Origin of the sequence: Nocardioides sp. NPDC059952, from assembly GCF_042730435.1 — a bacterium.
Classification (GTDB): domain Bacteria; phylum Actinomycetota; class Actinomycetes; order Propionibacteriales; family Nocardioidaceae; genus Nocardioides.
This window is the reverse complement of sequence record NZ_JBHWLY010000001.1, coordinates 25,989-133,112: the sequence shown is the minus strand read 5'-3', so window position 1 is coordinate 133,112 and position 107,124 is coordinate 25,989. Positions and strand designations below refer to the sequence as shown.

Genomic DNA, 107,124 nt, shown 5'->3' with positions numbered 1-107,124 from the left:
CCCGGGGTTTTTCCCCCTCGCGGGGGCGCTCCGGCGGCTGGGGTATGGCAAACAACACCCCCCCCCCCGCCTGCGCCGCCACGGCCCTGTACGTCAACAACGCGCTGATCGACGCCACCGGCGACGTGCTGATGCCGGCCTACTACATGATCGCCGGATCCGTGGTCGGCCTGATCGCGCTGTTCTTCGTCGTCGAGACCGCGGGCAAGTCGATCCGGGGCACCGAGATCCCGGGTACGCCGGAGTCCGAGGCTGAGCTCGCCGAGCTCGACAGTCTCGACAAGTCCGTCTGACCGGCGGCGGCCGCCAACAAGCGGGCCGGGCGCTTCCCACGCCCGGCCCGCTCGCGGTCCATCCACTCGCCGTCGACCCGACCACATGCAATGATTGTCAACAATCAAACTCTTTCTCGGTGACCTATCGGAGACCACGTTGACAGTGACATCGAGCTTCGAACCCGTGCACAGGGAGTCGACGGCCTCGGTCATCGCTCGCCAGCTGCGTACGGCGATCATGGAGCGCACCCTGCAGCCCGGTGCGCAGCTGAGCGAGACCGCGCTCTCGGCCCAGTTCGGCGTCAGCCGCGGCCCGCTGCGTGAGGCGATGCAGCGCCTGGTCCAGGAGGGCCTTCTCCGCAGCGAGCCCAACCGCGGGCTCTTCGTGATCGAGCTCGACGAGGCCGACATCCGAGACGTCTACGTGGCCAGGGCAGCCGTCGAGGGCGCCGCCGCCACGATGATCGCCAAGGCGCGGGTGCCCGCGGCGCTGCGCGAGCTCCGCGCGGCCTGCGACGCGATGACCACGTCGCTCGAGCTCGGCGACCCGGCCGCGCTCAGCGATGCCGACTTCCACTTCCACGACGTGCTCGTGCAGTGCTCCGGGAGCCGGCGCCTGGCCCGGATGCACCAGACCCTGATCGTCGAGACGAGGATGTGCCTGACCGCGCTGGAGGGCACCTACCAGCAGCCGCTGGAGCTGGTCGAGGAGCACAACCAGATCGTCGCCGCCATCGAGGCGGGCGACGTGAAGCTGACCCTCAAGCGCGTCGAGCTGCACATGGATGAGGCGCTGCGGCGCCTCATCCACGCCGAGGACGACGACAACCAGGCCTACATCTAGGCCTACATCGCGATCCCGACGTACTTCGTCTCGAGGAACTCCTCGATCCCGGTACGCCCGCCCTCCCGCCCCAGTCCCGAGGCCTTGACGCCGCCGAAGGGCGCGGCGGGGTTGGAGACCACGCCCTGGTTGAGCCCGACCATGCCGGACTCGAGCGCCTCGGCGACCCGGAGGCCACGGCGCAGGTCGTTGGTGAAGAGGTAGTTGACCAGGCCGTACTCGGTGTCGTTGACCGCCTCGACCACCTCGTCCTCGGTGTCGAACGGGGTCAGCGGCGCGACCGGCCCGAAGATCTCCTCGCTGCCCATCTTCGCGGACGCGGGGACCCCGGTGAGCACGGTCGGCGGGTAGAAGTAGCCCGGCCCGTCGGGGGCGGTGCCGCCGGTCAGCACCCGGGCGCCGCCGGCCACCGCGTCGTCGACGAGGGTCTGCACCTTCTCCCTGGCCGCCTCGTCGATGAGCGGCCCGACGCGTACGCCCTCCTCGACGCCACGACCGACAGGCAGCTCGGACATCGCCTTGGCGAGCCGGTCGCCGAACTCCTCGATGACCGAGCGCTGCACGAAGATCCGGTTGGCGGCCGTGCACGCCTCCCCCGTGTTACGCATCTTCGCGGCCATCGCGCCCGCGACCGCCTCGTCGATGTCGGCGTCGTCGAAGACGACGAAGCCGGCGTTGCCGCCGAGCTCCATGGACGTACGCAGCACCTTCTCCGCGCTCTGGGCGAGCAGCACGCGCCCGACCGCCGTGGAGCCGGTGAAGGAGAGCTTGCGGATCACGCCGGAGCGCAGCAGCGGCTCGGTCAGGTCCCCCGGCTCGGTGGTCGGCAGAATGTTGACAACCCCCTCCGGCACGCCTGCCTCGCGCAGGATCTCGCCCAGCGCCAGCATCGAGAGCGGCGTCTGCTGGGCCGGCTTGACGATGCTCGTGCAGCCGGCCGCGATCGCCGGCCCGATCTTGCGGGTGCCCATCGCCATCGGGAAGTTCCACGGCGTGATCAGCAGCGCCGGTCCGACCGGCTGCTTGGTGATCAGGAACCGGGAGCCGCCGGCAGGCGCGGACTGATAGCCACCCTCGATCCGCACCGCCTCCTCGGCGAAGTGGCGGAAGAACTCCGCGGCGTACGCGATCTCGCCCTTCGCCTCGGCCAGCGGCTTGCCCATCTCGAGCGTCATCAGCAGCGCCAGGTCGTCGATCCGCTCGTGGAGGAGGTCGAAGGCGGCCATCAGCATGTCCGCGCGGGCTCTCGGCGCGGTCGCGGCGAACTCCGCCCGCGCGCCCGCCGCGGCCTCCAGCGCACGCGCGCCGTCCTCGGGCGTCGCGTCGGCGACCGCGCAGAGCACCTCCCCCGTCGACGGGTCGAGCACGTCGAACGTGGCCCCGTTGCTCGCATCCACCCACCGGCCGGCGACAAGAAGCCCCTTGGGCACCTCCGCCACGACCCGCGCCTCGTTCGGTTCTCCACTCATGCCGCATCGACCTCCGGGGTTGGCATCCGGCCGTCCGGGCTGACAGCCGGCGAACGCTGGCCTACTCTAGTAGCCAGTCGGATTGTCGACAATCAACAGGAGTCCACGGTGGCCAACCTCTCCCCCATCCTCAAGCAGGCAACCCCGGTCGTGGCGGCTCGCGGTGAAGGCGTCCAGCTCTTCGACGAGGACGATCGTCGCTATCTCGACTTCACCGCCGGCATCGGCGTGACCAGCACGGGCCACTGCCATCCGAAGGTCGTCGAGGCCACCCAGCGCCAGATCGCCGACCTGATCCACGGTCAGTACACGACGGTCAGGCACCGCCCGCTCCTCGACCTGGTCGACCGCCTCGGCCCCGTCCTCCCGGCCGGTCTCGACAGCCTCTTCTTCGCCAACTCCGGCTCGGAGGCGGCCGAGGCCGCGATCCGGCTGGCCCGCCAGGCCACCGGCCGGCCCAACATCGTCGTCTTCCACGGCGGTTTCCACGGCCGCACCGTCGCGGCCGCCTCGATGACCACCTCGGGCACCAAGTTCCGCGCCGGCTTCAGCCCGCTGATGGCCGGCGTCGTGGTCTCCCCCTTCCCCGACGCACCCCACTTCGGCTGGCCGCAGGAGCAGGCGACCGAGTTCGCGCTGCGGCAGCTCGACTACACGCTGCAGACCCAGAGCTCCCCGGCCGACACCGCCGCGTTCCTCGTCGAGCCGGTCCTCGGCGAGGGCGGCTACGTGCCCGCCGACAAGGCTTTCCTCGATGGCCTGCGCGAGCGCGCCGACAGGCACGGGATCCTGCTCATCATCGATGAGGTGCAGACCGGCTTCGGCCGCACCGGCGAGTACTGGGGACACGACCACTTCGGCTCGCGTCCCGACATCATCATGACCGCCAAGGGCCTGGCCTCCGGCTTCCCGCTGTCCGCGATCGCGGCGAGCGAGGAGCTGATGTCGAAGGCCTGGCCCGGCTCGCAGGGCGGCACCTACGGCGCCAACGCCGTCGCCTGCGCCGCGGCCCTGGCCACCCTCGACGTCATCGAGGAGGAGGGTCTGGTGAAGAACGCCGCCGAGCGCGGCGCCGAGCTCCGCTCCGCCCTGGAGCAGGTCGCGAGCAAGCACGAGGCGATCACCGACGTACGCGGCCTCGGGCTCATGCTCGGCAACGAGTTCCGCACCCCCGACGGCGAACCCGACGGCGCGACCGCCACCGCGGCCCAGCAGGAGGCTGCCCGGCGCGGCCTGCTGCTGCTCACCTGCGGCGCCTGGGGCCAGGTCGTGCGGTTCATCCCCGCCCTCGTCGTGGACTCCACGGCCATCGACGAGGCCGCCGGACTCTGGGCCCAGTCGGTCGACGCCGTCCTCGGCTGACTAATGACGTACGACCTCGAGCGACTGCTCCGCTGGGAGCAGGCCGGCGCGACCTGGGAGGCGATCTGGCCGCGCGCCGACGAAGTGACGATCGTGCTGTGCACCTGCGACAGCGGCGAGGAGGTCGACCGCTACACCTCGGCGGCGGCCGACCTGCTCGACCACGTGAGAAGCCACGCCGAGGGGTGACATCCGGTCGGCCGCCGGCTCGGCGTCGCGGCTCAGCGCAGGAAGCAGAACACGAACACGGCCACACACAGGACCAGCGACAGCGACGCGTTGAGGGCGAGGTTGCGGCCGAAGTCGCGGGCCCGGACGTGCGCCGAGACGGCGCAGACGAAGTAGACCACCAGCGCGGCGCTGGTCAGCGCCCCGACGTACGGCACCCACACCCCGGCGACCAGGCCGGCGGTGGCGGCGACCTTGACCCACGGCATCACCGGCCACAGCGCCCGCGACAGCCCGACGTCGGTGAAGCACCGCGCGATGAAGCCGACCGGCTTGAAGCACATCGCCGCATCGCCGATCTGGATCACCGCGAGCAGAACGACCGGCCACCACGGTTCGGGAACGTCACGGACGTACGTCGCAACGACCCCGCCGAGATCGTTCTGCCCGGCCGCGTAGATCCCGGTGACGACGAGCGTCGCGACCGCCAACGCGAGCCCGCCGGTCGCGCGACCCAGGCTCCGGTCGCCCACCCGCAGGTGTGCCCCGATCGCGAGCACGAAGAAGGCCACGAACCCGGCAGCCGCGACGAGCCCCACCGCAGGCACCGCGAGCCCGACAAGCAGACCGAGGAAGCCCAGAGCGTAGGAAGCGCCGATCGGGAACCTCAACCATTCCATCGGCACCGAGAGCCGTTGGGCCTCGCTCACGGGTATCCGGTGTCCGGTCAGGTTGAGCACCGCCCCGCCGAGGGCGGCGATCGAGGCGATGAGGGTCAGGGCGAGATAGGTAGCCGTCATGGCCATCCAGACACCACGGGCCGGTCATCTGTGACGCCCAGGGGCTACCTGCTCAGCAGCCCCGCAACCGCGCCGAGCCCCGCAAGCCCGGCGTCCCGCACCGCCACGACCGGTCGGTTCTCGACCTGGCCGAGCACCCCGACCAGCCGCGAGGCCCGCACCAGGCGGGATGTCGCGGGCCTCCGGGTGCGGTCGTACGCCACGAGCGCGCTCTCGACACGAGCGTGACCGGCGAGCTGCGCAGCCAACACGGCGGCGTCCTCGATCGCGGCGCAGGCGCCCTGGCCGAGATTGGGGGTCGTCGCGTGCGCGGCATCACCGAGGAGCGCGATCCGCCCGTGGTCGAACCGCCTCAGCGGCAGCCGCAGATCGCAGATGTCTCCGCGGAGCACGGCGCTCGGCGGGGTCGCCGCCAACAGCTGCGGGATCGGCTCGTGCCAGTCGCCGACGAGCGCGGTGACGTCGGCGTGGTGGTCCCCACCGGTCTCCCCGGCCGGCCGGTTGGCGGTCACGAACCAGTAGGTCCGGCCATCCACCAGCGGGACGTAGCCGACGCGCACCCCGGTCCCCCAGGTCTCCCCACCCGTGGTCGAGGCCTCTCCCGGCACCGGCTCCGCGGTCACGCCGCGGTAGGCGGTGTAGCCGGCATAACGTACGTCCTCGCACTGGTGCAGCTCGTTCCTGATCGTGCTGCGGATCCCGTCGGCGGCGACCACCACGTCGGCCGGGCCGCGGCCGTCGACGTCGTCGAGATCGGCCAGACAGGTGACCGTCACCCCGGTGCGTACCTCGATCCCGTCGCGCGTGCCCAGCTCGGCCACCAGAGCCTCGTGCAGCCGGGCCCGATGCACCATCACCGGAGTCCGCTCTGCGGCTTCGGCACCCACCTTCGCCAGCCAGCGCCCGTCGGGCCGCCGCAAGCCGGCCTGGATCGCCGGCCGGGTCCCGTCCACGAGGCGGTCCGCGACGCCGAGGTCGGCGAGGATCTTCCACGCCCGCGGCCAGATCGAGAGGCCGGCCCCGACCTCGCCGAGCTCCGGCGCGCGCTCCAGCACGCTCACCTGCCATCCCACGCGCGACATCGCGAGCGCCGCGGTGAGCCCTCCGATCCCCGCACCGACCACCAGAGCACGCCGACCCGCTGAGCTGTTCACGCCACGAATCTAACCGGATGAGTATTCGCACTCATGCGCGCGGCGCCTCGATCGGGGAGGCTGAGGACATGAAGCTCCTCGTACGTCTCGCCGCGATCCTCGGCGCCAGCCTCCTCTACTCGCTCGTGATGACCAACTTCTTCCCCACCGAGGACGCCGACATCGGTGCCGGCCTGATCTACTTCGCGGCCCTGATCGTCGTCTCCGGAGCCTGGGGCCTGTGGGACGGCTACCACTCGACCGTCCTGCCGCCCGTGTTCGTGCGCTGGGCTGTGGTCGCTCTCGTGGTCGGTCTCAGCGGCCCGCTCAAGATCTGGTTCGAGGAGGGCCGAGACGTCGGCGTCCTGCTGAGCGACCTGCGGTACCTGACGCCGTTCGTGGCGGGGCTCGTCCTGGCTCCCGCGGCGGTCGGGATCGCGCTCGGCTACGCCCTCAACAGCCGGGACCGGAGCCTGCCGGGGAACGCACCGCACCACCCGTCCCTCTAGGCTCTCCCCCAGCAACCGACCCAGGAGGAGCCCGCATGACCACCTTCCGCGAGGCGATCGAGGCCAAGGACATGGATGCCGTCGAGGCGATGCTCGCCGACGACGTCGTGTTCACCAGCCCGGTCGCGTTCAAGCCCTACCCCGGCCGGGCGATCACCGCGGCGATCCTGCGTGCCGTGGTGAAGGTGTTCGAGGACTTCACCTATGTCCGCGAGATCCATGACGGCGCCCACCACGCCTACGAGTTCACCGCCAAGGTCGACGGCCTCGAGCTCAACGGCTGCGACTTCCTCACCTACGACGAGGAGGGGAAGATCGTCGACTTCAAGGTGATGGTCCGCCCGCTGCGCGCCGCCGAGGCCCTCGCCACCCGGATGGGCGAGCAGTTCGAGGAGATCAAGGCCGCCGCGATGCGGGGCTGAGACCGGCTACTCGGCCGATCGGCCCTCGCGCCGCTTCTGCTGCCGCTGCTGCGCCTCGGGCAGGAACTTCAGGCACGGCGCGTCCGCCTCAGGGTGCTTCTGCATGAGGTGGAAGATCCATCGGTCCATCGCCGCCATGAAGCCGTTGTCCTCGCCGGAGCGGTAGGTCGCCCACTTGATCCGGTCCCTGACGACACACTCCGTGCAGGTGATCTTGTAGACGAACTGCTCCTGGGCGTCGAGATCGATCCTCACCGTGGCCAGGGGCCCGGCCTGCGAGGCGGCCTTCCGCTCACGCGCGGACCTGCTCGCTGTCATGCTGCACCTCGTTCTCGTCGGGAGGGAAGCGTACGTCAGGCAGGCCGGACGGTTCGCCGCAGCACCCTCATGGGGCTCCGGCCGCCACGTCAGCTGATCTGGAAGACGAGCCCCTTGTCGCCGACGGTCACGATCAGCACGTTCCCGTTGAGCTCGACGTGGTCGGTGGTCTGGTCGTCGACGACCGCGAGGACAGCCTCCTCGTTGAGCCGCGCGGCGCCTTGGCACCTGCCGCGCGTCACGGTGGCGGGGCCGAAGGCGATCTGGTCGTCCACGACTCGCACGGTCGTGCGTCCGCTGTTGCAGCCGGTGAAGAGGCGGGAGAGCCCATCCTGACCGACGGTCAGCCACGGGCGGCGCGTGTTCACCGGGAGCCGCGCGGTGGCACCGTCGGCGATCGTGCCGACGACCGTCCAGACACTGCCGAGCAGGGTGTCGAGGGGTGGGGCGGAGGTGCTGGCGAACTGGATCGTGACGGCTCCACTGGTCAGGGTCAGGGCGGACCCATCGCCCGTGCCCTGCATACCGTTGGTGAACTGGTCGGTCAGCCACCGATCCTGCTCGTCAAGCTCCGGTGAACAGGCCATCCTCGAGCTGGCCGGCGGCTCGGTCCAGGCGAGGGTCCCGTCGGTCACGGCATACGGGCCGAACAGTGTGTTGCACCCGGCCGACACCGACATCGTGTCGTCCTCGAACGCCAGCTGGATGGTCGACCCCTCGACCAGGTCGTGGCCCTCCACCGAAGTGGACTTGTACGTCGCCCCGTCAAGGGCCGCTGCCTTCACGGCCGCCGGCGACTCGTCCGCGGTCGTGGTCGGCTCCTCGCCCGACGTGTCACCGGAGTTCCCGCAGCCGGTGAGCACGCCGAGGACGAGGACGAGGACGGCCCCGAGCACCAGGACGTCCACGCTCCGCCGGACGGCCATCAGAACGTCACCGGGTCGCGGACGATCGGGCAGCTGCCGCTCGGATTGGTACACGTCGCCTCCGGTCTCGATACCCGCAGCGAGTCCAGGGCCCAGAGCCATGGCGACCACGTCGACGAACGGGGTCGAGCCTTCGTCGATGACGTCGACGCCGGGCGCGGGGTGGAGGAGGCGACTTGCCGCGCTGATGTCGTAGGCAGGATAGACCCAGTCGCCCTGAAAAGTTAAGGGTGGCGACCCGGCGTCCATTTGTCCGAAGAACCCTGCTCCCAGTGAGTTCGAGCGCGGTGGCCAGAAAGACGATGCCCGCAGGACTGGAGTGGAGGCGAATCATGGTCGCGGTGTGCTAAGCGTTCTTCATGTCGATCTTTCGCGACTCACAGCCTGATCAGCAGCACTCGGCGGCTCGTCAATGATTGACGCCCTGCTGGTCATCGGTGGGCTCCTCGCCCTTCTCGGGGGCGCAGAACTCGTCGTCCGTGCCGGGACGGGCCTGGCCACCAGGCTCGCAGTTCGCCCGATCATCATCGGGCTGACCGTCGTGTCGGTCGGTACGAGCGTGCCCGAGCTCGCTGTCGGGATCGACGCGGCTCTCAACGGCAGCCCGAACCTCGCGATCGGCAACATCGTCGGCACGAACCTCATCAACTTTCTGTTCATCCTCGGACTCAGCGCCCTGCTCATCCCGATCGCAATCGACCGAAGGACGCTCAAGTTCGACCTGCCCGCGATGATCGCGGTGACGCTCGCCCTCTTCCTCATGGCCCTCGACGGCGTGCTCACTCGTCTTGACGGCGCCCTCCTGCTGGCGGGCGCCGTCGCCTACACCCTAGGTCTGATACGTGTCAGCCGGCGCGAGACAGCGGACGTCGAGGAGGACTACACGGGCGCTGTATCGGCGTCCTCGGAGCGTGGGCTGACACGCATCGGCCTGTCTCTCGTGCTCGGACTCGCCTTGGTCGTCGGCGGCGCCGAACTGCTCGTCGAAGGGGCTGTCTCCGCCGCCCACGCGTTAGGCGTCAGCGACGCGGTCGTCGGGCTCACGGTCATCGCGATCGGCACGTCCGCGCCCGAGCTCGTCACCACCATCATGTCGACTGTGCGGGGCGACCGAGATATCGCGATCGGCAATCTCCTTGGATCAAGCATCTACAACATCGCGGCAGTGTTGGGCCTGACCGTCCTGGTCGCACCTCACGGCGTCCCAGTCTCCGAGGAGGTGCGCAACGCCGATCTCGTCCTCCTCGTGGCCACCATGGTGGCCGCGTTGCCAGTTCTCGTGAGCGGTGCCCGGATCACCCGAGCAGAGGGTGGGCTGTTCGTAGCCACCTACATCGGCTACCTGACGTGGCTACTCCTGACACGTACCTGACCTTTGACCACGCCCCCGTCAGCAGGCGGTGACCACGTCGAAGCGGCCGCCCGCCGACTCCTGGAGGGTCGTGACGGTCGCGTCGCCCTGGCCCAGGTAATCCTCCGAGACCTCGGCGTAGAACGGGTTGTAGGGGTTGGCGCCGTACGAGTGGGCGCGCCCGGCTGCCTGGTGCTGGGCGTTGGTCGCCGAGCCGCAGTAGAGGCCCGGCTCGGTCGGCGGGTCGGTCGGCTCCTCGGTGGGCGGGTCCGTCGGCGGGTCGGTCGGCTCGGTGCCCCGCTCGACCCGACGATTGTTGTCGAAGAAGAAGTCCGTGACGTACGCCGGGTAGTCGATCGAGTTCGTCGTGACGTACGAGCCACCGGGGCCGCCGCCGGCCGGCCAGTTGTGTCCCATCCCGGTGTTCTGGATCAGGGACACACGCGGACCGTTGCCGTCCGACCACAGCGTGCCGGCGCCGGCGGTGTTGTTGCCGGCCAGGCCCGCCAGGGAGAAGGACGACTGCGACCCGGCGCCGTAGATCCCGGCCATGACCTGCGCGTTCAGGGTGTTGTAGCCCGGCGCGACGGTGGTGTCGTTGGAGCCGTAGATCACCGAGGTGAGCTGGCTGCCGAACCCCGACGAGGCGGAGCCGGCGAACGTCCGGCAGGTGTTGGTCACCTGCGACTGGGTCACCGCCACGGACCCGATCTGCCCCGACGTCGTCCCGACCGAGGGGCCGGCGTTGATCCCGATCCCGGCGAACACGTCGGGCGCGAGGCAGCCCATCACCATCGTCTCGCCGCCGCCCGAGGACAGCCCGGACAGATAGACCTGGTCGGGGTCGATGTCGAGGGCCGGATCGGCGAGCAGGTCGCTGACCAGCTGGAGGAGGTTGTCGTCGTGCCGCCCCGGCGAGGTCCGGGAGTGGTTGCTGTCGTAGTAGTCCCAGCACCCGAGGAGTACGCCGCCGTTCGGTGCCGCGGGGATCGCCACGACCATGCCGCGCGCCTCCGCGGTCGCGGCCCAGTTGCCGCCATCGCGCAGGGCGGCCGAGGTCTGGACGCAGCCGTGCAGACTGACCATGAGCGCACGCCCGGTGCCGAGCGTCGGCGCGGTGCCGGGGACGTACAGCTGCGTCGTCATCCCGCCCGCCGTCCGAGCAGTCCACGCACCGGCCGCGGCGGCGGTGTCGCTCGGCGGGGCGACGGACAGCACCGCACCGCCAGCCAGCACCAGTCCGAGCCCCGCGAGCGCGGCGCCGATCCGTCGTTGTCGGAACCTGGGCGAGATCCGTGACCCGAGACGCATGACCGATCCTCCTGTGGGAACCCCGCCCGCCGCCTCCCGGCAGGCAGATCGACGGTAGATGTGACGGTCACCACAGGTCTATGTCGACCGGGCCCACATTCCGGCGCTCGGACGTGTCGATCCGGCGCCGCTCACCGGTAGAGCTCCTCGTCGATGCTCGCCAGCCGCGACGGATGGACCCGCTCCCCCAGCCCGTAGAACTGCTGGAAGCTCATCACCAGCGGCCGCCAGCGATCGGGGTCGATCCGATGGGCGTGGCCGTCGAGCCGCAGCTCCGGTGCGACCCGCACCGCAGTCACCGCGACCTCCACGGCGAGCAGCTTCGGCTCACCGAGGTCATGGAGCGCCGCAACCGTCCCCTCGATGTGCACCGGGCACTCCGCCACCGACGTCGGCAGCACCGTGTCGGATCCGTACGCCGTCAGCCCGGCGTGCGCATACTTGTCGGCCACGTGCACATACCCGCGTTCGGCCTTCGCCGACGACATCGCCGCATTCCCCGTGGTCAGCGCGAGCCGGTCGACCTGGGTGACCAGGTCGACGCCGGGCAGGTTCAGCACGATCTCGGGCCGGCCCCTCAGATTGCGCGCCGTCTGCGACGAAGCGCCCATCCCGAGGACCGCCGTACGGCCCAGCCAGAAGACCGACGACATCGGCATCAGGTTCGTGGTGCCGTCCTCGTTGAGAGTCGCGAGCAGCACGACCGGCGTGCCGAAGTAGAGGATGGCCGGATCGATGTCGACATGCGTACCCATGCCTCGAACCTAGGGTGCGACGCGGCCGACTTCCGGCGGGTATCCGACGACGCAGTCAGGGGCGTCGGGTGAACCGGATGGTGCCATCAGGTAGTCGCTCATGGACATACGCCGGAGCGTGCGCCAGACGATGGTGATGCGGACACAGCAGGGCCCCGTCCTTGAGGTCGGTCTTCCCGCCGGCGGCCCAGGGGTCGAGGTGGTGGGCGTCGCACCACTCCGGGGGCATGTCGCAGCCCTCGGCTTGGCAGCACTTCTGCTGGAGCCGGAGTGCTTTGCGCTGGATGGGCTGGAAGAACCGGCTGGCCCGGCCGGCGTCGAGGACCTCGCCGTCTCCGCCCAGCACCCAGGGGATGATGGTGGCGTTGCACGCCATCCGCCGTGCTTCAGCGGCGGTGATCGTGGTCCCGTTGGTCTCGTCATAGCCCAGGGTGGCGGTGCCGAGGTCCTTGCGGAGCTCGTCGAGGGAGATCACCACGTTGAGAGTGGTCGCATCCCCACCGTGGCGGGGCAGGGCGGCGGGGTCGATGGTCTCCAGGAGCCGGGTGAACCCCTGTCCCATGAGTCGTTCCCACGGCGGCAAGGCCGCGCCCTTGGTGACGAGTTGTTGTTTGCGGGGTTGGGCGTAGGCCTCGACGAGTCGTTTGAACCGCATCCCGATCGAGGTCGGCAGGACCCCGTCGAACCCGACGGTTCCGTCGTGGTTGTCCCAGACCCGGAGCGCGGTCTTCTGTTGGGCGCGTTCTTCTTCGTCGAGGAGGGCCTTGGCTTCGGCGTCTTCGAATCGGGCGGGGTCGACTTCGGTGAGGATCTTCCGGCCGACGATGCGGAGCTCGTTCGCCGTCATTTGGGTCGCGTAGTCGACGAGCAGCTTTTCGGCCAGGGCCAGGTCCTCGGCACTCGCGAGGGGGTCGGCATGGACCTTGTCCAACGCCCGGGTGATGACGCGGGCCTTGTCCAGAGACACCACGCCTTCGGCCAGCCAGGCTGCGACGAGGTCGTACTTCGCCACCCCGGTCGCCAGCTTGATCTGCGACCGTGCCACGGCCTTGTCGAGGAGGAGCTCGGCGCGCATCCACGCGGAGGCATCCTTCGCACCGGTCTCCTCGGCGATGTCGCCCGCAGCAGCGAGCACGCGGAGCCTCACCGCGGCCTGCATGGCCTGGAGCGTCTCCAACCGCTCGAGCAGGTCCTTCTTCGTCGAGGTCCGCCAATAGGCAGGGTCGCTCGAGAGCAGGTCGCGGAGGGAGGATTCGACGGCCTGCAGGGCAGCGTCGATCGCGTCGCCGGGGTTGGTGCCCCAGGGGTCGATGTCGCGGCCGAGACTCATCGCTTACCCTCCCTCAGAGGTGTGTCGTGATGGGTCTGATTCTACGCCTTCGACGGATACCTAACCAGCCATAGGTGCAGGTCAACTGCCTTTTTCGCGGTAAGCGAACGTACTCGCTCCTGTGGATGGTAAGTGGCCCGAAGGGCCACCCCTCCACCCCCACAAGCCCCACGAATCCCAGCAAGAATCCTCCGCGCCACACCCGGGCCGCCGCCCCGATAGCCAGCCAAATCTTTCTCGATCTGGTCCGGAGTCCAGGACCGCGAAGCGGCCGGCGCAGCCGGCGGGCCGAAGGCCCGTCCTTGACGCCGGACCAGATCGAGAAGACCCTCAAGCAAGGGTCGGCGGCCCACCCCAGCCACGAAGAACAGCCACCCGCAAGATCACCCCCGCCAAGCCTTCCAGATCGCATCGAGCAGGACCTTGTCGTCCTTGCGCCGTTCGGCCTCGGACACCTCGATCTCGTCCCCAGCGCCGCGGAAGGTGACCACTCGCCTGTGGCCGTCGCGGACGGTGACCAGCCTCCCAGGATCGGCGAGTGGCTTGACCACGGCAACCATGTCGGGCACCTGGTCGATGGCAACGGTCACCGAGAAGTCGTCATCCGTGAACGTGAACGGCGCGTACGCGGCCAGCCGCGGCGCCGCCGCAACTCTCTCAGCGACCAGGTCGGGAGTCCCTGCGACCCGGTATCTCTCCCCGCCGGCGGTGCCGGAGATCGAGATCCGGCCGAGAGCGGCGGCCTCCGGCCGAGGGGCCACCACCGCGTACGCGGCGACGACGTCCTCCACGTCGACACCGCCGATCTGGAGGCCGAGGTCATCGCTTTGGACCGAACCGACAGAAGGCAGCTCTGCGAGATCGAGGACGAGCTGAGCGGCGGGGACGTCGCTGTTCCAGGCGCTGACCTTGCCGCCGCTGATGCTGACCTGCTGGCCCGGGGTCCCGCTGGCGAGCTCGTCGGCCGCGACCACATCCTCGCCGCGACTCATCTCCAGCACCAGCTCGCCGGGCCCGATCGCATAGCTTGCGACGTCGAACCGATCTCGGATCTCGCGCAGGCCGGCGAGCGCCTCCGTCATCGAGACCGCAGCGGGCAGCGCGTCGAGATGCTCCCAGGAGTCGGCAGCGTCGGTGACGCTCTGATCGCCTCCGTGCCTCACCAGCACACCGACGCTCTCACAGCCGGACGTCCTGCTCCGGAGCGTGACGAGCCCGCCATAGACCGTCACCGGATCGGCGCTCGCCTCGGCCTCGACGAGACAGGCCTGTGGCCCGGACCCATAGGCGATCAGAGCGCCGTGCAGGTCGGTGCGCTGCCGGACCTCGTCGAGCAGCCGCAACCCGCTCTCGTTGCTCTCCTCGGAAGGGCTCACCTGCAGATCGACGCGGTCGATCCGGAGATTCAGCTCGTAGTCGGGACTCTTCCCGGATACGTACGGCGCAAGGATCGCAGCGATCTCACCGGCCCGCGGCACGCTGATCCCGTCCTCCAGGACGATGGTTCCGCTGGCGTCACCCGCGAACGGCAGTACGTTGTTGCCCCCGACGTCGACGCGCTCGATGCCGTCGACATCCTGGAGCCGCTCGTTCAGCTCGTCGGCCAACTGGGTCCCCCGGTTGGCGGCACACGATGACGCCGTCAGCACCATCGCCAGGACCGCGACGACAGTCCGACTGTTCACAGCAATTCCTCTCACTCCCGAGACAAGGGTCATGTGCTCTCAGCGCTCGCTCTCGAACCACGTACGCAGCCGGGCGATGATCGCATCGAGGGAGCCGTCCTGAAGCGCACGGCCGAAGACGCCGTCGTTGAACCGCTCGCCGCGGACATAGACGGTCGCGAGGCGGGCGGCGTCTGCGACCGGCGCGGCCGAGAGGCGGGTAGAGTCGGCTAGGAGCGGGTTGCCGCGCATCCACTTCATCCAGTCGACGGTGGCGCCCGGGATCGAGCGGTAGAGCTGACGGACCCGGTCGCTGTAGACCGGATAGGGCATCTGGATCGCGCCACCTGCGGTCTTCTCGCCACCACCCCAGGCGAAGTCCCGGTCCTCAAGAGTCAGCGCATCAGCAACATCGAAGACCTCGAGCCACCTCTCCTCCGGCACGCTCCGCAGCTCGACCTCGATCTGGGCGTCCGCGGGATCGAGGGCCTGGTGGGCGCGGTCGAAGGTGTCGTACGCCTTCTGGTCGAAGAGCACCAGGCGCACCTCCTCGACGGAGGTCGGGGTGCGGGCAAGGGTCCACAGCGAGACGCACGCGGCCTCGTCGAGGGGGTAGCGGTAGACACCGGTCGAGATCGCCGGGAACGCCACCGTGCGCGCCCCGAGCTCGTCGGCCACCCGGAGCGACTCGCGAAAGCACGAGGCCAGCGGGCTGATGCTGTCCTGGCCTTCCGCGAAGATCGGGCCGACCGTGTGGATGACCCACCGCGCGGGCAGGTCGCCGGCGGTCGTCGCGACCGCCTGCCCGGTCGGCAGGCCACCACCCAGATGCCCCGCCCGCAGCCGCCGGCACTCCTCGAGGATCGCCGGGCCGCCGCGCCGATGGATCGCCCCGTCCACACCTCCCCCGCCCAGCAGCGAGGAGTTGGCGGCGTTCACGACCGCGTCGACCTGCTGCTCGGTGATGTCGCCGCGTACGACCGTGATCTTCACCCGGTCAATCTAGATGACCGCGGGCGGTCCATTCGGCGGTGTCTGTGCGCTGCCACGGCAGGCGACGAGGGTGTGCGATAGTGCTTCGGCGTAGGGGGTCACCTTCAGTCATCGATTCTGCCGATGCATTACCCCAAAAGGATTCGTTTGCCAGACGAACATGGCGGTCACGACCATGGGTGCTGCGCCTCACACCCTTTGGAGAATGAAACATGCCAGACCAGCCAGTCGTCGAGAAGCACACCATCGGCTACGTCCCACCCGAGGACCGCCATGGCAAGGTGCGTGACCTCTTCACCCTGTGGTTCGGGACGAACATCGCTCCCCTGCCCGTCGTCACCGGTGCCGCCGGCGTCACCGTCTTCGGGCTCGATCTGTTCTGGTGCGTCGTCGCCATCGTGGTCGGCCACCTCGTGGGCGGCGTCTTCATGGCGCTGCACTCGGCCCAGGGCCCGCAGATGGGCATCCCGCAGATGATCCAGAGCCGCGGCCAGTTCGGCTCCTACGGGGCACTGATCGTCGTGGTGATCGCGGCCGTGATGTACCTGGCCTTCTTCGCCTCCAACATCGTCCTCGCGGGCCAGTCGCTGCACGGCATCGCCGACCCGATCCCGGTCGAGGCGGGCATCGTCCTGGGGGCGCTCGGCTCGGGCCTGATCGCGGTGATCGGCTACAAGGTGATCCACTCGCTCAACAAGGTGGCCACCTGGGTCCTCGGCATCGGCATCGTGCTCGGCACCGTCGCGATCTTCGTCTCCGGCGTGCCCGCGGGCTTCTGGACGCAGGGCGGCTACAGCACCGCCGGGTTCCTCGCGACGGTCTCGCTGGGTGCCTTGTGGCAGATCGCGTTCGCGCCGTACGTCTCGGACTACTCGCGCTACCTGCCGGCGAGCGTCGGGGTGAAGGCGACCTTCACCGCCACCTACCTCGGCTGCACCCTCGGCTCGATCCTTCCGTTCACCTTCGGCGCGATCGTGGCGCTGGCGATGAAGCCGGGCGTCGAGGTCATGACCGGGGTCCGCGACACCACCGGCGCGTTCGGTACGCCGCTGCTCATCCTGTTCCTGCTCTCGGTGATCAGCCACAACGCGCTCAACCTGTACGGCACCGTGCTCTCGCTCATCACCTGCGTGCAGACGTTCCTCGCCAGGTGGATCCCGACCGCCCGCAGCCGCGTGGTGCTGTCGCTGGTGGTGATGGCCGCCTCGACGTACTTCGCCATCGGCGTCTCCGGCAACTTCATCTCGCACTTCGTCGACATCGTGCTCGCGCTGCTCGTCGTGCTGGTCCCGTGGACCGCGATCAACCTGATCGACTTCTACCTGATCCACCGCGGCAACTACGACCTCGACTCGATCTTCGCGGCCGACGGCGGCATCTACGGCCGCTTCAACGGCCAGGCGATCCTCGCCTACGTGATCGGCATCGTCGTCCAGATCCCGTTCATGGCGACGCCGCTCTACACCGGCCCGGTCGCCGACAAGCTCGACGGCGCCGACCTGAGCTGGATCATCGGCCTGGTCGCCACCGCGCCGATCTACTACCTGCTCGCGCGCGGCCGCAAGCTCGCCCCGAGCGAGCTGGCTCTCGCCTCGCACGCCTGAGGCACCCAGCACTCCCACGGCGGGGAGGTCGCGTCAGCGGCCTTCCCGCCGTCGTGCTGCCCGGCCCGAGGAGCGGACGAAGGCCTGGGCGCGGGCGGTGAGGCGTACGCCCTTCATCGAGGCCAGCACGACCTCGAGGGGCTCGACCGGGTCGCTGATCTCCAGAGTCACGATCTGCGCGCCGTCGTACGTCGTGTCGCTGGCCGGGCGCTGGTTGAGGACCGACCACCCCTGACCGTTGGCGACCATCGCCCGGACGGTCTCGAACCCGGCCGTGCGGTGGCGGATCCGGGGGCGGAAGCCGGCGGACTCGACGAGCCGCTCGAAGTACTGGCCGCTGTGCGGCAGGTCGAGGAGCACCATCGGCTCCTCCTCGAGCTCAGCGAGGGCGACCTTCTTGCGACGCGCCAGCCGGTGGTTCTTACCGATGAGGACGTACGGCGCCGCGAGGCCGACCTGGACGTGGTCGATGTCGTCGTCGAGGTCGTAGCCGTACATGAGCGCGAGCTCGCAGCTGCCCGAGCGCAGCGCGTTCTTGAGCGCGGCGTGCTCGTCCTCGACCACGGAGACGTGGATGCCGGGGTGGTCCTGCTCGCAGGCGGCCAGCAGCCGCGGCAGCTCGAACGGACCCAGGGTGGTGAAGCAGCCGATCGTGAGGTCGCCGACGAGCGCCTGGCCGGCGGAGCGCGCCACCTCGACCAGCTCGCTGGTGTGCACGAGGTAGCTGCGCAGCTCGCGGTAGAACTCCTCACCGGCGGCCGTCAGGGTCAGGCCGCGCGCATGGTGGCGGAGGAGGAGCTGGACGCCCAGCTCCTTCTCCAGCTGCGCGACGGCCGTCGAGACGGCCGACTGCGAGACCACGAGCTGGCGTGACGCGGCGGTCATGGAGCCCAGCTCCGCGGCTGCGGCGAAGTAGCGCAGCTGCGTCAGGGTGAAGGACGGCTCGGCCATGCGAGCCATCCTGCCCGAAGTCACTCTCGTTTCGCGCCGTTCTCGCCGTTCGCCCCGTACGCTCCGTTCGCCCCGTCGACACCGGAGGCGTCGAGGTTCGCGAGCGTCTCGGGGCGCAGCAGTGCATCGAGGACGACGGGGTCAAGGCCCCCGGTGGCAAGGGCGAGATCTCGCACCGCGCCGGCACCGCTCAGCGCTGCCTTGGCGATCTCCGCGGACTTGGCGTACCCGAGCAGCGGGGTCAGAGCGGTGGCGAGGCCGGCGTTGCCGGCGGCAGCGGCGGCGAGCTTGGCGGCGTCGACGGTGATCCCCTCGACGCACATCTCCCGCAGCGAGTCGAAGGCCGCGGCGGTCCAGGTGAAGCCCTGGAGCAGGCCGTGGGCCATCACCGGCTCGAACGCGTTGAGCTGGAGCTGGCCACCCTCGGCCGCCATGGTGACGGTGAGGTCGTTGCCGATCACCCAGAAGGCGACCTGGTTGACCATCTCCGGGATGACCGGGTTGACCTTGCCGGGCATGATGCTCGACCCGGCCTGGCGGGCGGGGAGCTGGAGCTCGGCGAGCCCTGCCTGCGGACCCGAGCTGAGCAGCCGGAGGTCGTTGCAGATCTTGGAGGCCTTGACGACGATCCGCTTCAGCACGCTGGAGACCTGCACGAACGCACCGGTGTCGCTGGTCGCCTCGACGAGGTCTCCGGCGCCGACAACCGGCAGCCCGGTGATCTCGGCGAGGTGCTGGACGGCCAGGCGGCGGTAGTCGGGGTGGGCGGTGATCCCGGTGCCGATCGCGGTGGCACCCAGGTTGATCTCGCACAGCAGCACACGCGAGTCGGCCAGCCGGGCCAGCTCCTCGCGCAGCGTGATGGCGAAGGCACCGAGCTCCTGGCCGACCGTCATCGGGACGGCGTCCTGGAGCTGCGTACGGCCGATCTTGGGGACCGCGCGGAACTCGGCCGCCTTGCGGGCGAAGGAGTCGGCGAGGGCCTCGGTGGCCTCGACCAGGCGGTCGATCGCGCCGACCAGGGCGAGGCGTACGGCCGTCGGGTAGACGTCGTTGGTGGACTGGCAGCGGTTCACGTGGTCCAGCGGGTGGATCTCGTCGTAGCTGCCGAACGGCAGGCCGAGGATCTCGAGCGCCCGGTTGGCGACGACCTCGTTGGCGTTCATGTTGGTCGAGGTCCCGGCGCCGCCCTGGATCACGTCGACGACGAACTGGTCGTCGAGGGCCCCGTCGCAGACCTCCTGCGCGGCGGCGGCGATGGCGTCGTGGCGACGGTCGTCGAGGAGGCCGAGCTCGTGGTTGGCGCGCGCGGCGGCGAGCTTGACCGCGCCGAGGGCCGCGACCAGCGAGCGGTGCGAGCCGACCGTGGTGCCGCTGATCGGGAAGTTCCGCAGTGCGCGGGCGGTGTGCACGCCCCAGTAGGCGGTCGCCGGGACCTCGAACGGGCCGAGCGAGTCGTGCTCGGTGCGGGTGGTCGGGGCGTCGATGGTGGTCATCGTGCGCTCGCCTCCCCGGCGACGTCGAGCGCGGTCCAGGCCAGCGCGGTCGCGGCATCGAGGAGCGCCTTCTCGGCGTCCCCGCCCACGCAGTGCGCGGCGAACTCGGGCTGGTGGTTGAGGGCGGTCCCGGAGTTGATGCCGACGTAGGGGTGGATCGCGTTCACGACCTGGGAGACGTTGCCCATGTCGGTGGAGGCCCGGTTCATCCGGCGAGCGGGGGTGCCCGGGTCGAAGACCCGGCCGATCTCCTCGGCATTGCGCCGGTACGCCGCCAGCGCGGGCGTGAAGGTGCGGAACTCGGCGTACGGCTTGCTCTCCGGTTCGACGGTGAGCGCCGCGCCGGTGGCGAGCGCGCCGGCCTCGAAGCAGCGCCAGACCTTCTCCTCGGTCTCGGCGAGCTGGGCCAGGCTCTCGGCGCGGACGTACCAGCGGCCCTCGGTCCGCGCGGGGATGGCGTTGGGCGCCTCTCCCCCGTTGGTCATCACGCCGTGCACGCGCACGGTCGGAGGCAGCTGCTGGCGGAGCAGGCCGATCGCGACCTGGGCGATGGTGAACGCGTCGGCGGCGTTGACACCCTGCTCGGGATAGGCAGCCGCGTGGGCCGCCTTGCCGCGGTACTCGACGTGCGAGTGCGAGACCGCGAACGGCTCCGCCTCGGCGACGTCGACCGGCGCCGGGTGCGCCATCATCGCCAGGTCGAGACCGGCGAAGGCACCACGCTCGAGCAGCTCGATCTTGCCGCCGCCGCCCTCCTCGGCCGGGGTGCCGTAGACCTCGATGGTCAGCCCGGCGGCGTCGGCCAAGGGCGCGAGCGCGCGAGCCGCACCGACAGTGATCGCGGAGATCAGGTTGTGGCCGCAGGCGTGGCCGAGGCCGGGGAGAGCGTCGTACTCGGCGCAGAGGCCGAGCCGGAACGGCCCGCTGCCGAAGGTCGCCAGGAACGCGGTCTCCAGGCCGAGGTAGGCCGGGGTCACGGTGAACCCGGCCTCCTCGAGGGTCTCGGCGACCCAGCGGGAGGAGTTGTGCTCCTCCCAGCCGGTCTCGGGGTTCGCGTGCAGCTGCTCGGAGAGCCGGATCAGGCGCTCGGCGTCGCGGCTGACGGTGGTGGCGGCGTGCTGCTTCATGCTCACTCGTCCCCGGGCACGCCGTAGGACGGTGCGGTGGTGGGGTCGAGGCCGCGGGTGACGTAGTCGTCGCGCTGCGGGAGCCAGACCTTCAGCAGGTCGCGGAGCTCCTCGACCGGGCGCTCGCTCCAGTCGACGCGGAGGTCGGTGACCCGCCACGCGACATCGCGTACGACGGACAGGCCGGCCGAGTGCAGCGGCCCGGCCTCACCGCCGGCGGCCAGCCCGGCCTCGAGCGCGGCGAGCAGCCGCTCCTCGAGGTCTCCGGTGGCGGCCTGGAAGCCGGCGACGACGGCGTCGACGACCTCGGTGCCGGCCAGCAGGTTGCCGGCTGCGACGACCTGCGGTGCGACGGCGTGGTGGTGGATGCCGAGCGACCCGGACCCGCTGTACGCGGCACCCTGTCCGTCGAGAGAGAGCACGGTCAGCTGGCGGTGCTCGATGTGCTCGCGGCCCTGGGTGACCGATGCCAGCGCGGCCCGGGCGTCGAGGCCCGAGGCGAGCGCGTCGAGCAGCTCGGTGCCCAGGCGCGGGTCGGTGATGTTCTGCGAGGAGGCGCCGCCGACGCCGGGGCGCAGGTGGACGCAGCGCGCGGCGACGGCCGGGCTGGAGGAGGTCACGGCGATGCCGACGGCGCCGTTGCCGTCGGTGGCGAGGACGGAGAAGGTCACTTCGTCACCTCGGGGATGACCGCGATCGCGTCGACCTCGACCAGCCACTCCGGACGGGCCAGGGCGGAGATCACCAGGCCGGTGGAGATCGGGTGCACGCCCTTGGTCCAGCGGCCGATCGTCCGGTAGACGGTCTCGCGGTAGCGCGGGTCGACGATGTAGATGGTGAGCTTGACCAGGTGCTCCATCTCGGCACCGGACTCCTCGAGCAGCATCTTGATGTTGGCCATCGCCTGCTCGGTCTGCGCCTCGACGTCGCCGATGCCGACCGACTCGCTGGTGTCCAGGTCCTGCCCGATCTGACCCCGCACGTAGACGGTGTTGCCCGCGACGACGGCCTGGCACAGGTCGTTGTCGAGGTTCTGCTCGGGGTAGGTGACGCTGGTGTTGAACGGGCGGATCCGGGTGTGTCCGCCGACGACGATGCTGCTGGGTTTGTTGGTCTCCACGACGACCAGTTCACCTCGTCGGCGAGCATGTGTCCAACAGATGTTTCCACGGACTACCGTCAATGAAACAGATGCAATGGCGGTGGCGGTGATTGCATCGGCTGATCCGATCGGTAAGGCCAACAACATCTGTTGGACACGAGCAGCGTGGCGGCTCAGGATCTGAGTATGTCCAACGAACAGATCGAGGTCCTCGTCGTCGGCGCCGGTCAGGCCGGCGTGGCGATGAGCGAGCACCTGAGCGACAACGGCGTACCCCATCTCGTGCTGGAGCGTGACCGGATCGCCGAGCGCTGGCGCACGATGCGCTGGGACTCGCTCGTCGCCAACGGCCCCGCCTGGCACGACCGGTTCCCGGGCCTGGAGTTCCAGGACGTCGACGCGGAGGCGTTCGCCACCAAGGACCAGGTCGCCGCCTACTTCGAGGCGTACGCCGAGAAGATCGCCGCTCCGATCCGGACCGGCGTCGAGGTCACCTCGGTGACCCGCCACGAGGGCCGTCCTGGCTTCCGGGTCGAGACCTCCGACGGCGTCATCGACGCGCGCTTCGTCGTGGCCGCCACCGGTCCGTTCCAGCGGCCGGTCTACCCGCCGATCGTCCCTGACGGCGCCGTGCCGGTGCAGATGCACTCGAGCGACTACCGCAACCCCGACCAGCTTCCCGAGGGCAACGTCCTCGTTGTCGGCGCCGGCTCCTCCGGTGTCCAGATCGCCGACGAGCTGCAGCGCTCCGGCCGCCAGGTCCACCTCTCGGTCGGTGCGCACGACCGTCCCCCGCGCAGCTACCGCGGCCGCGACTTCTGCTGGTGGCTCGGCGTCCTGGGCCTGTGGGACCTGGAGACCCCGGCCGCCGGTGCGGAGCACGTCACGATCGCCGTCAGCGGCGCTCGCGGTGGCCACACCGTCGACTTCCGTGCCCTCGAGGCGCTGGGGATCCAGCTCGTCGGGATGACCGACCGGTTCGATGCCGGCACGCTCACCTTCCGCGAGGACCTGGCCGAGAACATCGCCCAGGGCGACGCCAACTACCTCGCCCTCCTCGACGCCGCCGACGAGTACGTCACCCGCAACGGCATCGACCTGCCCGAGGAACCCTCGGCCCGTGACCTCGGCCCCGCCCCTTCGGCTGCGACCACGCCCCTGCTCTCCCTCGACCTGGCCGAGGCCGGGATCACCACGATCATCTGGGCGACCGGCTTCGCCACCGACTACGGCTGGCTCCAGGTCGACGCGCTCGACGAGAACGGCCGCCCGGCCCACCGCCGCGGCGTCTCCACCGAGCCCGGCGTCTACTTCGTCGGACTCCCCTGGCTCTCCCGCCGTGGCTCGAGCTTCATCTGGGGCGTGTGGCACGACGCCAAGCACGTCGCCGGCCACATCGCGACCCAGCGGAGCTACGCGGCGTACGACCGCCAGGCGCGTGCGTAATGACCGCGGGCACGGCGTTCTACCACGACGAGCGCTGCCTATGGCACAGCACCGGTGAGGCCGTGCTGTTCCTGCCGGTCGGCGGGTGGCTGCAACCGCTCGCGACCGGCGGGCACCCGGAGTCGCCGGAGTCGAAGCGGCGGTTCAAGTCGCTGCTCGACGTCTCCGGCCTGGCCGAGCAGCTCGACGTGCTCAGCGCCGAGCCGGTGACGCGCGAGGACCTGCTGCGGGTGCACCCCGCGGCGTACCTGGACCGGTTCGAGGAGCTCAGCGCGGGGCGGGGCGGAGAGATCGGCCAGGAGGCACTGTTCTCGCACGGCGGCTTCGAGATCGCCGCGCTCTCCGCGGGCCTAGCCAAGCGGGCGGTCACCGATGTGGTGTGCGGCCGCTACCGCAACGCCTACGCGCTCTCCCGCCCGCCGGGCCATCACTGCCTGCCCGAGGAGGGCATGGGCTTCTGCCTGCTCGCCAACATCGCGATCGCGGTCGAGGCGGTCAAGGCCGAGCATGGTCTCGGCCGGGTCGCCGTCATCGACTGGGACGTGCACCATGGCAACGGCACCGAGGCGGTCTACTACGAGCGCGATGACGTCCTCACCGTCTCGATCCACCAGGAGAACTGCTTCCCGGTCGACACCGGAGCCACCACCGACCGAGGCCACGGCGTCGGCCTCGGCTACAACCTCAACGTGCCGCTCCCGCCGGGATCGGGCCACGAGACCTACCTGGCCGCGATGCGCGACATCGTGCTGCCCGCGGTGCGCGACTTCGCACCCGAGCTGATCGTGATCGCCAGCGGGCTCGACGCCAACATGGTCGACCCGCTGGCCCGCCAGTTGCTCTACGCCGACAGCTTCCGCCAGATGACCGCACTGGTCATGGAGCTGGCCGACGAGGTCTGCGAGGGCCGTGTGGTCGCCGTCCACGAGGGCGGGTACGCCGAGTCCGAGGTGCCGTTCTGCGGTCTTGCGATCGTCGAGACGCTCTCGGGGATCCGCACCGAGGTCGTCGACCCGTTCGAGGAGACTTTCATCGCCCAGCAACCGTCCGCCCGGACGCTCTCGCACCAGCTCGCCATCGTCGCCGAGCTGGCCGAGGAGATCAGGTCGCTCTGATCAGGCGGACCTGATCAGGCTTCTCTGATCAGGTCCGCCGCCCGCTCGGCCACCATCATGATGGTGACGACCGGGTTGGTGGCGACCAGCTGCGGGAAGACCGAGGCGTCCACGACGCGCAGCCCGTCGACGCCGCGCACCCGCAGCGACGGGTCGAGCACCGCGAGCGGGTCGTCGTCCGCGCCGATCGCACAGGTGCCGCTGACGTGGTAGACGGTCTGGTGCGTAGCCCGGGCGACCTCGCTGATCTCCTCGTCGGTCCACACCTCCGGGCCCGGGAAGACCTCGCGCACCAGCCGCGAGGCGAAGGGTTCGGCCTCGGCGATCCGCCGGGCGAGGCGTACGCCCGCGACGAGCACTGCCTCGTCGCGGCCCTCGGGGTCGGTGAAGTAGCGGTAGTCGATCGACGGCGCGACCCCGGGGTCGGCCGAGGTGATCCAGACCCGGCCTCGGGAGGCGGGACGGGCGACGTTGGGGGCGATCGAGCAGATCCGCTCGGGCAGCTCGGCACCGTACGCCTCGGCATGGACGGCCCAGGGTTCGACCGGGAAGTGCATGAGGACGTCGGGACGGTCGTCGGGCTCCGTGATGCTGACCAGCGCGCCGGCGTCCCAGCCGCTCGCGCAGGTCGGCGGCGGCGACTCCTTCAGCTCCCACACGACCAGGCCCTCGGCGTGGTCCATGAGGTTCTCCCCCACACCTGGCAGGTCGACGAGCACGGGCACGCCGGCGTCCTCGAGGACGGCTCGCGGGCCGATGCCGGAGAGCTGCAGCAACCGGGGCGTGTCGATCGCACCGCAGCACAGGATCACCTCACGCCGCGCGGAGAACCGCACCGGCGAGCCGTCGACCCGGGCGCATACGCCGGTGGCCACCCCGTCGACGACGTCGACCCGCTCCACCCGCGTCCCGAGGACGACGTGGAGGTTCTCGCGCGTGGCCCGCGCAGGGTGCAGATAGTGGATGGAGGTCGAGGAGCGGAGGTTGCCCTCGGGCGTGTAGCCGACCTCGAAGAAGCCCGCGCCCTCGGCGCGCTCATCCAGGCGGCCGTCGTTCCAGGCCTCCTGGAGCGGGATGTCGAGCGCCGTCGCCGCCGCGGCGACCATGTCGGCCACCATCGGGTTGCGGTCGGCGTCGGCCACGGGTCGGATCGGGGTCTTCAGCCGGTCGTAGTAGGGCTGGACGACGTCGGCCGACCAGCCGGCCGCGCCCCGGTCGACCCACTCGTCGAGATCGGCGGCGAGCGTACGCCACGAGATCATCGTGTTGCCGTCGGAGCAGCCGCCGAGGATCCGGAGCCGCGCCTGCCGGATCGCCGAGTTGCCCCGCTCCTGCGCGACGCTGCGGTAGTCGAGGTCGTACTCGCCCTCGAGCATCTCCGCCCAGCGTCGCAACTCTCGAGCGCGGGGCTCGTGCTCGTCGTCCGGGCCCCACTCGAGGAGGCCCACGGTGACGCCGGGGTCCTCGCTCAGGCGCGCCGCGAGCAGGCTGCCGGACGTACCGCCGCCGACGACCAGGTAGTCGAAGGTCGTCTCGGCCACCGTCATGCGACGCCGCCCGCCTCGACCACCGGGCGATGACCGGAGAAGCGGGCGAAGCGCCTCATCAGGAACAGGTAGAGCGGGCTGATCACCGCCAGGCCGACGATCCAGGAGATGTCGACGCCACCCAGCCGCTCGGCAAGCGGGCCGACGTACATCGCGGTGCTCAGGAACGGGATCTGGACCAGAATGCCGAGGAAGTAGCAGGCGACCGCAATCAGGTTGAACCGGCCGTAGCGGCCGCCGTCGCGCTCGAAGAGCGAGTCGATGTCGTAGTCGCCGTGCTTGAGCGCGTAGTAGTCGACCAGGTTGACGGCGGTCCACGGCACCAGCACGCAGAGCAGCAGGAGCATGAAGTTGGTGAAGTTGACCAGGAAGTTGTCCTTGCCGACCAGCGCCATCACGACCGCGCCGGCGAAGAGGACCGCGGAGACGACCGCACGCGCCGAGGCGCCGGGAACCCACCTCGGGAAGATCGTCTGGCCGACGGTGATCGTGGAGAGGGCGCCGCAGTAGAGGTTCATCGCGTTGGTGCAGGCGATGCCGATGCCGAAGACGGCAATGATCAGTCCGCCGACGCCCGGGGTCAGCTCCTGCAGCCCGGTGACCGTGTCGGCCGCGGGCAGCGCGGCACCGACGAGCGCGCCGAGGAGCATCGGGAACAGCGAGCCGAGCACGGCACCCGCGTACGTCGCCCAGAACGCGGGCCGCACACCGGTGTCGCGCGGCATGTAGCGGGTGTAGTCGGAGACGTAGGGCGCGTACGCGATCTGCCACAGCGCGGCGAGCGAGACCGTGCCCATGAAGCCGGACAGGGTGGCGCCATCAGTGTGGAAGGTGCCGGTGGGCAGCTGGTGGACGCCGAGCATCCAGACGAACGCGAGGACCAGGACGACGCCCGAGACAAGGCTCATCAGGCCGGTCAGCGCGTGGATCATCCGGTAGCCGACGACCGCGCCGACGACGCTGACCAAGCCGATCACGATGATCGAGAGGGTCTCGTCGAGACCGAACAGACTGGAGACCGCCTGACCGCCGAGGACCATGTTGGAGGCAAAGAACCCGACGTACATGAAGATCACCAGGATGACGACGAGCAAGCTGCCGTACGAGCCGAACTGCGCCCGGGTCTGCAGCATCTGCGGGACGCCCATCTGCGGCCCCTGCGCGGCGTGCAGCGCCATCACCACGCCGCCGACCGCGTGGCCGAGGACGAGCGCGATGACCGCGGCCCACACCGGCAGCCCGTAGACGGCGGTCGCGACGACGCCGGTGGCCACGGTGAGCAACATGATGTTGGAGCCGAACCAGATGGTGAACAGGTCACGCGCTCGCCCGTGCCGCTCGGTCACGGGGATGTGGTCGATGGTGCGCTTCTCGACTGTGATCGTGGTCTCGACTGGCTCTTGCTGCATAGGAATGTCCTCCTGGGATGCCGGCTCCGGGGTGGGGCCCGAGACCCGTGATCCAGAACACGGTAGGGCCGCGCGAAGGTCGCCGACCAACACCGGTTTTCGTTGCTCTGCATCGGCAAATCAGATGCCGATGCTCGTTGACATCGCCCCTGTCGGGACCTGTGATGAGGGGTTCACCCACCCTTCTCCAGGAGGCACCCCTCATGCAGGACCGCGTCACGATCGGGATGGTCCAGTGGCACGCCGTGCCCGGCGACCCGGCCACCAACCTCGACACCGCGCTCGCGCTCGTCGCAGAAGCCGCCCACCTGGGCGCTGACCTGGTTGTCCTGCCCGAGCTGTGGGCGAGCGGCTACGACGCTTCGCGGCTCGGGGAGATCGTGGCCGCGGCCGCCGAGCCGGTGCCCGGGCCGCGCAGCGATCGGCTCGCGGAGGCCGCGCGCACCCACGGCATCTGGCTGTTCGCCGGCTCCGTTCCGGAGCTGGCCGAGGAGGCCACCTACAACACGACGGTGGTGTACGACCCGACCGGGGAGATCGTTGCCCGACACCGCAAGGCTCACCTCTACCGCGCCACCGCCGAGGACGCCGTCTTCGCCGCAGGCTCCGAGGCGACGGTGATCGATACCGAGCCCTTCGGCCGGATCGGGATGGCGATCTGCTTCGACGGCGACCAGCCGGGCTACGCCCGAGCGCTACGCGACCGCGGCGCCCGCCTGGTGGTGATGCCGGCCGCCTACGAGGCCGGTGCCGAGACCTGGTGGGAACTGCTGCACCCGGCCAACGCCCTCGCCAACGGCCAGTGGTGGATCACGGTCAACCAGGCCGGTGGTGAGGGCGAGGCGGCCATGTTCGGCCGCAGCCGGGTGATCGCGCCGAACGGCGCCATCGTCTGCGAGGCGCCCCGCCACGACGCCGGCGGCCCGTCCGTCGTCACCTGCACCGTCGCCCTTGCCGCCGGGATCGCCGATGCCGACGTGCACGGCGCGGCCCTGTGGACCGACACCCGCACCGAGCTCTACTGATCCGGATACGAGATGACCCGGTGCGGAGGCGGTCGCCCACCTCCGCACCGGGCACCAGCCGGCAGGGTTGCGCCTCAGGCCAGCTGGGTCACCTCGCGCCGGAACGGCACCTCGTCGTTGGAGGGCAGGACGGCGTCGAACTCCTCGGCGGCGCGGCGACCGGACCACACTGCGGCGGCGATCGTGGCGGGGGCCCAGGAGTCGCCGATGCCGCGTACGGAGGCGATCTCGCCGGCGTCGCGACGGGCCACGAGGTCGAGGTAGAGCTCCTCCTTCGGCAGGCGGGCGGTGACCATGACGACCGCGTCGCAGTCGAGCTCGCGCTCGATGCCCGCGTAGACGTCCTGCACCCGCACGCCGCCGGCCCCGACGGACATGACCGCGTGGTCGGTGACCCGGGTGATGCCGTTCTCGATCAGGCGGCGCTGGATCCGGTTGATCTCGAAGGTGTTGTTGGTCCAGGCTGAGACCTGCGACGCAGTGGTGACGATCGAGACGTCGTAGCCCTTCTGCGCGAGCAGCTCGGCGAGGACGCCGCCCAGGTAGTAGTGGTCGTCGTCGTAGACGACCACCTTCTTCCCCGAAGGCAGCCGACCGGCGAAGAGATCGTCCGGACCGAGCACCTGCATGCCCTCGGCGATCGGCATCGCGGTGGTGTGGAAGCGCGCGACGCCGTCGGTGCGCCAGGTGGAGCCGGTCGCGGTGATGACGTGCTCGAAGCCGAACTCGACGATGTCCTCTCCGGTCATCGGCGACTCACGGTAGATCTCGACGTTGGGGAGCTCGGCGAGGACGGCCTCGCGGTACTCCTTGACCCGGCCCCACGCGGAGAGACCCGGCAGTTTCGACTCTGCGGTGACCCGGCCACCGAGGTCGCGGCCGGCCTCGGCCAGCACGACGTCGTAGCCCCGGAGCCCGAGCGCACGGGCCGCCTCCAGGCCGGAGGGACCGGCGCCGACGACGAGGATGCGGGAGTCGCTCTCCTTGGCCCGGATCTTCTCCGGGTGCCAGCCGCGGCGCCACTCCTCCCCCATGCTCGGGTTCTGGGTGCAGCGGATCGGCGACATGGTGAGGTCGCCGGAGACGCAGATGTTGCAGCCGATGCACTCGCGGATCAGGTTGAGCCGGCCGTCGCGGATCTTGTTCGGCAGGAACGGGTCCGCGATCGACGGGCGCGCGGCACCGATCAGGTCGAGGATCCCGGCCTTGACCTGGCGCACCATCGCGTCGGGCGAGGTGAACCGACCGACGCCGACCACCGGCTTGGAGGTCAGCTTCTTCAGCCCGGCGACGAACTCCTCCTGGCGACCCTCGGGCGCGAACCGCGAGGTGACCGAGTCACCCTCCCAGCTGCCCATCGCGAAGTCCCACAGGTCGGGCAGCTCGCCGAGCTCGCGCAGCACGCCCTCGATGTCCTCGCGGGTGATGCCGCCGTCGATCTCCTCCTCGACCGTGATCCGGCAGGCCACCGCGGCCCGCCCGGCGACCTCCTCGATGGTGTCCTCGAGAAGCTCACGGAGCAGCCGCATCCGGTTCTCGAGCGAGCCACCGTACGCGTCGGTGCGGTTGTTGTAGCGCCGCGAGAGGAAGTGGTGCGGAGCGCCGTAGCCGTGGGCGCCGTAGACGTAGACGACGTCGTAGCCGGCCTCGAGCGAGCGGCGTACGGCATTGCGGTGCCAGCGCCGCAGGTCCTCGATGTCCTGCAGCGACATCGCCCGGGCCTGGACCGGTGCGATGGTGTCGGGCGCGACCGGGAGGTGCGCGGGCCCGAGCGGGGTCTCGCGGCTGAGCTGGTTCGGCGCGTTCATCCCGTTGTGGGCGAGCTCGATGCCGGCCAGGCCGCCGCCCTCGTGGATCGCGTCGGCGATCCGCTTGAGCGCGGGCAGGTCCTGGTCGTCCCAGATCCGCAGCTCGATGAACGGCGCGATGTCGGAGGTCGCGTGGATCTCCACCTGCTCGGTGCACACGACCGACCAGCCGCCTTCGGCCTTGATCTTGCGCATCGCCGCCTGGGCGCTGGGGTCGCGGTAGCCCATGCCGTTGCAGTGGGGCACCTGGTAGAAGCGGTTCTTCGTGGTGAACGGCCCGATCTGCACGGGCTCGAACAGGATGTCGTACGCGTTCATCGAGTGGTCTCCTCGGTGGGAACGGACGGGACAGGGGCGCCGACCTGGGCGCGGACGCGGGCACCGCGGACGTACCCGACGGCGCACAGCAGCAGCAGGCAGCCGAGGGTGCCGAGCGTGAAGACCTCGAAGGTCAGCTGGCTCACGCCCCAGATCTCCTTGAACGGGTACGCCTCGCCGAACAGCCGCTCGAGGGTGCCCGGGAGCACCGCGACCCACGAGCCGAGCAGGACCCAGGCGAAGGCCAGCCAGCCGAGCACCGCGAAGCCGCGGTCGGAGACGGGGACCCGGAACGGGCGCGGACGGTCGGGGTAGCGGGTGCGCAGCCGGATCGCGGCCGGGATGACCAGCAGGTAGCTGAGCAGGAAGGTCGAGATCGAGATGGTCAGGACGACACCGAAGATCGAGGCGCCGTCGCCGGTGACCTGCATCGCGACCAGCAGGAAGACGGTCGCCACGACGCCGGAGAGCATGTTGACCCGCACCGGAGTGCCCAGACCCTCGTGGAAACGGCCGAAGAAGCCGCCGAAGAAGGAGCCGTCGGCCGCGGTCATCGCCTGCATGCGGTCGGAGATGATCATCCACGCCGCGCCCTGGCTCATCAGGATGTAGACGAAGACGACGGCGGTGAGCGTGAGCAGCGGCTCCGCTGCGGCGCCGTAGACGGAGTAGACCGTGCCGACGGCGTCGAGGAGGCCGCCGATGCCGGTGATGTCGTCGCTGGGGACGACGAGCAGGATCGCGAAGATCGGCACCAGGTAGCAGACCGCGGCGGTCGCGCAGGAGCGGAAGATCGAGACCGGTACGTCGCGGGCCGGGTTCTCCATCTCACCGGCGGCGCTGTTGGACGACTCGAAGCCGAGGTAGGCGAAGAGCAGGATCGGCACCGAGCCGAACAGGCCGAGCAGGGTCGGGCTGAAGTCGCCTCCGCTGAGATCGACGACGCCGTTCTTCGCGGCGTAGATGACCGTGGTCAGCACGAAGAACGCGAGCAGGGCGACCTTGAGGATCGCGCCGCTGGTCGGCAGCCACTTGCCCTTGGCGAGGCTGGCGATCGCCGCGACCACGGTGATCCAGATGAACACGATCTTGAACAGGTAGTCGCCGAGCGAGCCGTGCTCGAGCGGGGTGATGTAGGTGCTCACCGTCTCGGCGGCGAGGAAGGCCATCGAGCCACCCACCCACACCGGCTGGGTGATCCAGGTCAGGATCGCGGCCACCGCGGCCGCCGGGCGCCCGAAGGCGTCCCGGACCCAGGTGTAGGCCCCGCCCTCCTCGCTGAACGCGGCGCCGGTCTCGGCGAAGATCAGGCCGTACGGCACGAGGAAGAAGACCGCGAGCACGAGCGCCCACGTGAACGCCTCGGCGCCGTAGAGCGAGACCTGCCCGAGGGTCTCGAGGCCGACGACGGCGGCGATGAGCAGGAAGACGATGTCGAAGCGTCGCAGCGACTTGCGGAGATGTGACTGTTGCTCGGCCGCGAGCGCGGTCGGCTGGTTGGTCTGCGTCATGGTTGATGTCCCTGTTGGTGCGGGCAGGTCAGTGGTTGATCCAGACGGTCTTGAGACCGACGTACTTGTCGAGGGCGTGGAGTGAGAGGTCGCGCCCGAAGCCCGAGCCCTTGAACCCGCCGAACGGGGTCCAGGCGCTGAAGGCGTCGACGCCGTTCACGGTCACGGTGCCGGCGTGGATCCGCTCGGCGAGCCGGTGCGCACGGCCGAGGTTGCTGGTCGCGACCGAGGCGGCCAGGCCGTACGCGGTGTCGTTGGCGAGCGCGACGGCCTCGTCCTCGGTGTCGAAGGCAGTGACCGCCAGGACCGGCCCGAAGACCTCCTCGCGGGCGAGGGTGGAGGCTGGGTCGACGCCGTCGAAGACGGTGGGCTGGACGTAGCAGTCGCTGCCCTCGCGGGTGACCCGCTCGCCGCCGGTGACCAGACGCGCTCCGGAGTCGCGGGCGCCGTCGACGAACTCCATGATCCGGTCGGTCTGCTCGGGCGAGACGATCGCGCCCATCCCGGCGGCCGGGTCGAGCGGGTCCCCGGGAGCGTACGCGGCGGCCTCCTTCGCGACGAGGTCGACGAACTCCTCGTGGACCTCGCGCTGGACCAGGACGCGGGAGTGCGCCGAGCAGACCGCGCCCTGGTTGAACCAGATGCCGAAGGCGGTCTGCTTGGCGGTGGCCGCGAGGTCCTCGGCGTCGGCGAAGACGACGTGCGGGCTCTTGCCGCCGCACTCGAGCCAGACCTGCTTGAGGTTGGACTGGCCGGCGTACTGCAGGAAGTAGGCGCCGACCTCGGTCGAGCCGGTGAAGGCGAGCACGTCGACGTCGGGGTGTAGGCCGAGGGCGCGGCCGGTGGTCTCCCCCAGGCCGGGGACGACGTTGAGGACGCCGTCGGGGATGCCGGCCTCGGCGGCGAGCTCGGCGATCCGCAGCGCCGAGGACGGTGACTGCTCGGCGGGCTTCAGCACGACGCTGTTGCCGGCGGCCATCGCGGGCGCGACCTTCCAGGCGAGCATGTCGACCGGGTAGTTCCACGGCACGACCGCGCCGACGACACCGAGCGGGACCCGGCGGATCAGGGCGGTGGTGCCCGGCGGGGTCGGCGCGACCTCGTCGTTGATCTTGTCGATCGCCTCGGCGTAGTAGCGGAACAGGTTCACCGAGAACGGCAGGTCCAGGTCGTACGCATCCACGACCCGCTTGCCCATGTCGAGCGCGTCCAGGACGGCCAGCTCAGCCGCGTGATCGGCGAGGAGGTCGGCGAAGCGGAGCATCCGCTCGCGACGGAATCCGACCCCCGCCCGCGACCACCCGCCGTCGTCGTACGCAGACCGAGCCGCCCGCACGGCGGCGTCGACACCCGCGGCGCCGGCGTCGGCGACCTCGGCGAGCAGGGCGCCGGTGGCGGGGTTGCGGTTCTCGAAGAAGCCCTCCGCGGTGTCGACGGAACGGCCCCCGACGAATGGTTGTGTCCGTGGGCGGACCTCGGCGGCTAGGTCGAGCCAGTCCTGGTGGGTTCGCACGTGCAAGTCCTTTCTTTGCGCTTCACCGCAAATATGAGCCTCGCCACACCGGGTGTCAATCTTCTGCCCACAGATTTCACATAGGCGTTACGGTTGAGCATGGCTCGACGCAAGGACCAGGCCGCCCGACGCGAACACCTGACCGCGGCAACACTGACCGTGATCGGCACCCATGGCCTGGCCGGCGCCACGATGAAGAACATCGCCGCCGAGGCCGGCATCTCACCGCGCCTGATCGCCTACTACTACCCCGAGCTCGACGGCCTCATCGAGGCCGCCCACCAGGCCGCGACCGACCGCTACTACTGGTCGCGGCAGCGAGCGATCGAGGGCGACCTCTCCCCCGCCGAGAAGCTCGGTCGCCTGATGTACTCGGGTCTTCCCCGAGGTGAGGACCTCCTGCTGAGCCAGGTCCTCGACGAGATCTCGGTCAACGCGAGCCGCAGCCCGATGCACGCCACCCTGATGACGCTGCTCTTCGACCGCGAGGTCTCGCTCTACGTCGCCGTGCTCGAGGTCGGACACGCGACCGGCGTCTTCACGCTCACCGACTCGGCCGAGGCGATCGCCCGCAACTTCGTCGCCCTCGAGGACGCCTTCGGCCTCCACCTCCTGGCTCACAACTCGTCGCTGACCCTGGAGCGGGCCGAGCAGCAGCTGGCCAGCTACGCCCACTCCGCACTGGGTGTCCGGGTCGCCCCGACCAACCCTGAATTGCCCAAGAAGGCAAAGAATCCGCCGGCCGCGAGATAGCTGTCAGGCAGCCGCGACCTGGGCCGGTCGAGCCGTCCGCGACAGGGCCTCGACGCCCCAGCAGGCCAGGCAGCCGATGAGCGGGATGGCCACGGTGGACACCATCATGAAGAGGTCGGAGACCACCGGCTGACCACCCAGCGTCTCCCAGGCCCGATCCGCCCACCTGATCCACACCAACATCAGCACCCCGGGCACGACCAGCCCGACCAGCCACAGGTAGCCCCGGCGCCGCGCGATCCCCCACGCGGCCGTCAGGCACAGCACCGTGACCACCATCTGCAGCCGGATCATCCACAGCCACCACTCACCAGACGGCAGGTCGAACGGCCCGCGCGCCATCAGGAAGCTCATCACGAGCCAGAAGGAATCGAAGAGCCAGGGCACGAGCAGAAGGAGCGGGGCCGTGATCCGGCGAACGAACGTTCGTCCGCGCCAGACCAGCACCGCCGCGTACGTCAGGTAGACCAGCGTGAACAGCACACCCTGGACCGCGTAGGTCTCCGGATAGCCGAGCTCCCACCGAAACCGGTCCAGGAGCAGCAGCCGCGCGGCCTCCACCGCCACGACGACCACCGCCGCCACCACCGAGAGTCCGACCCGATCCGTCCGCTCCGCAGTCACTGTCATGCCCAGCAGTATTGCCGCCCGTCAGCGGTCGTGCCGGGAGGACGGCACCGTGTCATCCGGGTCTCCGATGACGACCGGGCGGCCGGCGACATACCCGGCACAGATCTGGATGACCGCGAGGCCCAGCAGGAGCGCGATCGGGACGGACCAGGAGCCGGTGGACTCGCGCAGCAGGCCGACGAGGAAGGGGCCGCCGGCGGCGAGCAGGTAGCCGATGCTCTGGGCCATCGAGGACAGCGCGGTGGTGCCGGCGGTGGTCGCGGTGCGGATGCTGAACAGGGTCAGCACCACCGGGAAGACCGCGCCGCCGATGCCGATCAGCACCGCCCAGAGCCAGGCGCCGGCGACGGGAGCGAGCCAGAGGCCGGCGAACCCGATCGCCAGCAGCGCGGTCAGGACCGCGACCAGGTGGCCCTGCTGGGGCGACCGGATCGCGAGCGTCGGCGCCAGGAAGAACACGGGTACGCCGACCAGGATGCTCACCGCGAGCAGCAGCCCTGCCGTCGCGTGGCTGAAGCCGGCGTCGGCGTAGATGCTGGGCAGCCAGCTCATCACGACGTACGCGAACAGCGACTGGGTGCCGAAGACGACGGTCACGGCCCACGCGACCGGCTCCCGCCACAGCGACACCCGCGGCCCGCCACCGCGGCGCAGGTCGCGCTCCCTCAGGTGCGGCACCCACGCCAGCAGGGCCAAGAGGGCGAGCAGCGCCCAGACGCCGAGACCGACCCGCCAGCTCCCAGCGGCGTGGGCGATCGGCACCGTGGCCCCGGCCGCGATCGCCGCACCCAGGGACATCACCGCACTGTAGGCACCGGTGACCGCGCCGACCCGGTTCGGGAAGCCCTCCTTGACGACCGCGGGAAGCAGCACGTTGGCCAGCGCGATGCCGGCACAGGCGACGAACGTGCCGACGAGGAGCAGCCACGGGTCACCGACCACCCGGACCAGCAGACCGGCCACGAGCAGGCCGAGCGCGACGCCGATGCCACGGTGCACGCCGAGCCGGCGCGCGAGCGTCATCCCGGTCGCGCCGACGACCGCGAAGCACAGCACCGGCAGCGACGTCAGGAAGGATCTGGTTCCGGCCGAGAGCCCGTCGAGGCTGTCGAGCAGGGCGCCGAGGGACGTGATGCCCCCGCGCAGGTTCGCGGCCACCAGCAGGACCGCGATCAGCAGCCATGCCGTCGACCGAACGGCGGTGTTCGACGGCGGTGACTCGGGGCGGGACTGGAGACGCGACTTCACACCCACTAGGATGCCAGACATCGGATGATTGGATGAAAGGACGGCATCATGCCGCTCTCGACCACCACGCCTCGCTCCCTGGTCGACCAGGCGATCGACGGCATGCGCGAGCTCCTCACCGACGGCGAGTGGGCCGTCGGCACCCGCATCCCGCCCGAGCCCGAGCTCGCCGCCGCGCTCGGCGTCAGCCGCAACACGGTCCGCGAGGCCGTGCGAGCCCTGGCCCACACCGGGGTGCTGGAGGTGCGGCGCGGGGACGGGACGTACGTCGCCGCCTCCAACGAGGTCGCCGCGATGATGAGGCGCCAGGTCGGCCGGGTCGACCTGACCCACGTCCTCGAGGTCCGCCATGCGATCGAGACCCGCGCCGCGGCACTTGCTGCCGAGCGCCGCACCGAGGACGACCTGCGATCCCTGACCGCCATCATGGAACGCCGCGCAGCCTCCGTCGCAGCCGGGGACGCCGACGGTTTCGCGGAGGCCGACGCGGAGTTCCACCTCGGCGTGGTCACCGCGACCCACAACCCGCTCCTCATCGAGCTCTACGCCGGCTTCGAGGACACCCTGCGCGCCACCATTCACCTCGATGACGAGACCGCCGAGATCGCCGACGAGCACGTCGCCGTCTTCGACGCGATCCGCGCCCAGGATGCCGACGCCGCCGCGGCCGCGGTCACCGGTCTGCTCCACACGCTCGCCCGCTGACGCCCGACCACTCGACACAGCTAGAACATGTTCCAATTCTTCGAAAGGTCCACTACCTTCGAGCGGTGAGCAAGTCAGAGTCTCTCGTCCGCGTCGCCGCGGCGTACGTCATCGCCCTCGCTGTGGCTACGGCTTGGCTGATCTGGGGACCTGACACGCCTCACCTGTGGCTCGACACCCTGATCGCAGACGTCCTCGCGACGCTCGTCATCTTCGGTGCAAGCCGGTTGCACAAGAACTCCAGCTTCTACGACGCGTACTGGAGCGTCGTTCCTCCGCTTCTCCTTCTCTATTGGTGGGCCTCGGCCGGCGAGGACGTCCCCGACGTCCGCGTCATCCTCGTAGCGCTGGTGGTCCTCTGTTGGTCGATCCGGCTGACCGGCAACTGGGTGTACGCGTTCCCCGGGCTCCATCACGAGGACTGGCGCTACCCGCTGTTTCGCGAACGGGCCGGCAGATTCGCGGTGATCGTGGACCTCGTCGCGATCCACCTCATCCCGACCCTCCAGGTCTTCTTGGGATCCTTGCCGATCTACGTCGCGGTCACCCACACGGGTCAGGACGTCGGCTGGCTCGACATCGCCGCCTGCGCGCTGGGCCTTGGTGCCGTCGCCCTGGAGTTCGGCGCGGACCTTCAGATGCACCGGTTCACCCGCGGCAGCCAACCGGGCCAGGTGATGGACGGCGGACTCTGGGGCTGGTCGCGGCACCCGAACTACTTCGGAGAGATCTGCTTCTGGTTCTCCCTCGCCCTGTTCGGCCTGGCCGCCTCGCCTGGCGACTGGTGGTGGCTGTTCGCCGGCACCGTCGCGATGACGGCGATGTTCCTGGGTGCGAGCATCCCGATGATGGAGAAGCGCAGTCTCGCGCGGCGGCCGGCCTACCAGGACGTCATCGACCGGGTGCCCCGCCTCGTGCCGAGACCACCCAAGGCGGCAGGGTGAGGCGCAAGCGGGTCGTCATCGCGGGGCTCGGCGACACGGGTGTCCTGACAGCGGTACGCCTCTCGAAGCACGCCGACGTCGTCGGGATCTCCACGAAGCCAGGGCTGATCAGCGGCCAAGAGCTCGGCGCCCGAGTCAGCAGACCGGCCGAGTGGGAGCGCGACTACCGGATCTCGTTCGACCGGTTCCGCGGACTCGATCGGGCCGATGCCATCCACGGCACTCTCGTCGGCCTCGACCTTGCGCACCGGGCCGTCCATGTCGAGCGGCCGGACGGCACAACCCGCCCTGAGCCGTACGACCTGCTGGTCATCTCGACGGGGGTCAGCAACGGATTTTGGAGAAGGCCGGGCTTCCAGACGGACGACCAGATCGATGCCGACCTGCAGCATGTCCACCAGCAGCTGCGGAAAGCGGCCTCGGTGATCGTCATCGGCGGTGGCGCAGCGGCTGTCAGCAGTGCGGCCAACATCAGCAGCACGTGGCCCGACAAGCAGGTCGACCTGTACTACCCGGGCGAGCGCGCCCTCCCCCAGCACCATCGAAGAACGTGGCAGAGCCTGGAGAGACGTCTTGTCGAGAGAGGCGTCGGGCTGCACCCGAGCCATCGCGCCGAGCTTCCGCGCGGCTTCGTCGGGGACGAGATCACCAGCGACGCGGTCACGTGGAGCACCGGCCAACCACCGGCGAAGGCCGACGCCGTCCTCTGGGCCATCGGACGCGTGCACCCCAACACCGGCTGGCTTCCCGCGGAGATCCTCGACGACCGCGGGTTCGTCGTGGTGGATCCGAATCTCCAGGTCACGGGGCAGAACGGCGTCTTCGCGGTGGGCGATGTAGCGGCCACCGACCAGCTGAGATCCTCCGCGAGGAACCGCGCCGACCGGCTTCTCGCTCGCAACATCAAGGCAGTTCTCCAGGGGAGGCCGCTCGACAGCTACCAACCACCGCGTCGCCGCTGGGGCTCGGTGATCGGCGTTCAGCGAGACGGGCTCCAGGTCTTCGCGCCCGACGGACGCCCGTTCCGCTTCCCCGCGTGGACGATCGACGCCGTCCTGCAGCCTTGGATCGTCCGGTGGGGCATCTACAAGGGAGTACGCCGCGGCCGTGGCTGACTAGTCGCCGCGTCTGTGTCCATCGCGTCGCCCTGCTGATAACCTGCTGTTGACCTCGTGATTCCGCCGTGACCACGAGTAAAGCCCCTGACCCCGGCAGTCGATCCGTCATGTCTCGGCTCTTAGGGGACAGTGATGTCAGCAACAACCGCGGCCAGCGATTCCGGCCGAGACCTTCTGCAGGAGCGCGAGCGCATCGCCGAAGAGCTTCGGGATGTCGCGATGGCGCATCTACTCACTCTCGGCTTCAAGCTCGTCTCGATCAGCAGCTCGGTCCAAGGCCCCTCGGGGGACCGGCTGAGAGATGCCGTCGGCGACATCGACGACATCATCCGGGGCCTTCGCAGACTGGCGTTCGGACTCGACCGGCGCGACGACCAGGACGCCACCCACGACGCGAACGGACTCATCCTGCAGACACTGCTCGACGCGAGCGCCGAGCTGTCGGCCCCCGGCGCGAGCATCTCGGTGCACGGCGACCTCGACCGGCTTCCACCGACGGTCGCCCAGGGCCTGGGTGAGCTCCTCGGGGGTGTGGTCGTCTCAGCGGCCGCGGGTTCGGGCCGCGGCCGGCCCGACATCACGATCGCGATCGGCGACCACGCCATCGACGTCATGATCTCCGATCGCGGCGCCTGGCAGCGCCGTGACGGTGCCGGTCTCGATCTCGTCGGGATGCTCGACCGCGCCCAGCACCTGGGTGGACGCTGCACCTTCACGCTCGACCCGGACGGCGCGTCCGTCGCGCACTGGGATATCCCGTTCACCCCGGTGGACACCACCTCGATGCCTGCTCAGCGTGACGAGCCCCACCCCGCCCGGTGACCACGGATCGGGTGGCGCGACGCGTCCCGACGGGGCATGATCGGGGTGAAGGGAGGGACGCGAGCGTGAGCAACCCGGAGATGCCCTGGCCGGACCTGAGCGATCTTGTCACCGTGCTCGCCGCAGGCGAGTCACCGTCCAGCGACCTGGAGGTGATCACGGCAGCGACGTGCCGTCTCCTCTCCGTCGACGCGGCGGTGCTCAGCAACGCCCACGACGCCGTGCTCGCACAGGCCACACCCCGGCTCAGCTCGCTGGGAGACGTCCCTGTCCCACCGCTGCTCGGGGACCGGCTCATGGCGATGGCCGACACCCGCACGGCCACCGTCGCCGTGGTGCGGGACCTGCGCCACGTATCCGTCGCCGACGCCGCGGTGACGGCCGAGCTCGAGGTCGCGGACCGTCTCGGCATCCGCGCGATGGCGCACGTCCTCCTCCCCCTCGTCCAGGAGGACGGCGAGGGCAGCCTCACCCTCTACTCCCGAAAGCCGCGCCGCTGGTCCGGCGAGGACCTCGGTCTCGCCGGCTTCATCGGCACGCTGACCTCGGCGTTCCTGACCTCGGCGACTCGGTTGGACAACGAGAGGAACACCGTCGGCCAGCTTCAGCACGCACTCGACTCCAGGGTCATGATCGAGCAGGCCAAGGGGGTCCTGGTCGCCAGCGAGTCGATCGGCGCCGACGAGGCCTTCGGCCGGCTCCGCGACCAAGCGCGCCGCCGGGGCGTCACGGTGAGAAGCATCGCCGAAGCGGTCGTGAACAACGGATACCGGCCGGGTCCGCAGCGGTCGTCGGTGCCACCTCGGCCACGCTCCCCACGTGCGTCTGGATAGATCGTCCCGGACACCATGCCGAAGGCCCGCTCGCACACGGTGACAGCGCTATGCTCGATGACGTGTCTGCGGCAGCCCCGGCGCGATCCACGGCGTTCGATGTCATCGCCATCGGGTCGTCTGCGGGCGGGGTCACCGCCTTGGGTCTCCTGCTCTCGGGCTTCGCCGGGGACCTACCGGTCCCGCTCCTCGTCGTCCAGCACCTCGACCCGCGCCACGAGACCGTCATCGCCGAGGTTCTGCAACGCCGGACCCGACTGCGGGTCAAGCTCGCCGAGGACGGCGAGCGCGCAGCACCGGGGATCGTGTACGTCGCGCCGCCCGACCGCCACCTCCTGGTCCGCGAAGGCGGCGTGCTGACCCTGACCGAGAGCGAGCTGGTCCACTTCGTGCGTCCCTCGGCCGACCTCTTGTTCGAGTCGGTCGCCGCGACGTTCGGCGACCGCGCGATCGCGTGCGTGCTGACGGGCACCGGGGTCGACGGCTCGATGGGGGTGACCGCGGTCAGCGACCGTAGCGGTACGGTGATCGTCGAGGACCCGGGGACCGCTGAGTTCCCCGGGATGCCCGAGGCCGCAGCGGCCACCGGAGCGGCGGACTTCGTCCTCCCCCTCGACGAGATCGCCAGCGTCCTCGACGGGCTGGTCAGACAGCGGAGAGCATGATGACAGACGACCAGGCACCCCAGGATCAGGCACCCCAGGACCAGGGCGTACGCGCCGAGTCACCGATCGATGAGCAGCTCGAGGAGCTGCTGGTGTTCATCCGTGACGCGCGCGGGTTCGACTTCACCGGCTACAAGAGGTCATCGCTTGCCCGCCGGATCAAGAAGCGGATGACCGACATCGACGTCGAGAGCTGGACCGACTACCGCGACCGGCTCGAGATCGACGCCGACGAGTTCAGCTACCTCTTCAACACCATTCTCATCAACGTCACCAGCTTCTTCCGCGATGCCGAGGCCTGGGCGTACCTCCAGGAGGAGATCATCCCGAAGATCCTCGCCGCCGCCGAGGGCGAGGAGGAGATCCGGGTCTGGAGCGCCGGCTGCTCCAGCGGCGAGGAACCCTACTCGCTCGCGATCGCCTTCGCCGAGGCCATGGGCCTTCAGGAGTGTCTGGACCGGGTGAAGATCTATGCCACCGACGTCGACGAGGAGGAGCTGCAGCAGGCGCGGGCGGGTGTCTACGGTGCGCGAGCGCTGAAGAACCTGCCCGAAGGACTGCGAGAGCGCTACTTCGAGCACAACGGCACCACCTACAGCTTCCGTCCGGACCTTCGTCGCCGGGTGATCTTCGGGCGACACGACATCACCCGGGATGCGCCCATCTCCCGGCTCAGCCTGCTGGTGTGCCGCAACACGCTGATGTACTTCAACGTCGAGGCCCAGCGCGAGATCATCGACCGGTTCAACTTCGCTCTGGGCGAGGGCGGCTTCCTCTTCCTCGGCAAGGCCGAGATGCTCACCTCGAGCGACCGGTTCGGTGCCGTGAACATGCGTCAGCGGATCTTCCGGCGCACCAGCAAGCACGGCCTGGGACGAGCACCGGGCGTACGGCCTCGGGCCGAGTCCGCTCACCCAGAGATCACCACCGGTGGCACCGGCCGAAAGCGACAGCTGCGGGACAGCCTGCTCGACGTCGCACCGTACGCCGTCCTCGGCATCGACTACGACGGCGTCCGGGTCTCCGCGAGCAGCACCGCGCGGACCCAGTTCGGGATCGGGGTGCACGACATCGGCCGGCCGTTCCGCGATCTCGAGATCTCCTACCGACCGGTGGAGGTGCGCTCGGTCATCGAGAAGGCGACCAACGAGCGTCGGGTGATCCGGCTCGCCGGAGTGGAGCGCCGCACCGGAGACACCACCGAGTCCCAGTACTACGACGTCGTCGTGCAGCCGTTGACCACCGCGGGCGGCGAGATGCTCGGCGCCTCGATCTCGTTCATCGACTGTTCCGCCCAGGTGCTGCTCGAGCACGAGGTCAAGCGCGTGCGCGAGGACCTCGAGACGGCCTACGAGGAGCTGCAGTCCACCAACGAGGAGCTCGAGACCACCAACGAGGAGCTCCAGTCCGGGATGGAGGAGCTGGAGACCACCAACGAGGAGCTCCAGTCCACCAACGAAGAGCTCGAGACCACCAACGAAGAGCTCCAGTCGGGCAACGAGGAGCTCGAGACCATGAACGAGGAGCTCCGCATCCGCTCGAGCGAGCTCGACGAGACGCGCACCTTCTTGCAGAGCGTGCTCTCCAGCGTCGGGCTCGCGGTGGTCGTGCTCGACGACCGGTTCACCGTGCGCAGCTGGAACACCGCCGCCGAGGACATGTGGGGGCTGCGCGCCGACGAGGTGCGGGACGAGGCGTTCTTCCGGCTGGACTTCGGGCTGCCTGTCGCCGAGATCCACGGCGTCGTCGAGCAGGCCCGCGCAGACGACGTCCGCACCGGCCCGATCGAGGTGGCGGCGATCGACCGCAAGGGCCGCGCACTGGCCTGCCAGATCACCTGCTCACCGCTCGTGGGCGAGACCGGCGGCGTCGTCATCATGATGGAGCCGATCGACCGGCCCTGATCCACCGGCACAGGCGTAGGCTGGCCAAGTGGCCCGCTCCGGTCGATGGGATCTCAACCTGCTGCTGACGCGTGCGGCTGCCGAGGACGTTCGCGCCGACTCAGCGGCCGCACGCGCCGCCGAGGCCGAGCTGCGCGCGATGAGGTGCGCCCCGGAGATGCACGACATCCACGCCTCGGCCGCGAGGGTCCACCGTCGCAACGAGGAGCTCCACCGCGCCACCGCCCGGCTCCACCGGTCGCTTGCCCGCCAGGTCACGACCCAGGCCGTCGGCGCCTCTGTCGTCACGGCCATCGCGGAGGCGACGGAGGCACCCGATGTCTCGCTGCTGCTCCTCACCAGCGACGGGGCGACGGCCGGGTCTCAGGCCACCGACGGTCTCGGCGAGACGGCGCAGGACCTGGAGCTCGTGCACGGGGAGGGACCGTCGCGCTCGGCCTGGAGCTCGCAGCAGCCGGTCCTGAACGAGGGCGACGAGATCGCACACCACTGGCCCCACCTCGGACCGCCGCTGCGCGGTCTCGGGATCAGCAGGGTCCTCGCCGTCCCCGTCCGCGTACCTCACGGGGTGCTCGGCGCGCTCACGCTCTACAACCCTCCGGCACGGATGCTCGGCAGCAACGCGCTGCAAGGCGCCGCCGACGCCTTCGCCCTCCTCCTGGCCCGCACGGTCGATGTCGGTCAGGCGCCGGACTCCATCGATCTGTCCGACATCGACGGGGTGAGCAGGCTCCACCGAGCGGCCGGCGTCGTCGCCGTCGACTCCGACTGCACCATCGACGACGCCCTGGCACTGATCCGCGCGCGTTCCTTCGTCGAGGACTGCGCCACCAGCACCATCGCCGCGCGCGTCCTGAGCGGCGACCTGCGGCTCTGACCCGATAGCCCAGTAACGAGTGCTTGGGGCGGCGCTAGCGGTCCGGGAGGTCGACCCGGATGAACTTCGGCCGGTACAGGAGCGGGTCACGCAGGACCGCTCCCAGGTCGGTGCTGTTGCGGCTGTAGGAGACGATCACCGAGCCGGGCTCCTCGAGGATGTCGGGATGGGCCAGCGGCATGTAGCGCAGCTCCCCCGCTGCCACTCCCGACGGAAGTGTGCCGACCGGTGGCTGCGCCCGGAACGGGCCGGTCGGTGACGACGAGGTCCAGAAGACCAGGTCGTCACCGAGGAACTCGTCGCTCTTGCTGAAGGCGTACCAGCGGCCGTCGCGTTCGAAGACGCTCAGCGTCTGGGAGACGCCGTCGGTCGCGGGGATCAGCTCGCTCGAGGTCGCTGCCCGCTTGGTCCAGGCGGTGCCGTCCCAGTAGGTCCAGCGGTCGGGGTCCGCGACCTGGTCCGGGGCCACTCGGGCGACATGGAGGGCGAAGCCGGTGCCGAGCGGCGGGTCGGGCTCGCGGGCGGTGCCGTAGAGGTAGAGCCACTCCCCCGAGACCGCCGCCGCGGCGCCCCACATCGGCCGCCGCGTGTCGGCGTCGTCGGCCCCGATGTCGGTCACCGCGATCAGCTGCGGGACTCCCCCGTCCGGGACCACGAACTGGGCGATCGCGGGTCCGAGCGCCTCGAAGCCGAAGGCGTCCTCGGAGTCGGTCGTCCGGACCCGCTGCGCGGCCACGACGACGAGCGCGTAGCCCGGCTTGTCCAGCGAGGTCACCGACATCGGCCAGTAGCCCACGCCCTCGTCGCGGTCGGGGATGATGGCGCCGCCGGACTCCGGGAGGACGACGCGCAGGCAGTCAGGCTCCACGAGCAGCATCGAGTTGCGTACGAAGCCGGCACCGGGGAGGTCCTTGTCCCGCAGGGTGTCGCCGAACATCCAGATACTCCGGCCGTCGCCGAGGGCGGCGCTCACCCCCACGTCGCCGCCCTGGAGGGCGGGCTCCGCGCGCAGCCTGGTGATCCGGTTGAGGTCGTCGACGTCCTCGACCGGGCCCGAGGGGACGCACTGGGTCGTCGAGGCGAGGCTCGGCAGCGGGCGCGGCACGGTCTGGCCGTGCAGCGCGGAGGTCACCGCGGTCACCAGCACCGTCAGACAGGTGGCCGAGACCAGGACCGCCCCGAGGCTTCCCCGCCACCTGCCCACCGACAGGTGAGCGCCCTCGGGCGCGACGACCCCTCGCACCAACCACCTGGTCGCCACCAGGACGACCAGGCCGAGCAGCGCTGACCCCACGATGGTCACCAACGGTTGGGCGATGCCTGGGTGAGCGTCTCCTACCGCCGCCCACGACAGGGACTCCGCGGCCCCCGCGATCGTCCAGCCGGAGCCGGTCGACCACGGGTCCGTGAGCAGCAGCCGGTCTCCGGCGAGGAGGAGGGGGACGGGCCCGGCGACGATCACCGCTGCCGCGAGCAGCAGGCCCGGTAGCCCACCGATGACCTCGCAGGCGAAGGTCAGCGCCCCCGCGGCGATCACCGTGGCCGCGAGGACCGACCCGAGGAGCATCCGCTCCCCCGCCGGCAACGGCGCGGCGAGCAGCCAGCCTGAGAGGCCCGCGCCCATCGCCAGCGCGGCGAGGGCGGTCAGTCGCGCCAGCAGTCGAGGAAGCGTAGGTGCCAGCGGCCCCCACACCAGCGAGACGACGCACACCAGCAGGAAGCCGGCCAGGGCGGTCGCGAAGGTGAGCGGCGAGAAGGACCGCGCCTCGTGCTGGTCGGTGGAGGAGACGAACGCGACGGTCCTCCCACGCGTCTTCTCGATCCGCGAAACCTCGGCCCGGATCGCACGAGCGAGCGCCGGCCGATGAGCGGTGGCCAGCCGCAGCTGATCCTGCGTGCCCGACAGGTCGAGCTCGAGCGCCGCGACGACCTCGCCGCCGGCCAGCAGCTCCGCCGCCTCGGCCGGGTCGTCGACGGCACCGGCCGAGAACGGCCGCCCCGGCACTGCGTTGACCTGCTTCACGAGCGGCGCCGTGACGACGTCGGGACCGACCAGCACCACCGGAGCCTCGTGCAGCTCGCCGGAGTCGGCGCGGAGCCCGGTGACGATCCAGCCGAGGGCGATCAGCACGAGGACAGCGCAGAGCACGACCTCACGACTCCCCGGCCGCACCGCTCACCGTCCTCCCCTGTCACCGCACGACGCGGTGCCTGAGGGTCATGTAAGCAGTGCGACCGGGGTGTCCGCCACCGAGCTAGTTCGGAGTGGCGCGCCAACGCTGAGATGTGGCCGCGGTGTCGGTCTGCTGCACGACCAGCCCGTCGGCCCCTGCGGCCAGGCTGAGGCCACTGTGCTTGGCCGCGATCTTCAGCGCCGCGCCGTCGGCCGCGATCACCCAGCGTTGGTTGGGCGTGCCGGTGCAGGTGTACTCCACGACCGGGTCGCCGCTGGTCGTCGAGCTGTAGGCGACGTCGGCGCACAGACCGGTGCCGGCGTTCTTCAGCTGGTAGCTGCCGTCGTCCTCGTTCCGGGTGACCACCCACTTCTGCGACGCCGCCGCCCCGACGGCCGAGGTGGTCAGCTGCCCATCGGTCGTCTCGCCGGCGGCATCGAGCGCGAGCCCGGAGGCGACGTTGCCGAGCGAGTACTGGCCGTCCGCCAGGGCCGGCGGAACGATCTCCTCATCACCGATCGTCATCGCGAACACGTGGACGGCGGCGTTGGCGGGCAAGGTCACCGCGGCGATCTCCTTGGCCGGGTCGGTGCGCAGGGTCTTGGTGAACAGGCGGTAGGAGACCGTCGGGTACGCCGGTCCGTTCGGCGTGTTCTTCCCGAGCGTGGTGACGGCCACCTTTGCGCCGTAGCTGTCCGTCGCGGCACAGCACCAGTTGGGGAACCCGAGCGTCCCGGTGGCGGAGGTGCCGTCGGAGTAGTGGACGGTCGCCTTCGCTGAGGCCGAGAGGCTGGTGCCGGTCCCCAGGAAGGCCAGCGCGTTGCCCTGGCCGCTGATCCGGATGGTCTCGCCACCCGAGGCCACGTTGTCCCGGGTGCCAGGCGACGAGTCCGGCCAGGTGAAGTCGAAGCCGTTCGCGCTCACCGTCGCCCCGGGCGTGACGCCCTTCTCGGCGAGCCTGTCGGCGAGGAAGCTGCTGCCGCCGCCGTCGATGTCACCCGGTCCGGGATCCTCCGCCCTGGTGACACCCACGTTGTTGAACGCCGAGGCCAGGTCCGGGTGGGCGAGCGTGGTCGTGGCCGAGTCGGTCACGGCGTACGTCCGGTCGTGAGCCACGTAGGACGCGCTCACGTCGATCTTCACCTTGCCGGGTGAGGCGTTTGCCGGTGGCGTGACGGCGAACGTCGCGGTGCGGGAAGCACCCGGCGCGAGGCCACCGGAGACCGCACCTCCCGGGCGTACGTCCCAGCCCTCGGGGGCTTTGGCCGTGATCGACCCGAGCCGCACGCGGGAGCCCGTGTCGTTGGTGAAGGTGGCGCTGACCTCCGCTGCCTCACCGGCGACCGCGATGGCGGAGGTGGTGGCGTCGAGGCTCACGTCACGGTCGCCAGGGTGGGCACCACCGACCGCCGCGGACCCGTTCAGCGCGACCACGGCACCGGCGGAGGTGGACAGCTTCCCGGTCTTCACGTGCGTGCTGCCCGTCGCGGAGTCGTGGAACCATCCGGTCGCCGCGCCGTCCAGCTCCTTCTTCGAGCCCCGCTTCGGCAGCTCGGAACCGTCCAGCACGACGCTTCCCGGCTCGGCATCGGCATGCACAGCGAGCCCGTACTCCCGCGAGGCGGGCTTGCCGGCGTAGGAGCCGTCGACCTCGCCCAGCCGCACCACGACCCGGCCACGGCCCTGCTCGGGGGCGTCGACCTCGAACTCCTGGGTGGCGGACTCGCCGGAGGCGTGCGCCTGGCTGCGCCCGTCGTCCTCGTAGTTCACGAACGAGGAGGACCCCTGCGGGTAGATGTCCAGGTCGAGGCGGCCCGACTTCTTGCCCTGCTGCCAGTCGAGCGTGCCCTCGGGGAACTGCGGCACGACCGCCCCGGCGCGTACGAACAGCGGGAGCGTGTCGAGAGGGGCCTTGTAGCCGTCGATCGTGGTCGGTCCCTGGTGGACCCGGCCGCTCCAGTAGTCGACCCAGGTGCCCTCGGGGAGGTAGATCCCGTCGCGGGTCGTGGCGTCCTCGTAGACCGGGGCGACCAGGAAGTCGTCACCGGCGAGGAACTCGTACTTCACCGCGTCGCCCCAGGTCTTCGGGTCCTCGGGGTAGTTGAGGTAGAGCGGCTTGACGGCTCCCACGCCGTTGCGGTTGGCGCGCATCGTGTGGGTGTAGAAGTAGGGCAGCAGCCTCTCGTGCAGGTTCAGGTACTTCCGGTTGATCGAGGTGTACGGCTCGCCGTAGCGCCACGGCTGCTTGTCGGAGGCCGCCCACCCGCTCATCAGGTAGGTCATCGGCAGGAACATCTTCCACTGCATGTCGCGGACGTACGTCTCGGCGCTGCCGCCGAAGATGCCGTCGACGTCGCCGGTGGCGAGGTGCTGGCCGGACATGGTGGAGCCGGCGTACGTCGGGATCTGCCAGCGGATGTAGTCCCAGCTCCCGGACTGGTCGCCGCTCCACACCGCGGCGCAGCGCTGGGTGCCGGCCCAGCCCTCGACCGTGATGACGGTCGAGCGGTCGGCGCTGTTGGTCTCGATGCCGTCGCGGGCCTGCTCGCAGGCGTCCAGCGCGAAGCGGTAGCCCGGGCCGACCCAGGCGACGTCGGTCTTGCGCACGCGCACGCCCGCGGCGACCTCGGTCTCCTGCTCGGTCAGGTCGTCCTCGGTCCACAGGCCGAGCTCGGCGCCGTGGTCCTGCAGCATGTCGCCGGTCTCGGCCAGGTCCTCGTAGCCGCAGCCGTAGCCGTCGTTGACCAGCATCCAGCCCAGCGGCAGGTCGTGCTCGGCGTAGCCCTCGGCGATGGCGGTCGAGTCGCGCAGGGTCTCGCGCTCGCCGCGGTTGGCGTTGTGGAGGTAGCAGTCGGCGTCGCCGACCTCCAGGGCGTACATCGGGACCGCGACCGGCCGGCCGGTCAGCTCGGTGTAGGAGTCGATGACCCGCTCGGCGTCACCGACGAAGTAGTAGGCGTCGAAGCGCTGCTCGTCGTGGGTGGTCGTGGTCGGCGCACCGAAGTCGTAGCTGCCGGCCGCGAACGTGTTGCGCAGGACCCCGTAGCCACGGGAGGAGACGTAGAACGGCACCGCGTTCGGGTTGCCGCCGTCGTTCCAGTTGAAGTCGCGCGAGATCTTGATCGTCTCGCCGCGGTGGCTGAACCGCCCGTTCTGCATGCCGCCGCCGAAGAACTGCTCCTCGGCACCGCGTTCCAGGTGCTGCGCCGTGCCCTGGTCGTCCCAGGTCAGCGGCGAGGCCTCCGCCATCAGCACCTTTCCGGCCGGGTCGGTCAGTCGCAGCGTGATCGGCTGCTTGGTCACCGTCAGCACGGCATTCTCGGTGCTGATGACGTACGCAGCGCCGGTCTCCTTCACCGCCGACCGCCCGCCGGGGTAGTCGCGCTTGACGACGATGTCGGCATCCGGAGACCCGGGCTCGGTGGGGTCGTCGTTGGCCGGGTCGTCGAACTCGCCGTTCGGCGCCAGGCGTACGCGCACCATGTCGGCGTCCTCGAAGGTCACGCGCAGCGCGGCCTCGCCGGACTCGAAGGTGTAGCTGTCGCCGTCGCGCTCGAAGCCGGTCACGTCGCCGAGCTCGCTCGTCGCCTCGGCCGCCGTGGAGCTGACCGGGCTGAGTGCGACCAGGCCCGCAGTCAGCGCGACTCCCGCGACCAGCAACCGTCTGAATGATTGATTGAACATGATCACATCACGCCCTAATTAGTCAGAATCAATCGAAGCCGAGGGCGACTGTAACGCAGGTCACACAGCCCGGTCCACCCTTGGTCCACCGATCAGTGCGAGCAGTCGCGCGGCCTCGCCGGCGACCGCGTCACGGCCGGCGCCGAGGTACTTGCGCGGATCCACCTTCGTCTCGTCCCTCAGCGCCGCACGGACGGCACGGGTGAAGGTCGCGTTGAGATGAGTCGCGATGTTGACCTTGGTCATTCCCGCGCGAATCGCCGCCACGATGCCCTCGTCCGGAACCCCGGAGGAGCCGTGCAGCACCAGCGGCACCTCGACGGCAGCGGCGAGCCGGGCGATGAGCTCGTTGTCGAGCGAGGCCGTACGCGTCGTCATCGCATGCGAGGAGCCGACCGCGACCGCGAGCGCGTCGACCCCGGTGGCCTCGACGTACGCCGCGGCCTCGGCGGGCTGGGTGCGGACCCCTGGCGCGTGCACACCGTCCTTGCCGCCGACCTCGCCGAGCTCGGACTCGATGGAGGCGCCGCGCTCGTGGCACCAGGCCGCGACCTTGGCGGTGGCGGCGACATTCGAGTCGTAGTCGAGCTTGGAGGCGTCGAACATCACCGAGGGACAGCCCAGCTCGACGGCTTCCTCGACGAGCTCGACCCGGGTCGCGTGGTCGAGATGCACGCAGACCGGGACCGTCGCGCGCTCCGCGATCGCGATGGTGGCCCGCAGCAGCGGCGCGAGGCCGCCGCGGTAGTCGGCGGTGTTCTCCGAGATCTGCAGGACGACGGGACGGCCGGCCTGCTCGGCGCCGGCCACGATCGCCTCGGCCAGCTCGAGCTGGATGACGTTCATCGCGCCCAGCCCGCGTCCGGTCCCGCGGGCGTGGTCGAGCAGGAGGGACATCGGTACCAGGGGCATGTCAAGGCTCCTCGCGGTCGATTCGTCTGACCTGGACGTCCGCCAGGAACGACGGGTACGCGTCGGGGTCGATCTCGCCGGCCACCGGCGCGACCACCGCGGCAGCACCCAGGGCAGCGGCGTCGCAAAGGATCTCGGGCCACGGCCGGCCACGGGCCAGACCGCGGGCCATCCCGGCGGCGGTGGCGTCGCCGGCGCCGGTCGGGTTCCCGCTCACCCCGGCAGGCGGGCGCACCTCCCAGCAGTCGCCGTCGGCGTGTGCGACCAGCCCGTGGTGGCCGCGGGTCAGCACGACCGGGCCGCCGTGGCGCGCCGCGAGCTCGGTGACCGCGGCGGCGGGGTCGTCGAGGGCGTGTCCGAGCAGGCGCGCGGCCTCGTCCTCGTTGGGGGTCAGGACGGCGCCGGTGCCGACCGCGGCGGCCAGCGCCGCGTCGTCGAGATCGAGGAGCACCGGTACGCCGGCGGCGGCCGCGCGCCTCGCGATCCGTGCCGGGAGGTCGGTGGGCAACCCGGCCGCCAGGCTGCCGGAGACGACGACGGCCGTCGCGGCTGGGATCCGGTCGGCCAGGAGGTCGAGCAGCCTGCGGTCGGCACCGGCGGCCGCCTCTCGGCCCGGCTCCCACAGCGAGGTCGTCGATTCGGCGACGACGACCAGGGTGCGGCGTACCTCCTCCAGCTCCGGCAGGAAGGTCGAGGGCAGCTCCTTCGCGAGGGCTTCGGCGAAGGCCTCGTCGGCGAGGCCGACGGCGTGGGTCGGCTCGCCCAGCTGGTGCAGGACCCGGGCGACATTCACGCCCTTGCCGCCGAGCCGCGTGCTGACCTCGGCGACCCGGTGGACCTCGCCCACGGTCAGCCGCGAGAGCCGGTAGGTCACGTCGATCGCCGGGTTGAGGGTGACCGTGATGATCATGCGCGCTTCCCCAGGGAGGCCGGCCCCGTCGCGGCGAGTGCCAGTCTGGCGGCGCCGATCAGGCCGGCCCGGCCGCCGAGTGCGGAGAGGCGTACGGGCGGGACCGCTGTCACGCCGGCACGCTCGCGCATCCGGTCCCGCAGCGGGTCGAGCAGGTCTCCCCCGGCCTCGGCGACGCCGCCACCCAAGATGATCTCGCCGGGCGCGAGCAGCGCGCCCACGGCGAGGAAACCGTCGGCGAGGGCGATGATCGCCTCGGACCAGACCTGGGCGGCGAGCGGGTCGTGCCGAGTCCGCGCGACCAGGTCGGCGACGCCGGTGACCCCGGTGTCACCGCCCCGCGAGGCGTACGTCTCCAGCATGGCGCGGGCGCCTGCGCGCGTCTCCACGCAGCCGCGCAGCCCGCAGACGCACGGCGGGCCGGCCGGGTCCACCACCAGGTGGCCGAGCTCTCCGGCCTGCCCCGAGACACCGACGACCGCCCTCCCCCCGATGTACGTCACCGCAGCAACGCCCGTCCCGAGCACGGCGACGAGCGCGGAGGCCGGTGACCCGGCATCGGCCCAGATCGCGCTCGCGGCGGCGGCCGTGTCGTGCATCACCGCGACCGGGAGGCCCAGGCGCTCGGCGAGCGGGTCCGCGACCGGGGTGTCGACGAGGCCCAGGTTGACCGCCTTGCGGGAGATGCCGGACGCGGTGTCGACGAGCCCGGGAAACGCGATCCCGACCCCGGCGACCCTGGCCCGGGCCGCGGGGCTCAAGCCGGCGAGCAGCTCCTCGCCCACCCGTCCGATGTCGTCGAGCACGGCCGGTCCGTGCCGGGTGAGGACCCGCGACTCGGCCAGCACCACGTCGGCGGCGCCCACCACGGCTCCTCGCACCGAGGTGCCGCCGACGTCGAAGGCGAGGGCGAGTGCCGGCATCACGCGGGCGGGGCGTCAGCCGGGCTCAGGATGATCGAGCGGGTCAGGTTGCGCGGCGCGTCGGGGTCGAGGCCGGCGCGACGGGCCCGCGCCAGGCAGAGCAGGTGGACGCGCACCAGGTCGGCAAGCGGGTCGACCTCGGCGTGCATCAGATCGGCGCCGGTGACCGCGACGTCCTCGGCGAAGCCCGGCACCAGGTCGCCGAAGGCCCACACGACCCGGCCGGGGGCACTGATCGAGAGCGGACCGTGGCGGTATTCCATCATCGGGTAGGACTCGGTCCACAGCTGTGCGGACTCCCGGAGCTTGAGCGCCGCCTCCTGCGCCACCCCGTTGGTCCAGCCTCGGCCGACGAAGGTGAGCTGGTCGGCGGCCAGCGCCGGACCGAACGAGCTCTCGCCGGCCTCGATGATCCGCTGGGCCTGCTCGGCGGCCAGGCTCAGGTCCTCGCCGAGGTGCCAGCGCAACAGGGCCAGCGCCGTGGTCGCGAAGCGGGTCTGGACCACTGACTTCTCGTCCACCTCGGGCATGAGGATCGGCTCGGCCACCTCGAGCGCCGGGGTGCCGGGCGAGGACGAGATCACCGTCGCCGGGATCCGGCCCTCGACCTGGGCGAGCAGGTCGACGACCTCGGTCGTGGTCCCGGACCGGGTGATCGCCAGCAGGCGGTCATAGCCGCGGTCGATCCGGGCCTCGGTGGGCGTCCAGGCGTCGGTGATGCCGTGACCCTGCTCCTCGCGCAGCGCTGCGTAGGCCTGCGCCATGTAGAGCGAGGTGCCGCAGCCGACGACCGCGACCTTCTCCCCTGCCTGCGGCAGGGAAGCGGTGAAGCGCTCGGCGGTCTCCCGGGCGGCCAGCCAGTTGGCGGGCTGGCTCGCCACCTCGGTGGCGAGATGCGTCGTCGGTGCAGAAGCGGTCATGGCGTCGGGTCACTCTCCGATGTGTTGCCGGCTGGACCCGAATCTTCCAACCCATTGCTTGGTTTTGTCAATAATGCGCGCCAAATGATCATTATCGCTCAGTCGCGATCACGATCTCCGCCCCACCGTCGGCCAGCGCCTTCGCGAGCGGCTCGGGCACGGCACGGTCGGTGACGAGCATCGAGACGCCGCCGAGGTCGCGGATGCGTGCAAAGGTCGGATGCTCGAGCTTGGTGCTGTCGGCCACGACGATGGTGCGCTGCGCAGCCGCGATGAAGTCGGCACTGATCTTGGCCTCGGCCGGGTGGATCGTGGTGAGGCCGGCGCGGGTGCTGATGCCGTCGACGCCGAGGATCGCGGTGTCGATGTGGATCTTCGACAGCACCCCCTCGCTCAGCGGCCCGACCAGCTCGTAGGACTGGGTGCGCGCGGCCCCGCCGGTCACCACGATGTTGACGTTGGGCCGGATCGAGAGCTCGTAGGCGATGTTGAGCGCATTGGTGACCACCGTGATGCTGTCGTCCTCGGCCAGGTCGGGGTGGCGCCCGATCGCGCGCGCCACCTCGCTGGTGGTCGTCCCGCCGTTGAGCGCCACCGTCTCGCCCGGCACGAGCAGGTCGGCGACCGCGGCCGCGATCGCCCGCTTCGCGTCAGCCTGACGGCCGATCTTGTATTGCAACGGCAGCTCGTACGCCGAGCCGAGCGCCGTCGCGCCGCCGTGTGTCCGGGTGACCAGCCGCTGGTCGGCGAGGTGCCCGATGTCGCGGCGGGCGGTCGCCGCCGAGACACCGAGCGCGCTCTCCACCTCCGCGATCGAGACGTGCCCGTGCTCGCTGATCAGCTCGAGCAGCTGGTTGAGTCGCTGTTGCCTCATGGGCCCCCTTCCTGGGTCCCGGACAGCCTACGCATCTCCGCCGCCTCAGGCGGCGCAGTGGAACCTCGCGTCGGCCCAGTCGGCGTGGTCGTTGCCGTTCCCGTCGCCGGCATCGCCGACCACGAGGTCGACGTAGTCCGCGCCAGTGACGTCCGCGGTGATCGACTCGGTGGCGCTGGTCGCCCCCAGCGTGCCGGTCTCGGCGACCGTACGCCCGTCCGCGACGACCGAGAACCTCACCGATCCTCGCGAGGTCTGCGCGTCGTCCACCCCGACATCGGCGGTGAATCCGGTGCAGTTGCCGGCCAGGTAGTAGCGGACCTTGGAGACCGCGTGCGCGCCCAGCCCCTTGGGGTAGACCTTGCCGGCCAGCGTGATCGGCCCACCGTCACCGGCGCCGCTCTCCCCCACGCTGGTGTCACGCTCGACCGGGCCCCAGCCGTTGCTGGCCGAGATCCAGCCGAGATCGCTGGCGTAGGTGTCCGCGGTCGGCGGAGGCGGCGCGGTCTGCACGGTGGCGGAGCGGGTCACCGTGCGCGTCTCGCCACCGAAGTCGTACGTCGCGGACGCATCGAGCCGATAGCTCGACTCGGCCGCATCGGCCGGCGGCGTGACCTTCCAGGTCACGGCGTGACTCGCCCCCGGAGCGAGCGCGTCGAAGGCCGCCGGGGTGGTGGCCTCCGCCGTCCAGCCCTCCGGGACCTCGAGCTCGACCTTCCCCGCGCCGGTCGCCGAGGCCTCGTCGCTGGTCAGCGTGGTGGTGACCTCGGCGACCGCGCCCGGCAGCAGCTTCTCCTCACCGGCGTCGACGGCGAGGGTCGCGCAGGCCGGCAGGTCGGCGGCCGCACCGAGGTCCTCGACCGTGAAGTCGTCGATGCTGATGTCGCCGCTCGCGCCGCCGTCGTCGGTGGTCCGCAGACCGACCCAGTAGTCGCCGCAGCCGCCGGCCACGAGCTCTTCGCTGAATCGGCCCGTCTCGACCTGCCTGCCGATCGGACGCGCACCGACCTCGACCGTGCGCGGGTCGCCGGTCGCGACCGAGTCGTAGCCGGTCACCCACTCGTAGTCGTCGGCCCGCTCGGTCTGGTGGTCGAAGGAGACCCGGTAGCGGTTGCCGGGCTCGAAGCGTACGGTCTGCGGGACCGTGCGGTAGACGAGGCCGCCGTTCTCGGCGTGGGACTTGAGCGACCAGTCGCCGCTGATCACGTCGTCGGTGACCTTGCCGTTCCAGCCGCTCTGCGTATACGGCTCGTGCCGCTCGGCCAGGTGGGTGCGCGGGTCGGTGACGCCGCCCGAGGTGCCCTTGACGAACGGCGACCAGCCCTGGACGACCTCCTCGAAGTCCTCCTGGACGATGACCTTCGCCCCGGATGCGGCCGGCAGGTCGCGCTTGACCGCGACGACGCGTACGTCATCTAGGCGGACGCGCCCGGAGCCCGCCGCAGCGGAGATCTTGACGGTCGCGGTGCCGTCGCGGCCGGCGTCGAAGGGCACTTCGACGCGCTGGAAGTAGGTGCTGTGCAGTTCGTCGGCGGCGACCAGGTTCTTCGCGGTCGAGCGCTCGACACGGTTGGTGTAGGTCTTCCCGCCGGAGGTGACGCTGACCGTGGTCGCGCGGCTGCGGCCGGGCTCGACCTCCACCCAGACACCCAGCGCGTTGCGTCCGGTCCGCAGGCCGGTCAGCCGCTGGCTGATCGTGGCCCGGCCACCGGCGCCCAGGACGGCGACCTGCTGACCGGTCGAGGTCCGCCCGGTGGTCGCCGGGCCGCTCGGGTGCCACGCGTCGAGGTTGCCGGCGTTGAAACCGGGGTCGGCGACGTGGCTGCCCTGACCCCACTGCGGGGCGGGCGACTTCCCAGGAGCCTTCGTCAGGACGTACGCCGTCCCGGGCTTCGCCTCGAGGGTGACCTTGCCGGCGCGGACCGGCACGCTGCCCGCCGCGACCCGGCCCTGCTCGGTGAGCTCGTAGACGCTGAGCCGGTCGCTCCGGCTGAACGCGTCGGTCAGCGTCCAGGTGGTCCGCCCACCGTCGGCGTTGTAGTGGTAGAGCTTCGACTCGTCCTTCCACGGGAGGAGGTAGGCGTCGCCGTCGAGCACGACGTCGTCGTCCTGGTAGATCTTCCGGGTCGCCTCGGTCTCCCCTGAGTTGACCACACGGACGCCGCCGTCCTGGACGACCTCGTCAGCGCTCCAGCGCAGGATCGGGTTCTGCTGCAGATACTTCGTCGGCAGGTTCGTGCGCCAGATGTTGTCGTAGAAGGCATCGACGTCGTTCTCGCCGGTCCAGCCCTCGAACTCGACGATCTCGGTGTGCCCGAGCAGCTTGTCGGGGTTCCAGGTGTCCTTCTGCCCGTTGCGTACGAACCGGATCAGCTGGCTGTTCAGGCCCTTGTTGGTGGCCCCGCCGTAGGACTCGTCGTTGGCCCAGTGGGACCAGAGCGCGTCCTCCTCGAAGTGGTAGGACCACTCGGTGCCGATGTTCCAGCCCTGCCCGCGCAGCTCGTGGGCGAGGCGCTCCTGCAGCCAGCCGTAGGAGTAGTAGACGTCGATGTAGAGGAAGTCGAGGTTCGGGTGCGTCTCGCGGCGGAGCTGGGCGAAGCGGTCGACGATGTTCTTCGTCGCCAGGTCGGTGCGCTGGTCGATGTAGTAGGACTGGTCGATCCAGTCCCAGCCGGGCTTGTTCTCCTCGACGAGGGTCTCGTCGAAGGTCTTGGCCTCGGGGTAGGCCTCGGTCGCGTTGACGTGGACGCCGAAGTCGACGCCCCACTTCTCGCCCTCACGGGCCAGGGTGTTGAGGTCCTCGAGCCCGCCGGCGCGGGTGTTGTAGTTGCCGCCGTAGTCGGGGTGCGCGGAGTCGTGGCCCTCGGAGCCGTAGCCCTTCAGCACCGCCAGCTGACCCAGCCCGTCGGTGGCCAGCGAGACCCGTTTGACGTCGTCGAGCGTACGCAGGAACGGATGCGTCGCCTGGCTGGCGAAGTTGAACGGGATGTGGGTGACCACCCGGTCGGGGGTCTCCTCGGCGCCGTTCACCGGGCGCTGGATGTCGCGCAGCGCGATCGCGCCGTCCTGCCAGTCGACGGCCTTGTCACCGTTGGCGTCGGGCGTGATGGTGACCTTCGCCCAGGGGAGCTCCTCGGTGTAGGGCGAGCCCGTGGCACGGTAGGTCCACTGGCCGCTCCACAGCCCGACCCGGCGGCCGCTGTCGGTGGCGCTCACGCTGCGCCAGATCCGGCCACGCTCGTTGGTCGAGTCGCCGCCGCTCTGGTCGTAGACCGAGTTGGTCTCGATGCCGGCGGCCAGCTGGTCGGTGTCGACGATGGCGTACGCCGATCCGACCGGCTTCTCGGTCGTGGCCAGGTCGGCGGTGACCTCGGTGTGGGTGTCGCCGTTCGTGGTGCGGTCCGCGCTGACGACGGCCGTGCTCACCGTCGCGCCGGCCTGGTCGGAGCTGACCGAGAGCAGATCGTGCCCGGGGATGTCGAGGGTGCCGACCCGGTGCTCGGCGGTGTCGGTCACCTTGGTGACGGCGAAGGTGACGACGTCGCCGGCCACCTCGAGCTTCGCGTCGAGCTCGACCCCGGGCAGGTCGGCGAAGGTCAGCCGGTAGGTCGCGGTGTCGGCGTCGGCCTGGGTGCCGGTTACGGTCGCGGTGTGCGCGGTGCCGTTGATCCGTACGTCGGTCGGCGGGGTTTCGGCGCCACCGATCTCGCCCCCGGCGGTGTGCCGGTAGCCGAGCACGGCCGGGAAGCCCTCGGCCACCTGGACGCTCAGCACGGGCGAGGTCAACGTGAACGCCGCTGCGGGAGCGGCGTGGCTTTCGGGCGCGATGGCGACCACGCCGGCGAAGGCCGTCACGGACGCGAGGAGGGCTGCGGAGGAACGCTTCGGCATCGAGACTCCCGAGGGGTGGGGGTGGGCCTGAGGTCCGTCCATCATGCAGAGTTTTGCGCGGATTGGCTACGTTCTGCGCAAAAGTTGTCATAACCTCGGGCGGGTGAGCCCCACCTTGACCTGGCGCGACGGCGAGTTCCTGAAGCACGGCGTCCCCCATCGGATCCTGTCCGGGTCCATCCACTACTTCCGCATCCACCCGGACCTGTGGGAGGACCGGCTGCGGCGGGTCGCCGCCACGGGGTTCAACACCGTCGACACCTACGTCGCCTGGAACTTCCACGAGCAGGACGAGGGCTCCCCCGACTTCACCGGACCGCGCGACCTGGCCCGCTTCGTCACCCTCGCCGGCGATCTCGGGCTCGACGTGATCGTGCGCCCCGGCCCCTACATCTGCGCCGAGTGGACCAACGGCGGGCTGCCGTCGTGGCTGACCGCTCGCACCCGGGCCCCGCGCAGCACCGACCCGGTCTACCAGGACGCGGTCTCGGGGTGGTTCGACGTCCTGCTCCCCCAGCTCCTCCCGCTCCAGGCCGCTCGCGGCGGGCCGGTCGTGGCGGTGCAGGTGGAGAACGAGTACGGCTCCTACGGCGACGACGCCGAGCACCTCGCCTGGCTCCGTCAGGCGCTCCTGAACCGTGGCGTCACCGAGCTGCTCTACACCGCCGACGGTCCGACCGAGGTCATGCTCGACGCCGGGATGCTCGACGGCACGCTCGCCGCGGCGACCTTCGGAAGCCGCGCGGAGGAGGCCCGGGCGATGCTGGCTTCGCGGCGGCCGGGCGAGCCTTTCCTGTGCGCCGAGTTCTGGAACGGCTGGTTCGACCACTGGGGCGAGAACCACCACGTCCGCTCCCCCGCCAGCGCTGCCGCGACGCTGCGGGAGATCGTCGACCTCGGTGGCTCGGTCAGCGTCTACATGGCCCACGGCGGCACCAACTTCGGGCTCTGGGCCGGCGCCAACCACGACGGCCGCCGCATCCAGCCCACCGTCACCAGCTACGACTCCGACGCCCCGGTCGGCGAGGACGGCCGGGTCTCGGAGAAGTTCGCGCTCTACCGCGAAATCCTGGCGCCCGCCACGGGTCGCACGGTCGACGCCCTCCCCGCGCTGCCTCCCGCTCCTGCTCGCCTCGGGTTCTCCTCGGCGCCGCTCTCCTCCGGCGCCGACCTGCTGTCGCTGGTGACCCGCGGCCCGGCTGTCCGCGCGGCCGGGCCGCTGAGCTTCGAGGAGATCGGCATCGACGCCGGACTGGTGACGTACCGGTCCTCGGTCACACTCCCCGGCCACGACGTCCATCTCACCGTGCGCGGGCTGCACGACAGGGCGTACGTCTTCCTCGACGGGCACACTCTCGGCACCCTCGATCGCGACGACGCCGAACCCGCGGTGCTCACCCTTCCCGGTCTCGGCCGGGGCACCGAGCTGACCCTGGTCGTGGAGGCGCTCGGCCGGGTCAACTACGGCCCGCTGCTCGGCGAGCACAAGGGCATCCTCGGCGGCGTCCAGGTCGATCGCCGCCTGGTCCACGGCTGGGACCACCACCTCGCGCCCCTCGACCGCCGGGACGCTCTCGACGGTCTCCCCCAGGCCACCATCGACGTCGACGCCCCCGCCGACGGCTGGCTCGCCGTCCCCGGCGACGGCGACCGCTTCGTCTGGCTCAACGGCACCCTGCTCGGCAGGCTCTGGGCCCGCGGCCCCCAACGCCGCCTGTACGCCCCCGCTCCCCTGTGGCGCCCCGGCGCCAACCACGTCGCCGTCCTCGACCTCACCACCCCCGCGACGTACGTCGAGGTCCACCCGGACCCGGACTTCGGGCCGACCGAGGAGTACGTCGAGACGCTGCCGACCGGGACGTAGCTCCGCGGGTGCCGCCTACAGCAGGTCCGCCAGGGCATCCTCGAACGTCTGCCGGACGACTGCCCCCGGCGTACGGTCGAGGATCCCGAACACGACCTGCTCGAAGGTCCCCTCGAACCGGGCTCCCGGACCGAGCAGGTCCCGGAACGACCCGGCGACCATGGCGGGGTCGTTCTGGAACACCCCGCATCCCCAGGCGCCGAGGACGAGGCTGCGATATCCGTTGGCGGCCGCGGTCTCCAGGACCCGAGCCGCCCGGCCCGCGAGCACGGCCGGGATCTCGTCGGCACGCTCCGGAGCCTTCCTGCGGATGACGCCTGCGTTCGGCGCCGGCGAGGTCAGGAAGCCGACCTCGGCCGGCTCGTCGAGCAGCTGGCCGCGGTCGTCACGAAAGACCGGTACGCCCGGCGAGTGGATGACGCGGTCGCTGTAGAAAGGGTCCCGCATCGCGCGATGATGCACGTAGTAGGCGGGCGCCTCGAGCAGGCACGTGTAGAGCGCCGAGGCCCGGCACAACGCCTCCTCCTGCGCCTGGGCGCCGTTGACGTACCCGCCGCCGGGGTTCCTCGCCGAGGCGAAGTTCAACACCGCCACCGATCCCGGCAGCCGCCGCGCCTCCCACAGGCTGCTCCCGCCGGTGACCGCGAACCGGGTCTTCACCGGCTCGGTCGCAGGCACCTCGACCGGCTCCGGCCCGTACACCCGGGTTCCTTCTCGCGCCGCCCGGACGGCCTCGCCGATGACCGCCTTCGTGCCATCCGTACGCCGGTAGTACCCGGCCTCGATGAGGTGCTGGTTCTCCCGCGCCAGCGCGCGCAGCCGCGCGCTCATCCGGCCACCCTTTCGAACTTCTTCACGGTGCGCATCGTCCGACCCTCGAGGTTTCCACTGCAACCAGGTTAATTCGACCGATACCCCCATAGGTTTCTGTCAGATCTGATTCTGCTACCGGATCGAACTCTTGGCTGGGACAGCCCTGTTTCTTTGCGCTTGACCTCGACTGATTCGGCTATGCTCCCCACCGTGGGATCTCGGCCGACACTAGACGCGTCTGTATATCCGCCGCGCCCTCGCTCCCCTGAGGTGAGCAGCACGGGCCGACGAGTCGACTGGCACAACGATCCCTCGGCGCCCGAGGTGAACACCATCAGGCCGAGCGCCGGCGTCTTCGTGCTCGACGACCCGGGGCGGATCCTGCTGGTCCGCCGCGACGACACCGGCAACTGGACGATGCCCGGCGGCGCGATGGATCCGGGCGAGTCGCTCACCGCCTGCGCGGTCCGCGGGACGCTCCAGGAGACCGGCATCACCACCGAGGTGATCGGCCTGGTCGGGATCTGGACCGACCCCCGGCATCGCATCGAATACCCCGCCAACGGCGAGGTACGCCAGGAGTTCAGCATCATCTACTCCGGCCGCTACCTCGCCGGCGAGCCCACCCCGTCCGCCGAGAACACCCACGCCGAGTGGCTCTATCCCGAGATGGTCCCCAGCCTCCAAATGGACCGCAGCCAGCGCGTACGGATCGACTGGGCTCTCAACCGCAACTTCCCCCACCTCGACCCCAACCCCTGATCGCGGTCGGCCCATGGGTCACGCCGCCGACAGGTGACTTTCAGGGTTGAGCGGGCACGCACTGGGCGTTCACTTGGACATCGGCGTCGTCTGCCGCACGGGTCAGACGCAGCGTCGCCATGACCGTCAGGGTGATCAGTCCGAGGACGGCCATGGCGATCGCTACCGTGAGCGGACCAATGACGCCGAGAGAGGACTCGAGCGCGCTCGCTCCGAACCAGGTTCCGATAGCGGTGCCGCCATTGAACGCGGAGACTGAGATGGCCGCGGCCAGGGTCGGTGCGGCAGCGGCGAAGCGCACTGCGAGGCCGGTACCCACGGGAGGCACGCCCATCCCAGCGATGCCAAGCAAGAACATGAGGGCGAAGGTCGCCGTCGCGCTGGTGGAGAGTGGGATCAGCAGCAGCATGATCATGACGGTCGCGGCGGTGGTGGTGACGAAGGTGGTCAATGGCCGCTTGTCGGCGAAACGACCGGCGAGGTTGGTGCCGATGATCGCGCCCACGCCGAAGACGACGAACACGAGCGGTACCGCCCATCCTGGGATACCGGCGCGGTCGGTGGCCAGCGGCGAGAGGTAGCTGAAGGCTGTCATGTAGCCGCCGGTGGCGAGCACGGTCGCCACGATGAGGATCGCCATGCGTCCGGTGGCGACGGCGCGCAGCTCGCGGCGCACGGAGGGGACGCCTCCATCCTCGTCGGCGGGGGTGAACTTCGCGATCACGGGAGCGGCGAGCGCCGCGAGTGCGGCGAGGGCCCAGAAGGTGCCGCGCCAGCCGAGGAGTTGGCCGGCGAAGGCGCCGAGCGGGACGCCAGCGACAGTGGCCAGTCCTACCCCGCTCATCATCACGCCCAGGGCGCGGGTGCTGTTCGCTGGGCCTGCGGCGGTGGTGGCGACTACGGCGGCGACGGCCCAGAAAGCACCCGCGGCGAGGGCTGTGATCACTCGGGCCACGAGGACCAGGGTGAAGGATTCGCTCAGGGCAGCGATGACGTGGCCGATGGCGAAGACGACCAAGGCGAGCACGAGAGTGGCCCGGCGCGGTAGGCGGAGCGTCGCCAGGGCCATGACGGGCGATCCGACGATCATGCCGACCGCGAAAGCGGTGATGAGTAGCCCGACCTGGGCGACGCCCACCTGCAGATCGGCGGCGATCTCTTGAAGGAGCCCGGCGACGATGTATTCGGTGGTGATCATCAGGAACGTGCCGAGTGTGAGCAGGGGCACGACGAGCGGCAGCCGGGCACGGCCGATCGTCGTCGCGGCGTCGCTCGGTTCGAGAGCAGCATCGGTGGATTGGGTCATGCGGGAGGTCTTCTTTCGTGGCAGAGAGGCGCAGGCCGAGCGGGCTCGGTGCGCGGAAGGCGCGTCGGAGCGGTGTGCTCCACGCTTTCGACGATCCCCCGCCTCGCGTGGGCGCGGAAGGACCGGCTGAACCGTGGTCTGACAGGTCCTGTCTCAGCCTGAGCGCTCGACGTAGCGTCGATGAACGCGAGGTCCTCAACACCAGTCAGGTCCGCGCAGAACGGGAAGTCGATGGATGCCGATCCAGCCGAAGACGCCGCTAAGGCCTCGCTCGATCCGCGCCTCAGACAGTTCCGCAATGAGTTCCACTACGAGAGGAGCCTTCGCCGTGCGCGGAGCAATCATCCATGCCCCCGGTGACATCCGGGTCGAAGACCGCGACAAGCCCGTCGTCGAACAGCCCACCGACGCGGTCATCAAGGTCGCGGCCGCCTGCGTGTGCGGGTCGGACCTGCACCCCTACCGCGGCACCGAACCGGTGGATGGGGCGACGCCGATCGGCCACGAGTACGTCGGCGTGGTCGAGGAGATCGGCGAGGACGTGAAAAACATCAAGGTCGGCGACTTCGTCATCGGCTCGTTCATGGCCTCGGACAACACCTGCGAGATCTGCCGGGCGGGCTACCAGTCCAAGTGCGTGCACGTGGAGTTCGTTGGCGCCAACGGGGCGCAGGCCGAGTACCTGCGTGTGCCCCTCGCCGACGGCACCCTCGTCGCCACGCCCGGCCAGCCCGACCAGGACCTGATCCCCTCGCTACTGGCGGCCTCCGACGTGCTCGGCACCGGCTGTTTCGGGGCCGTTGCCGCCGAGGCCGGACCTGGCAAGACCGTTGCCGTGGTCGGCGACGGCGCGGTCGGTCTGTTGGCGATCCTCGCGGCCAAGCAGCTCGGCGCAGAACGGATCATCGCGATGTCGCGCCACGAGTCACGGCAAAGGCTGGCGCTGGAGTTCGGCGCGACCGACATCGTCGAGGAGCGCGGTGCCGAGGGCGTGGCCAAAGTCAAAGAGCTCACGAACGGACTCGGCGCGCACTCGGTGATCGAGGCCGTGGGCACCAAGGAGTCGATGATGCAGGCGATCGGCTCGACCCGGCCCGGTGGGCACGTCGCCTACGTCGGCGTACAGCACGACGCCCAGTTGCCCGCAGGCGAGCTGTTCTTCGCCGAGGTGCATCTGCTCGGCGGGCCCGCGCCGGTGCGCCGGTTCCTACCCGAGCTGATCGACCTGATCTGGAACCGGACCATCGACCCCGGCAAGGTCTTCGACCTCACCCTGCCTCTGGAGGACGCTGCCGAGGGCTACCGGGCCATGGACGAGCGCCGCGCCATCAAGGTGCTCCTCGCGCCGTGACCCTCTGGCCCTCCCATGCCACTCCCGATCAAAGAAGGGCTCGGTCACAAGCAGCTGGACAGGGCAGCAGCTGGAAGCCTTCGCCCCCGCCGCCGCGGCGAGCACCACTGAGCGCTCGCCGTGGCGGCGTCGTCTTCTCGAGGCGGGCACGCACGATGACCGGCGCGCTCGACATCTGCCGGCAGGCTGGGGTCAGGGCCGACTCGGGCGGCAGCTCGAGGGCCATCCCCAAGAAGCTTCCACCAGTGGATCAACGAATCAGCCGGTTGGTCGCCGCCGGCTCAGGGACCCTCACGCTTCGGCGGTGACGTCCTTCGCGCCGCTGAAGGTCGGCGCGCTCCAGCTGGCAAGGAGCTGCATCGCATCGGCGGTGGGAGAGCCGGGCTCGACGGTGAAGACGAGCATGACGAGGCCGGGGTCGCTGGAGAGTTCGAAGGACTCATAGCCGAACTCGAGGTCGCCTACGTCGGCGTGGGTGAGCAGCTTTGCTCCGGCCCGGTAGCGGAAGACGTCGTGGGAGGCCCACATGGCGCGGAACTCGTCGCTCTGGGTAGAGAGCGTGCCGATGATCTCGATGAGTTCCTTGTCGTAGGGGTCCTGCGCGGTAGCAGCGTGCAGCAGGGCAACGACGTTGTGCGCGGCGTCGGCATAGTCGCGGTGGAAGCGTTTGGCGCCCGGGTCGAGGAAAAGCCATGTGGCGTAGTTGTAGCGGTCGCGCGATCCGTCGATGGGTAGCGAGTGGAGGGCCCGTCCGAGCCCGTTGAAAGCAAGGCGCTCCAGTCGGGCGTTCTGCACGAGTGCCGGCGTCTGGATGGAGTCGAGCACACGTTGGATTCCGGGCCGTACGGTCGTGCGGTTCGAGCCCTTCTTCCGCGGAGAGCGGCGCTGGGTGATCTGCACGAGGTTGAACAGGTGCTCGCGCTCGTCGTCATCGAGCTTCAGCGCCCGGGCGATGGCTTCGAGGACTTCCCGAGACGCACCGGCAATCTTGCCGCGTTCGAGCCGGGCGTAGTAGTCGGAGCTGACGCCAGCGAGGTGGGCGACCTCTTCGCGGCGCAGGCCGGGGACCCGGCGAGACCCACTGTAGAGCGGCACGCCGGCTTCTTCGGGGGTGAGCCGCGCGCGCCGCGTGGTGAGGAAGCTGCTGATCTCGGCTCGGGAGTCCATGCCTTCGAGGCTACGCCGAGAGTTTGGGGCCGAGCCAGGATCCAGCGGACCAGGACCTCACAGGTCCTGTTTCGGCCCGCTGGCCGGCCCTAGCGTCGAAAAGGCAACGAGCCCGACCCCGACGCACCCGCGTTGCTGGGCGGCAAGGATCGCCGACCGAGGTTCCGTCGCACCAGATGCGGCCCCGACGGCGGCCGCCCCCGACGACCTGGAGACGATCATGAAGCGAGCATCCCTCGCGACCTTCCTCGCCGCTGCGCTACTCCTGACCGGATGTACCAGCTCCTCAGACCAGGAGACGCAGCCTTCGCCCCCGGCGGCCTCGCAGACCGACGCCGCCCCACCGACCGGGAGCGGCGAGACATACACCGGGCCGGACTTGAACGGTCTCACGACCGAGGACTTCGACGTCACGGTCCTCACCGATGCGTTGAACTACCCGTGGGAGGTTCGCCAGTCCGAGGGCACCCTCATCGTCACCGAGGTCGCCGGCACGATCGTGATGCTGGACCACGAGGGGCGCTTTGACCGCTACGAGGTCGAGACCTCGGATCCGGTCGTCCATGACGGGGGCAGCGGCCTGATGGGGCTGGCTCTGGCCGAGAACTTCGCCGACTCGGGCACCGCCTACGTCTACTACACCTACGAGGGTGACGGACTGACGAACCGCATCGCTGAGGTGAGCTTCGATGGCTCCTCCTGGCAAGAGACCCGCGTCCTGCTCGACGGCATCCCCGGCCACGACCTCTACAACGGTGGCCGGATCGCGATCGGCCCCGACGGGGACCTGTATGCGACCACCGGCTGGGTGCACGACCAGGAGATGCCCCAAGATCTGGACTCCCCGGCGGGGAAGATCCTGCGCCTGGAACTCGACGGATCGGTGCCCGACGACAACCCGTTCGACGACTCCTACGTCTACTCCTACGGGCACCGCAACCCGCAGGGGCTGGCCTGGGACGCCGAGGGCCGGCTGTTCTCCGCCGAGCACGGTGAGTCGGCCAACGACGAGATCAACCTCATCACGCCCGGCACCAACTACGGCTGGCCCGTCGCCGAAGGCGACGAGGAGCGGGACGGCATGGAGACCCCTCACCTGAGCTCCGGCTCGGACACGTGGGCACCCTCGGGGATCGCCTTCGCCGGCGACGACCTGGTGATCGCGGCCCTCGGCGCGCAGATCCTCTACGCGGCGGACGAGGACGCCCAGGACGTGGCGCCGCTGTTCAGCTCCGGCGAACGTGCCCGCGCGGTGCTGCCCTACCAGGCCGGGATCTACGTGACCTCGACCAACACCTCACCTCGTGCCCCCGAGGGATCAGAGTCCGTGGACCGCCTGCTGTGGATCCGGCCGACCTCATGATGACCCGCCCAACCGACTTGCCCGCGACGTCTCGTGACTCGCGTTCCTAGAACCTAAAAGAAAGAGAGAAGCGCCATGTCAAAGTCAAAGTCAACAATCAATCGCCGCTCGCTGTTGCAGGGGACGACGGCCGCGCTGCTGCTGAGCGGCTGCGCCAACGTCGCGTCGTCGGGCTCCGGCTCGACCGCCTCGGCAGTGGCGGTCGCGGCCCGGACCAAGACGGGCAACGCCAAGGGCTCGCGGAGCGTGACCTTCCCCAGCGACTCGAGCACCATCGCCGGGAACCTGTACCTGCCCCCGAACTTCGACCGCTCCCGAAAGCATCCCGCGATCGTCGTCTCCCACCCGTGGGGCGGCGTCAAGGAGCAGACGGCCGGCCTCTACGCCCGCTCCCTGGCCGCGCAGGGCTTCATCACCCTGGCCTACGACGCGTCCCACTACGGTGAGAGCGAGGGCCTGCCGCGGCACATGGAGGACCCCAGCCACCGGGTCCGCGACATCCGGAGCGCCGTCACCTACCTCAGCAACCATAAGCACGTCGACGCCGAACGTATCGGCACCCTCGGCGTCTGCGCCGGCGGCGGGTACACGATCGACGAGGCCCAGACCGACCTGCGAGTCAAGGCCGTCGCCACGGTCGTCGCCTACGACATGGGCGCCGCCGCGCGCGAAGGAATCGAGGGAGCCCCGGTCTCCTACGAACAGCGGATGGCCCAGCTCGAGGACATCGGCGAGCAGTTGACCCGAGAGGCCGGTGGCGACCCGCTCGTCGAACAGTTGATCCCCGACCCGGACACGATGACCGACGAAACCCCATCCTTCTTCCGCGAGGCGGCCGACTACTACCTCACCGACCGTGGCGGCCACCCCAACGCCAAGAACCGATACGTGGTCACGAGCGTAGGCCTGCACATGGGGTACTTCCCCTTCGCGCAGCTCGAGACCATCTCGCCGCGTCCCCTACTGCTCATCGCCGGAGAGAACGCTGAGACGCTGAACTTCAGCAAGAACGCGTACCGGATGGCGCAGGAACCCAAGGAGCTGATGGTCCTCCCAGGGGCATCCCACTTCGACCTCTACGACCGGCCGCAGTACGTCGAGCCGGCGGTGGAGCGCATGGCGGAGTTCTTCACGAAGCATCTGGCATAGCCGCCTGGTGGTCGGGCGGCCGACTCAGGTGATCGCAGCGCCGAGCAGCGGAATGAGATCTTCGGCGGCAGCCGCGGCCAGGGCGATCCTCTCTTCCCGCACGGCGCAGATCCGGAGACAGGTTGCCGCGATCGCCTGAGCGTGCACACGGGCGACCTCATCGCCGCCGGACCGGATCCGGATCACCACCTCGACCGCCTGAACCAACAGCCCACCCAACTGGTTCAAGCCAACCGTCGCAGCGACAGGACCACTGACGACGCCGGCACCCAGCCGGCCGTACGCAGCAGTCAGCTCCTGCAGAGCCGGCTGGAACTCCTCGAAGACCTCGCTGCTCCTGACATCCGGCATCCGGTAGAGCTTGCCGATGTTGTGCGGCACCGTCGCGAGGGTCTCCACATCGACCAGCGCCAGCAGGTAGAGCGCCGCCTCCGGGACGTCGGCCGGACACTCCTGCTCGATCCGTGCGACCTTCTCGAGACTCGGCCGCACCGAGAGCTCCAGGAGCTCCGCGAGGATCCCGGGCTTGCCCGCGAAGTGGTAGTAGAGCGACGCCTGCCGGATCCCCACTTTCTCCGCGATGTCCCGGGTCGAGGTCGCCGCGAACCCACGGTTGACGAAGAGCTCGGCGGCCACGTCGAGGATCTCGTCGCGCGGCGCCGCGGCGCTCGCTGCGCGCGGGATCACCCGAGGCCGACCGGGGCGAGTGGCACCTGCAGTCGCGTACGTGCTCATCGGGTTCCTTCTCAGGGCGTTGTCTCGAACTGGAAGTCCCCAGCGCTCCGGCGCCGTTCGCGACCCGGCGCGCCGAGGACTTGAACCACCATGACCGCGCGAACAGGGACGTTTGCACCGCCCCTTCGAGACCTATCCAGACGTTTGCGCCACAAACGGCGCCCTCCCGTTCACCGACCGCGCCGACGCTCGTTTGCCAGCGAAGTGGCCATGCCACGCCGGGCCATGTCCGAGCAAGCGAGTGAGGCAAAGCGGATGAAACGCCTTGCTACGTCCAACTAAACGTCCCTAAAAGGTCCCTATGCTGGGCGGCGTGAACGATTCCTTGCGGAATGCGCTGGCCCATCGTGGGTGGTCTTCCGCCGACCTTGCTCAGAAGATCGAACTCGATGAGAAAACCGTAGAGCGATGGATCACCAAGGACCGGCGACCGCATCGTCGCAACCAGCGGCTTGCGGCTGACGCACTCGAACTCTCAATCGACCAACTCTGGCCCGATGACGTTCGTCACGACGTCGCGGCCGCTGGCGCTCACGCCGAGATCGTCGGGATCTACCCGAACCGGGCCAGCGTCCCTCAATGGAAGTGGATCAGCCTCCTCAAGGAGGCCCAGACCAACGTCGACGTACTCGTGTTCGCAGGAACCTTCCTCAACCAGACCAACCCGCGCTTCCCCGCGATGCTGACTGAGCGAGCCGAAGCCGGCGCGCAAGTGCGTTTGTGCTTCGGCTCTCCATCCGGGAGCGCGGTAGCTCTCCGTGGCGAGGAAGAAGGCATCGGTAGCGCACTCGGCGCAAAGGTCCAGGCATCGCTGACTTACTTCAGTGCACTTCGCGATGTGCCCGGATGCGAGATTCGGCTGCACAACACGGCGTTGTACGCCTCGATATTCCGGTATGACTCGCAAGCGATGATCAATGCTCACCTGTGGGGCAGCCCGGCCTCAGCCAACCCGCTGCTGCACGTCAGAGACAGAGGTGAGGATTCGATGTTCAGGAAGTACATCGAAAGCTTCGACGCTGTCTGGGACAGCGCCAGGTTGTGGACCACCGAGTGAACACACGGATCGAACACTGGAACAACCCCGACGCTCCAGTTGCCAACTCTCTGGTCCCGGCGTCGAACCTTCTGGTCGTCAACGACACTGGTGCGATCCTCCTGCAGCAACGCCGCGACACCAGGCAATGGGCCCTTCCCGGAGGCAAGCAAGAGCTCGGCGAGACACCAAGTCAGTGCGCCGTGCGCGAGTGTGAGGAGGAAACCGGGATCTTGGCCGAGATCACCGGGTTCCTCGGCGTCTACAGCGACCCCAACCACTTGATCGAGTACGTCTCCGATGGCGAGGTGCGGCAGGAGTACGAGGTGACCTTTCTCGGTCGGCCAATCTCAGGTGCCCCGACCGCCAACGACGAGGCGTCCGCAGTTCGCTGGATCGGCCCGGCCACACTCGACGCCTACGACGTCCATCCCACGATGCGCCGCCAGATCGACGACTACCTCACTGGGCGCTATCCGGTAGCGGACTGAGCGCATGCCCAGGATCGACTGGCACGACGACCCGGCAGCCCCGCCCGTCAATAGCCTTGTACCAGCGGCCGCCGCCTTCGTCGAACGCGACGGCGAGATCCTGCTCATCCAACGCAGCGACAACGGCAAGTGGTCCATGCCCGGCGGCACCATGGAGTTGGGCGAGACCTTGACCTCATGTGTAGTTCGCGAAACCCTCGAAGAGACCGGAATCCACATCCAGTGCACCGGCCTGGTCGGCATCTTCACTGACCCACTCCACCGCGTCGAATACGACAACGGTGAGGTCCGCCAGCAGTTCGCCGTCGTGTACCGGGCGACGTACCTGGCTGGTGAACCGACCCGCAGCTCCGAGAGCCTCCGTGTCGAGTGGGTCCGATCTACGAACGTCCTCGACTTCGACATGGATCCTAGTCAGCGCGTCAGACTCGCCTGGGCCATCCAGCGTCCCGGCGATATTCGTATCGACCCACCCTGATCGACATCGAACGGCAGCAGGGTGATCCTCGCCGCCCGCGACGGCAGCCCGGTCACCGCGCTCGAGCTGGAGTACCACTCCCCCGCTGACGGAGCCCAGTTCCGCAACCACCTGCGCGAGCTCAGCGGGCCCGCAACGTAGATCCACTGCTTCCTGTCGACCCGACCCTGCTACCGCTAGCTCGACGGTACGCCGGTGACTCGGCGCATCATCGCGTCGTAGGTGCGGTCGGGCAGGACGTCGTGCATGAAGATGATCGGCTTGGCACCGAAGCCGACGGCGTACCGGGTCCTGGGCTTGCGGGCGCCCACGGCCTTGCGGATGGTGCGTCCGATCAGTTCGGGTGGCGATGATCGCTTCTGGGTCGACTCCGAGGACAGCGAGTTGGCAACGGCGTTGCCCTGTGGCGCATACGGGCCTTCGGAGGAGACCGCGCGGACCTTGTCGGCGGCAATGCCTGCCCACTCGGTCTTGATACCGCCGGGCTCGATGATGATGACGTCGATGCCGAAGGGCTTGACCTCCACTCGGAGGCAGTCGCTGATGGCTTCCAGCGCGAACTTGGTGGCGTGGTACCAAGCGCCGAGCGGGGTGTGGACCTTGCCGCCCATCGAGGTGATGTTGACGATCTTGCCCGAACGCTGGCCACGCATGTGCGGAAGGACGAGCTGGGTCAGACGGGCGGCACCGAAGACGTTGACGTCGAACTGGTAGCGGGCCTCCTCCATCGGTACGTCCTCGACGGCACCGTAGGAGCCGTAGCCCGCATTGTTGACCAAGACGTCGATGCGACCGGTCTCGTCGATGATCTGTTGGACGCCGGCGATCAGGGAGGGGTCGTCGGTGACGTCCATGCTGATCGGGCGGATGCCGGAGCTCTTGAGGTGCTCCATGCGTTCGACGCGGCGGGCTGCGGCGTAGACGGTGTAGCCGGCATCGGCGAGCTCGAGTGCGGTGGCCTCGCCGATGCCGGAGGATGCTCCGGTGACGAGGGCGACCTTCGTGGTGGCGGTCATGGTGGTCCCTTCGAGTGCTGTGGATCAGCAGAGGCTTGCGGATCCTGACACCCTCAACGCTAGGGACGACGCCGCGCCGATTCTCTAGCCGAAGACGCCGTTCCACCTGCATTTCCCGCCACCGAGGCCGTGGCGCGTATTGCAGGTCATATGGCACCACAGGCAAGCCGGCTCGGCTCGATCGTTCCTAGACTGGCCTCATGGCAGGCGCACGCTTCGATCTCGAACCCAGCATCAAGGCGCTGCTGCGCGACCTCGACATCCCGGTGTCGCGGGTTCTGCGCCGGGCGGAGCTGCCCGCGGACCTGTTCGCCCAACGGCCCATCGAGTTGAGCGTTGCGGAGTACTACCGCTTCTGGGAGGCGATCGACGCCGAAGCGGCCGCCGCCGGCCGGGCAGACCTCGCGGTCGAGATCGGCAACGCCATCTCGGTCGAGATGTTCGCCCCACCCATCTTCGCTGCACTGTGCAGCCCCAACCTGGCCACCGCCGCGACCCGGCTCGCCGCACACAAGCCGCTCATCGGGCCGCTACGCATCGACGTCGACTCCGACGACGCCGGACGACTCACAATCACCTACCGCTGGCCCTCGGGCGAGGACGTACCCCCGCTCCTGGCGACCGCCGAGCTCGTGTTCTGGGTGGCGCTGGCTCGGATCGGGACTCGCGAGACCGTCCGACCGGTCGTCGTCACGGCGCCGACCTGGGTGCCGCGCACCGAGGCACTGCGATCCCACCTCTGCACTCGCATCATCTCCAGCGAGACGTTCTCCATCACCTTCACCGCGCTGGACGCCAAGCGTCCTTTCCTGACCGAGAACGACCAGATGTGGCGAGTCTTCGCACCCGACCTGCGACGCCGGCTCTTCGACCTCCAGGCAACCGCATCGGTAGCCGACCGGGTGCGTGCGGCGCTGCTGGAGACCCTCCCGGGTGGCGACCCCTCCATCGCAGCCGTCACCGGCGAACTGGCCGTGAGCGCGCGGACGCTTCAACGCCAGCTCCGCGACGAAGGAACCACCTTCCAGACCGTCTTGGCCGACACCCGCCACGACCTGGCTCGCCACTACCTCCGCCAGAACAACCTCCGCACCTCCGAGATCGCCTACCTGCTCGGATACGCGGACACCAACTCCTTCTACCGGGCATTCAAGACCTGGACCGGGACCACCCCCGAAGCCGCACGACTCGATCGGGCCCCGGCCGTCGCCGAGCGCCCTGCGATGCAGCATCACGAGGCCGAGGCACGATGATCAGGCCGTACGCAGCAGCCTGAACTCGTGCCGCCGCAGCACCTGCAGCACCAGCTTGGCCGGATAGCCGAAGGCGTCCCGGCCGGCCTCGGACGGATAGGGCTCGATCGCGAACACCTGATGCCATTGGCCGTCGACCAGCAACTCACAGCCACCGGCGGCGACGATGTTGCGGTACCAGTTGACGTCCTCGCCGTAGGTCAGCTCCGCGATGAACCCCTCCGGCACCCTCGCGACCATGATCGGCGTCTCGTACGTCTTCCCCGACTTCCGCCCCACATGCCGCACGAGCGAGAACGGGCCGTGCCCCGAGCGGGCCACCCGGCTCGTCACCCGGTTGAGCGAGTTCTTCAGCAACCAGAGCCACCTGCGACGCATCTCAGTCTCCTTCGAGCTTCAGGTTCACCATCGGCAGTCCCTCGACCTCGTGACCGACCGCCGCCTCGATCGCGCCGCGCAGACGCTGCCAGGCCTTCGGGTGCGCCTGCTGGTAGCGACCCAGCGCGGCAGCGGACTCCTCATCCGTGAGGAAGCGCGCCCGCGCCGCGACGCTGTACCGCGCCCCGATGCTGACACGACAGGCAGGCTCGGCACGAAGGTTCTGATACCACTGCGCGCCGGTGCCGAAGCCGCTCACCACCACGATCTCGTCCGCGCTCGGCCGCTCGACGACCTCGAGACACACGTACCGCGGCGCCCCTGACCGGCGACCAATGTGTTCGAGCATCAGCATCCGGGAGCCGAAGAGCCACCCGGCGCGGTGTCGATAGAGCCAGATCGGAGCACGTACGACGGCGCGCGTCCGCAGCAGCCTGGACACGACCGAGTCGATCATCGACGTCACGTCAGGGACCTTACTCACCCACACGGTCGATCCGGTTCAAACCAGCAGAGCCAAGAGCTACGCTCCGAAGATGGCATCCCTCGAAGACCTCGCCCGGATCATCGGCGAACTGCCCGAGGTGACCGAGGGCGAACGCTACGGACACCCGACCTGGTCCGTACGCGGCAAGAGCATCGCCTGGCTGCGCCCGTTCAGCAAGGCCGACCTCAAACGCTTCGGCGACCAGACCCCACCGGCCCCGCCGATCCTCGCTGTCAACACCGCCGACCTGCACGAGAAGAAAGGCGTCCTCGCCGCCGGCATCGACGGGGTCTTTACGATCTCGCACTTCAACAATTACCCCGCGGTGCTCATCGAGCTCAGCGTCATCGACCCAGGAGACCTCCGCGACCTCGTGGTCGATGCCTGGGTGGCCGCCGCGCCTGCGGAGCTGGTCGAGGCGTTCGAGGGCTAACACGGGCGCTCGACAACGTCGTGTGCTGGACAGGCGAGACACATCACCCGGTGGGTCGACGCGGTGGCACCGGCTGCTGCACACCGCCCACCAAGACGCGGCCTCGCAGAGAACGTATCTGGCCGATGAGCGGATGCCGGCACCCTCCCGGCGTCTCCTGAGCCGTTGCGTCGGCGATGTTTGGACTGGTCTAAGCCGCACCGGGTGGATGGAGCCGAGCCAGGTCACCTTGGAGCAGCAGCAAGGTCTCTTCTTTAGTCCCATCGATAAGTTGAAGCCAGGGAGACGGGCACATCCCGCCCACCTCTCGATCGACCAGACACAGGAGGTTATTTCTAGCTCGGGGTCTTCTTCGCCGGGGTCTTCTTCGCCGGGGTCTTCTTCGCCGCGGTCTTCTTCGCCGCGGTCTTCTTCGCCGAGAGAAGCCGAGTCGGTCGATGGAACGTGATGTGCATCGGCTGCACCGAGAGGTTGGACTTAAGGCCGACCTCCCACGCCTGGCTGGCGAGTAGAGCCTCTACTTCGGAAGCGTTCAAAGCCGCGACATGTTCACGCCGGTAGTCGCTCGCTGTCCACTCATCAACGGGGAACCAAGCGACCAAGTAGATGCCATGAGCCGTGGATGCTTCCCGGAGATATCGATCTGCTAACTGTGCCCTCTGGTCTGCGAGGAGCGTTTGGTTCCAGCAACCCTTGAGTTCGAGCACCACTGCTAGTCGAGTGGGTGCGAAACCGACGATCGCATCATCGCGCACCGTAGCTTCGACCAGGATGTCCGTGCGGTCTCCCGCCCCGTATGGATCCGTAGGACGGACGAGGATCTCCCGGTTGACGGCAATACCTCGTCCGTGGAGGCGCAGACGCAGTTCGTGCGCCACATAGGCGGCAAATGCCGCCTCTGTCTTGGGCAGCCAGAGGTCTTCTGTGACATCGTCATCGGTGCGCTTTCGGATGCGATCCCACAGGAGTTCGCCGTGACTCCTCGCATCGTGCTCAACGTCGGCAAGCACGTGGGTAAGTAGGGCAGCCAGTTCAGATTCTGATCGGACCAGACGCCTGCCCGTGTCGGCGAACAGCCCGGCTAACCATTCAGGCTCCGGTGGTACCCAGTCGTTCGCAAAGATCGACCGCCTGCCTTGCAGCAGAGCCGACGTCACTCGGAGATCGTTGGGGTAAGTGGACGAGAGGCTGAGAAGTCCCGCTAGCGCTTCCGCCGTCGCCCGCTCCGCCAAGGCGTTCAGAATGTCGTCTCGCAAATGCCACGCATCTTCTTCCGCGCTGACGAAGTGCACATCCTCTTCGATCTCATCTAACTCGGGCGGAAACATCGCGCGTAGAAGCAGGTACGACGCAACTAAGTGCTCGTCAGAAAGCCCATCCAGGGGGACGTTCTCCCGCCTGTGCTGCGCGACGTCGAGAACAAGTTCTCGCAGACCGGCGCTCTCGGGCGCGGGACCATGGTTGCCAAGGATGAAGCGCTCCCACGCTGCCGGGTTGGCGCGAACCAGAATCCCGGTCGCACGAACGGCAAGGAGTCGCGTGCGGTCTGTGACGGTCGACCAGAGGTCGTCGACGGCCTGGGTTACCAGTGCCTGGTCCGAAGAAGCCAAGGTGGCAACGAGGCGGTCCCAACCGAACAGAACCTGCCCTTTCGCCTCTTCGGCGTTTGGAAACGCGACGTTGTCTGGTGCTTCGACCTTTTCGTCCGTATCGCCCGCAACCTTGGCGCCATCAAACGGCGTGTCCGCCCACGCCTCGATGAACTCAGCCATCAACCTGAGCCCGATGGACAGGAGTCTCGGGTGCCTGCGGAACGGAACGTCTTCGAGCTCGTATAGCGCCTGACCGCGAGCGAGTTCACCACGAACGACCGTAAGCAGGGCTGAGCAGGTCTCTTCGGTCGCGGCCTCGACGCAGCTCTCGAGCAAAGTTGTCCGCAGCGCATGCGCCTCGTCCGATTTTGGAGTGTTGAGTGGGAACCAGAGGCAAGCACCGATCCAGTCGACCCACACGTCGGCCGGTATATGCGACAGACCCTCTGTGCGTGCGAGTAGTGCCAAAGCTAGGTAGCCCGCGAACGCACGCCTGTCCCACCGATTACTGCCGAGCCACTCGTCCCGGTGGTCGTTCTCTGCGCGCAGGTAATGCTCAGCTGCTATGACCAGCTCCGCTTCCGCCTCATCACCCATGGCGACAGTCCCTGGGAACTCGCGTAGGTCATCGGTCTGGAAAGCGCGCCCGGCGCCCGTCGCGGGATCTTGTTGAAGGTTCCACACGAGGGGCCAGAACGCATTCGGGTCTCCGCGCGTTGCGCGGGCAAGAGCCGATCGCCAGCCGGCAACGGCTGCCTCGGCATCGCGGGAGGCATCTCCCTCGTCGCGATCCCGCTGCCGTTGTTGGCGCCGCTCCAGCAATTGGCGCTGCCGAATGGCGTAGTCACTGGCGAGCGGTACCGGGTCAAACCAGTACCGAACGTGGGCTGACGCGTGCAGGTCTCTTCGCTCAAAGACAAAACTCAACAGCTCCTCGTTGGAGAAGTCCATGAGGTACGGGACCATCTGGGCGAGCACATCGGCCAAGTCCTGCTCGTCGGCAGCATCCGCAGCGGCCACCTGTTCGTAGAGCCATTCGATGTCGGCCGCGCACAGCAGCGCCGTGCGGGTCGACACGGAGGTGGACGCAGGGACCAGTCGGTCTCGTGTCCAAGAGTCGGCCGAGCCCCAACCGTGGAGAACGTTGTAGACGTCCGGCGTTTCGGCTTGTCCTGCCCGATCAGCGATGAGACGTGCGAACTCAAGGGCGGCGAGACGGCTCAATTCGACAGCTTCACGATTCAAGACCATGTCTGCGTCGCAGAGCGCCACGCCTAGCGGAAGGGGTGGACTGGCGTATGCACGCACCTGCTTGTCGAGAATGGCTACCACGATCCGCATCAAGGTTGGGGCTGTGGCTGAGATCGAGGCACGATCCAGGAGTCCAGCTACTACTTCCTCGTCAATATCGAGGGCCTGCAGACCCTGAGCTGGGTCTCCAACGACCGCTTCGGACATCTCAGATTGGTCTGTGGCTGTGCTCTCGATGCCATCGGCAACCAGCCTGCGACCAGCCATCCAAGTCAGCGCCTCGGCGAGGTCGGCTTCAGGAATGAGGGAGGGCAGTTCATGCAAGAAGCTCAGGTAGCTGCCGATCAAGTTTCGTCGGCGACGTGCGTGGACGAACCTGAGCGCATCAGCAGTTGACAGATACTCCGGATAGAGGCACTCAAGGAGTGCACCCAGCAACTCCTCATCGGCATCGGTGTCGGGGTTGTGCAGGGGATCGTCGGGGTCTTCGTACCGGAAGAGCACCTCTCGAAGCGGTTCAGCGCTGGCTTGGAGGTCAATCTCTGCAACGGTCCTGGCGGCGAGAGCACGCAGGTGTGGCGACCATCCGTCGCTTTGGACGATCTGTAGTAGCAGGGCTGAGAGACCGGCGGTCCTGGCCTCGCGAGCGAGACGGATCGCGAGGGTGATGCGCGAACGCTGCTCCCAGTTCTCCGGCTCGCCGGCTGTTGCCTCCTGGAGAACCTCGAGGAGTTGTTGGGATAGATTCGGGTGGTCGAGCCGACGCTTGGCGCTGAGCCAGGGACGATAGCTGAGCTCGATTTCACCAGCGCGGTCAAGTAGCGCTGCCACGATGAGTTCGCGGACTTGTGGTGAGTCGACCAACTGACTGTGACCCACCACGCTCTCGGGGTCCGCGCGAACTAGCCAGGTTGCGTGACGGTCGTCAAGGGTGACGAGCCATGCGGCTGTCTCTCGGAGGTTGATAGGGATGCTGCGTGACGCATCGGGGGCTGCGACCAGAAATAGGCTTTCCAGCTGAGCCTGCGGCAGTTCGCGGGAGTTGATGTACGTAGCGGCGAGGTATGCCGACATCGAGCTGTGTCTGAACGAGAGTCGGTTGTCACCGCGGCCGGTGAACAGGGCGCAGGCAAGCGTCTCGCGTACGACATCCGTCGTGACCTCGAACTTGGCCGCAGTCGCTACCTCCTGCCCACCCACGAACGAGTCGTCGCGGACGTCGTGTCCCGCTACATCGAGAGCGCGACCCGTCCAGATGGACCTTCGGCCGGCGAGGATGGATCTCGCGGCGATGCGACCCGCGGCGGCCAGCCGCTGGTCGCTTGTTGTTGCGAACGGTTCGGCTCGATCCAACGCAGGTTCATCTAGTAGTTGCCTGATACCGAGCGCGAAGAGTTGGGCGGGTGTCTCGTCCAGAGACCCTGTCCTGACGAATGTGCGTGCCAATAGGTTGAGAGTGAGTGGAACGCTCGCGAGAGCGCCTGCTCCCGCGGCAGTCGCGGCATCGACGACGCTGGCTCCGTCAACGCCCTGGATGCTGTCGCAGAGTCGGACGGCCTCGGTCCGGGTCAGCGGCGCAAGATCTGCCAGTACGCACGTTCCGCAGATATCGGTTAGTTGCTTGGTCAGAGCGCCCGGGTAATCGGCGGTGCGACACGCTACGAGGAAACGGACGTTACGACTTTGCCGGCCTGCCAGCCGTTGACGCAGGATTCGCGCCAGGGTGGTGATGATCGGACTCTCGTCGGCCTGGTCCAAGACGACCGTCAGTTGCGGGAGCCGCTCCCCGTCGGCAGCCGGTACGTCCTCCAAGTGGCGACCCAGAAGATCCTCGAACGTGGAGTGGTCAAGAGTTGCCCCGTCAATCCTCTCGACTTGGCCCACAGCCTCGGGCGGCAACACGTCCGAAAAGAAGGTCGTCTTGCCGAGACCAGGCTCGCCGAGGAGTACGAATGCCCCCACATCAGCGAGCGCCCAAGCTGGGACGAGCGCTCCAGGCACCAGGTGCTGGACGTTTGTGAGGGCCTCTGGCTCCAGAAAACCATCGCCGTCCAGGGGAAACGACGAGTAGTCGTCTTCGGCCCCTCCGCGAATGCGGCACAGGCGAGGCGCGACGATCGCGAAGTCCGTGGTCAGAGTCGCCTCCCCGGGTTGATGCTTGCATAGTAAGCGCACGGGACTCGGGACTGCCCGCACTGCTCAGAACATACGTCCCCTGAACATGGGCTCGGCCGAGCGCGAGGGAAAACCAAGGGCCTCGCGGTGTCGCCCAAGTCATGGTGGTGAGATTGGGAATCTGCTGCGAATCAGTGCGTCCCTTCCACCCCGGACGACGTGGCGTTTGGACGCCGTCTAATGACGGCCGGCCGCTTGCCGTTACATTCGCTGAGCGCGACCTCACGCCGAACTCAGACTCTGGAGGTACTCGGTCATCAGCCTGTTTCCGCGGAACCAACCCGCCGCGATGTTGCTCCAAGCGTCAGTAGCGATGATCCCGTCAAGGCGGAACACCTTGCGATAGCGGGAGGCCGATTCACGCCCGGTGACGAATTCTTTTCTGCAGCGAATGGCGTACTTTTCGGACGTATACGCGCGGACGGCCCCGTCACAGTGAATGAACGTGCCGCGCTCGATGTCGCGGATGGCGTGCAGGTAGCGCAATATTCTGTAGCCACCTTGGTTCGAGCCAGAGTCATCGGACAGTTCCTCGATCTGCACGACTTTTCGGCCCTCCTTATCCATCGCCCAGTGCACGTACAGGCGCGGATACTCATGCGTTAGCCCCGATCGCGGGTCGCCATGAACCGTGGTGCCGACCTTGTATGGATCGTCGAGCACGCTGGGCGACAGCGGTGGCCCAAACCAGTAGTCGTGCTCGAAGTATGGGGTGAACGCCGACTTCGCCATGATGTTCTGCTCATTCAATGCAAGTCTCAGTTCTGCCGCCGTGCCATCGCTCGCCTGCAGCAGGGTCTGGGTGAGGGTGTCGTTGATGTGGCCGCCGAAGTTGCGGCGCAGGAATCGGTGGTACGGGATGGCTGAGCCGCGGTGGAACAGCACTTGTGGAGTCGCTTCGCGCCCCGAGATGCGAAGCAGGCCGTCGTCGTCTGTGTCATCTAGGAGTTCTGGATGCGCTGCGTATAGCCGAACTGTCGGATCCTTCGCGGCGAAGACTGCCTCGTCGAACGCGTAGTACTCCATGAAGGTCGCTGCCTCCAGCAAAGTGGCGATGAAGTGTTCTTCTTTGGGGTCAGCAAGGTGCCACGGGAGAAGTCCTCGTACCTCGGCCGCTTCGGCCGGATTCTCAACTAACCGCTGGTCGAGCAGCGTTGCACAGGCGTCGTACGCGGCTGCCAACTCTGGCGCTCGGGTCGCCACGTGTTCGCTGGGCGGCAGGGTCATAGGCGGAGCGATGTGGTCGCGCATGGCGATGACTAGGTCATCTAGCAGAGCACCGAGGATGCTACGCACCCATTGCTCGACGGGCGTGCACTCGGTCGTCTCGCCGCTGGCCCCTTGAGGCTCCACTTCGCTGGCGGGCTCGGCGCCCATGTCTCTACCACCCTCTGGATTTGCCGCGCCCGTCAGGTCCATGAGTTGTTCCTCCACTTTGGTTTGTGACAATCGGGACCAACCGTCAATCGGCCGCGAGGAAGTAAGTCACCTCAAGGACCTCGGGTCGGCCGACCAATATGGGTGGGTCGCGCCAGACAGGCTGACCACTAGAAATCCTCATGATCGAGATCATCCAAGGAGTGGCAGAGTCCGCAGGCTCAAAGATCGCCGTAGTTACCCAGTCGTACTCGTCATCGTTCTCGAGGTATCCAACCTCGCTCGTGAAGAGGCCGCGACGGTTGTTGTATTGGAGACGCTGCACTCGTCGGTCCGTGGAGGCGAAGCCTGCGATCCGGCGCAGCCCCTGCCAAGCATCCTCCGCCATGACCGGGTCAGTGGCCCCCGGGACGAAAAACGCCCGCGGGGTCGCGCTCGCGGGCGGGAGCTCAACCTCAGCCATACATCCATGATTGCATCCCGCATCCGTAGTCGCACGCCATTCCGCCATGAGCGGGACATGCGGGAGTGGGTCGGTACGCCCACTCCCGAAACTTACGACGAACTCGTGTCGACCCTGGCGCTCAATGCTGTCCATCCGAGAACGATCCAGGCCACGCCAAGACAGGTGAGCGGCACCTCCAGGTAGCCAGCGTCCGAGTTCCCACCTGGAGGGCGTCATAACGCCGCCAGTGGGCCGCCCCAACCGTGTCGAGACTTGAGGCGGTGCTGGACGGAAGTGCGAGTGGCCGATGCTGCACCGATCGGCCGGAGCACTGCGGACACCGGACAGCGACCGGCTGTGGACACGACGGGCCTGAGACACATGACCCTTCAGCACTGCTCCCCACATCCACCAGTCCCAGATCGTCACCTCCGATGCTTCGGACGATGGGGATCGTCTGCTCGGGCGTCGTCGTGGCGACAGCCCTGGGCGCCGACGCGACGCCGGCCGAGGCACGTCAGGCACACTGCAGGAGTGTCCGACCCCCTGCGCAGTCTGCTCGCCGCGCCGCCCGATCTCCCGGTCACCGCCGGCTTGGCCACTCTCGACGAGGCGATTCGTGCCCACGGAGCCGCGGTGGTCCACGCACCGCCGGGCACCGGCAAGACGACCTTGGTCCCGCCCGCGGTCGCCGAGGTGGTCGCCGGACGGGTCGTCGTCACGCAGCCCAGCCGCATCGCAGCCCGTTCTGCTGCCCGTCGGCTGGCAGACCTGCTGGGTGAACCGGTTGGTGAGACGGTCGGGTACTCCGTGCGCGGAGACCGGCGCACCAGTCGACGTACACGTATCGAGATCGTCACGACCGGGCTGCTGCTCCGGCGGATCCAGCACGATCCCGAGCTGCCCGGCGTCGGGGCTGTCGTGCTCGACGAAGTGCACGAGCGCCACCTCGACGCCGACCTGACCTTGGCGCTGCTCATCGACGTCCGAGCCCACCTGCGTGACGACCTGTCCCTGGTGGCGATGTCGGCCACCATCGAGGCCGAACGGACCGCCTCCCTGCTCGGTGGGGTCGAGTCCGCTCCGGTGATCCGCGTCCCGGGTGCTCTGCACCCGGTCGAAGCCGTCTGGTGCCCGCTGCCTGCGGGGGTACGCCGCACCGACGAGCGGGGCATCACCCCAAGCTTCCACGACCACGTCGCAGCGACCGTACGTCATGCGCTCATCGAGCACGAGGGTGACGTCCTGGCCTTCGTGCCGGGTGTCGCGGAGGTCGAGGCGACCGTACGTCGCCTAGCCGGCGTGGACGCGGACGTGAACGCCCTGCACGGACGGCTGTCCGGCGCCGAGCAGGATCGTGCGCTCAGCGAAGGCCCGCGTCGACGAGTGATCGTTTCGACCGCCGTCGCCGAGTCGTCGCTGACCGTACCTGGGGTACGTGTCGTGGTGGATGCCGGATTCTCGCGCGAGCCGCGCACTGACCACCGTCGCGGACTGGCTTCGCTGGTCACCGTCACGGTGAGCCGGGCAGCGGCCGAGCAGCGGGCAGGTCGGGCCGGACGGTTGGGGCCGGGGGCCGTGCTGCGTTGTTGGTCCGAGGCGGAGCACGCGCATCTGGCCGCTCACCCGGAGCCCGAGATCGCCACCGCCGATCTGACGGCCTTCGCCCTGGAGGTGGCGTGCTGGGGCAGTCTCGACGTGCGCGATCTGGCGTTGCTCGATCAGCCACCGGCGCATGCATTGTCGTCAGCCAAGGAGGTGCTGGTGGATCTGGGGGCGATGACCGAGGACGGGAGAGCCACCCCGCGAGGCCGGGTCATCGCCGGCGTGCCGACCGACCCCAGGCTGGCGCGTGCCCTCATCGACGGGGCTGGTCTCGTCGGAGCCAAGCGCGCCTCAGAGGTGGTCGCGATGCTGAGCGAGGACGTACGCGCCCCCGGCGGCGACCTGGTTGCCGCGCTCCGGTCGCTCCGAGGCAACCAGCGTGCGGGCTCGTGGCGCAGCCAGGCCACCCGCCTGGAGACGATCGTCGAGAAGCAGGGCACCGCAGGCGGACGGAGCAACGCGTCGGACCATTCCCAGGCAGCCCGAGCACTCACCGATGACGTGGCGGTGGGGCTGGTGGTGGCCCTGGCGCATCCGGACCGGATTGCGCGCAAGCGTGCGAGTGCCTCGAGCTACTTGATGACGTCCGGAACGGGTGCGGCGCTCGATCCGCGTGCCCCGGGGCCCTTGGTCGGAATGGAGTGGCTCGCGGTCGGAGACGCGGAGCGACGGCCCGGGCAGCGTGAAGCCCGGATCCGATCGGCGGCCCCGCTCACCGAGGACCTCGCGCTGGAGGCGGCCGGGTCCCTGTGGACCGAGGTGGACGAGGTCACCTGGACCGAAGGGCGGGTGCTGGCTCGCCGACGTACGCTGCTGGGCGCGATCGAGCTCCGCTCCGTCCCGCTCGGCGATCCACCCGCGCAGGCCGTGGCCGACGCGATCCGAGAGGCAGTGGCGAGGGAGGGAATCGCTCTCTTCGCCTGGTCGGATGCGGCCACGGCGCTGCGCGACCGCCTCGACTTCCTGCACCGTGCGCTCGGTGACCCGTGGCCCGATGTGAGCGACGCGGCACTGACGCAGAACCTCCAGTCGTGGCTCGGGCCCCAGCTGGCGCGAGTTCGCTCGGCCCAGGATCTTCGTCGCGTCGACGTGGCTACCGCGCTACGGGCGATGGTGCCGTGGCCGCAGGCAGGCAGGCTCGACGATCTGGCTCCCGAGCGAGTTCAGGTCCCCAGCGGGTCGAGCGTGCGGATCGACTACTCCGCCGAACAACCGGTGCTCGCTGTGCGCATCCAAGAGGTCTTCGGCTGGACCGAAGCGCCGGCCCTCGCGGACGGCCGGGTCCCGCTCCTGCTGCATCTGCTCTCCCCCGCGCGACGCCCGGCAGCCGTCACCGCAGACCTGGAGTCCTTCTGGGACAACGGCTACCCCGGCGTTCGTGCTGATCTGCGCGGGCGCTATCCCAAGCACGCCTGGCCGGAGGATCCCCGCAGCGCACCGGCCACCGCGCGTACGAACAACCCCCGCCGCCGAAGGTGAGCAGCGGGTCGACTCGCCGACCGACGTGGGCGAGCCATCTCCGCACATGGAGGGAGACCCCGATAGCGTCGAGGGGTGGCCAGTCCTCGACGATCCAGTGCTCGTCGCCGCGGCGGGCGTACGCGCCGTAGCGGAACGCGGCAACCGGACCGGCCGCTGCCCGCCGTCGGTCCGGGCGAGCGGCTGTGGGTGCTCGACGTTCCTTACGGCACCCAGGTCGAAGGCGCCGCGTGGCACCCAGGAGTCAAGACCCACCTGTACGTCGGGCGCGCGCTGCCGGCGCACCTCGCGCCCTACGCGCCGCGTCCGTACACGCTCGGTCGGTTCATCGAGAGCACCCTCAATCCCAACATGCCGACACGGAGCCTCGAGCCGACCGACGCGCTCGAGCCGCGGCAGATCCAGTACGAGGCTGCTGACGCTATCGCGGCGCGTGCTGCGGCAGGCGGACGGCAGTTCCTGCTCGCCGACGAGCCCGGCGTGGGCAAGACGATCTCCGCGGTCCTCGGGGCGACAGCGGTGGGCGACCTCCGCGGTGCGCGACGGGTGCTGGTCGTGGCCGACCGCCCTGCCGCGATCACGATCGGCCACTGGTGCCGCACGATCGCCGCGCTTGGCGACGGCGGTCTCGAATGGGTCGTGATCACGTGGGACCGCCTGGAGAAGGTCAAGGATCACGCGTGGGACGTGATCATCGCGGACGAGGCGCACGCGCTGCGACGTACGACGACGAAGCGGTGGAAGCTCTGGGCGCGGATCTCGGGCCACGGGCGGCCGCACGACAAAGCCCCCTTCGTCATCGCGACGACCGCGACACCCGGGCACACGCCGCTCGACCTGCCCTACCTCGCCCCGGCCTATGCGCAGGTCCTCGGCGAGCCGATGCAGGAGTGGACCTCCGCGACCCAGCCCGGCGCCACGTTCGCCACCGCGCTCGAGCGCAACGGGATCGGGGTCGAGCGGGGACGCTACGGCGCAACCTGGACCGCCGACCCGGCGCGGCGCGCCGCCGACCTCAAGCTGGTACGCGGCTGGCTCGAGGACGAGCGACCGCCCGCGATGCTGCACCGCGCGGCACCATGGGGACCGGTGCCGATCTCCGGCATGCCGGTGGCACTCACGCCGTCGGAGCGGACGGCGTACGAGGCCGAATGGGGAGAGTTCTGCCGCGAGATGGACATCGCCCGGCGTGGCCGCAATGTCGCAAAGGGGCGCGCAGCGCTGCTGCGCTTCCGACAGAAGGCCGGGCTGATCCGCGTCGACTCCACGGTCGCCTGGATCGTCCAGCAGGTCGAGGCCGAGCGACAGGTGGCGTGCTCGGTCGAGTTCGTCGCGACCGCCGCCGACCCGATCGCCGACCGACTGCGTGACTCCGGCCTCGAAGTCGCCACGATCTACGGCCGCGACCGGTTCGACGCAGAGGCCGAGCGGCTCCGGTTCCAGACCGGACAGGCGAAGGTCTGCGTCTTCACCACTGTCGCCTCGATCAGCCTGCACGCCGGCGAAACCCTCGCCGACGGTCGCCGGGCCAGCAGCGAGCCGCGGGTCGGCGTCTTCCACCAGGCCCGCTTCTCAGGCATCGCGGGGCGGCAGGTGACCGGCCGCACCCACCGCGACCACCAGCTCTCGCCGTGGCACATCGCCTACGCCGAGGGCACCGTCGAGGAGCAGGTCGGCAGGGTGATGGTCGAGCGGATCGCTGCCGCCTCTGACACGGTGGGAGGCGACACCACCGGCCTCACCGGCGTCGCCCAGCTCCTCGGCGCCGACTGGCTTCCCTCCACCACCCTGACCGACGACGGCGACTGACCTCTCGGCTCCTGCAAGCCACACCGTCGCCGTGGAGAAACCCATGCAGGGGTGTCGCGGCATTCCGCCGCGAGTCGGCTCCGGACTCAGGACAAGCCTCATTCCGCTCGGGTACACGAGACTTGTGGCTCGCTGGCGTCGCCCACTCCCCGAGAATGATGAAGGCCACCTCAGACCCAACTGCTCCCGACGGAAACCACTAGCGTCGAACGGGGAAGGGGTGCCCGATGGCGCGGAGGCGATCAGTCGGCATCGCGACAGTGGTCGCGATCGCAGTGCTCACCTCGGCCGGCTGCGGCTCGGTCGACGCTCAGGGCAGCGACGCCCCCAACCCTCCGCCAATGTCCGCGACATCGGTGGAGGACGAGTCATCTCCCCCTAGCGCTCCACCAGAGGGCATTCAATGCCCCAGCCAGGAACTCCCCCAGCTGTACGTCCCGCAGGACTGGACAGCCTCGAGCATCAAGGTGTGCCACGACATTGGGCAGAACACGGTGCTAGTCATCAACGTGTCGGCGGTCTTCCTCAGAATCGGTCCGGGTGTCAGTTCCGCCCTCACATCGTGGGGCCAGACCGAGACCGGCTCCTTCGAGAGCATGATCTACAACGAGATCGTTGCCAGCTCCGACACATCGGATGGGTGGCTGATCCCTCCGGGTGGCTGGGTGGTGGTGAACGGTTCTCCAGCATCAGCGACTGTGGGCTTACCGCTGACCGAGCTCGCCACCGCGTACGCACTGGACAAGCTGGTCGGTTACGTCCGATCCAGGCTGACCAGTCCAGGCATCGCTGCCGCCCAGCGCGTGTCGGCATGCGCCGAGGAAGTCGGCGTGACCATCGCGAACACGCAAGACCCAAACGTTGACCTCGACTACCTGCTGGCCGACGCGATGCTGGGTGCCGGCCTTCAATGCGGGCCGTTGTTCCAGGAGCTGACCACCGAAACGCCAGCACCGGCTGCGCTACAGGATGAGCTCGCCCGCTTCCGCAGCAGTGTGAAAGCGAGTGTCACCGACGATCTGGTCCGGGCGGCGCGGAACTTTGTCCAAGTAGCTCGATGAACGCGATGCCCAGGGCACGCTGCCTTCCGCCGCCTGTCGGGCGCGTACGAACGCTTTAGCCGAAGGACCGTTTCTCGGCACATCTACTTGATCGGACTATCAGAACTGGAGGTTCCGAGATGCCGCGTCAGATCATCACGACACCAAATGCACCAAGCTCGCCGCTTTTCAGCCAGGGAGTCAAAGCCGGTTCCCAGGTGTTCATCTCGGGAACCACCGGAATCGACCCGAGCACGGGTCGACTGGCCGGCGACAGCATCCAGGTTCAGACCCGCCAGGCACTGGCGAACTGCGAGGCCATCCTGCGGGAGGCCGGTGCGACGCTCGACGACGTCGTTGAGGTGGGCGTGCTGCTGACCGACCCAGGGGACTTCGCAGGGATGAACGAGGAATACGCTCGCTGGTTCCTGGCTGATCCACCAACCCGCTACGCGGCCAAGCTGGGAGCCGAAATACCAGGACTACTCGTCTCGATTCGCATGACGGCGTGCCTCGCCTGAGCGTCAGGGCCATCACTAGCCGACGCTCCGGGCGTAGATTCGACCTCGCGTCGCTTCGCCGCGAGCGCGCTACATCGCCGCGATGGGTCACTCACCGAAGGGGCGGGCAGTCGAGGTCTCCCTTTGCTATGGCGTCGTCGCGGCGAGGAGGCGTCGCGCACGACGACCCAGATCGCTCAGGTCCACCCGACCCTCCTCAGCTGCAGCCGCCAGACGCGCGGCGAGGTCCATTGCCTCGTCGAGCTCGGGTGCGGTGACCGCGGACTCCTGGCCCATATCGCGAAGGATCGTGATCTCGGTCCTGGACGCGATCAAGGGGTCGGTGACCCCGTCGATCCAGACTCGAGTGCGATGGCCATCACCGCGTTCCTCCCCAGTGATGCGCTCCAGGGCGAAGATACGGTCGGCGCGCGCGAACTTTCCGAAACCCAATGCCACCATCCGGGAGTCCGATGCCATGTAGTCATCTTGCCATTACGCATCGAACTTTGATCTGGCGTGCAACCCCGGCTGACAAAAGGGTCCCGCGTCATAACCACCGCTTAAGTGTCACAGCGCGGCCTGTCTGCTCTGGGACGAGCATCAGGCTGGGACTTGCGGGGCTCGCGACTTCCGCCAACTCCGTCCTACGCAGAATCGGCGTCGCGTACGGTTCGAACGACCGCAGGCAGAGGCATGGCGACGACACCCCAGGCTGCGCTTGCGCGGCAACCTCGACCGACACAGAATCCATTCCCTCACCGCCTACGTCGCCGGCGCCTGACCCTTCAGCGAGGGCAGGTCAAGTTCGCCCCGAAAGTTTCGGCCTCTGAACTGGGAGGCGTGATTAGACCCCTATGCTTCGCGCATGGCGCTGCAGCTTGACCCCGACCGAGATGTTACGACCTTTACCTGCGAGCACGGCGATCTCCACGAGCGGATCTGTGGCTTCATCAACCATGACGAGCGCGGCGCGTTCGCGATCTACTTCGCCGACTGCGTCCACCACAACGGCGTGCACGAGGCGTACATCGACGTCATACTCGACAACGACTGGGACCCTGACCACCCGACTTCGCCGAGCCCGGATCGAGTCACTTTCGGCTGCCGCTACGGCTGGATCGAGGGCCATGGCCTCGCCTGCTCACTCGTTCAGGGTGGGAGCGCTGGCCCGAACGTTGGCTATCGCGGCCACAAGCTCTCGCGCGACGAGGCGCTCGCTCATCCTTGGCTCGCGGGGTTCTGGGAAGCTGTCGACCTCATCATCGAACATGACTCAACGGTGCGAGGTCACTTCACCGACGACGACGCGGCGTAGTTACAGACGAGACCGCCAAGAAACCTTCGCCGACCGCGGCACGTCGTAGGTGCACGGCTCAGCCGGGAATCGCTGCCGTTCAAGAGTGCGTCAATTCGCCGCTTATCGTCTCGGCAACGCGGAAGACCCGCGGTCGGGAAGCCAATGCGCCAGTTCAATCTCCGATCCAGACGAGGGTAGATCCCGGTCGCCTCGAACACTCCTCAGCCAACACCCGAAGGCGTAGAAGGCCGCGCCTCTCCGGCCCGACGTGCGCGACCGCCGTGGCACGAACGCAGTCGGCTATCAGGCCCGCCATGACCCCGAACGGCATGATCGTGTCGTCATTTGGGTCCACGGATTCCAGGATCGGGATGCCGCCGGCTACTTGACCATAGGGCGGTTGGTCGACGAAGCGGTCAAAGTCGCCGGCCGCGTCGAAGGTTCCACCGGAAGGGTCAGGTAGTCCCAGGACGGTGCACCCGGCTTCGTCGCGGAGTTCCACGTATATGGCCACCCGCACATTGTTACGCCTCCTGCGGCCAGCAGCAGGACCACCTACGAAAGGGGGCGGCCGCGCGTCGCACCGCCGCGAGCGGGACATGCGGGAGTGGGTGGGTGCGCCCGCACCCGAGACTTACGACGACCTCGTGTCGACCTTGTGCTCAATGCTGTCCATCCGAGAACAGTCCAGGCCACGCCAAGACAGGTGAGCGGAACCTCCAGCAGCCGCTCGTCAAGCTCGGACAGGAGCCCTCCGACCAACAGGGCAGGGAGCGTGGTCGCGCCGATCCACCACGCGAGCGGAGCAGGTCGTTGGCCGCGCCGTGGGAGCAGCAGCAGCCCGATCAACAACGCGATGGAAGAGATCGCCAGCGCCATACCCACCACCTCGCCGACAAGCTCGCTGGCAAGCGCCACGACGCCGGCGATGGCAGACACCGCAGCGAGGCCCAAAGCGGCCGCGCGCCGTCGGCTCGGCCGCAAGGTCGAGTACGCGACGCTCAGCAATGCGACACCAAACAGCATGGGAGCGACCTCGAAGAGCAGGGGCGGCTGGTCACCTCTGATAAGGATCACGGTGCCCTTCACCGTCCATGCCAGCCCACCAATGAGCGCCGCCACCCCTCCGAGGCGGGCCACGCTCCCCCGTCCAACATCGTCGGCTGCCGTACGTTCTGGCACGTTTCCAGGATCCCACCTACGCCCTCCAGGTAGCCAGCGTCCGAGCTCCCACCTGGAGGGCGCCATGACGCCACGATCGCGCCGCTTCCTCCTAGGGCATCGATGCCAGGAACGACCAAATGGGGGATTGCTTCCCCGCGCCAGAAGGCGTAGGCAGGGATTAACCGGCAGTGCCGGACCGGGCGCTGCCCCGTCCGAGAGGAGTGGGCCGTGTACGCGCGTTCCACCACGTTCCAAGGCAGGCCCGGCAACATCGACGCGGGCATCACGTTCATCAAGACCGAGGTCGGGCCCATGCTCGACCAGATCGAGGGCTGTCGCGGTCTCTCGATGCTGGTCGACCGCGAGACCGGATACTGCATCGCAACCAGCTCATGGGAGAACGAGGCGACCATGCTCGCCAGTGACGAGCAGCTTCGCCCGCTCCGCGACCGCGGCCGAGACATCCTGGGCGGCTCCATGCAGGTCGACGAGTGGGAGATCGAGGTCATGCACCGCACCCACCACGGCGAGTGCTGCCGAGCCAGCTGGCTGCAGGGTGACCACGACGCCATGACGGAGATCTTCCGCGCCGGGATCCTTCCCGAGCTCGAGCAGACTCCCGGATTCTGCAGCGCCAGCCTGCTCGTGAACCGGTCGACCGGCCTGGGCTGCGCGACCACGGCCTGGGAGACCCGCGAAGCGATGGTAGCCAGCCGCACGGCGGCCGACGACATGCGCGCCCGGGCGGCCGGCGAGGCGAGCGGCGAGATCCTCGACGTGCACGAGTTCGACCTCGCCTACGCACACCTGCACGTCCCCGAGATGGCGTGAGGACGACCTCCGCCCGGCCACGCTCGGCGTACGTGCCTACCTCTCCGATGTTCGCGTCGCGCGCGGCTGGGTGCGGTCAGTCACGTGCAGGGCCGGGTCGGTGAGGCTGATCCTCGCCACCTCTTCGATCTCGACCGGCTGGTCGCCGCGGACGCGGTGGATCTTGACGACGACCTCGGTGGGTGAGGTCTCGAACTCGAGGAAGTGCTTGAAGAACGGTGGCTCGTCGAGCGAGTAGATCTCGGAGACGAACCTCTGGATCGGGCCGAAGGGCGGGTTCAGGCCGGGGAAGGCGATCTGCGCGCGACGTCTGGTGCGTCGGTCGACGCCCTCGACGACGGCGGGTTCGCCACCCATCTCCTCCTGCTCGGCCTCGATGATGGACGCCGCGTCCGCCTCGCTGATGAAATCGAAGGGAGTCGGGCCACCCGGGCGGTAGCGGGGGCTCACCCATGCCTTGGGGTCCGCGATCAGCGAGTAGGCGCCGAGGAACACCAGGTGGGCGAGGACGACAGCCGCGCCTACCGCGACGACGGTGAAGAGGGCGCCGCCGACCGCCACGGCCGGCCACCACGTCCTGAGGTCGTCGGCGAGGCGGCCGGGCTCCTCGAAGCCCAGAACGTCGAGCAGGCCCGGCTCCGCCGCTCCCAGCACGAGGCCCCCGAGGGCCAGGACAGTGATGACCGCTAGCGGCGCGTACAGGAGCTCGTGCTCCCGGCGTACCCAGTCGATGACCAGCAGGCCGATCGCGGTCACCGTGATGAGCGTCGGCAGGGCGAAGGCGGCTCGCATCCAGTCCGAGTCGGCGGCTCCGGCGGCCCACGCCCAGAGCACCAGCGTCACGGGCGCGGCAAGGAACACGAGGGGCTGAACCATCCAACGTCGCCAGCTGAGCCAGGCCTGCGCCCGGCGTACGGGATCGTCTCGCAGGTGGCGGGTCAGGAGGTCCGGGGCCAGCAGCGCCGCGAGCACCACCACCGCGATCACCGCCAACGGCACGAGTCCGAGCAGGCCGCTGAAGAACAGCAGGGTCCGGCCCTCGCCGCTCAGCACGCGCAACATCTCGCCGAACACGACGGCCGCCTGCGCGAGCACGGCCCATACGACCGAGCGCTCGAGCCAGCTCGCTGCTTTCGCACCGTTCACGGTGGTGACGATCCGTCTGCGCCATCCGACGACCCCCACGATGGCGTAGATGCCGACCGCGAGGACCAGGAGCCAGGGCACCGTACGTCCGTCGTCCGAGCCTCCTCCCGCCAAGGCCCAGGGCACCAGAGCCAGGACCACGAGAGCTGCCAGCACGCACCCGAACGCGACGTGATGCCAACGGGAGACCGTCTCGACAGGGCTCCACCATCTCGACCAGCGCATGCACCAGGCGTTGAGGCAGATCCACAGCGTGCACGACCCGTAGAGCATCAGCAGCGCTCCGGACGCATCAGGCAGGTACTGGTGCAGGAACAGCGAGGCCAACACGCCCATGACCAGCGCTTCAAGACACAGGAGCAGGCGGCGTACGAAGCGGCTGCGGCCGGGACGTTGCGGCAGCTGGTGCAGCAGCATCAGCACCATCATCGCCGCGATGGCCACTCCCCCGGCGCCGGCGAGCCACGGGCCCAGGGCCACGCCGACTCCGAACAGCACGACGTTCAACAGCAGCCGCCAGATGCTGGGGACCAGCTGCTGGGCGAAGTACGACAGCGACTCGGCCGAGCGCGGGAAGAGCTTGGTCGGCCGAAATCGCAGATCGGCTCGGGCATCCGAGATGGCCGTCCGGATGGGGTGGGTGGCGTGGGTGTACGCGCCGCCGCCACCGCTGACGAAGTGCCACAGACCGTCGCGCGAGCTGCCCTCGCTCTGCGGGTCGTAGAGCTGGAAGTTGTGCGTGTCACCGCCCAGCGTCGCGACGTAGCGGCGCTTGGTCTCGGCCACCACGTCGTTGACGCTCTTGCCGGGTCGTCCGGAGACCTCGCACGTGCGGCGCTCACCGTTGACGAGCAGCGGCTTGCCGGTCATGAGGATCTTCGGAATATCACCACGCAGCGAGCTCAGCCAGTCGAACTGCGGCCCGTCGATCCTCCCGTCGATGCCGGTGTCGATGCACACCAGGTCCACGTGCTCGGTCTCGATGACGAAGTACGGCCCGGGCTGCAGCCGGGCCTCTGGTGCCGGTCGGCCCTCGTCGGCCGGCTCTCCCCACCGCGCCGGCGCGGCGGTGCCGGCCGGTTCGCTGGGGGTACGCCACATGCCGCGGCCGAAACGGTCCCGGATCAGCTGCCTTGCCCCGAGCGTGTCGTCGAACGACGGCGCCAGGAGATCGCTGGGCCAGGTCGGCGGCTCGTTCGCCGCGTACAGGAACTGGTGGGCGAAGCCGTAGAGGCCGTCGTACCAGTCGTGGTTGCCCGGGATCGCGTAGACCGGGACGCTCTCGGGAAGCGCGAACCTGTCCCGCACCTCGACCGGCGCCCGCAGGCCCTGCACCCGGTTCGCCCGGTACGGCTTGTAGAAACCGTCCACGTAGTCGTTGACGTTGCCCGACGGGTAGATCACGTCGCTCAGGACGAGCACGAAGCCGGCTTGTCGTTGCACCACGCGCCCATGCCGGTCCACGCGCTCGGCCGCGGCTCTGGCCAGGGCGGGCGCGACCACGTACTGGGACGGGTCCTGCTCGCCGGTGTCGCCGATGACCAGGAACCTCGAGACCCCCGGGCGGCGGATCGCCAGGTCCTCGTCCTTCTTCGTCCAGTGCGCCCGCAGGTTCTCGACGAGCCCCTGCGTACCTCGCCCCAAGATGTCGTTGACCGAGTCGACGAGGGAGCGTGCGGTGATCCAGGAGAGGCTGTTCCACTTGGTCGGGTCGCTCTGCAGATAGGCCTTCGTGCGCGCCCAGTCCGTGCTTCCGGTCTCGGTGTCATCGCCCTGAGTCATGGACATCCCCTCCACAGGATGGAACTGGGTCGGTCTGGACCCGCGCGACCGTATGCGACAGGTCTAGAGAGATCCCTGCTCGGTGCGTCGGTAGCGCGAGCCAACTACTCAAGATCCGGTACTGGCGCCGCGCGCGGAGCTGGTGGAGGCGCATGGCGATCAGTCCGGCGGGGAGTTCCGGAACTGGAACTGGACCCGTACGTCGTCGTCGAGGCGGACCATGATGGTGGTGCCGCCGGCGCTCCACGTGTCGGGCACCAAGAACATCCGGTCCTCGCCCTGGATCAGCAGCCGCAGCCGCCAGTAGCGGAAGCGGTACTCGTCCTCACCGGCATCGGCTCGTACGGCCTCCTGGACGCCGGCGCCGGCCGGGATGTAGAGCCGCTCCCGGGTGTCGAGGACGACGCTGGGCAGGCTGCGCAGGTTGCGGGCCTGCTCCATCGCCAGGCCACGACCGGTCCACTGCGCGGTCGTGGCCGTCGCCCAGATCACGCAGGCGGCCACGCCGACCCAGAGCAGCACGATGCGCGGTTCGAGCCTGCCGCCCGACCGCAACCGCAGGGCGTACGCCACCAGCGCCGCACCGCCACCGAGCAGGACCGGCGTCACCAGTGAGTAGTAGGCCCAGCCGCCGACGAGGGTGAACCCCGCCAGCAGCATCGTTCCGGCCGCCAGGAGGACCAGCCCGGTGGTGAGGACGGCCGCGACCAGCGTGCGGAACCAGGTCTTCGTGGCATGTCGGCGGACCCAATGATGGAAGGCCACGACCGCGACGCCGCCCAGCACCAGGATCAGCATCGGGGTCAGCAGCGGCTGCGGGCTGCGCATGACGTACGCGCGGGTGCTGAGTCCGATGACGTCGACGTCGAGGCCGAAGTAGTCGTACTGGGCACGGGCGGCGACGTACCCGAAGTAGAAGAGGACCCCGCTGATCACGGTCACCGGCGCGACGAAGCTCGTCGCCAGGCTCACCCAGCGATCGACCCCCGACGGCGGCGTCTCGGGCATGACTCAGCCTGATTCGCTCGAGTACGTGGCGTCCGTCGACTCCGACTCGGTGGGCTCGGTCTCGACCTCCGGCGCATCCAAGGACACCTCGGTGTCGCCACCCTCGGCGTCCTCGAGCACGCAGGGCTCGTCCGAGCAGGTCATCTCGCCGCTGAGCCGAAGCACGGCGTCCTCGCCCTCCTGCTCATCGGTCCACGGAACCAGGGAGAGCATCGCGACCTTGCAGTTCAGCGAGTCGGCGGTGAAGGCGAATCCGTCCAGACAGGACTCACCGTCGCACTCCGCGTCCGCCGGTTCGAAGACCGCTGGATCGACGACATAGCCGGTGACCAGGACCGAAACGCCCTCGGGAACCGTCGGGTCGTCGCTCGGCCAGAGCCAGCTGACATCGGCGCAGACCACGCCGGGTGTGCCGTCGAGCGGGTAGGACCCGCCGCCGATCGGGAGCGTCGGTACGGCCACCACCGGATCGTCGGGATCGGTCGGATCGTCGGGATCAGGATCCACCTGCCCGTTCGTCGCAGAGCTCGCATCGGTCGGGTCCACCTCTGACCCTTCGTCGGTCGAGCCGCAGGCAGCGAGAAGCAGCAGTGCACTGGCGATGACAGCGAGGAGTGAACGACTCATCAACATGATCAACACCTCCTAAGAGATAGGAGGTACGGCCGCCGACCGCTGATACCCGTGCGGGGTGTGGCACCAGCGCAGCACCTTGCGGCGATCAGGAGCTCAGGAGCAAGGCGCCGTCGGGCACCGTGGTCCAGCCCTGCGCCTCGGACAGCTCGCGCGCGCTGCGCCTCAGCACCTCGAGGCCGGGGTGGTCGAGATCCGCACGCCAGCGCATCGTCCAGGGGAACAGCGCGACGGGCTCGACGAGCGGACGCATGACGATGCCCTCGACCGGCGGCTGGCTCTCCAAGGCCAGGCCCGGCGCACCGTGTAGCCGTAGGTGCGCGCCCAGCTCGGCACCGCCGAGGACGTGGGGATGCCCGTCCGTCGGGTCCACACCGAACGGCGCGAGGAGCTGACCCATCGCGCGGGCCCATGCCGGAGTGACGTGGTCGCCGGAGCGCGTGCACACCTGGGCCGTCCGGAGGGCCTCGAGCGGGACCGCGTCGAGCGCGGTGAGCTCGTGGTCCTCCGGGATCAGCACGAGGATCCGCTCATGACGTACCGCCTGCCGGCGCGGGGCCGAGGCGCCCTGCGGGGTGGCGCCGAAGCCGACGTCGGCCCCGACCACCGTGTCCGCGGACCCGCCGCCGTAGCGGACGATGAACTCGATGTCAGGGGCTGCTCGCCGGGCCGCGTCCAGCACGCGGGCCGGCGTCGTTCCCGGCGCGACGGCGTCGATGACCAGGGTGCCGGTATCGGCACGCAGGTCGCGTACGGCACGGTCGTGCAGCGCGATGAGCTCGCGCGCTCGGTCCAGGAGACGCCGGCCCTCCGGCGTGAGTGCGACGCGGCGCGAGGAGCGGTCGAGGAGGCGGACGCCCGCGGCGTCCTCGAGCCGGCGTACGTCTCGGCTGAGCGCCTGCTGGGCGATGAAGAGCCGGTCGGCCGCACGCCCGAAGTGCAGCTCCTCCGCGACCGCCACGAAACGGCGCAGGAGCCTGATCTCGAGGTCGCCCGTCACCGGGCCATTGTGTCCGGTCGGCGAACCGGGCGACAGCGGATTGACAACACAAGTGCGTCGATCGGCGCTACACCGGTGTTGGACGCGCGTCCGGAGCCGCGGGGAACCTGGAGGCATGTCAACGTCTGGGGAAAGCACGCGCGTGATCACTGCGCTGCACGGCGGGGTGGGCATGCTCGTCGCGGTCTGGGGCGCGGGGCTTCCCGTCCTCGACGCCCGCGTCGATCTCGGCCCCACACGACTCGGACTCCTGCTCCTCGCCCTCGCCCTGGGCGCGGCGATCGCGATGCCGCTGGCGGGACACCTCGCCCACCGCTGGAGCGACGCCGCCGTGCTCCGCGTCGCCCTCCCCACGGCAGCGCTCCTCCTCGCCGCGATCGGTGCGATGCCCGCCGCCGAGCCGATGATCGCGCTCGCCTGCGTCTTCGGCCTCTGCTGCGGCGCCATCAACGTCGGGCTCACCTCGCAGGCGACGGTCGCCGAGCGCGCAGCGCGACGACCCGTGATCGCCCGGATGCACGGATGCTGGACGCTCGGCGCCGTCCTGGGTTCCTCGGCACTGGCGGCGGTGCTGCGCGCCGGCGGGGACAGCCTGCTGCTCCTGCCCGCCGTCGCGCTGAGTGCCGGCGCCATGCTCACTCTGCTGAGCCTGCGGCTTCCGGTCGGCCGCACCGGCACCGACCCTGGCGACGCCGCGGATCCGGACGCGGCGGCTTCTGCGGGGCGGACCCGCGCAGCGACCCCCGTTCTCGTCGGCGCCGGTGCCGTGGCCGCCGCCGCCTTCGTCGTGGAAGGTGCGGCCACCGACTGGGCGGGGATCCACACCACTCGCGTCCTCGGCGCGGAACCGGCCGCCGGAGCGACGATGTACGCCGTCTTCTTCGCCGCGATGACCGCGGTCCGCTTCGCCGGAGACCGTCTGCGCGACCTGGTCGCCGCACCGATCCTGGTGGCGGCGGCCGCCGGGGTGACGTTGCTCGGGTTCGTACTCGTCCTCCTCTCGCCCACCGTCCCCGAGGGTGCGCGGGTCGTGGTCGCCACCGGCGGATGGGCGCTCGCCGGCGCCGGCACGGCCCTCGTCTGGCCGATCGTGATCGGCAGCCTGGGCGCCACCCGGATCGACCCGCGGCGGCTCTCGCTCGTCACCACGCTCGGCTACCTCGGCGGGTTCGTGGGGCCGGTCCTCATCGGCGGGCTCGCCGCCGGGGTGGGGCTCGCCGGCGCGATGGTGCTCCCCGCTGTGCTCACGGTCCTGCTCGCTGCGGCCGCGCCGCCCCTCGTCTCCCGGCTCCTGCGCCTGGCGCCGGCCCGAGCCGCCGCTGTCACGTTCGACCTGCCCGTTCTTCCCGTCTCATCCACCCGAGCGGAATGACTCCGCACCCAACGAAGAGGAATGTCCATGTACGCACCCACCCTGATCGACCTGCCCGATACCCGCCTGCACTACGAGCTCCGCGGATCCGGGCCCGCCATCGCGCTCGTCGGATCGCCGATGACCGCCGAGGAGTTCGCCCCGCTCGCCGAGGCACTGGCCGCCGACCACACCGTCCTCACCCACGACCCGCGAGGCCACGGCGGGAGCGTCCTGGCCGATCGATCCGTCGGCTCCACACCCGAGCAGCGCGCCGACGATCTCGCCGAGCTCGTACGTCGCACGGGCCTCGGACCTGTCGCGATCCTCGGGTCCAGCGGCGGTGCCGTGACGGCCCTCGCCTTCGCCCAGCGTCATCCCGAGCTCGCCACGGCGATCGTGGCGCACGAGCCTCCTCTGCTGGAGCTCCTCGACGACCGGGAGGAGCAGCGCGTGCTCACGGACACGATGAGGCGCCGTTACGCCGACGGGGACGTGATCGGCGCGTGGGGCATGTTCTTCGCGCAAGCAGGCCTCGTCGTGCCGGACGGCATGCTCGAGGCCATGTTCGGCGGCGAGCGCAGCGCGAGTGCCCTGGCGGAGGAGGCGTTGTGGTACGCCGAGGAACTGCCGGCCACCGTGCGATGGGAGCCGGACGTGGAAGCGCTGCGCCGCGGACCGCGGATCGTCCTCGGCATCGGCGAGGAGTCGGCAGGACAGCTGTGCGAGCGTACGACCGAGGCGCTCGCTGGGCGACTCGGACTCACCGCCCTGCGGTTCCCCGGTGACCACACGGGTTTCGTGGACCACCCGGACGCCTTCGCCGCGCGGTTGAAGGACGTGCTCGCCTGATCGCTGTTCAGGACGTACCGATCAGGCGCCACCAGTCGGAGGCCGAGGGGCCATCGAGCAGGGCGGGGTCGGCGAGGACCTCGTCGCGGTGCAGCCCGGGCACGACCCGGAAGTCGATCGACCGTGGCTCGCTCACGAGGGCGAGCACGCGCCACAGCGACCGGGCGTAGTGCTCGGCCCGGTCGGCTCCGTCCCACTCGTAGACACCGCGGTAGCGACCCTGCTCGTCGTCGGCCAGCCAGAGCTTGGAGACGAATCCCGGGAACCCCACGAACAGCGGGGTGTTCAGCCAGCTCTCCCACCGGAACAGCGTGTGTCCACGGCCGCGGACCCGTCGGAGCCGGAAGCACACGACCAGCAGGCACGGCTCGACAGGTTCCCGTGCGACCGCTGTCTCTCGGTACACCTCACCCGTGGTCCCGTCCGCGAACCGCAGTCGGCGGCCGACGTTGACGCGCGGCCAGTGCACGACCCGGGTGGCCAGCATCCGCGCTGACTCGATGACACAGCGAGCCACCGCACGCCACGCGGTCGCGGGTGGGAGCGGTGCTGACGGGGTGCCAGCGGGGTTCGATTTCGGCGTGTCCGTGCTCATCGGCGGATCCCCTCGTCCAACGGGTGACGACCTGGTGCTTCCAGACAACGCGACACCGCCGCGGCCGACGAGGGGACTTCGTCCTCTCCCGGGGTGACCGACGCCCTGCGGCGGCTCTCGGAGAGGCACTCGCGCTGTTGTCGATCGATCCCCTGGATGAGCGATGCCCGCCCGTCACGACGGCCCTAGAGTGCGATTCATGAGCGTTGTCATGCTCACGGGCGCGTCAGGGTTACCGGGTGGTCCGAGTGACGGGAGGTGCCGGGGATGGGTCGCCAGATGACCATCACGATCCACGATCCTGATGTGGAGCGTCTCGACGAGCAGAGCTCGGTCCTGCGCCGGGAGCTGCTGGACCTCGGCGTCGATGACGTCGAACGCGCGAGCGCGGGCGAGGCGCCTGCCGGCACCCGAGGCGTCGACGTCGCGGCGATCGGGGTCCTGATCGTGGCCTTCCAGGAGCCGCTGGTCGCCGTGACCGCCATCGTGGGAGCGATACGGGGGTGGATGTCCTCGGCTCGCGGTGCCCACGCGGTCGAGCTCACGATCGGCGACCAGACACTCAAGATCGACTCGGCCTCGCAGGAGCAGCAGGATCGACTCATCGATGAGTTCGTCGCAGCCCTGCACGGGTCCGGGGAGGCGGACCCGCCTGCTTCCTCACCGGTGCCATGACCACGGGTCGGCGCAGCGCGCTGGTGGTGGCGAACGACACCTACCACGACCAGCGGTTGAGCAGGCTTCGCGCGCCCGCCACCGACGCCGAGCAGCTGGCAGGCGTCCTCCGGAACGCCGAGATCGGGGGCTTCGAGGTCGAGGTGTCGCTCAACGAGCCGGAGCACGTGGTCCGGCGCAAGGTCTCGAGCTTCTTCGACGACCGCGGGCTCGACGATCTCCTCCTGCTGCATCTTTCGTGTCACGGGGTGAAGGATGAGGACGGCAGGCTCTACTTCGCGACGCCGGACACCGAGGTCGACCACCTGGACGCCACGTCCCTGCCCGCCGACTACGTGAACAGGCAGATGACGAAGAGTCGATCCCGGCGCATCGTGCTGCTCCTGGACTGCTGCTACAGCGGCGCGTTCGCGCGCGGCATGATGAATCGCGGCGACGAGCGCATGGACATCATGGAGCGTTTCGACGGCCGCGGGCGGATCGTGCTGACGGCGTCGAGCGCGATGGAGTACTCGTTCGAGGGCGACCAGCTCGCCGGCCAGGGCAAGCCGTCGGTGTTCACCTCGGCCCTCGTCGAGGGTCTGGCCACCGGCGAGGCGGACCGGGACCGTGATGGTTTCGTGTCGGTCGACGAGCTGTACGACTTCGCGTTCGACCGGGTGCGGACCGTCACGCCGTCGCAGACTCCGGGCAAGTGGGTCTTCGACGTGCAGGGCGACTTCTACATCGCCCGCAGCAACCGCCCACCCGAGCCAGTGGACCTGCTGGCCGACCTGCGTGGCGCCATCTCGAGTCCGTTCACCAACGTACGTCTCGGTGCCGTGGAGGAACTGGCGGCATTGCTGGACGACGCTGACTCAGCTCGCGCCGCCGCGGCTCGCGCGGTCCTGGACGAGATGGCTGAGCACGACGCACAGCGCGTCGTACGAGGGTCGGCCGAACAGGCACGCCGGCCCGCCGAGGCCCCGCCCCCACCGACGCCGGCCCCGCCGGAGCAGCCGACAGTCGCGCCACCTGACACACCCGCTCCGGCGGCCGAAGCGGCTCTCGCGCGCGAGCCCGAGCACAGCCCGCGGCCGGTTGCGGCTACCGAGCCCCAGCCACCCGCGTGGGTGCCAGCCGTCGCGTCGGCAGCCGCCGTAGGGCTTCTGGCTGCGGTTCCGTTGCCGTTGCTGGCCGAGACCACGACGTCCTGGAACTCGTTCGCGGTCGTCGCGCCGTTCGAGGTTGCGCTGGCCGCCCTCGCTCTCCTCCTCGCCGCGGGCCGGCTCCGCCGTCAACAGCTGGCCACCGCCAGCGCAGCCGGACTGTTCATCGTCGTCGGCGTCCTCATGGGCACCGCCGGCATCGGACTGGTGAAGTTCTCCCTCGAGGACATCGGTGGCATCGGTGTCGCTCTGAGTCTCCTCGTCGTGTGCGGCGGAGCAGGAGCTGTCGTGGCGGGCCGAGCCTGCCTGAGCGTGTCGCCGCCGGATCACGACAGCGGTCCTGTCGAGCCCGTCTGGCTCGTGTCCGCCATGGCGGGCGCCGGACTGACCGCCCTCGCGCTGTTCCTCCCCTACGACGGCTTCAGCTCGTTGTGGACCGAGGTCGAGGAAGGCACGAGCGCCGAGTACATCTTCGAGCCGGCCGCAGCCGTCGGTTGCCTGGCCATGGGCATCCTCACTCTCTCCTCCCGGCGTCGGTTCGCCACCGCCGTCCTGATCTCTGCCGGCACCCTCACCGCGGTCCACTACCTCGGGGTCGTCATCGCGGCTTGGCAGGCGATCGGCGAGGAAGGTGAGGTGCGTTCCGCCGGATGGGTCGGTATCGCCGGGGGCCTCCTGGTCGCCTTCGCTGCCTGGCAGATCCAGCAGTCGCTGACCCGGGGCCGCACGGGGTCCGCCACGACCTGACCACGACCTCACCGCTGAAACCGCAGATCCTCCATCTGGGCGATGCCGACGAGCGCGGCCACTGAAACGCTGACAAACAAGCGAAGGTAGCGAGCGATCGGAGGCCTACCCATGCGGCACATCCTCTACACCGGTAACGGCACCGCGCCTCCGGGCGTCGCGCGTCCCCACGTCGGCCGCTTCTTCACGGTCGAGGACGACGGCGCCCTGCGCTACTTCCGCTACGACGGGTTCGGCGAGCAGGACCCGACCGGCGCCAACGGCTTCGTGGGCAACAACTCGGGCAACCAGATCGGCCGAGGCTTCGACCACTTCCTCCATGTCGCGGGCGGCGGCAACGGCATCATTCTCGCTGTCGCCCCGAACGGGGACCTCACCTGGTTCAGGTACACCGGGGCGGGCGAGCACGACCCCAGCGGGACCAACGGCTTCGTGGAGAACAACCCAGCGAACGTGATCGGCAACGGCTTCCACACCTTCCGCCACCTGTTCGTCTCTCCTCGCGAAGGACAGACCACCGCGACGACCATCTTCGCCGTCGCCGAGAACGGTGATCTGCTCTGGTTCCGGTACGAAGGCCACGGTGAGCACGACCCCACCGGGGTCCGCGGGTTCCCCGGACCCAACCAGGGCAACCAGATCGGCAACGGCTTCCTCGGCTTCCGCCGCATCGTGGGCGTCGGTGACGGCGCATTCCTCGCGGTCCGGGACAACGGCGACCTGCTCTGGTTCCGCTACACGGGCAATGGTGAGCTCGATCCGTCCGGGGCCAACGGATTCGTGGAGAACAACTCGGGCAACCAGATCGGCAACGGCTTCGGCACGGTACGTCACCTGTTCGGCGGGATGACCGACCGCGCCGGCCTCGAGGGACAGCCGGCACCCGCGCGCGTCTTCTATTTCGTCGACGCGAACGGTGACCTGCGCTGGCTCCGGTACGGCGGCAACGGCGAGCAGGACCCGACCGGGGCGTCGGGATTCGACGGTCCCAACCAAGGCAACCAGATCGGCAACGGCTTCTGAGCCAGCAGGATGGACACGACCAACATCCCGCGAGACCCGCGGTAGCGGCTGGGATCAGCCATCGAGTCCGGTCGAGTGACCCGAGCTGCCGCTCGAGCCCTCGCGTCGGCCTAGATCGGTCCGGCCAGCTCAGCGAGCCTGGCGAGAGCAGGCTTGGTGTGCTTCGCCAGCCGTTCGCGCGCGTCGTCGAGGGCTGCCGAGGCGGGATGGCCGGGCGGGACCCGGGCCGGGTAGAGCGCGACGCGGTCCGTCCACTCCTTGACGTCCGGCTCGGCCGAGAACGACATCGCGGCCTGGGTGCCCAGGACGTTCATCCGCGCCCAGGTCGCCATCGTGTCGGGCAGCGGGCTCGGTGGGCAGAGCCTGTTCTTCTCGGCGTCGGAGTCACGGGTGGCCTCGACGTACCCGACGACGGCGGCGCCGAAGCAGGGGAAGCCGGCTCGGATCGGCTGCAGGGTGATCGCCTCCGGACGCCAGACCGGGACCAGGGGCGGATACTTCAGGCCGTCGGCGGCGCAGTGCACGACCAGGGCGTCGGAGGCAACGGAGACGGATCCGTCGGCGAAGGTGAGGGTGCCGCGGTCGACGTGGCGGAGGTGGCCGCGGCGTACGACGTTCTCGAGCGTACGCAGCTGCTCGAGCTCCCACGTCGCCAGCGTCGGCGTCTTGGCCATCGTCGGCATGACCGTGCGGTCGATGCGGAGCATGATGCCGGCCTCCTCCAGCCGGAGGAACAGGTCCTCGAGCGAGGTCGACCGCTCCGCGGCCTGCATCGTGTCGGCGGCCATGCCGAGGAAGATCGCGGGGTCTGGCTGGACGACGGCCCGGTTGAACATCCACGGGTCACGCGGCCGCACCCAGCAGATCGCGTCGGGGTCCACACCGTGCGCCAGCAGCCAGATGCACGCATCGGTCGCGGTCTTGCCGGAGCCGACGACGACGTACTGGCTCGGCGCCTCCTCGAGCCGGGCGAGCTCGTTGACCGGCAGCACCCGGGCGCCGTCGGCCACGCCGAACGGCGGCGGCTTCTCGGCGGGGATGCTGGGGGCGAGGTAGCGGGCGTCGACGATCCGAGCGCCGGGCATCTCGACGCTCTCCCCCGAGATGTGCGAGACGACCGTGCTGTCACCGGCGTACTCGCAGTTCGGGAAGAACTCGACCTTCCCGGACTCGACCATCCGGTCGAGGATCCGGGCGTAGTAGGCGCAGATCTCCGACTGGGTGGCCCGCTCCTGAAGACCCTTCTCCGGTCCGTGCTGCTGCAGCTGCCCGCCGCCGAGCAGGGTCGAGGCGACGCCGTAGAAGGCGGAGGACTGATGCAGACGGACGAACGGGTACGCCTCCAGCCAGTGTCCGCCGACGCCGTGGCGGCGGTCGACCAGGGCCACGCGTACGTCGGCATGCTCGGTCAGGGCGTCCGCGAACGCCATCCCCATGGCGCCGGCTCCCACCACCAGGTAGTCGACGTCGACCGTGCGACCCATATCTCCACCACAGCACGGCACCGACCTCGACGGCAACTGGCGCCGACGCTATGCCGCAGACGGGGTACGTCAAGCTCGTCGGGCAGCCTCGACGGCTCGTTCGGCGAACAGCCGGATGTCGTCGTCGGTCACCGGCTCACCGGTGATCAGCAGTCGGAAGTAGATCGGGCTGGCGGCGTGCTCGAGGATCGATCGGGCATCCGCGTCGTCCGGCAGCTCACCTCGGCGGATGGCTCGCTCGATGATCACCGAGCTGCGATGCATGCGTTCGGTCCAGAAGCTCTGTCGGGCGTCCGGGTCGATCGTGCCTTCCAGGGATGCCCGCATCATCGCCTGCATGAGTGGGGTTCGAAGCAGCTCGGCGACGTCCTTCAGCAGGGCGACGAGGTCATCTGAGAGATGACCGGTGTCTGCTCGAGGGAGGTCGTGGTCGCTGAGCTCGAGGAGCAGGTCGCTCACCAGGTCCCGCTTGGTCGGCCAGCGTCGATAGACCGTCGTCTTGTTCACCCCGGCACGGACGGCGACGTCGGGTAGCTGCAGGGCTTCGTAGCCGACCTCGGTCAAGAGCTCCCGTGCGGCCTGATGGACGCGGGCGACGACGCCGGCGGCGCGACCCCCAGGTCGCCTGATCGGGACACGCTCTTTCGCGGGATCCATGGCTTCCCTTCTCGGGTGCAGTTGACGTACGTGCCTGACTCTTGCCATCTTATAGCAACTATAGTTGCTATTGGCTGATCGATGGAGGGAGACCCCGATGACGGCAGTAGAGGTACGAACGGTCATCAGCGGCCACGACGTCTCGCGCGCCGAGGTGCTCGCATGGGAGGCTGCGCGGTTGCCGAAGGCGGCGACTCGCATCGGGCTCGCCGTGCCGCCGGGCGAGCTGGCGCACCAGCGGCTCAGGTTCGCCGAGGCGAAGCTCGCTCTGGGCCCGGACGAGATCCGGCGCCGCCTCTCCGGGGCATTGCGGGCCTCCGACCTGTCCGGTCGAGCGACGGCCCGGTTGTCTCGCGGGAGACGTGTCACCAGCGTCTGCGACCTCCATGTCACAGGAGGCGACACGGCCGCCTTCGTGGACTGGTTCATGGCCACCGATCGGCCCGACTACGAGCGCAGCATGATGGCGGCCAATCCCGACCACTTCCTGATCACGACGACGAGCCAGGGGCTACAAGAGGTGATCGAGACGACCGGCGGAAGCCCGCTGCCATCGAGATTCCTCATCGACTATCAGGACCTGGCGTCACTGCGCACCCCGCTCGACCCGACCTACACCGCCGATGCCTCCGGGGTCGCGCGCAGCGAGTCCGGGCTCCCGATCGGCGGCGTGCGGCATCAGTTCCGAGACACCGACTCCGGGTTCCACGCCCACCTGGTCGTCGAGTTTCCCAGGCTGCTCCCGTCACACCTGGTCCAGCAGCACCAGTGGCACCTCGCCGTCGAGTTCACGAACTGGATCGAGGCCGCCTTCCGCGGCTCGGCGGACTCATGGTCCTGACGCTGACGTCTTGGCGCCCGAGCGCTCAGGAGTCCTGGACCCTGCCCCGGGAGCACTCGATCAGCTCACCGAGGTCGAGGCCGTACGTCGGACCCGCACCCTTCTCGTACGCCGCCAGCCGCCGCGCCGCGCGCTCGATCAGGCGCGAGGCACCGACCGCGTTGCCACGCTCGTGGTGGGTCAGGCCGACGCACAGCTGGGCGAGGCCCTGCCACAGCTCGCGCTCCTCCTCCGGGCACGACTTCCACCGGACCTCGAGCGCCTCATGGGCCGCGAACGGACGCCCCTGGTCCAGGAGCTCGCGGGCGTAGGCCAGGGTCTCCGCCGGCGGGAGCGGCTCCTCGGAGATGGGCTCGACACCGACCTGGCCGTAGGGCAGAGGGCGGCCGAGCGCGTCGCGGGGTCGGGCCTGTTGCGCCCGGCCCTGTTCGTTTCGGTCGCGATCGCTCACCCTGTCAGCCCTCCTCGGCTCCCACCCTACGGACCCGCTGAGATAACCGATTGCGCGGGACGGCCGGGCCGGTGAGTCTCAGCCCATGGAGTTCTTCTGCTACCACCGCGACCGCCCGGGGTCGACGCCGCTGCGCACCGAGATGGTGGAGGAGCATTGGAGCTACATGGACCGGTTCGCCGCGACGATGATCGCCCGGGGTCCGACCTTCACCAGCGACGAGACCCTGACCGGGAGCGTGCACGTCCTCGACCTTCCGGACGCCACCGCAGCTCGCGCGTTCGCCTTCGAGGAGCCCGGCTACCAGGCCGGCGCCTACCGTGACGTACTGCTGCGGCGGTGGCGCAACACGCTCGGTCGCACCATGTGGGACTACGGCGACGGCCGGTCAGACAGCAACCGGTATCTCGTCCTCGGGTTCTGCGAACCGACAACGAAGGAGATCGACCTGCCGGACGGCGACGAGCTCATCGCCTGTGGACCGCTCCTGTCCGATGACGGAGCCGTGGTGGTCGGAGCGGCAGTGCTGGTGGAGGTCGCCTCCGCAGGTGACGCGCATGAAGTCCTCTCCCCCGCTGGCTTCGCGGCGATCGAGGTCCACCAGTGGGACTTCGGCGGACGACCCGCGTAGGACCCCCACACGCACGGAGGGGCGCGACCGCCCCCGCGGGGGGGGCCCGCCCGGGGAAAAA

General features: G+C 69.3%; 93 protein-coding genes and 1 pseudogene. 43 read left to right on the top strand and 51 right to left on the bottom strand.

Annotated features, from left to right (window positions below):
- Nucleotides 1–44 precede the first annotated feature (44 nt).
- Nucleotides 45–293, top strand: coding sequence for a hypothetical protein (locus ACFV9G_RS00595; protein ID WP_378723828.1), 249 nt, complete (start codon nucleotides 45–47; stop codon nucleotides 291–293).
- A 166-nt stretch (nucleotides 294–459) separates the two neighbouring features.
- Entirely contained in the window at nucleotides 460–1,119 is a 660-nt protein-coding gene (locus ACFV9G_RS00590; protein ID WP_378723826.1) for a GntR family transcriptional regulator, read from the top strand.
- 2 nt (nucleotides 1,120–1,121) lie between these two features.
- On the opposite strand, the gene ACFV9G_RS00585 is transcribed toward ACFV9G_RS00590, so the two are convergent.
- The gene (locus ACFV9G_RS00585; protein ID WP_378723823.1) at nucleotides 1,122–2,588 is read right to left on the bottom strand and encodes an NAD-dependent succinate-semialdehyde dehydrogenase; all 1,467 of its coding nucleotides are present in this window, start codon (nucleotides 2,586–2,588) and stop codon (nucleotides 1,122–1,124) included.
- 108 nt (nucleotides 2,589–2,696) lie between these two features.
- On the opposite strand from ACFV9G_RS00585, the gene ACFV9G_RS00580 reads away from it, so the two are divergent.
- Nucleotides 2,697–3,950 (top strand): aspartate aminotransferase family protein, encoded by a 1,254-nt coding sequence (locus tag ACFV9G_RS00580; protein WP_378723820.1) that lies wholly within the window; start codon nucleotides 2,697–2,699, stop codon nucleotides 3,948–3,950.
- A gap of 3 nt (nucleotides 3,951–3,953) precedes the next feature.
- Nucleotides 3,954–4,139, top strand: a complete 186-nt coding sequence (locus ACFV9G_RS00575; protein WP_378723818.1) for a hypothetical protein — start codon at nucleotides 3,954–3,956, stop codon at nucleotides 4,137–4,139.
- 32 nt (nucleotides 4,140–4,171) lie between these two features.
- Here ACFV9G_RS00575 and ACFV9G_RS00570 read toward each other — a convergent pair whose 3' ends face one another.
- Entirely contained in the window at nucleotides 4,172–4,924 is a 753-nt protein-coding gene (locus ACFV9G_RS00570) for a DoxX family protein (protein ID WP_378723816.1), read from the bottom strand.
- 38 nt (nucleotides 4,925–4,962) lie between these two features.
- Nucleotides 4,963–6,072 carry an FAD-dependent monooxygenase gene (locus ACFV9G_RS00565; RefSeq protein ID WP_378723813.1) on the bottom strand — a complete coding sequence of 370 codons (1,110 nt, stop codon included), beginning with the start codon at nucleotides 6,070–6,072 and terminating at the stop codon, nucleotides 4,963–4,965.
- Nucleotides 6,073–6,089: 17 nt separating this feature from the next.
- On the opposite strand from ACFV9G_RS00565, the gene ACFV9G_RS00560 reads away from it, so the two are divergent.
- Together ACFV9G_RS00560 and ACFV9G_RS00555 are read left to right on the top strand one after the other, a co-directional pair.
- Nucleotides 6,090–6,560 carry a hypothetical protein gene (locus ACFV9G_RS00560; protein ID WP_378723811.1) on the top strand — a complete coding sequence of 157 codons (471 nt, stop codon included), beginning with the start codon at nucleotides 6,090–6,092 and terminating at the stop codon, nucleotides 6,558–6,560.
- A 35-nt stretch (nucleotides 6,561–6,595) separates the two neighbouring features.
- Nucleotides 6,596–6,982, top strand: coding sequence for a nuclear transport factor 2 family protein (locus ACFV9G_RS00555; protein ID WP_378723808.1), 387 nt, complete (start codon nucleotides 6,596–6,598; stop codon nucleotides 6,980–6,982).
- Nucleotides 6,983–6,988: 6 nt separating this feature from the next.
- Here ACFV9G_RS00555 and ACFV9G_RS00550 read toward each other — a convergent pair whose 3' ends face one another.
- Together ACFV9G_RS00550 and ACFV9G_RS00545 are read right to left on the bottom strand one after the other, a co-directional pair.
- Nucleotides 6,989–7,300, bottom strand: a complete 312-nt coding sequence (locus ACFV9G_RS00550) for a hypothetical protein (RefSeq protein WP_378723806.1) — start codon at nucleotides 7,298–7,300, stop codon at nucleotides 6,989–6,991.
- An 89-nt stretch (nucleotides 7,301–7,389) separates the two neighbouring features.
- Nucleotides 7,390–8,475 carry an META domain-containing protein gene (locus ACFV9G_RS00545; RefSeq protein ID WP_378723803.1) on the bottom strand — a complete coding sequence of 362 codons (1,086 nt, stop codon included), beginning with the start codon at nucleotides 8,473–8,475 and terminating at the stop codon, nucleotides 7,390–7,392.
- Between the two features lie 163 nt (nucleotides 8,476–8,638).
- On the opposite strand from ACFV9G_RS00545, the gene ACFV9G_RS00540 reads away from it, so the two are divergent.
- Nucleotides 8,639–9,598, top strand: coding sequence for a calcium/sodium antiporter (locus ACFV9G_RS00540; RefSeq protein ID WP_378723800.1), 960 nt, complete (start codon nucleotides 8,639–8,641; stop codon nucleotides 9,596–9,598).
- 18 nt (nucleotides 9,599–9,616) lie between these two features.
- Here the strand turns inward: ACFV9G_RS00540 and ACFV9G_RS00535 are convergent, their stop codons facing one another.
- From ACFV9G_RS00535 to ACFV9G_RS00510, 6 genes and pseudogenes are all read right to left on the bottom strand, one after another.
- Nucleotides 9,617–10,888 (bottom strand): alpha/beta hydrolase family esterase, encoded by a 1,272-nt coding sequence (locus ACFV9G_RS00535; protein WP_378723797.1) that lies wholly within the window; start codon nucleotides 10,886–10,888, stop codon nucleotides 9,617–9,619.
- 131 nt (nucleotides 10,889–11,019) lie between these two features.
- Nucleotides 11,020–11,643 carry a flavin reductase family protein gene (locus ACFV9G_RS00530; RefSeq protein ID WP_378723796.1) on the bottom strand — a complete coding sequence of 208 codons (624 nt, stop codon included), beginning with the start codon at nucleotides 11,641–11,643 and terminating at the stop codon, nucleotides 11,020–11,022.
- Between the two features lie 55 nt (nucleotides 11,644–11,698).
- Nucleotides 11,699–12,973, bottom strand: a complete 1,275-nt coding sequence (locus tag ACFV9G_RS00525; protein WP_378723794.1) for a DUF222 domain-containing protein — start codon at nucleotides 12,971–12,973, stop codon at nucleotides 11,699–11,701.
- Between the two features lie 383 nt (nucleotides 12,974–13,356).
- Nucleotides 13,357–14,658, bottom strand: coding sequence for a hypothetical protein (locus ACFV9G_RS00520; RefSeq protein WP_378723793.1), 1,302 nt, complete (start codon nucleotides 14,656–14,658; stop codon nucleotides 13,357–13,359).
- 39 nt (nucleotides 14,659–14,697) lie between these two features.
- On the bottom strand, nucleotides 14,698–15,081 hold the full coding sequence (locus tag ACFV9G_RS00515; RefSeq protein ID WP_378723989.1) for a DUF6508 domain-containing protein: 384 nt from the start codon (nucleotides 15,079–15,081) through the stop codon (nucleotides 14,698–14,700).
- 72 nt (nucleotides 15,082–15,153) lie between these two features.
- A pseudogene (locus ACFV9G_RS00510) lies at nucleotides 15,154–15,630 on the bottom strand (O-acetyl-ADP-ribose deacetylase); the annotation flags it as partial.
- A gap of 212 nt (nucleotides 15,631–15,842) precedes the next feature.
- Here ACFV9G_RS00510 and ACFV9G_RS00505 point away from each other — a divergent pair.
- Entirely contained in the window at nucleotides 15,843–17,234 is a 1,392-nt protein-coding gene (locus ACFV9G_RS00505) for a purine-cytosine permease family protein (RefSeq protein ID WP_378723791.1), read from the top strand.
- Between the two features lie 33 nt (nucleotides 17,235–17,267).
- Here ACFV9G_RS00505 and ACFV9G_RS00500 read toward each other — a convergent pair whose 3' ends face one another.
- Genes ACFV9G_RS00500 through ACFV9G_RS00480 form a run of 5 tightly spaced genes read right to left on the bottom strand, consistent with a single transcriptional unit; the run spans nucleotide 17,268 to nucleotide 21,928 of the window.
- On the bottom strand, nucleotides 17,268–18,185 hold the full coding sequence (locus ACFV9G_RS00500) for a LysR family transcriptional regulator (RefSeq protein ID WP_378723789.1): 918 nt from the start codon (nucleotides 18,183–18,185) through the stop codon (nucleotides 17,268–17,270).
- A 20-nt stretch (nucleotides 18,186–18,205) separates the two neighbouring features.
- Nucleotides 18,206–19,681: an aspartate ammonia-lyase gene (locus tag ACFV9G_RS00495; RefSeq protein ID WP_378723786.1), complete on the bottom strand. Its 1,476-nt coding sequence runs from the start codon at nucleotides 19,679–19,681 to the stop codon at nucleotides 18,206–18,208.
- A complete protein-coding gene (locus ACFV9G_RS00490; RefSeq protein WP_378723783.1) occupies nucleotides 19,678–20,808 on the bottom strand; it encodes a M20 family metallopeptidase in 1,131 nt (376 codons plus the stop codon). The genes ACFV9G_RS00495 and ACFV9G_RS00490 overlap by 4 nt, the downstream gene beginning before the upstream one ends.
- Before the next feature lie 2 nt (nucleotides 20,809–20,810).
- Nucleotides 20,811–21,479: a DUF1028 domain-containing protein gene (locus tag ACFV9G_RS00485; RefSeq protein WP_378723781.1), complete on the bottom strand. Its 669-nt coding sequence runs from the start codon at nucleotides 21,477–21,479 to the stop codon at nucleotides 20,811–20,813.
- Nucleotides 21,476–21,928 carry a RidA family protein gene (locus ACFV9G_RS00480; protein ID WP_176883886.1) on the bottom strand — a complete coding sequence of 151 codons (453 nt, stop codon included), beginning with the start codon at nucleotides 21,926–21,928 and terminating at the stop codon, nucleotides 21,476–21,478. The genes ACFV9G_RS00485 and ACFV9G_RS00480 overlap by 4 nt, the downstream gene beginning before the upstream one ends.
- 168 nt (nucleotides 21,929–22,096) lie before the next feature.
- Between ACFV9G_RS00480 and ACFV9G_RS00475 the strand changes: the two genes are divergently transcribed.
- Nucleotides 22,097–23,356: a flavin-containing monooxygenase gene (locus ACFV9G_RS00475; protein WP_378723778.1), complete on the top strand. Its 1,260-nt coding sequence runs from the start codon at nucleotides 22,097–22,099 to the stop codon at nucleotides 23,354–23,356.
- Nucleotides 23,356–24,471: a class II histone deacetylase gene (locus ACFV9G_RS00470; protein WP_378723776.1), complete on the top strand. Its 1,116-nt coding sequence runs from the start codon at nucleotides 23,356–23,358 to the stop codon at nucleotides 24,469–24,471. The genes ACFV9G_RS00475 and ACFV9G_RS00470 overlap by 1 nt, the downstream gene beginning before the upstream one ends.
- Before the next feature lie 14 nt (nucleotides 24,472–24,485).
- Here ACFV9G_RS00470 and ACFV9G_RS00465 read toward each other — a convergent pair whose 3' ends face one another.
- Together ACFV9G_RS00465 and ACFV9G_RS00460 are read right to left on the bottom strand one after the other, a co-directional pair.
- Complete coding sequence (locus tag ACFV9G_RS00465) at nucleotides 24,486–26,018, bottom strand: GMC family oxidoreductase (protein ID WP_378723774.1); 1,533 nt, start codon at nucleotides 26,016–26,018, stop codon at nucleotides 24,486–24,488.
- A complete protein-coding gene (locus ACFV9G_RS00460) occupies nucleotides 26,015–27,427 on the bottom strand; it encodes a purine-cytosine permease family protein (protein WP_378723772.1) in 1,413 nt (470 codons plus the stop codon). Before ACFV9G_RS00460 ends, ACFV9G_RS00465 begins: the two co-directional genes overlap by 4 nt.
- Nucleotides 27,428–27,630: 203 nt before the next feature.
- Between ACFV9G_RS00460 and ACFV9G_RS00455 the strand changes: the two genes are divergently transcribed.
- Nucleotides 27,631–28,452 carry a carbon-nitrogen hydrolase family protein gene (locus ACFV9G_RS00455; protein ID WP_378723770.1) on the top strand — a complete coding sequence of 274 codons (822 nt, stop codon included), beginning with the start codon at nucleotides 27,631–27,633 and terminating at the stop codon, nucleotides 28,450–28,452.
- Nucleotides 28,453–28,526: 74 nt separating this feature from the next.
- On the opposite strand, the gene ACFV9G_RS00450 is transcribed toward ACFV9G_RS00455, so the two are convergent.
- From ACFV9G_RS00450 to ACFV9G_RS00440, 3 genes are read right to left on the bottom strand one after another with little or no spacing between them, the layout of a single operon-like run.
- Nucleotides 28,527–30,578: an FAD-dependent oxidoreductase gene (locus ACFV9G_RS00450; RefSeq protein WP_378723767.1), complete on the bottom strand. Its 2,052-nt coding sequence runs from the start codon at nucleotides 30,576–30,578 to the stop codon at nucleotides 28,527–28,529.
- Nucleotides 30,575–32,089: an APC family permease gene (locus ACFV9G_RS00445; protein WP_378723765.1), complete on the bottom strand. Its 1,515-nt coding sequence runs from the start codon at nucleotides 32,087–32,089 to the stop codon at nucleotides 30,575–30,577. The genes ACFV9G_RS00450 and ACFV9G_RS00445 overlap by 4 nt, the downstream gene beginning before the upstream one ends.
- 28 nt (nucleotides 32,090–32,117) lie before the next feature.
- Nucleotides 32,118–33,602 (bottom strand): aldehyde dehydrogenase, encoded by a 1,485-nt coding sequence (locus tag ACFV9G_RS00440; protein WP_378723762.1) that lies wholly within the window; start codon nucleotides 33,600–33,602, stop codon nucleotides 32,118–32,120.
- A gap of 99 nt (nucleotides 33,603–33,701) precedes the next feature.
- On the opposite strand from ACFV9G_RS00440, the gene ACFV9G_RS00435 reads away from it, so the two are divergent.
- Entirely contained in the window at nucleotides 33,702–34,355 is a 654-nt protein-coding gene (locus ACFV9G_RS00435) for a TetR/AcrR family transcriptional regulator (protein WP_378723759.1), read from the top strand.
- Nucleotides 34,356–34,358: 3 nt separating this feature from the next.
- On the opposite strand, the gene ACFV9G_RS00430 is transcribed toward ACFV9G_RS00435, so the two are convergent.
- The gene (locus tag ACFV9G_RS00430; RefSeq protein WP_378723757.1) at nucleotides 34,359–34,985 is read right to left on the bottom strand and encodes a hypothetical protein; all 627 of its coding nucleotides are present in this window, start codon (nucleotides 34,983–34,985) and stop codon (nucleotides 34,359–34,361) included.
- Between the two features lie 21 nt (nucleotides 34,986–35,006).
- Complete coding sequence (locus ACFV9G_RS00425; protein ID WP_378723755.1) at nucleotides 35,007–36,233, bottom strand: CynX/NimT family MFS transporter; 1,227 nt, start codon at nucleotides 36,231–36,233, stop codon at nucleotides 35,007–35,009.
- Between the two features lie 48 nt (nucleotides 36,234–36,281).
- Here ACFV9G_RS00425 and ACFV9G_RS00420 point away from each other — a divergent pair, with 48 nt between their 5' ends.
- The 8 genes from ACFV9G_RS00420 (at nucleotide 36,282) to ACFV9G_RS00385 (ending at nucleotide 44,101) form a co-directional block, all read left to right on the top strand.
- Nucleotides 36,282–36,938 carry a FadR/GntR family transcriptional regulator gene (locus tag ACFV9G_RS00420; RefSeq protein ID WP_378723753.1) on the top strand — a complete coding sequence of 219 codons (657 nt, stop codon included), beginning with the start codon at nucleotides 36,282–36,284 and terminating at the stop codon, nucleotides 36,936–36,938.
- 65 nt (nucleotides 36,939–37,003) lie between these two features.
- Nucleotides 37,004–37,882, top strand: a complete 879-nt coding sequence (locus ACFV9G_RS00415) for a DUF1295 domain-containing protein (protein ID WP_378723751.1) — start codon at nucleotides 37,004–37,006, stop codon at nucleotides 37,880–37,882.
- The gene (locus ACFV9G_RS00410; protein ID WP_378723749.1) at nucleotides 37,879–38,997 is read left to right on the top strand and encodes an FAD-dependent oxidoreductase; all 1,119 of its coding nucleotides are present in this window, start codon (nucleotides 37,879–37,881) and stop codon (nucleotides 38,995–38,997) included. Before ACFV9G_RS00415 ends, ACFV9G_RS00410 begins: the two co-directional genes overlap by 4 nt.
- A 135-nt stretch (nucleotides 38,998–39,132) precedes the next feature.
- Complete coding sequence (locus tag ACFV9G_RS00405; RefSeq protein ID WP_378723746.1) at nucleotides 39,133–39,822, top strand: sensor histidine kinase; 690 nt, start codon at nucleotides 39,133–39,135, stop codon at nucleotides 39,820–39,822.
- 65 nt (nucleotides 39,823–39,887) lie between these two features.
- Nucleotides 39,888–40,655, top strand: coding sequence for an ANTAR domain-containing protein (locus ACFV9G_RS00400; protein ID WP_378723744.1), 768 nt, complete (start codon nucleotides 39,888–39,890; stop codon nucleotides 40,653–40,655).
- A gap of 62 nt (nucleotides 40,656–40,717) precedes the next feature.
- Nucleotides 40,718–41,320 carry a chemotaxis protein CheB gene (locus ACFV9G_RS00395; RefSeq protein ID WP_378723743.1) on the top strand — a complete coding sequence of 201 codons (603 nt, stop codon included), beginning with the start codon at nucleotides 40,718–40,720 and terminating at the stop codon, nucleotides 41,318–41,320.
- Nucleotides 41,320–43,224, top strand: coding sequence for a CheR family methyltransferase (locus tag ACFV9G_RS00390; RefSeq protein WP_378723741.1), 1,905 nt, complete (start codon nucleotides 41,320–41,322; stop codon nucleotides 43,222–43,224). The genes ACFV9G_RS00395 and ACFV9G_RS00390 overlap by 1 nt, the downstream gene beginning before the upstream one ends.
- Before the next feature lie 28 nt (nucleotides 43,225–43,252).
- Complete coding sequence (locus ACFV9G_RS00385) at nucleotides 43,253–44,101, top strand: GAF domain-containing protein (RefSeq protein ID WP_378723739.1); 849 nt, start codon at nucleotides 43,253–43,255, stop codon at nucleotides 44,099–44,101.
- A 34-nt stretch (nucleotides 44,102–44,135) separates the two neighbouring features.
- On the opposite strand, the gene ACFV9G_RS00380 is transcribed toward ACFV9G_RS00385, so the two are convergent.
- The 8 genes from ACFV9G_RS00380 to ACFV9G_RS00345 form a co-directional block, all read right to left on the bottom strand.
- Nucleotides 44,136–46,250, bottom strand: a complete 2,115-nt coding sequence (locus ACFV9G_RS00380) for a hypothetical protein (protein WP_378723736.1) — start codon at nucleotides 46,248–46,250, stop codon at nucleotides 44,136–44,138.
- Between the two features lie 106 nt (nucleotides 46,251–46,356).
- Nucleotides 46,357–49,959 carry a TIM-barrel domain-containing protein gene (locus ACFV9G_RS00375; protein ID WP_378723734.1) on the bottom strand — a complete coding sequence of 1,201 codons (3,603 nt, stop codon included), beginning with the start codon at nucleotides 49,957–49,959 and terminating at the stop codon, nucleotides 46,357–46,359.
- A gap of 60 nt (nucleotides 49,960–50,019) precedes the next feature.
- Nucleotides 50,020–50,871, bottom strand: coding sequence for a ketose-bisphosphate aldolase (locus ACFV9G_RS00370; RefSeq protein ID WP_378723732.1), 852 nt, complete (start codon nucleotides 50,869–50,871; stop codon nucleotides 50,020–50,022).
- Nucleotide 50,872: 1 nt separating this feature from the next.
- Nucleotides 50,873–51,781, bottom strand: a complete 909-nt coding sequence (locus tag ACFV9G_RS00365) for a 1-phosphofructokinase family hexose kinase (protein ID WP_378723730.1) — start codon at nucleotides 51,779–51,781, stop codon at nucleotides 50,873–50,875.
- Nucleotides 51,778–52,704, bottom strand: coding sequence for an ROK family protein (locus ACFV9G_RS00360; RefSeq protein WP_378723729.1), 927 nt, complete (start codon nucleotides 52,702–52,704; stop codon nucleotides 51,778–51,780). The genes ACFV9G_RS00365 and ACFV9G_RS00360 overlap by 4 nt, the downstream gene beginning before the upstream one ends.
- Nucleotides 52,704–53,624 carry an SIS domain-containing protein gene (locus tag ACFV9G_RS00355; protein WP_378723726.1) on the bottom strand — a complete coding sequence of 307 codons (921 nt, stop codon included), beginning with the start codon at nucleotides 53,622–53,624 and terminating at the stop codon, nucleotides 52,704–52,706. Before ACFV9G_RS00355 ends, ACFV9G_RS00360 begins: the two co-directional genes overlap by 1 nt.
- Before the next feature lie 91 nt (nucleotides 53,625–53,715).
- The gene (locus tag ACFV9G_RS00350) at nucleotides 53,716–54,498 is read right to left on the bottom strand and encodes a DeoR/GlpR family DNA-binding transcription regulator (RefSeq protein ID WP_378723724.1); all 783 of its coding nucleotides are present in this window, start codon (nucleotides 54,496–54,498) and stop codon (nucleotides 53,716–53,718) included.
- Between the two features lie 45 nt (nucleotides 54,499–54,543).
- Nucleotides 54,544–58,431, bottom strand: coding sequence for an endo-alpha-N-acetylgalactosaminidase family protein (locus ACFV9G_RS00345; protein WP_378723722.1), 3,888 nt, complete (start codon nucleotides 58,429–58,431; stop codon nucleotides 54,544–54,546).
- A 61-nt stretch (nucleotides 58,432–58,492) separates the two neighbouring features.
- On the opposite strand from ACFV9G_RS00345, the gene ACFV9G_RS00340 reads away from it, so the two are divergent.
- The gene (locus ACFV9G_RS00340; RefSeq protein ID WP_378723720.1) at nucleotides 58,493–60,253 is read left to right on the top strand and encodes a beta-galactosidase family protein; all 1,761 of its coding nucleotides are present in this window, start codon (nucleotides 58,493–58,495) and stop codon (nucleotides 60,251–60,253) included.
- A 15-nt stretch (nucleotides 60,254–60,268) separates the two neighbouring features.
- Here the strand turns inward: ACFV9G_RS00340 and ACFV9G_RS00335 are convergent, their stop codons facing one another.
- Complete coding sequence (locus tag ACFV9G_RS00335) at nucleotides 60,269–61,084, bottom strand: TIGR02452 family protein (RefSeq protein WP_378723718.1); 816 nt, start codon at nucleotides 61,082–61,084, stop codon at nucleotides 60,269–60,271.
- A 306-nt stretch (nucleotides 61,085–61,390) separates the two neighbouring features.
- On the opposite strand from ACFV9G_RS00335, the gene ACFV9G_RS00330 reads away from it, so the two are divergent.
- Entirely contained in the window at nucleotides 61,391–61,828 is a 438-nt protein-coding gene (locus tag ACFV9G_RS00330) for an NUDIX domain-containing protein (protein WP_378723716.1), read from the top strand.
- 40 nt (nucleotides 61,829–61,868) lie between these two features.
- Here the strand turns inward: ACFV9G_RS00330 and ACFV9G_RS00325 are convergent, their stop codons facing one another.
- Complete coding sequence (locus ACFV9G_RS00325; RefSeq protein WP_378723715.1) at nucleotides 61,869–63,134, bottom strand: MFS transporter; 1,266 nt, start codon at nucleotides 63,132–63,134, stop codon at nucleotides 61,869–61,871.
- A 328-nt stretch (nucleotides 63,135–63,462) separates the two neighbouring features.
- On the opposite strand from ACFV9G_RS00325, the gene ACFV9G_RS00320 reads away from it, so the two are divergent.
- Nucleotides 63,463–64,485: a zinc-dependent alcohol dehydrogenase family protein gene (locus ACFV9G_RS00320; RefSeq protein ID WP_378723713.1), complete on the top strand. Its 1,023-nt coding sequence runs from the start codon at nucleotides 63,463–63,465 to the stop codon at nucleotides 64,483–64,485.
- 291 nt (nucleotides 64,486–64,776) lie between these two features.
- Here ACFV9G_RS00320 and ACFV9G_RS00315 read toward each other — a convergent pair whose 3' ends face one another.
- Nucleotides 64,777–65,652, bottom strand: a complete 876-nt coding sequence (locus tag ACFV9G_RS00315; protein WP_378723711.1) for a helix-turn-helix transcriptional regulator — start codon at nucleotides 65,650–65,652, stop codon at nucleotides 64,777–64,779.
- A 220-nt stretch (nucleotides 65,653–65,872) separates the two neighbouring features.
- Between ACFV9G_RS00315 and ACFV9G_RS00310 the strand changes: the two genes are divergently transcribed.
- Both ACFV9G_RS00310 and ACFV9G_RS00305 read left to right on the top strand, forming a co-directional pair.
- Nucleotides 65,873–67,015 (top strand): PQQ-dependent sugar dehydrogenase, encoded by a 1,143-nt coding sequence (locus tag ACFV9G_RS00310; RefSeq protein ID WP_378723704.1) that lies wholly within the window; start codon nucleotides 65,873–65,875, stop codon nucleotides 67,013–67,015.
- Between the two features lie 114 nt (nucleotides 67,016–67,129).
- On the top strand, nucleotides 67,130–68,164 hold the full coding sequence (locus ACFV9G_RS00305; protein ID WP_378723702.1) for an alpha/beta hydrolase: 1,035 nt from the start codon (nucleotides 67,130–67,132) through the stop codon (nucleotides 68,162–68,164).
- Between the two features lie 24 nt (nucleotides 68,165–68,188).
- Here the strand turns inward: ACFV9G_RS00305 and ACFV9G_RS00300 are convergent, their stop codons facing one another.
- On the bottom strand, nucleotides 68,189–68,899 hold the full coding sequence (locus tag ACFV9G_RS00300; RefSeq protein ID WP_378723663.1) for a TetR/AcrR family transcriptional regulator: 711 nt from the start codon (nucleotides 68,897–68,899) through the stop codon (nucleotides 68,189–68,191).
- Nucleotides 68,900–69,212: 313 nt separating this feature from the next.
- Here ACFV9G_RS00300 and ACFV9G_RS00295 point away from each other — a divergent pair, with 313 nt between their 5' ends.
- From ACFV9G_RS00295 to ACFV9G_RS00285, 3 genes are read left to right on the top strand one after another with little or no spacing between them, the layout of a single operon-like run.
- Nucleotides 69,213–69,956, top strand: a complete 744-nt coding sequence (locus ACFV9G_RS00295; protein ID WP_378723660.1) for an XRE family transcriptional regulator — start codon at nucleotides 69,213–69,215, stop codon at nucleotides 69,954–69,956.
- Entirely contained in the window at nucleotides 69,953–70,426 is a 474-nt protein-coding gene (locus tag ACFV9G_RS00290; RefSeq protein WP_378723658.1) for an NUDIX hydrolase, read from the top strand. The genes ACFV9G_RS00295 and ACFV9G_RS00290 overlap by 4 nt, the downstream gene beginning before the upstream one ends.
- A gap of 4 nt (nucleotides 70,427–70,430) precedes the next feature.
- Nucleotides 70,431–70,904, top strand: coding sequence for an NUDIX hydrolase (locus ACFV9G_RS00285; protein ID WP_378723656.1), 474 nt, complete (start codon nucleotides 70,431–70,433; stop codon nucleotides 70,902–70,904).
- 176 nt (nucleotides 70,905–71,080) lie between these two features.
- Here the strand turns inward: ACFV9G_RS00285 and ACFV9G_RS00280 are convergent, their stop codons facing one another.
- Nucleotides 71,081–71,920, bottom strand: coding sequence for an oxidoreductase (locus ACFV9G_RS00280; RefSeq protein ID WP_378723653.1), 840 nt, complete (start codon nucleotides 71,918–71,920; stop codon nucleotides 71,081–71,083).
- Nucleotides 71,921–72,120: 200 nt separating this feature from the next.
- Here ACFV9G_RS00280 and ACFV9G_RS00275 point away from each other — a divergent pair, with 200 nt between their 5' ends.
- Nucleotides 72,121–73,173 carry a helix-turn-helix transcriptional regulator gene (locus tag ACFV9G_RS00275; protein WP_378723650.1) on the top strand — a complete coding sequence of 351 codons (1,053 nt, stop codon included), beginning with the start codon at nucleotides 72,121–72,123 and terminating at the stop codon, nucleotides 73,171–73,173.
- On the opposite strand, the gene ACFV9G_RS00270 is transcribed toward ACFV9G_RS00275, so the two are convergent.
- Both ACFV9G_RS00270 and ACFV9G_RS00265 read right to left on the bottom strand, forming a co-directional pair.
- The gene (locus tag ACFV9G_RS00270) at nucleotides 73,174–73,551 is read right to left on the bottom strand and encodes a nitroreductase family deazaflavin-dependent oxidoreductase (RefSeq protein ID WP_378723648.1); all 378 of its coding nucleotides are present in this window, start codon (nucleotides 73,549–73,551) and stop codon (nucleotides 73,174–73,176) included.
- A gap of 1 nt (nucleotide 73,552) precedes the next feature.
- Complete coding sequence (locus ACFV9G_RS00265) at nucleotides 73,553–74,008, bottom strand: nitroreductase family deazaflavin-dependent oxidoreductase (protein ID WP_378723987.1); 456 nt, start codon at nucleotides 74,006–74,008, stop codon at nucleotides 73,553–73,555.
- A gap of 79 nt (nucleotides 74,009–74,087) precedes the next feature.
- Between ACFV9G_RS00265 and ACFV9G_RS00260 the strand changes: the two genes are divergently transcribed.
- Nucleotides 74,088–74,471, top strand: coding sequence for an MmcQ/YjbR family DNA-binding protein (locus ACFV9G_RS00260; RefSeq protein WP_378723646.1), 384 nt, complete (start codon nucleotides 74,088–74,090; stop codon nucleotides 74,469–74,471).
- Nucleotides 74,472–74,806: 335 nt separating this feature from the next.
- Here the strand turns inward: ACFV9G_RS00260 and ACFV9G_RS00255 are convergent, their stop codons facing one another.
- The 3 genes from ACFV9G_RS00255 to ACFV9G_RS00245 all read right to left on the bottom strand — a co-directional run bounded on the left by ACFV9G_RS00255 (nucleotide 74,807) and on the right by ACFV9G_RS00245 (nucleotide 81,329).
- Complete coding sequence (locus ACFV9G_RS00255; protein ID WP_378723643.1) at nucleotides 74,807–79,510, bottom strand: NACHT domain-containing protein; 4,704 nt, start codon at nucleotides 79,508–79,510, stop codon at nucleotides 74,807–74,809.
- Nucleotides 79,511–79,711: 201 nt separating this feature from the next.
- On the bottom strand, nucleotides 79,712–80,908 hold the full coding sequence (locus ACFV9G_RS00250; RefSeq protein ID WP_378723642.1) for a hypothetical protein: 1,197 nt from the start codon (nucleotides 80,906–80,908) through the stop codon (nucleotides 79,712–79,714).
- Between the two features lie 43 nt (nucleotides 80,909–80,951).
- Nucleotides 80,952–81,329 carry a hypothetical protein gene (locus ACFV9G_RS00245; RefSeq protein ID WP_378723641.1) on the bottom strand — a complete coding sequence of 126 codons (378 nt, stop codon included), beginning with the start codon at nucleotides 81,327–81,329 and terminating at the stop codon, nucleotides 80,952–80,954.
- Nucleotides 81,330–81,845: 516 nt separating this feature from the next.
- Here ACFV9G_RS00245 and hrpB point away from each other — a divergent pair.
- The 4 genes from hrpB to ACFV9G_RS00225 all read left to right on the top strand — a co-directional run bounded on the left by hrpB (nucleotide 81,846) and on the right by ACFV9G_RS00225 (nucleotide 87,765).
- Nucleotides 81,846–84,395, top strand: coding sequence for an ATP-dependent helicase HrpB (gene hrpB, locus ACFV9G_RS00240; protein WP_378723639.1), 2,550 nt, complete (start codon nucleotides 81,846–81,848; stop codon nucleotides 84,393–84,395).
- 75 nt (nucleotides 84,396–84,470) lie between these two features.
- Nucleotides 84,471–86,204, top strand: coding sequence for a helicase (locus tag ACFV9G_RS00235; protein WP_378723636.1), 1,734 nt, complete (start codon nucleotides 84,471–84,473; stop codon nucleotides 86,202–86,204).
- A gap of 341 nt (nucleotides 86,205–86,545) precedes the next feature.
- A complete protein-coding gene (locus ACFV9G_RS00230; protein WP_378723633.1) occupies nucleotides 86,546–87,265 on the top strand; it encodes a hypothetical protein in 720 nt (239 codons plus the stop codon).
- Nucleotides 87,266–87,384: 119 nt separating this feature from the next.
- Nucleotides 87,385–87,765, top strand: a complete 381-nt coding sequence (locus ACFV9G_RS00225) for a RidA family protein (protein ID WP_378723630.1) — start codon at nucleotides 87,385–87,387, stop codon at nucleotides 87,763–87,765.
- 126 nt (nucleotides 87,766–87,891) lie between these two features.
- Here the strand turns inward: ACFV9G_RS00225 and ACFV9G_RS00220 are convergent, their stop codons facing one another.
- Nucleotides 87,892–88,224 carry a hypothetical protein gene (locus tag ACFV9G_RS00220; RefSeq protein ID WP_378723628.1) on the bottom strand — a complete coding sequence of 111 codons (333 nt, stop codon included), beginning with the start codon at nucleotides 88,222–88,224 and terminating at the stop codon, nucleotides 87,892–87,894.
- Nucleotides 88,225–88,612: 388 nt separating this feature from the next.
- Between ACFV9G_RS00220 and ACFV9G_RS00215 the strand changes: the two genes are divergently transcribed.
- The gene (locus ACFV9G_RS00215) at nucleotides 88,613–89,062 is read left to right on the top strand and encodes a hypothetical protein (RefSeq protein WP_378723626.1); all 450 of its coding nucleotides are present in this window, start codon (nucleotides 88,613–88,615) and stop codon (nucleotides 89,060–89,062) included.
- A gap of 537 nt (nucleotides 89,063–89,599) precedes the next feature.
- Here ACFV9G_RS00215 and ACFV9G_RS00210 read toward each other — a convergent pair.
- Complete coding sequence (locus ACFV9G_RS00210) at nucleotides 89,600–90,184, bottom strand: hypothetical protein (RefSeq protein WP_378723624.1); 585 nt, start codon at nucleotides 90,182–90,184, stop codon at nucleotides 89,600–89,602.
- A 252-nt stretch (nucleotides 90,185–90,436) separates the two neighbouring features.
- Here ACFV9G_RS00210 and ACFV9G_RS00205 point away from each other — a divergent pair, with 252 nt between their 5' ends.
- On the top strand, nucleotides 90,437–91,039 hold the full coding sequence (locus ACFV9G_RS00205; RefSeq protein WP_378723622.1) for a hypothetical protein: 603 nt from the start codon (nucleotides 90,437–90,439) through the stop codon (nucleotides 91,037–91,039).
- A 36-nt stretch (nucleotides 91,040–91,075) separates the two neighbouring features.
- Here the strand turns inward: ACFV9G_RS00205 and ACFV9G_RS00200 are convergent, their stop codons facing one another.
- The 4 genes from ACFV9G_RS00200 to ACFV9G_RS00185 all read right to left on the bottom strand — a co-directional run bounded on the left by ACFV9G_RS00200 (nucleotide 91,076) and on the right by ACFV9G_RS00185 (nucleotide 96,608).
- Entirely contained in the window at nucleotides 91,076–93,967 is a 2,892-nt protein-coding gene (locus ACFV9G_RS00200; RefSeq protein ID WP_378723620.1) for a metallophosphoesterase, read from the bottom strand.
- 159 nt (nucleotides 93,968–94,126) lie between these two features.
- Nucleotides 94,127–94,975 (bottom strand): hypothetical protein, encoded by an 849-nt coding sequence (locus tag ACFV9G_RS00195; RefSeq protein WP_378723618.1) that lies wholly within the window; start codon nucleotides 94,973–94,975, stop codon nucleotides 94,127–94,129.
- Nucleotides 94,976–94,978: 3 nt separating this feature from the next.
- Nucleotides 94,979–95,602, bottom strand: coding sequence for a hypothetical protein (locus ACFV9G_RS00190; RefSeq protein WP_378723616.1), 624 nt, complete (start codon nucleotides 95,600–95,602; stop codon nucleotides 94,979–94,981).
- Between the two features lie 94 nt (nucleotides 95,603–95,696).
- On the bottom strand, nucleotides 95,697–96,608 hold the full coding sequence (locus tag ACFV9G_RS00185) for a LysR family transcriptional regulator (protein WP_378723614.1): 912 nt from the start codon (nucleotides 96,606–96,608) through the stop codon (nucleotides 95,697–95,699).
- 142 nt (nucleotides 96,609–96,750) lie between these two features.
- Between ACFV9G_RS00185 and ACFV9G_RS00180 the strand changes: the two genes are divergently transcribed.
- Together ACFV9G_RS00180 and ACFV9G_RS00175 are read left to right on the top strand one after the other, a co-directional pair.
- Nucleotides 96,751–97,980, top strand: a complete 1,230-nt coding sequence (locus ACFV9G_RS00180) for an MFS transporter (RefSeq protein WP_378723612.1) — start codon at nucleotides 96,751–96,753, stop codon at nucleotides 97,978–97,980.
- A 27-nt stretch (nucleotides 97,981–98,007) separates the two neighbouring features.
- Nucleotides 98,008–98,811: an alpha/beta fold hydrolase gene (locus tag ACFV9G_RS00175; RefSeq protein ID WP_378723609.1), complete on the top strand. Its 804-nt coding sequence runs from the start codon at nucleotides 98,008–98,010 to the stop codon at nucleotides 98,809–98,811.
- 7 nt (nucleotides 98,812–98,818) lie between these two features.
- Here the strand turns inward: ACFV9G_RS00175 and ACFV9G_RS00170 are convergent, their stop codons facing one another.
- Nucleotides 98,819–99,406 (bottom strand): hypothetical protein, encoded by a 588-nt coding sequence (locus ACFV9G_RS00170; RefSeq protein WP_378723607.1) that lies wholly within the window; start codon nucleotides 99,404–99,406, stop codon nucleotides 98,819–98,821.
- 267 nt (nucleotides 99,407–99,673) lie between these two features.
- On the opposite strand from ACFV9G_RS00170, the gene ACFV9G_RS00165 reads away from it, so the two are divergent.
- The 3 genes from ACFV9G_RS00165 to ACFV9G_RS00155 all read left to right on the top strand — a co-directional run bounded on the left by ACFV9G_RS00165 (nucleotide 99,674) and on the right by ACFV9G_RS00155 (nucleotide 102,999).
- Nucleotides 99,674–100,081, top strand: a complete 408-nt coding sequence (locus tag ACFV9G_RS00165) for a hypothetical protein (protein WP_378723606.1) — start codon at nucleotides 99,674–99,676, stop codon at nucleotides 100,079–100,081.
- Nucleotides 100,078–101,976, top strand: a complete 1,899-nt coding sequence (locus ACFV9G_RS00160) for a caspase domain-containing protein (protein WP_378723605.1) — start codon at nucleotides 100,078–100,080, stop codon at nucleotides 101,974–101,976. Before ACFV9G_RS00165 ends, ACFV9G_RS00160 begins: the two co-directional genes overlap by 4 nt.
- Nucleotides 101,977–102,087: 111 nt before the next feature.
- Entirely contained in the window at nucleotides 102,088–102,999 is a 912-nt protein-coding gene (locus tag ACFV9G_RS00155) for a hypothetical protein (RefSeq protein WP_378723604.1), read from the top strand.
- A gap of 110 nt (nucleotides 103,000–103,109) precedes the next feature.
- Here ACFV9G_RS00155 and ACFV9G_RS00150 read toward each other — a convergent pair whose 3' ends face one another.
- Both ACFV9G_RS00150 and ACFV9G_RS00145 read right to left on the bottom strand, forming a co-directional pair.
- On the bottom strand, nucleotides 103,110–104,483 hold the full coding sequence (locus ACFV9G_RS00150) for an NAD(P)-binding protein (protein ID WP_378723602.1): 1,374 nt from the start codon (nucleotides 104,481–104,483) through the stop codon (nucleotides 103,110–103,112).
- Between the two features lie 69 nt (nucleotides 104,484–104,552).
- A complete protein-coding gene (locus ACFV9G_RS00145) occupies nucleotides 104,553–105,140 on the bottom strand; it encodes a TetR/AcrR family transcriptional regulator (protein ID WP_378723599.1) in 588 nt (195 codons plus the stop codon).
- 97 nt (nucleotides 105,141–105,237) lie between these two features.
- On the opposite strand from ACFV9G_RS00145, the gene ACFV9G_RS00140 reads away from it, so the two are divergent.
- On the top strand, nucleotides 105,238–105,981 hold the full coding sequence (locus ACFV9G_RS00140; RefSeq protein WP_378723597.1) for a hypothetical protein: 744 nt from the start codon (nucleotides 105,238–105,240) through the stop codon (nucleotides 105,979–105,981).
- Nucleotides 105,982–106,006: 25 nt separating this feature from the next.
- Here the strand turns inward: ACFV9G_RS00140 and ACFV9G_RS00135 are convergent, their stop codons facing one another.
- Nucleotides 106,007–106,432: a DUF309 domain-containing protein gene (locus tag ACFV9G_RS00135; RefSeq protein ID WP_378723593.1), complete on the bottom strand. Its 426-nt coding sequence runs from the start codon at nucleotides 106,430–106,432 to the stop codon at nucleotides 106,007–106,009.
- Nucleotides 106,433–106,517: 85 nt separating this feature from the next.
- Here ACFV9G_RS00135 and ACFV9G_RS00130 point away from each other — a divergent pair, with 85 nt between their 5' ends.
- Entirely contained in the window at nucleotides 106,518–107,063 is a 546-nt protein-coding gene (locus tag ACFV9G_RS00130; RefSeq protein ID WP_378723592.1) for a YciI family protein, read from the top strand.
- Nucleotides 107,064–107,124: the final 61 nt, after the last annotated feature.

Excerpts from the sequence above, each read along its gene's own strand:
- ACFV9G_RS00595 (WP_378723828.1), top strand. The coding sequence starts at position 45 with ATGGCAAACAACACCCCCCCCCCCGCCTGCGCCGCCACGGCCCTGTAC.
- ACFV9G_RS00585 (WP_378723823.1), bottom strand. The coding sequence starts at position 2,588 with ATGAGTGGAGAACCGAACGAGGCGCGGGTCGTGGCGGAGGTGCCCAAG.
- ACFV9G_RS00575 (WP_378723818.1), top strand. The coding sequence starts at position 3,954 with ATGACGTACGACCTCGAGCGACTGCTCCGCTGGGAGCAGGCCGGCGCG.
- ACFV9G_RS00570 (WP_378723816.1), bottom strand. The coding sequence starts at position 4,924 with ATGGCCATGACGGCTACCTATCTCGCCCTGACCCTCATCGCCTCGATC.
- ACFV9G_RS00560 (WP_378723811.1), top strand. The coding sequence starts at position 6,090 with ATGAGTATTCGCACTCATGCGCGCGGCGCCTCGATCGGGGAGGCTGAG.
- ACFV9G_RS00555 (WP_378723808.1), top strand. The coding sequence starts at position 6,596 with ATGACCACCTTCCGCGAGGCGATCGAGGCCAAGGACATGGATGCCGTC.
- ACFV9G_RS00550 (WP_378723806.1), bottom strand. The coding sequence starts at position 7,300 with ATGACAGCGAGCAGGTCCGCGCGTGAGCGGAAGGCCGCCTCGCAGGCC.
- ACFV9G_RS00545 (WP_378723803.1), bottom strand. The coding sequence starts at position 8,475 with ATGGACGCCGGGTCGCCACCCTTAACTTTTCAGGGCGACTGGGTCTAT.
- ACFV9G_RS00540 (WP_378723800.1), top strand. The coding sequence starts at position 8,639 with ATGATTGACGCCCTGCTGGTCATCGGTGGGCTCCTCGCCCTTCTCGGG.
- ACFV9G_RS00535 (WP_378723797.1), bottom strand. The coding sequence starts at position 10,888 with ATGCGTCTCGGGTCACGGATCTCGCCCAGGTTCCGACAACGACGGATC.
- ACFV9G_RS00530 (WP_378723796.1), bottom strand. The coding sequence starts at position 11,643 with ATGGGTACGCATGTCGACATCGATCCGGCCATCCTCTACTTCGGCACG.
- ACFV9G_RS00525 (WP_378723794.1), bottom strand. The coding sequence starts at position 12,973 with ATGAGTCTCGGCCGCGACATCGACCCCTGGGGCACCAACCCCGGCGAC.
- ACFV9G_RS00505 (WP_378723791.1), top strand. The coding sequence starts at position 15,843 with ATGCCAGACCAGCCAGTCGTCGAGAAGCACACCATCGGCTACGTCCCA.
- ACFV9G_RS00500 (WP_378723789.1), bottom strand. The coding sequence starts at position 18,185 with ATGGCCGAGCCGTCCTTCACCCTGACGCAGCTGCGCTACTTCGCCGCA.
- ACFV9G_RS00495 (WP_378723786.1), bottom strand. The coding sequence starts at position 19,681 with ATGACCACCATCGACGCCCCGACCACCCGCACCGAGCACGACTCGCTC.
- ACFV9G_RS00490 (WP_378723783.1), bottom strand. The coding sequence starts at position 20,808 with ATGAAGCAGCACGCCGCCACCACCGTCAGCCGCGACGCCGAGCGCCTG.
- ACFV9G_RS00475 (WP_378723778.1), top strand. The coding sequence starts at position 22,097 with ATGTCCAACGAACAGATCGAGGTCCTCGTCGTCGGCGCCGGTCAGGCC.
- ACFV9G_RS00470 (WP_378723776.1), top strand. The coding sequence starts at position 23,356 with ATGACCGCGGGCACGGCGTTCTACCACGACGAGCGCTGCCTATGGCAC.
- ACFV9G_RS00465 (WP_378723774.1), bottom strand. The coding sequence starts at position 26,018 with ATGACGGTGGCCGAGACGACCTTCGACTACCTGGTCGTCGGCGGCGGT.
- ACFV9G_RS00460 (WP_378723772.1), bottom strand. The coding sequence starts at position 27,427 with ATGCAGCAAGAGCCAGTCGAGACCACGATCACAGTCGAGAAGCGCACC.
- ACFV9G_RS00455 (WP_378723770.1), top strand. The coding sequence starts at position 27,631 with ATGCAGGACCGCGTCACGATCGGGATGGTCCAGTGGCACGCCGTGCCC.
- ACFV9G_RS00450 (WP_378723767.1), bottom strand. The coding sequence starts at position 30,578 with ATGAACGCGTACGACATCCTGTTCGAGCCCGTGCAGATCGGGCCGTTC.
- ACFV9G_RS00445 (WP_378723765.1), bottom strand. The coding sequence starts at position 32,089 with ATGACGCAGACCAACCAGCCGACCGCGCTCGCGGCCGAGCAACAGTCA.
- ACFV9G_RS00435 (WP_378723759.1), top strand. The coding sequence starts at position 33,702 with ATGGCTCGACGCAAGGACCAGGCCGCCCGACGCGAACACCTGACCGCG.
- ACFV9G_RS00430 (WP_378723757.1), bottom strand. The coding sequence starts at position 34,985 with ATGACAGTGACTGCGGAGCGGACGGATCGGGTCGGACTCTCGGTGGTG.
- ACFV9G_RS00420 (WP_378723753.1), top strand. The coding sequence starts at position 36,282 with ATGCCGCTCTCGACCACCACGCCTCGCTCCCTGGTCGACCAGGCGATC.
- ACFV9G_RS00405 (WP_378723746.1), top strand. The coding sequence starts at position 39,133 with ATGTCAGCAACAACCGCGGCCAGCGATTCCGGCCGAGACCTTCTGCAG.
- ACFV9G_RS00390 (WP_378723741.1), top strand. The coding sequence starts at position 41,320 with ATGACAGACGACCAGGCACCCCAGGATCAGGCACCCCAGGACCAGGGC.
- ACFV9G_RS00375 (WP_378723734.1), bottom strand. The coding sequence starts at position 49,959 with ATGTTCAATCAATCATTCAGACGGTTGCTGGTCGCGGGAGTCGCGCTG.
- ACFV9G_RS00370 (WP_378723732.1), bottom strand. The coding sequence starts at position 50,871 with ATGCCCCTGGTACCGATGTCCCTCCTGCTCGACCACGCCCGCGGGACC.
- ACFV9G_RS00365 (WP_378723730.1), bottom strand. The coding sequence starts at position 51,781 with ATGATCATCACGGTCACCCTCAACCCGGCGATCGACGTGACCTACCGG.
- ACFV9G_RS00360 (WP_378723729.1), bottom strand. The coding sequence starts at position 52,704 with ATGCCGGCACTCGCCCTCGCCTTCGACGTCGGCGGCACCTCGGTGCGA.
- ACFV9G_RS00355 (WP_378723726.1), bottom strand. The coding sequence starts at position 53,624 with ATGACCGCTTCTGCACCGACGACGCATCTCGCCACCGAGGTGGCGAGC.
- ACFV9G_RS00350 (WP_378723724.1), bottom strand. The coding sequence starts at position 54,498 with ATGAGGCAACAGCGACTCAACCAGCTGCTCGAGCTGATCAGCGAGCAC.
- ACFV9G_RS00345 (WP_378723722.1), bottom strand. The coding sequence starts at position 58,431 with ATGGACGGACCTCAGGCCCACCCCCACCCCTCGGGAGTCTCGATGCCG.
- ACFV9G_RS00335 (WP_378723718.1), bottom strand. The coding sequence starts at position 61,084 with ATGAGCGCGCGGCTGCGCGCGCTGGCGCGGGAGAACCAGCACCTCATC.
- ACFV9G_RS00325 (WP_378723715.1), bottom strand. The coding sequence starts at position 63,134 with ATGACCCAATCCACCGATGCTGCTCTCGAACCGAGCGACGCCGCGACG.
- ACFV9G_RS00315 (WP_378723711.1), bottom strand. The coding sequence starts at position 65,652 with ATGGACTCCCGAGCCGAGATCAGCAGCTTCCTCACCACGCGGCGCGCG.
- ACFV9G_RS00310 (WP_378723704.1), top strand. The coding sequence starts at position 65,873 with ATGAAGCGAGCATCCCTCGCGACCTTCCTCGCCGCTGCGCTACTCCTG.
- ACFV9G_RS00300 (WP_378723663.1), bottom strand. The coding sequence starts at position 68,899 with ATGAGCACGTACGCGACTGCAGGTGCCACTCGCCCCGGTCGGCCTCGG.
- ACFV9G_RS00285 (WP_378723656.1), top strand. The coding sequence starts at position 70,431 with ATGCCCAGGATCGACTGGCACGACGACCCGGCAGCCCCGCCCGTCAAT.
- ACFV9G_RS00280 (WP_378723653.1), bottom strand. The coding sequence starts at position 71,920 with ATGACCGCCACCACGAAGGTCGCCCTCGTCACCGGAGCATCCTCCGGC.
- ACFV9G_RS00275 (WP_378723650.1), top strand. The coding sequence starts at position 72,121 with ATGGCAGGCGCACGCTTCGATCTCGAACCCAGCATCAAGGCGCTGCTG.
- ACFV9G_RS00270 (WP_378723648.1), bottom strand. The coding sequence starts at position 73,551 with ATGCGTCGCAGGTGGCTCTGGTTGCTGAAGAACTCGCTCAACCGGGTG.
- ACFV9G_RS00265 (WP_378723987.1), bottom strand. The coding sequence starts at position 74,008 with ATGATCGACTCGGTCGTGTCCAGGCTGCTGCGGACGCGCGCCGTCGTA.
- ACFV9G_RS00260 (WP_378723646.1), top strand. The coding sequence starts at position 74,088 with ATGGCATCCCTCGAAGACCTCGCCCGGATCATCGGCGAACTGCCCGAG.
- ACFV9G_RS00250 (WP_378723642.1), bottom strand. The coding sequence starts at position 80,908 with ATGGACCTGACGGGCGCGGCAAATCCAGAGGGTGGTAGAGACATGGGC.
- ACFV9G_RS00245 (WP_378723641.1), bottom strand. The coding sequence starts at position 81,329 with ATGGCTGAGGTTGAGCTCCCGCCCGCGAGCGCGACCCCGCGGGCGTTT.
- ACFV9G_RS00230 (WP_378723633.1), top strand. The coding sequence starts at position 86,546 with ATGTCCGCGACATCGGTGGAGGACGAGTCATCTCCCCCTAGCGCTCCA.
- ACFV9G_RS00225 (WP_378723630.1), top strand. The coding sequence starts at position 87,385 with ATGCCGCGTCAGATCATCACGACACCAAATGCACCAAGCTCGCCGCTT.
- ACFV9G_RS00220 (WP_378723628.1), bottom strand. The coding sequence starts at position 88,224 with ATGGCATCGGACTCCCGGATGGTGGCATTGGGTTTCGGAAAGTTCGCG.
- ACFV9G_RS00215 (WP_378723626.1), top strand. The coding sequence starts at position 88,613 with ATGGCGCTGCAGCTTGACCCCGACCGAGATGTTACGACCTTTACCTGC.
- ACFV9G_RS00200 (WP_378723620.1), bottom strand. The coding sequence starts at position 93,967 with ATGACTCAGGGCGATGACACCGAGACCGGAAGCACGGACTGGGCGCGC.
- ACFV9G_RS00195 (WP_378723618.1), bottom strand. The coding sequence starts at position 94,975 with ATGCCCGAGACGCCGCCGTCGGGGGTCGATCGCTGGGTGAGCCTGGCG.
- ACFV9G_RS00190 (WP_378723616.1), bottom strand. The coding sequence starts at position 95,602 with ATGAGTCGTTCACTCCTCGCTGTCATCGCCAGTGCACTGCTGCTTCTC.
- ACFV9G_RS00175 (WP_378723609.1), top strand. The coding sequence starts at position 98,008 with ATGTACGCACCCACCCTGATCGACCTGCCCGATACCCGCCTGCACTAC.
- ACFV9G_RS00170 (WP_378723607.1), bottom strand. The coding sequence starts at position 99,406 with ATGAGCACGGACACGCCGAAATCGAACCCCGCTGGCACCCCGTCAGCA.
- ACFV9G_RS00165 (WP_378723606.1), top strand. The coding sequence starts at position 99,674 with ATGGGTCGCCAGATGACCATCACGATCCACGATCCTGATGTGGAGCGT.
- ACFV9G_RS00160 (WP_378723605.1), top strand. The coding sequence starts at position 100,078 with ATGACCACGGGTCGGCGCAGCGCGCTGGTGGTGGCGAACGACACCTAC.
- ACFV9G_RS00155 (WP_378723604.1), top strand. The coding sequence starts at position 102,088 with ATGCGGCACATCCTCTACACCGGTAACGGCACCGCGCCTCCGGGCGTC.
- ACFV9G_RS00150 (WP_378723602.1), bottom strand. The coding sequence starts at position 104,483 with ATGGGTCGCACGGTCGACGTCGACTACCTGGTGGTGGGAGCCGGCGCC.
- ACFV9G_RS00145 (WP_378723599.1), bottom strand. The coding sequence starts at position 105,140 with ATGGATCCCGCGAAAGAGCGTGTCCCGATCAGGCGACCTGGGGGTCGC.
- ACFV9G_RS00140 (WP_378723597.1), top strand. The coding sequence starts at position 105,238 with ATGACGGCAGTAGAGGTACGAACGGTCATCAGCGGCCACGACGTCTCG.
- ACFV9G_RS00130 (WP_378723592.1), top strand. The coding sequence starts at position 106,518 with ATGGAGTTCTTCTGCTACCACCGCGACCGCCCGGGGTCGACGCCGCTG.